The following is a 113,403-nucleotide window of genomic DNA, read 5'->3' as shown; positions in this document are numbered from 1 at the left end:
TCCTTTATTCAGTTTGCGGGGGAAGAGGGAGCGGCGAGGCCAGCTTTCCCAGCGCCAAAAAAGACCGCTGCTCTCTGGCGGCGGCCTTTTTGGCAAGGGGGGTGAGGGGCGCTTGGCCAATTGGGGAGTACGTTGTTTACGAGAACACCGGCGTCTGCCGGGTGGAGAAGGTGGGCCCGCCGGTCGGCATCCCCGTGTCCGACAAGGAGCGGCTCTACTACGAGCTCTCCCCTGTGCGGGGCACGGGCACCATCTTCATCCCGGTGGATGCCGGGGCCTTCATGCGGCCCATCATCACCCGGGAGGAGGGGCTGGCCCTGTTGGCAAAACTGCCCCAACTGCGGGCGGAACCCTGTGCCGACCGGGACCAGCGCACCCTGGCCGAGCACTATCACAGCTTCTTCGAGTCCCACGACTGCGAGGATCTGGCGCGGCTGATCTACTCCATCCGCTCCAAGAGCGAGGAGACCCTCTCCCAGGGCAAAAAGCCGGGCAAGGTGGACTTACAGTACCAAAAGCGGGCGGAAGAACTGCTCTGCGAAGAGCTGGCCACCGCCCTCGGCACCACCTTTGAGGAGATCGAGACCGCCATCCAGGACGAGTTTGAGGGCGTCCCCAGCGGGGATGCCGCCCAGTAAAAAATAGACGGGAAGTCAAAAGAGAGGAGAGCGGACGCCGCCCTATATGGGTGCGTCCGCTCTCCTCTTTTGCTCTCTGCTCCCCCACCGCCGCCGGCAGGGGCGATCCCGCCCGGTTTCGGCCCCAGGGTGGAGCCGGTCCGCCCCGCGCGCAGCCCCACCGGGAAGCGAACACCGGCCACCCCCAGATGTCGGTTGGGGGCCGTGCGGCCACACGGGGAGAGACCTCTGTCCCCGCCCTCTCGCAGGCGATGGCAGGCCGCCCCCGGTCCCCCCTCGCAGAAACCCCTCCGCCAAAACAAAGCCGCCCCCGGCCAGGGCAACAACGCCACAAAAAAGGGTGCGGCAGCGGCCCAATGGCCCCTGCCGCACCCATCCCGGCGCTTAAAAATACTCGATGGTGACCCGCTTGCCGGTCTTGCGGAGTTCCTCCGCCAGCTCGCCGATCAGGCTGAATTTCAGCCCCAGGGAGACGGGCATCCCCGGGTTCTGGTGCGCCTCGTTGAGGGCCTGCCCCACCAGAAAGTGCACCTCGGTGGACTCCTCCATCAGCACCCTCGTCAGCTTGGTGGCGCCGTCTTTTTTCTTGTAGTTGATCAGCTCGTGCTCCCCCCCGGTCTCGTTGAGTTCGCGGATGTTCTCCAGCGCCTTGCGCAGGGTGAGCACCCCCTCGGTCACCAGGTCGACCCCGGGGAGGAGGGCGGTGGGCGGCAGGGCCGGGTTGTCGTAGTCCAGCAGCACCTTCAGCTCCCGCCCGGTGACCCGGCTGACGATCTGCGAGGTGGTGCCGCCGCAGACCACCTTCAGCCCCTTGGAGTACATCAGCCGGTTGACCACCGTGGCGTCCAGCTCCTTCTTGGCGGGGGGGCCCACCATCACGGTGACCGCCCGCCCCTCCCGAAAGCGGATGGCGCAGACGGTGGAGTCGTCCCCCGGCTTGTTCATGTACAGGGTGTTGACGGTGGAGACCATCTTCTTGGCCATCACCCGGGGGGAGATGTCCTTCTCCATGGCCTCCTCGGCGTACTTGACGATGTTGTCGTACTGCCAGCCCAGGTCCAGCAGGGAGCCGACCCCGGCGTGGACCACCCCGTCGGAAAACATCACCAGCATGTCGTCCACCTGGGCCTGGAAGGAGGAGGTGTAGATGATCTTCCCGTCGATCTCCACCACCTCCCGCTCCAGCTCCATCAGCTTGCCGTCGCGAAAGTAGATGATGAGGGGGTTGTCGAACTCGGCGGTGTAGATCCAGCCGTCGGGCTTGACCTTGACGATGGTGAAGGTGGAGTAGGCCAGCCCCCGCTCAGAGCACTTGGGCAGGGTGGAGGCGATGGTCTCGACGCACTCGGTGAGCTTGGCCCCCTCGGCCATCATGGTGGCGATGATCTTGCTGGTGAGGGTGGAGAGGATGTTGGCCTTGACCCCGCTGCCCAACCCGTCGGCCAGCACGGCATAGAAGCCGCCCCCCTGGTCGCGGATGAACTCCACCTTGTCGCCGCACAGCTCCTCGCCGTAGTGGTTGATGCTCTCATAGGCGGCGTCGGCAAAGAATTTCATAGGGCACCGTCCTCCCCCTGTTCCATGCTCTTTTTCAGGCTGGTGAGGGCCACCTTGGTCTCGGCGGTGGTCTCTCCCAGCAGGGAGGCGATCTCCTGGGCCACCCGCATCTGCTTGTCAATGACCTTCTGGGCGGTGTCCACGGTGTGCATCCGCAGGGCCTCCAGCTTTTTCTTGTTCTCGTTCTCGGCGGTCATGTCCTTCATAAAGACGATGAACATCCGGTTCTCGCGGATGTAGATCACCGTCTCCTCCACGCTGACGCCCTCACCCACCACCACCTCGTTCTTCATGGCCGGGCGGCCGCTCTCTCTGGCGCGGTCAAAGGTGTCGTCGCCGAAAAACTCGGGGATGATCTGGCCGACGGCGCTCTCCCGGCGCAGCCCCATCATCTCCTCGGCGGCGGGGTTCAGGTCCAGCACCTCCAGCTCCTCGGTGAGGGCGATGGTGCCGTTGGGGGAGTGCTGAATGACGGTGGAGGAGATGTTCTCCGCCTTCTCCCGCAGGTAGGGCAGGCACATGTTGACGTCGGCCTTCCCCCGGTAGACGGCAATGGCCTTGTCCCGGCAGGTCTCGTAGCCGCAGCCGCCGCAGTTGAGCTCCTGCTCGGGGCTGGTCTTACCGATCTGGGCGAGGATGGCGCGGATCTCCTCCTCGGTGGGGATGGGCTCGGCCTTGGGGGCCCCCCGGAAGAGCCGCAGGTGATCCAGCTCACAGGCGGCCGAGGGGGCGGGCCGGGCATCCCGGGGCTTGGGCTGGTCGTCGATCTCCATCCGCCCGCGGAAGCTGGAGATGCCCTCCCGGCGCATCACCGGGCCGCCCAGGCAGGCCCCGGCGCACATGTTGGCCTCGATGAAGAGGCCGGTGGGGTGCTCGCTCTCCAGCCAGGAGAAGAGCTCCATGCAGTTTTCCACCCCGTCGACGCAGACCTTGCGGTAGTGGCCGTAGCTCTCCGGCTCGATGCTCTTGAGGATGCCGCTGGGCTTGGGGTAGAGGCGGCTGACCGGGTGGGCGGTGCCCACCGCCTCCCCGTCGCTCTCCTCCTGGGGGGCCCCCTCGATGAGGGCGCGCAGGGCGTTGAAGCTCAGGGCGTAGTCCACGTCCCCCCCGGCCAGGGGGTCCATGGCCTCCTCCTTCTTGGCCAGGCAGGGGCCGATGAAGATCACGTGGATGTTCTGGCCGTATTTCTCCTTCATCATCTTGGCGTGGGCCATCATGGGGGAGTAGACCGGGGCCAGCCACTGGGCGATGGACGGGTAGTGGCGCTCGACCATCATCACCACCGAGGGGCAGGCCGTGGCGATGATGTTCTCCATCTCGCCGGCGGCCATCAGCTGGGCGTAGGCGCGGGAGGTCTCGTAGGCGCCCACGGCGGTCTCCTCCACCCCGGCAAAGCCCACGGCCTTGAGGGCGGCCGAGAGCTGCTCAAAGGTGCGGTCGGTGAAGTAGCTCTTGTAAGAGGGGGCCAGGGTCACGTAGACCGGATCGGGCCCCTTCAGCAGCTCCAGCACCTTGGGCCGGTGGTCGGTGGTGAAGCGGGCGTTTTGCGGGCAGACGTCCACGCAGGTGCCGCAGAGGACGCACTCGTCCTCGATGATTTGCACCTTCCCGCCCGAAAAGGAGATGGCCTTGATGGGGCAGTGCCGGATGCACTTGTAGCAGTTTTGGCAGTTTCCCTCGTTGAGTTTGATGATGCTGCTCACCGTTTCATTCCTCCTCTACCTTGGGCAGTACGTACTGGTAAAAAATGTCGCTGGCGTTGGCAAACCCCACATGGGAGATGGGCTCGTCGTCCACCTGCATGGAGATGCCGTCCAAACAGCGCCCCATGCAAAACGAGGCCTTGAGGGCCACCTTGTCCTCCAACCCCCGCTCTTTGATGATTTCCTGAAAGGTCTTGATGACCTGGTAGGAGCCCTTCATGTGGCAGGAACTGCCCACACAGACTGTCACTGTAACCATCGTCTCTCTGCGCCTCCTCGCGTCAAAATGCCGGCCCCGCCGCCCCGCCGGGCAGGGGGGGAGGGCATGGCTTCTCTATTTTATCCATTATACACGATTGCGCAGGGCGGGAAAAGGCCGCGTTCCTGCCAAAATCGGGTGGAAAAACTGTCGATAAATGCTATTGAAATGGCGGTATGGCCAGTGTATAATAGATTAGATTGTTAATTCGGTATCAAACAGCCCAACCGCAAACCAAATAAGAGCAGGAGTGAACAAAGGTGAAAACGATGAAATCCATCCGTGTGGTCGTCTGCGTTTGCACCCAGTGCATCATGAATGGCGCCATGGACATCATTGAGTCGGTGGAGAGCCTGAAAAAGCTCAAGTACGAGATGCGCCACGGGGTAAAGATCGAGGTGGAGACCCAGGTCTGCCACACCGAGCACGACCACAGCCAGGTCTGTCCGGTGGTCTTTGTGGACGGCCAGCAGATCGAAAAGGCCACCAACGAAGAGGTCATGACACGCATTTTATCGATTGTGAGGAAGTGATTGCAACGTGAGAGGAGTTTACACACCCGTCACCAAAATTCGCCGCCAGATCTTTACCGAGATCGCCCGGCTCGCCTTTGAGGGGTGGAGCCATGAAAAGGTGGAGGAGCTGCCCTACAAGATCATCTCGGGCGAGATCCCCCAATACCGCGACAGCGTCTTCAAAGAGCGGGCCATCGTCGGCGAGCGGCTGCGGCTGGCCATGGGCCTGCCCCTGCGCGACATCAACGACAACGCCCCCATCTCCAAGGGCCTCAGCGACGACATGCTCATCAACCAGGCCTACGAGCTGCCGCTGATCAACGTCATCCCCTTCGCCTGCAACGCCTGCCCCGAGACCTCCTACATGGTCACCGACAACTGCCGCCACTGCCTGGCCCACCCCTGCGTGTCGGTCTGCCCGGTGTCGGCCATCCAGTTCACCGCCGAGGGGACGGTCATCGACCAGGACAAGTGCCTCAAGTGCGGCCGTTGCAAAGAGGTCTGCCCCTACAGCGCCATCGTCAAGTACGACCGCCCCTGCGCCGCCGCCTGCGGGGTAAAGGCCATCGGCAGCGACCACCTGGGCCGCGCCAAGATCGACTACGACAAGTGCGTGGCCTGCGGCCAGTGCATCGTCTCCTGCCCCTTCGGCGCCATCACCGACAAGTCCCAGCTCTTCCAGCTGGCCACCGCCCTCAAAGAGGGGGTGCCGGTGGTGGCCGAGGTGGCCCCCTCCTTCGTGGGCCAGTTCGGTCCGGCCGCCACCCCCGACAAGGTGAAGGCCGCCCTCAAACTCATCGGCTTTGCCGACGTGGTGGAGGTGGGCTGGGGCGCCGACCGGGGCACCGTAGAAGAGGTGCACCACTACGCCAAGCACGTGGCCACCGGGGAGGCCCGCTTCCTGGCTACCTCCTGCTGCCCGGCCTGGTCGGTCATGGCCAAAAACGAGTTCCCCGAGATCTCCCAGTACCTGTCCCAGGCCTACACCCCCATGGTGGAGACCGCCCGCCACGTCAAAAAGACCCACCCGGACCACAAGGTGGCCTTCATCGGCCCCTGCTCCGCCAAAAAGCTGGAGGCCATGCGCCGCACCATCCGCAGCGACGTGGACTACGTCATCACCTTTGAAGAGCTGATGGGGATGTTCGCCGCCAAGGACGTGGACTTCGGCGAGATCGAGGGCGAGCCCTTCGCCGACGCCGCCCCCGAGGGGCGGGGCTATGCCGTCTCCGGCGGGGTCGCCGGGGCCATCGCCAACGGGGTGCACAAACTCTACCCCGAGGTGGAGGTCAAGATGGACCGGGCCGAGGGCCTGGCCAACTGCAAAAAGATGCTGGCCATCGCCAAGGCAGGCAAGCGCGAGGGCTACCTGATGGAGGGGATGGCCTGTGTCGGCGGCTGTGTCGCCGGCCCCGGCACCCTGCAGCCCATCAACAAGGCCACCGCCGCCGTCAACAAGTTCAAGGCCGAGTCCCCCATCGACCTCTTTGAAGGGGAAGGGGAAGAGGACCAGTAGACCCCATCCGGGCAAACGCCCGCCAGCAAGATAGGACCCACTAGAGAGCCGGTTTCCGGGCAGCGCCCGGACCGGCTCTCTTTTTTGCGCCCCTTTCCCCTTTCTCTTTTGCTTCTCCCCTCTCCCTCGCCCCTGTCCTTCGCCCCCGTTCCCAAGCGCCCCAAACCCGCCCTTCCCGGCCCCCTCCTCGCCCTGCCAAGCCGGCAACCCCCGCCTGCCGCCGGTATTTTTGGCAGGGCCGGCGCTCCCCTCTCCCGCCCCTTCTGCGCCCGGCACACCCTCCCCTCGCCGTCCCTCTCCAGGGGTGCAGCGCCGCCCTCTCCCCTCAAATCCCTCCTCCTTCTCGCTCCCTGGCCGGGGCGAAGAAGTCTCCCCTCCCCGCCGCCCTCCCGCCAAGGGAAGCGCCGCCGTCCTCTTCCCTCAAGCCGCCGACCTCTCTCACCCGCCGTCCTCCCCCACCCTCCCAAAGCGGCAAACCGCCCGTCTTTTCCGTCAAATCGCGCAAGAATAACTGTAATGTTTGTCTATTTCTTAGGGCAATTGTCCTTCCCCCGGAGGGGGGGAAGCGCCTATACTTGGGGTAAACAGGAGGGGAAACCCCTCCACAACAGTGACAGGAGGAAGGTTCTATGGACAAGCGGAAAGTCATTCTCGACGTGGACACCGGCGCGGACGACGCGGTGGCCATCATGCTGGCCCTGTTGGCACCCGAGCTGGAGGTCATCGGCATCTGCTCGGTCAACGGCAACCGGGAGGTCCGCCTCACCACCGACAACACCCTGCGGGTGCTCGACCTGCTGGGCCGGGGCGAGGTGCCGGTCTACCGGGGCTGCGAGTACCCCATGGTCTCCACCCTCAAACCGGGGCGGAAGCCCAACATCCCCTGGCGGGAGGGGATGATGACCGGCGTCGAGGCCCTGGTGCACGGCGACCACCTGGAGATCCCCGAGACCGACCTCAAGGAGCAGGAGGAGTGCGCGGTCAGCTATCTGGTGCACGCCCTGAAAAACACCGAGGAGAAGATCACCCTCATCCCCGTCGGCCCCCTGACCAACATCGGCATGGCCCTGCGGGTGGCGCCGGAGATCGCCGAGAACATCGAGGAGATCATGATCATGGGCGGGGGCTTCCTCACCAACAACTCCTCCGCCGTGTCCGAGTACAACGTCTGGGTCGACCCCGAGGCGGCCGAGATCGTGATGCAGTCGGGCTGCAAGATCACCTGGGTGCCCCTGGACGCCACCCACGAGTGCTACCTCACCACCGAGGACGCCGCCGAGATCCGCAAGCTGGGCACCAAGACCGCCGACGCGGTGGCCGCCATCATCGAAAAGCGCACCAGGGGCTACTCCAACGACGTGGACATGAAGGAGTACTCCGGCGCGCCGGTGCACGATGCCCTGGCCGTCTGCGCCCTGCTGGACCCCACCGTCCTCACCGAGGTGGAGGAGGTCAATTGCCACGTGGACATCGCCGCCGGGTACGCCGACGGTCAGACCTGCCTGGACCGGCGGATGCGCACCAACAAGGAGGCGCCCAACTGCCGCTTCGCCATGCACGCCGACCGGGAGAAGTTCCGCTCCATGGTCATCGACATCTTAAAGCTGGCCGACCGCTAGACGCCGGGCCGAACGAGATAAAGGAGGAGACAACACCATGCCCAGAAAAGTGATTTTAGATGTGGACACCGGCACCGACGACGCCGTCGCCATCATCACCGCCCTGCTGGCCCCCGAGCTGGAGGTCATCGGCATCTGCTCGGTCAACGGCAACAGAGAGGTCAAACTCACCACCGACAACACCCTGCGGGTCAAGGCCCTCATGGGCTCCGACGTGCCGGTCTACCGGGGCTGCGAGTACCCCATGGTGGCCACCCTCACCCCCGGCCGCAAGCCCGGCATCCCCCACCGGGAAGGGGAGATGACCGGGGTGCGCTCCCTGGTCCACGGCGACCACCTGCCCCTGCCCGAGACCGACTTGAAGGAGGAGCCGGAGCCCGCCGTCACCTGGCTCATCGACACCCTGCTGCACGCCGAGGAGAAGATCACCCTCATCCCCGTCGGCCCCCTGACCAACATCGGCATGGCCATCCGCGCCGACCCCCGCATCGTCGAGCACATCGAGGAGATCATGATCATGGGCGGCGGCTACCTGGTCAACAACACCACCCCCATGGCCGAGTACAACGTCTGGGTCGACCCCGAATCGCTGGAGGTGGTGCTCCAGTCCGGCTGCAAGGTGACCCTGGTCCCCCTGGACGCCACCCACGAGTGCTACCTCACGGTGGAGGACGCCGCCGACCTGCGCGCCCTGGGCAACAAAGCAGCCGACGCGGTGGCCACCCTCATCGAACAGCGGACCAAGGGCTACTCGATGGACGCCGACATGAAGGCCTACCAGGGCGCCCCCATCCACGATGCCCTGGCCGTCTGCGCCCTGCTGGACCCCACTGTCCTCACCGACGTCCGCCCGGTCTGCTGCCACGTGGACATCTCCGGCGGGTACGCCGACGGCCAGACCTGCCTGGACCTGCGGGCCCGCATCGACAAGGAGGAGCCCAACTGCTTCTTCGCCTTCCACGCCGACCGGGACAAATTCGCCGCCATGCTCAAAAACATCCTGGCAAGGGGCTGACCCCCTTCCCATCCCCCTTTCAAAATGCGAGAGATCCGGGAACGCCGAAGGCGTTCCCGGATCTCTTTTCTTCTGCGGCCCCGTCTCCCCACCTGGGGACAGGCGGCTCGGTTCTCTCCCTCCAGCGCCGCGTTTACAGCCCTTCCAAAACGTGGTAGAATTGTAAAAAGCCTACCCCGTCCCCGCACCAGGAAGGAGTTCCAATGAAAGACAAATCGACACGGCTGTGCAGCCTCGCCCTCGCCCTGGTCCTCAGCCTCTCGCCCATGGGGACCGTTTCCACCTGGGCCCAGGGCGAGACCTCCGGGGAGATGACCCTGCTGGACATCAGCCGGGGCCCCGTCTCCATCGACACCGACCACATCAGTGGCTACAGCGAAGACGGTGCCCTCATCACCCAGACAAACCCCAACGGCTACCACGTCGTGAGCCGGTGGCAGTCCCACACCGACAACAAAATCACCGTGGAGGCCGGGGTGCACACCACCCTGGTGGCCGACAACCTCTCCATCCACATCACCGACACCGACAGCGAACACCCCTCCCCCCTGTTTGTCCGCCCCGGGGCGTCGCTCACCCTGATTTTGGAGGGGGAAAATGAATTTTGGGGAGCCGCTTACAACGCCGCCATCGGGGTGCCCCAGGCAGCCGACGGCACCATGGCCGAGCTGGTCATCCAGGGCACCGGCTCCGCCCTCTGCCGGACCGGCAAGCGGGGGGCCGGCATTGGCGGCGGGCAGCGCTGCGGCTACACCGAAGGGGCCGGCGTCATCACCATCAACAGCGGCACCATTCAGGCGACCGGCGGAGACTATGGCGGTGGCATCGGCAACGCGGAGTACACCGGCCCCCGCCCCTGCCAGATCACCATCAACGGCGGCAACGTCACCGCCGTCTCCAGCAGTCAGTCCAGCGGCATTGGCGGCGGACGCCCCAAATGGGGGGCCGCGGCGGCGGACATCACCATCAATGGGGGCATCGTTCACGCCCAAAGCCCGGACACGGCCATCCGCGGCAGCTCCCTGCAAATGGGCGGCGGCAACGTCGTCGCCATCTCCTCGAGCGGCGTGGGGAATTGGCAATCCCTCTCCCCCGCCCCCACCGGTGCCGGGGGCGGGTCGGTCCGCCTCGCCTCGGTGCAGCTCGACCCCCTGGATGCCGGCAAGGAGCTGCGCATCACCTGCGGGGGCCGCAGCTATACGGCCCGCAGCGATCAAAGCGGCCGGGTAAACGCCATCCTCTTCGACGGGGAGGGGGACGAGGTGGAGATCGCCAGCCCGTCGGGCAACACCTATTCCGTTGACCTCACCGCTCTCATCTCCCCCAGCGAAATCGTCCAAACACCCTACCAATACCCCCTCCTCACCGTCACCCCCGACGCGGGGCAGCGCTTTTCATACGGGGATGAAATCGTCCCCTCCTTCACCGTCTACCAGGCGGATGGCACCCCTCTCGACCAAGGCGGATCCCTCTTTTCCGGCAACCTGAGCTGCGAGCGTCCCCTTTCCTACCCGCCGGTCAGCGTCTCCATCACCGCCGGGGACCTGCGCCTCGTCTCCCCTTCCCACTGCTTCACTGTCGCCCAGGGAGAAACGCTGCAGATCGACCGGCGGCGCATCCAGGTCACGGCCTCAGACCTGCAGGTCTACGAGGGCCAGTATAACTGCTACAACTACCCCTTTTCCTTTCAGCTCACAGGGGGCAGTCTGGCCCCCGGGGACAAGCTGGAAACCGCCTTTTCTGCCCGGGCCGCGCTGTATGAGGGGCAGAGCGCCTATCCCCAAGGGACCCATCCAAACATACCCCTCTCCTTTTCCAGCGGCTGGTACGACGTCTCCCTCGCGGGGGCGGGTCCCACCCTCACCGTCTTGAAAAACGAATGCCTCTTTGTGCCGGGGGACACCCTCTCCTTCGGCGCCGACGCCGACGGCAATTCCCTGCGCTGGACGGTGGCCGGCGTCGACGACGGCGCCGCCTATCTCTGCTCAGAGAGGGTCTACGAAGACCTCCCCTTCGCGCAGGCGCAGGACTGCCGCCGACGCGTATATCAGTACATTGCAGACCAATTCCCCAGCCTGTACGATCCGAGCTTTATCTTTCAGTGGGATATTTTGAGCAGCGAGATCGCAACAGTCCTCTTTCCCGCCGGACTGCCGCAGGCCAAAGCCACCGACGCCCAGGGCAATCCCGCCCGCTACTGGATGTTCTGTGAGGGTACACCCCCCTACGCCGACCTCGCCTGTTATGTGGACGAGAGCGGGGTGCTGCAAACGGCCGCCAGCGACCAGCAGACCGCCGGCGTCCGGCTCTTTCTGGCCATCGATCTCACCACCCACACCGTCCCCCTCCTCTCCCCGGCAGCGGGGCTCACCCCCTCCACCACCTACGGCGACATTGCCGCGGGCGCCCCGGTGGCGCAGGTGACCGACGGGGCGGTGATGGGCGACCACCAAACCAAGGCCTACACCCTCTCAGACCGGTCCACCCAGGCCGAGCGCTTCACCCTGCAAAGCGACGGCTCGATCGTCGCCAACGAGCGGCTCCCCGCAGGCAGCTACACCCTGTATGTGGAGGCGGAGGACGAGGGGACCGGCTACCGCTCCGAAGGGCGGCTGACCTTCACCGTCAACCCCAAACCGCTGACCATCACCCCCGCGCCCGACATCGCCATCCCCGCCGGGCAGCCGCTGCCAACCATCCCCTACACCTGTGAGGCGGGCGGGCTGCTGCCCGGCGACGCCCTCACCGGTCAGCTCGCCGTCAGCGGGGAGCTGACCCCGGGAGCCCACCCCATCGCCCTGGGCACCCTCAGCGCCGGGCCCAACTATCGCCTGGTGCTGGCGGGGGAGGCGCAGCTCACCGTCCTCGCCCCCCCAGAGGAGTCGCCGGAGGAGGAGACCCCTCCCGAACTCCCGCCAGGGCCCACCCCCGAACCCCTGCCTCCGGCAACGGGAAGCCCCGCCGAAGCGGGCCTCTGGGCGCCGGTCGCCCTGCTGGCCGCAGCGGTGGGCGTCTCTGTCAAAACCCGCCGCAAAACCCGCTAGCCCGTCAAAAGGGGCGCGCCGTCAGCTGTTTTCAGCCTGACAGCGCGCCCCTTTTTTTCGCCCGTATCGAACGTTGTCCGGGCCCTGCGCCCGTCCCCCTCTAAAAGGACAATTCGCTCTCCCGCCGTCCGATCTCCCCCGTCGAGGAGACCGACCAGTAGACAAACAGCTCCAGCGCCCCGCCGGTGGCGGCCAGCTTGTAGGGCTGCCTGGCAAAGAGGTAGTAGGCGGTGTTCTTGCGCAGGGGGAGGATGCGGTCGGGGAGGAGCAGCAGCCCCTCTCCCCCAACCACCAGGGCCATCTCGTCGGCCCCGTCGTTTTGGCAAAAGCCCCCCGCAAAGGCCGCCTCCGGCCCCACCAGCGCCCGGGCCGAGGTGAGGCCGGGGCTCTCGCAGGTCAGGGTGAGCTGGCAGCCCGGGCCCCAGCCGTCCCAGTCCGGCCCCCGGCCCGCCGGCAGCACCCGGTAGCCCCCCTCCTCGCGGTAGGGGACATCCGGTTTCCACTCCCCCCGGCTCTGGCCCAGCTGGCCGGGGTATCGCTCGCTGTCGGTGCCATTGAGTCCCACGCAGAGTTCCAGCCCCTCCCCGCCGGTGCAGAGCAGTCGGTGGGGCTGTCCCTCCCGGTGGAAAAGACAGTCCCCCGCCGCCACCGGGTGGCTGCTCCCGTCCGGGTAGGAGGCGACCCCCTCCCCCGCGCTCAGGTACTCGATCTCGGCCCGGCGCTCGTGAAAGACATAGCCGGGCAGCTCGGGGGAGCAGACCCCCGGCTCCTGCAGGGCCCGCACCAGGGACATCCGCTCCTCGTCAAAGATCACCTTGCCCAGGTTGCCCGGGTCCACCGGGCAGCCCGAAAAGCTGGGGGCCGCCGCCCACCGGCAGCCGGGCAGGTACTCCCCCCTCACCAGATCCCATCCCCGTTCGCTGTCTACCACCTTGTACAACTGCAACCCTTCCCTTCTCCGCGCGTCTCTGCGGCCGCGCCTCTGGGCCCATTGTACCACCCCCGGCGGCGGGGTTCAACGCCGACCGCGCAGGCGGCAAAAGGAGGGGAAGCGCAGGGCGGTTTCCCGCTGCGCTTCCCCCCCGCTGGGGAGCCGATCCGTCAGCCGTTTTTGAGGATTTCTTTGAGGGTGGCGGCAAACTTCTCCCGGTCGGCGTGGAAGGCGAAGAGGCAGTTGGCCCCCTCCTTTTCCAGCCGGGCCCGCAGGTCCAAACAGGTCTGCCCGTCGGCGTACCCGCCGGCGATGTCCACGTGGCAGCAGACCGGCCGCAGGTCGGTGAGGATGCTGGGGTCGATGGCCGCGCAGACGGCCAGGGCGTCGTGGACGGGGACCCCGGGGTATCCCTTCATGGCCGGGTCGTCCCGGTAGTCCCGCAGCCACTCGTCCACCAGAAAGGCCACCGCCTCCGCCCCCGGTCCGCCAAAGCCGCGGATCTCGTCGGCGTCCGCCTGGGTGAGGTAGCACTCCATGGTGGCGTCCAGGGGCACCACCGTCACCTTGCAGCCCGACTGCAGCACCACCTCCAGCGCCTCGGGGTCGACCCAGACGTTGTACTCGGTCATGGGGGTGGTGTTTTGGACCCGGTGCCCGCCCCCCATGAGGACGACCTCCTCGATGTGCTCAGCAATGCGGGGGGCCGCCCGCAGGGCCACCGCCAGGTTGGTCAGGGGGCCGACGGGGATGAGGGTGATCTTCTCCTCGGCGCGCAGTAGGGTGTCCACCAGCCAGGTGACGGCGGGCTCCGGCTCCTCTGTCAGGTCGGTGGCGGGGAAGGGGAGGTGGTCCCCCTGGATGCGGGAGCCGGTGGGGCGGATCTGCCCCTCCCGGCGGGGGATGCCCGGCCTCCGCCCGGGGGCGAGGGTGGCCACCAGGGGGTACTCGCAGCCCCGGTAGACCGGCACGTCGGCCCCCATCAACGCCTTGACCCGCAGGGTGTTGTCGGTGGTGAGGGCCACCTCCCGGTTGCCGTTGACCGAGCAGATGCCCACGACCTCCAGCTCGGGGGCCAGCAGGGCGGCGATGATGGCGACGGCGTCATCCGGCCCGGTGTCCACATCCAATATCACTTTCTTGGGCAAACGATCGCCTCATTTCACAAAAATCGCCGTTAGGCCTTGACCTTGTTTCTCATCTCATTAAGGGTGTCCTGGTCCATGCCGTAGGCAGTCGACACCTTGATCTCACCGCTGGTGACCTTGCTCTCGCACTCCTTGACGTAGTCCTGCACATCCTGCGGGGTGTTTTGTTTGTAGTAGTCGTTCTCCACCAGGACCACCACCCCTTCGGGGATGCCCCAGGTCTCGTTGGTGCCGTAGAAGTCGGCGCTGCCGTCGCAGGTCTTTTCAATGATGTCGTAAAGGGTGATGTCATTGCGCTTCATCATCGAGGTGAGGATGACGTCGGCCACCTCGGGCTTGGAGTCGATGAAGAAGTTCCGCTGGTCGGCGTCCACGCCGATGGTCCAGGTGCCCAGGTTGTCGGCCGCGGCCTCAAAGACACCCAGCCCGGCGCCGGCGGCCACCTGGTGGATGACGTCGGCCTTGTTCTGCTGGATCTGCAGCAGGGCCAGCTCCTTGGCCTTGGCGGTGTTCACAAAGTCGCCGATGTAGGAGAAGGCCACCTTGCCGCTGGGATCGGCGTGCTGGGCGCCCTCGATGTAGCCCACCAGGAAGTCGTTGATGACCGGGGACTCCCGCCCCGCCACATAGCCGATGGTGCCGGTCTTGGAGATTTTGGCCGCCAGGGCCCCGGCCAGGAAATCGCCCTCGTTCTGGGCATAGGTCAGGCAGAAGACGTTGGGGTGGCCCGCCTCCTTGGTGGGGTCGATGTCAAAGCCCACAAACTTCACGTCCGGGTAGTCCTCGGCGTAGCGCTGCACCACCTCCAGCAGCTCGCCGCTGTAAAAGAACACCAGGTCGAAGTTCTCGGCTGCGTCCAGCATGGAGGGCTCCATCTTCGACTTGTCGGTGCCGTACTCGATGGTCTTGACCTCCAGCCCAAAGTCCTTGCCGGCCTTGACCAGACCCTCGTTGGCAATGTCGGAGAAGGACTTGTCCCCCAACATGTCGGTGACGTAGCAGACGCTGGCGATCTTCTTCTCCCCGCCGCTGCTGCTCTCGCCGCCCTTGGCGTCCCCCTCGCCCTTTCCACAGCCGGTCAAAACGGCGGACAGCGCCAGCAGGGCAGCCAGTCCAGATGCGATATACTTTCTCACAGGAAAGCCTCCTTTTTTCCCGCGCCGCCCCGGTGGGACGGCTGCGGCTCTTGCTGCTTCCTAAGATAGCCGCCGCCTTCCCCCCTGTCAATAACCCTTCATTTATTTCTACCAAATGGCCACAGGCAGATTTGTTTATTTGTACAAAACTCCTCCCTCCACCTCCCCACCTTCCAAACCGGTTGTGCGCTCCCCACAAAGTGCACCGGTCATTTTTTCCCTCTCTCCAGGCGGCTTTCCCCTCACCTCAAATGGTGCACAAAAAAATTGTTTTTCCCTTGTGCACCATTTCACAACACCTATTTTTTTCTTCTTTTCAATAGATGTTTTTACTATACTTTTCTCCGCACAACGGGCAACTTGTCCAATTTTTCATTTTCTCCTGATCGACGCCTTCCTTCCCCTTTTCACAAAACACCCCACGCTCTCTTTATAACCCCCCTCTCCCAACAATTTTGACATCTTCCTCCACCCAAAACGAGAGAGGGCCGGGCGAAATCCGCCCGGCCCTCTCTCGTTGATGGCATGCCCGCCCTCATTCCAATGCCCCCCGCCGGGGGCGTCCCATTGCGCTCGCCCCCCCTGCACAAAAGGGCGCAAAGTCACAAAAAACCGCTCCCCGCGTAACCACCATGGGGAACGGCCTCCCGGATCCGCCGGTTTGCCGGCGACAGTGGGTGTCATGCGTCCGCCAAACGCCGCCGCCCACCGGGAGGCGACGCCTATATGACGCCCGTTCGGGTCCGGCACAGACCGCCCATTTCACCGGCGGTTTTGTTTTTTTTGCCCTCTTCTCCGCCCATCACCCCAGAGCGGGGTCGTAGTGGGCGCGCTCGCCGCCGATGTACCGGGGCCGGGTGCGGGCGCAGACCAGATTGGCCTGGCCGATGGCCCGCAGGCTCAGGCGCACCGGCACCGCCACCGGCTGCAGGTGCATCCCGATGAGGGTGTCGCCGATGTCCATCCCCGCCTGGGCCCGTACCCGCTCCACCGCCACCGGGCGGGAAAACTCCCGGTAGGCCGCGGTGGCAAAGGCGCCCCCCGCCTTGGGCTGGGGGACGGCGTTGACCACCTCCAGCCGGTGGGCACGGGCGGCCTCCTCCTCTACGATGAGGGCGCGGTTGAGGTGCTCGCAGCACTGGGCCGCCAGATAGACCCCCTGTTTGGAGAGCACCGGGAAGATGCCCTCAAAAAGGGCGTCGGCCACCTGGGTGCTGGAAAAGGAGCCGATGGCGTGCCCGGTCACCTCGCTGGAGGAGCAGCCCACCACCAGCAGATCCCCGGGGCGGAGGGCCGCCACCTCGCAGAGTTCCCGCGCCGCCCGGCGCGCCTGTTCGGTCAGCTCTGTCAAATCCCATTCCAAAGCCGCCGCCCCCCTATCCCTCGTAGTCCATCCGCTCGGGGGTCCAGCCCTCGAGCACCTGGCAGATGGTGCGGGCGTAGGCCTTGGCCTGGTTCAGGTCGTGGTCCAGGTAGTTGCCGCACTCGGGCTTGCTGACGCCGGGGATCTGGCCCACGAATTCCGAGATGAAGAGGAAGGTCTCCCGCAGCAGATCCAGCACCTGCTGGCGGCTCATGCTGTCACGGGCGATGAAGTAAAAGCCGGTGCGGCAGCCCATGGGCCCCACATAGACGACCTCGTCGGAGTGGTCGCTGTTGCGCACGTAGGTGGCAAAGAGGTGTTCAAAGGTGTGCAGCCCCGCGTTTTGCAGGTAGATGCCGCCGTTGGGGGTGCACATGCGGATGTCGTAGGTGACGCAGTCCCCGTCGACGCGGGACAGGTACAGCCCCTTTTGCAGCTTGGTGTGGTCGACCTGAAAGCTCTTGATGGTCTTCATCGGTTCTCTCATGTGAACTCCCCCTTTTGTTCTCGTCTGTTTTTACTTACAAAATCAAAGTCATTATACCACAAATCGTCCTCTTTCGCAATTTGCCTTCCGCTGTTCCCCTCTCTCCGCCGCGCCGAAATTGCCCGGCCGGTGCGCGCCGCGCCCTAGGCGGGCAATCGCTTTCCAGGCGGGCGAGGGGGGGAGGGCCGTCGCCTGCCCCCCCTCGCCCAGGCAAACCAGCACACCTCGCAGAGCCGCCATCCACCGCCTGTCCACCCGGTATCCCGCGCCGGTCGGGCGATCCGGCATCCCCCGTAGAAATACCCATTCTCCGTCCGCTCCCCCGGAACCCCGTATCACCCGGGCAATCTGGTGCATCCCGCAGAAGTGGCCATCCCACCACCTGTCCACCCGGAACCCTGCACCGCCCGGACAATCTGGCGCACCGCACAGAAGCAGCCATCCCCCATTCGTCCATCCGATCCTCCGCGCCGCCCGCATAGACCGCCATTGTGCCGCCGGACAGGGTGCAGCGGCACAACAGAAGCGCCCCGTCGCCATCCCCCCACCGCGCGGCAGGGCCTCCGCTGGGCTGGACGGCCTGCCAGGGCAAAACTTCAGCTCTCCCCTGCATCCAGAGGAACCCCTTCCCCCTTTTTCTCCCTCGGCAAGACCCTTGTAAAGAGGGGGCCCCTGCAGCACAGGGGACGAACGCCGCCCCCCGCCGCTGTGACGCGCAGGGGGGGCGGCGTATATACTGTGGTAAACAATCGAGGTGATTGCATGGACGCGATATTGAAAGTGGACCGAGTGTCCCAGACCTATCAGGCGCACAACGGCGAAGTGACTGCCATTGAAAATGTCAGCTTTCAGGTAAAAGAGGGCGAATTTATCAGCATTGTCGGCCCCAGCGGCTGCGGCAAATCGACCCTCCTCTCCATCATAGCGGGGCTGGACCAGCCCACCCACGGCACCGTCTGCATCGAGGGCGAGCCGGTCAGCGGCATCAGCGGGCAGATCGGCTATATGCTGCAAAAGGACAATCTGCTGGACTGGCGCACCATCTGGCGAAACGCCACCCTGGGGCTGGAGATCCGGGGGATGCTCAACGAGAAGAGCCGGGAGCGGACCATGAAGCTCCTAAAGACCTACGAGCTCTACGAATTCCGAAACAAGTACCCCTCGCAGCTCTCGGGAGGGATGCGCCAGCGGGCGGCCCTGATCCGCACCCTGGCGGTCAACCCCCAGATTCTGCTGCTGGACGAGGCCTTCTCGGCCCTGGACTACCAGACCCGGCTCACGGTGACCGACGACATCTACCGCATCCTCAAAAAGGAGGGCAAAACCACCCTGATGGTGACCCACGACATCCCCGAGGCCATCAGCATGTCCGACCGGATCATCGTCCTCTCGGCCCGGCCCTCGGTGGTCAAGGCGGTGCACCAGGTGGAGTTCGACCAGCCCGGCCTGCCCCCCCTGCAGCGGCGCAACAACCCGCAGTTCAGCCACTACTTCAACCTGATTTGGAAGGAGTTGAACCAATGATGACAACCACTGCGGCCATCTCCAAAGAGCGGGCCGTCTATCTCAAAAAAATTCGGCGCCGGAAGGTGAACATCCGGCTCTGCCAGGTGCTCATCCTGGTTTTTCTTTTGGCCCTGTGGGAGGTGTTGGCCCGCGTCGGCGTCATCGACGCCTTCGTCATGAGCCAGCCGTCCCGCATCGTCAAGACGCTGATGAATGCGTCCAACAACAACCTGGCCCTACATATCGGCGTCACCTGTTACGAGACGCTGATCGGCTTTTTGCTGGGCACCGGGCTGGGAGTGGGGCTGGCGGTCCTGCTCTGGTGGTCCCCCTTTCTCTCCAAAGTCTCCGAGCCCTACCTGGTGGTGCTCAACTCCCTGCCCAAAATCGCCCTGGGCCCGGTCATCATCATCTGGGTGGGGGCGGGCACCCAGGCCATCATCGTCATGGCCCTGGCCATCTCCCTCATCGTCACGGTGATGGAGATGCTGAACGGCTTCCTCAACACCGACAAGGAGACCATCAAGATGGTGCGCACCTTCGGCGCCACCCGCTGGCAACTCTTCTCCAAGGTGGTCTTTCCCTCCAACCTGCACACCCTTTTCAACTCCCTCAAGGTCAACATCGGCCTCTCGCTGGTGGGGGTCATCGCCGGCGAGTTCTTGGTCTCCAAAGCCGGGCTGGGCTACCTGATCGTCTACGGCGGCCAGGTCTTTCAGATGGATTTGGTGATGACCGGCGTCTTTATCCTGGCAGTGGTGGCGGCCCTGCTCTACCAGTGCGTCGTCCTGCTGGAAAAGTGGGTCGACCGGCGGCTCCAACACACCGCCTAAAGGGGCGGTGCAAGCCCCTCCATCCACCAAACAAACAGCGGCGGGCAGATTTCCTCCAACAAAGGACCTGCCCGCCGCTGCTCTCTTTTCCTTTCACCGGTCGGGGCATCGCCCACGCCCCGTCAACGCCACGCCCCCCAATGGGGCGCCGCCCCACTTCTCGATAAAGAGCAGAGGAAAGGGCCCGACCGTGCCCAACTGCAAAACGCGCCCCCAGGCCGTCCCCCCAAAGCACAAATCAGACAGAGGCCCCTTCAAGGTGCGATACAAGCCGTCCCCCCTAGCGGGGTCAGAGGCCCCTCCCCACAAACGACGAAAAAGGGGCGGACAGCCCAAAAGGGGACGCCGGTTGGCGTCCCCTTTCCTCTTTGGCCCGCGACGGCGCGGGGCAAACAAGGGCCCTCATCGCAGGCCCAACAACTAAAAGGAGAACTCCGCTCCCCAGTCAAAGTCGCCGCTCTCCTCCACGCTGGCCGGCCAGTGGGCGCACCAGCCGGGCACACTCGGGGCCGCCACCCGGTCGAGGCTGGGCAGATAGGGCTTGATGTCGAGCACCGGGCTGCCGTCCTCGGCGTCCAGGTAGTCCAGGACGAGGACGCCCCTCTCCCGGTCTATCCCCAACACCCCCGCGCAGGAGAGGGCGATGGGGTTGGGCCGCCGGGGGGAGCGGGTGGCGAAGGTGCCCAGCAGGGCCGGTCCGCGCCGGTAGGGGGCCTCCTCGGTGCGGCTGGCGCGGGAACGCGCGTCCTCGCAGCCGGAAAACCACCAGAGGATCTGCAGGTGGGAAAAGCCCTCCAGCCCGGCGAGAGCAGGGCGATAGGGCGGCGCCACCTCCAGGCGAAAGGCGCCGCCCTCGGCGCGGACAACGCCGATGGGCGACAGGGTCAGATGGGTTGCATTTTGCACGGTCATTTCCTCCCGATTCGTTTTTGAGCAGCGCCGCTACTGCCAGTATAGCGAAGTGTGGGAACACTACAACCCCTTTTCAAAAAAACGCCCCTTTCCCTTTGCCCCGCGGCGTGCCAAAAGACGGCGGGCGAGACAGCCGCCCGCCAAGGGCCGATCTCCCCGCCTGCCGACCGCCAAGGGCCGCATCTCCCCCTCACCCAAACGGCGCCCCTTCCACAGCCGGGAAGGGGCGCCGTTTTTTCTCTCTAGCGCAGCCGCCGCCTGCCCAGGTAGCGGCAGACCCGGCTGCGATAGCGGGTGTAGGCCGGGCCAAAGGCGGTGGGGAGAAAGGCCTCCTCCTGCAAGATCTGCAGGTGCAGGAGCACCGCCGCCAGGCAGGAGAGGGCGAGGAGGAGGGGGTTCCAAAAGGCCAGCAGCAGCCCCAGATAGGTCAGGTCAAAACCGAGAAAGGCCGGGTTGCGGCTAAAGCGGTAGATGCCGGCGGTGACCAACTCGGTCTTCCCCTCCCGGGGGATGCCCGCCCGCCAGCTGTCGCGCATGGTGTAGACCGAGGCGGCAAACACCCCGACCCCTGCGGCCGCCAGCCCCAACCCCAGCCAGCGCAGCCAGGAGGGGGCGCTGTTCCAGTCGGCCAGGGCGCAGGCCGTCTCGGCCAGGGCCACGGCGTAGGTGCTCCCCTTCAGCAGCAACTCGGTCCAGAAAAGCCGCCCCCTCTTGTTTCCCCGGGCCATCTGGTCGGTGCGGATCCCCCGCCTGCGCTGGGCCAGCATCTTGCCCAGGTAGATGCCGTAAAAGGCCGCCAAGATCGCCAGGGCGGCAATTTGAATGGCCATCCCTTCTCCCCCTCTCTCCCGCCCCCCGCAAAGGGGCGACCAGCAAAACGCCGGTATTGCCCAACCTTCGCTTCCCCTCCCCCCGCGCCGGGGGCGATTTGCGGCGAAGGGCGCCACGGTATCAACACTCGCACTTCCACCCACATACCCGTGTGGGGTGCGACCATAAGCACGAGTTGCCCTTTTGCGAAGACGAAAAATTTCAATCCACGCACCCGTGTGGGATGCGCCGCCCCAAACCAGTTGCGCCGGGCCAAGCGCGGCAAAATTCGATCCGCACCCCCGCGTGGAGCGAGACTATGGTCTCGGTCAGTTTTTCTTTGTCCACTGTCATTTCAATCCACTCGCTCCGCGCGGGGGCGACGCCTCTCTCCACCATCGCGCCCTTGCTCCCGAAATTTCGATCCGCACCCCCGCGCAGGCAATCGCCGAAGGCCCAAGACCCACACTCCGGCATCATGCTATTTCGATTTGCCCCTCCCACGGGAGGAGACAGCGCCGGGCGATGGGCGCACCGGCAGTTTGGGTATTTTAACCTATCCCCCCGCGGGAGATTGGAACAGCGAAAAGACTTCCACCGCCGGCAAAAAGCCCTCCTCCCCCGGCTGGGCGCGAACCGCCCCCACACACCGCCGGACCCGGCCGCATTCCAGCTGTTTTGCCCGCCCATCCCGCGGGAGGGGTGAGACCATGGATGCGCAAATTGCCTCCACAGCCCACCGCTCTTTCGACCCACCTATCCCGGGAAGGAGAGAGCCTCTCTTCCCGGTCATCGGTTTCGCCGGAGTGCCATTTCGACCCACCCGCCCCGTGCAGGGGGACGACCCGCCACCCGCCCGCCGGGCGGCAACCGCGGACATTTCGCTCCGCGCCCCCCCTGAGGGGCGACCCGCCTACCCCCTCTTCTCCTGGGGCTTGCGGCGCAGCTTGAGGGTCACCCCCTGGCGGGCGGCCGCCCCCTCCAACAATCCCACCGCCAGCGCGGCCCGCTCCTTGAGGGGCTGCCGGGGCGATGTCTCCTCCCGCAGCCGCACCAGCGCCCGGCGGATCTCGCTGCACTCCAGCAGGTTGCAGGCCAGGCAGAAAAAGGTCTTGCGCCGGCCGTCGTTGTAGCCGGCCAACAGCTCGTCGAGGGCGTCCCGCCGCTCCTCCTGCTCGGCGCGAAAGGCGGCGGTGCCGATCTCCCGCACCCGCGCCAGATTTTCCCGCCGGTTGCGGTGGGTGATAAAGGAGTCAAAGGGCTCCGGCTGCGCGTACCGCCGGCAGGGGTACTCGTCGCAGAGGGAGCAGTAGGCCACCCCGCCGTGCTCCCCACTGCAGCGGGCAATGGCGCAGGGTTGGTTGCCCGGCCCCCCGCCACAGCCGGGACAGTGGCCGCCCAGCTGCATCGGGCAGAGGCCGCAGCACAGCCCGCAGAGGGAGAGGAGCAGGTCCTCTCTATCAAAATCCTTCACGGCGATCGCTCCTTTTTGGCGCCCCGACGGGCGGATGTCTGTACCAAAAAGGATACTCCCTTTTCCCCAAAAGGACAACCGATCGGTCGATTTTTCCGCCAAAAGGGGAACCCCGGGGCCCATTTTTACATAGACTGCGTCGTAACCCCGCTTCACAAATCCAACAGGAAAGGGAGATACATAGTATGCAGAAAAAAAGCTGGCAAACCCGCACCGCCCGCCTGGCCGCGGGCACCCTGGCGGCCGCCCTGGCGCTGGGCGCCTTCACCGGCTGCGGCGAGAAGAAGGGCGAGGGCGACAAGGCCCTGACCAAGGTCACCGTCAACGAGGTCACCCACTCGGTCTTCTACGCCCCCCAGTACGCCGCCATCAACCTGGGCTTCTTCGAGGAGGAGGGCATCGACATCGACCTGTCGGTCGGCCAGGGCACCGACAAGGTGATGACCGGCGTCCTCTCCGGCTCCATCGACGTCGGCTTCGGCGGGCCGGAAGCCGCCATCTACATCTACAACGAGGGCAAGGAAAATTACAGCCAGATCTTCGCCCAGCTGACCAAGCGGGACGGCTCCTTCCTGGTGGGCCGGGAGAAGGACGACAACTTCAGCTGGTCCAAACTCAAGGGCACCACGCTGCTGCCCGGCCGCAAGGGCGGCGTCCCCTACATGACCCTGGGCCATGTCCTGCGCCAGAACGGCCTCATCCCCGGCACCGACCTGACGCTGGACGACAGCATCCAGTTCTCGGCCATGGCCGGCGCCTTCACCGGCGGCAACGGCGACTATGTCGCCCTCTTCGAGCCCACCGCCTCCATGTTGGAGAAGGAGGGCCGCGGCTACATCGTGGCCTCCATCGGCGAGGAGAGCGGCGAGATCCCCTACACCGCCTACTTTGCCAGCAAGGACTTCATCGAGAAAAACCCCGACCTGGTGCAGCGGTTCACCAACGCCGTCTACAAAGGCCAGCAGTGGGTGCAGAGCCACAGCGCCAAAGAGGTGGCCGAGGCCATCGCCCCCTCCTTTGCCGACACCGACGTGGAGCTTTTGACCACCGTGGTGCAGCGCTACAAGGACATCGACGCCTGGTCCACCGACCCGGTGATGGAGCGGGAGTCCTTTGAGCGGCTGCAGGACGTGATGACCGAAGCGGGCGAACTCAAGCAGAAGGCCGACTACGACAACCTGGTCAACAACACCTTCGCCGAGGCCGCCAAGGCAAACGGCTGACCCCCTCCCCGCCTCTCCCAAGCGCCTTCGCCCCCTGTGGGCGGGGGCGCTTTTCAGTCCCCCGCCCGTCCGCCGCCCCCCGCGGCCCTGGGGGCAACCCCCGCCCGCCCCAGCACAAAGACCGGCCCCCAGAGAGGACCGGTCTTTGCCGATTGCGGGGAAAACACTCCCCTTATTTTCGCCCCATGAGGGCCAGGTTGGGGGCCAACATCACCCCGCAGGCCAGGGCGCAGAGGAGCAGTCCCCCCGCCGAGACCCGGGCCGAAAGCAGGGCCCAGATGCCCAGCACCAGCCCGGCGGCGCCCGCCAGGGCGGCCAGCAACCGGGTCAGCCGGCGCAGGGCCGACAACTGTATCCGCTTCAGGGGGATCCCCTCCTCTCTCCGCTGTATCCCGATGTCCTACTCCAGATTGAGCTTTCTGGAGAGGATGAAGTTGGAGCCCGCGTAGAAGCAGCCACCGAAAAAGACGTTGAGGCCGATGGAGAGGGCGAAGACCATCCGCAGGAAGCCGGCCATCTGCCCCAGGGGAACGTCGCCGAAGAAGTCCAGCCCGGTGAAGAGGCAGGCGACGAGCAGCGCCACGGTGGAGATGCTCTGGATCACCACGTTGAGGACCAGATAGGCCCCCACCGAGGTGAGGATCCGGTGGCCCCGCCCAAACTGCCCGATGGAGATGGAGAGGTAGCACATGAGGTTTGTCACCACCAGCGAGACCAGGACCGTGAAGAGGGTCCAGAGGAGGAGTTCGCTCATCCCCATCCCCAGTTCGCCCTTCATGGCCACATTGGCCGCCCGCAGCACGTCGGGCAGCTGGCTGATGATGCCGTGCCCGGCCCCCATCAGCAGCAGGGAGCCCACCGCCGCCAGACAGGTGCCCACGCTCCAGACGGTGGAGACCACCGTCTTCGCCAGCAGGTGGGTGCCGGCCTTGACCGGCAGGGTGAACATCAGGTAGCCCTCGTCGCAGATGAGGTTTTTGTAAAAGCGGGAGATCACCACAAAGAAGGAGAGGGCGAAGGCCGCCACCATCAGGGCCACATAGGCGAAGATGAGGACCCCCTGGGCGAATTTGAGCACCGGCAGCTTGCCCTGCAGCGTCAGCCCCAGGTTGACCACCCCGCCCATGAGCAGCAGCGCCCCGTACACCGGCAGCAACAGCCGCCCGGTGGCCTTGAACTCGTATTTGATCAGTTTCCCTAACATCTGAATTCCTCCCTGAACAGCTGGTCCACCGATATGCCCCAGCTCGCGCGGATGTCGTCCACCGAGGACTGCAGGACCATCTGGCCGTTTTTGATGAAGACCACCTCGTCGAGCACCTTTTCAATGTCCGAGATCAGGTGGGTGGAGATGAGGACGGTGGCGTTCTCGCTGTAGTTCGAGATGATGGTGTCGAGGATGTAGTCCCGGGCAGCGGGGTCCACCCCGCCGATGGGCTCATCCAGCAGGTAGAGCTCCGCCTCCCGGCTCATGACCAAAATCAGCTGCACCTTCTCCTTGGTGCCCTTGGACATGGTCTTGAGCTTGTCTTTGAGGTTGATGCCCAGGCGGGCCAGCATATCCCGCGCCTTGGCCTCGTTGAAGTCGGGGTAGAAGTCGGAGAACATCTCCAGAATGCCCTCCACCCGCATCCAGTCGTTGAGGTAGGTGCGCTCGGGCAGGTAGGAGACGATCCGCTTGCTCTCCACCCCCGGGCGGTGTCCCCCCACCAGCAGTTCCCCGGCGGTGGGGGTCAACAGCCCGCTGACCAGTTTGATAAAGGTGGTCTTGCCGCTGCCGTTGGGCCCCAAAAGCCCCACGATCTTCCCCCGGGGGATCTCCAGGGTCAGCCCGTTGAGGGCCAGCTTGTAGCTGTAGCGCTTTTGCAGCCCCTGACAGCTGATAATGGCGTCTCTGTTCATCTCACTCCATCTCCTTTTCCGCCCGCTCCAACAGGGCGATGACGTCCTGCCGGGAAAGGCCCATCTCACTCATCTTCTTCAAAAATATCTGCACCTGCTCGGCGGCCAACTGCTCTTTCATCTGTTCCAGCCTCTCTCTGTCGTCGGTGATGAACCGGCCTGCTGTGCGCTGGGCGTATACCAGACCCAGCCGCTCCAACTCCCCCAGGGCCTTTTGCATGGTGTTGGGGTTGACCGCCGCCTCGGCGGCCAGGTCCCGCACCGAGGGGAGCTTGCCCCCCGGCGGGTAGACGCCGGTCAGGATCTGCTGCTGTAAGGTCTCCACCAGCTGCAGGTAGATCGGCCGGTCACTCTCGATTTTCCACATATCCCCGCTCCTTTCCACCCATTGTACCATTGTACTAAGTCGTTAATACAATAATACACCCTTGTGGATCGTCTGTCAACCTCTGGGCAAAAATCATTTTTTGAAAAGGCGTCCATCCAACCTCCCTCCCATCCCGGCAGGCACTCCCCGCCGAAGCCTCCCCAGTGCCCCTTCGCCAGCACAGAGAGGACTGCAAGGTCGCGCTGATTGCCCCGCCGCGGCCCACCTTAAAGAAGGCGGAGATAGAAAGGACCGCCCGATCTGCGGCAACCTCTCAAGCGCCACAGAGAAAGGGGTGAACAGGTGTCTCCACAGGCGATATGCCGCCTCGGGAGGAAGGGCTGGGGGAAGCGACCGGCGCCGGACACCCCGCCAGCCCTTCCCGGCCTCTCGCGCACCCTGTACCGCAGCCAAGGGGGGGCCATCTTTTTTCTTTTTTACCCCACGCCTCCCTGCCGCCCACAGCCGGACTGCACGCTCCCCAAACGGCCGCGGCAACTTCGCGCATCGCCGCACCGTCCCCCGTCCTTCCCCGCAAACAGGTATAAAAAAGGACCCCGCCCATGGGGGCGGGGTCCTTTTAAAGGGCGGGTCTTACCGCCGCTCACCGCGCCGGCTCCTGGGGCGGGTGGGAGAGGTCCCAGTCGATGCCCTGGCCGTAGTGCTGCTGCAAAAAGGCGTTGGCCTTGGAGAAGTGGCGGCAGCCGAAAAATCCCCGGAAGGCCGAGAGGGGGCTGGGGTGGGGGGCCTGCAGGATCAGGTGCTGGGGCCCCTTGATGAGGGGCACCTTGGAGCGGGCGTCGGCCCCCCAGAGCAGAAAGACCATGGGCGCCTCCCTCTCCCCCAGCTTTTCGATCACCGCGTCGGTGAACTGCTGCCAGCCCAGGGCCCGGTGGGACCCCGCCTGCCCCCTGCGCACGGTGAGGCTGCTGTTCAAGAGGAAGACCCCCTGCTCTGCCCAGGGGCCCAGGTAACCGCTGGTCGAGGGGGGGATGTCCAGGTCGTTCCAGAGCTCCTGATAGATGTTTTGCAAAGACGGGGGCAGCGGCACGCCGGGGGGGACCGAGAAGCTCATCCCCATGGCCTGGCCCGGGCCATGATAGGGGTCCTGCCCCAGCAAGACCACCCGCACCCGCTGGTAGGGGGTCATCAAAAAGGCGCGAAAGACGCTCCCCTGCGGCGGGTAGACGGTGGCGGTGCGGTACTCCTGCCGCACCCGCCGCACAAGTTCTCCAAAATAGGGCTTGGCAAACTCCTCCTTCAACACCTGGCTCCAATCGCCCAACTTTTCGTACATCGGTGTCCCTCCCTCTCTCCCGGCCCCACGACCCGGGCCGGCTGCGCTTTTCTGACCCCTATCTTACCACAGGGGCGGCGGGGCTGTCCATTCCCCACCGCCGGCGATTGTTAAGAGAACCTTCATAAAAACGGCCGGGCCGCCGTTTGCCTTTTTGCAGAAAATGTCGTATACTAGTTGCCATGTGTAAACCCTGTATCGCGCACACAAGGAGGTACAGCAGATGGCAAAACCCATTCGCGGAGACGATCCGTTTAATATCTTGGACCTAGACGACATCCCCAAGCCGGGGCGGGACATCCCGGCCCGGCCCGCCCCTCGCCCCCACTCCCCCAACCTGTTGGAGGAGGACGAGGTCCTCTCCGGCGCCGGCAAGGGCGAGGAGAAAAAGAGCGCCGCCCCCCGCCGCGCAGCCGGCCAGGGGCCGAGGCGAGAGCAAAGGCAGGAAGCGGACAGAGATAGAAGGGAGGCGTCCACCATGGGCAAAAAGGAGCCGAAACGGAAAAAAAACGGCAAGAAAAAGATGAAGCTCTGGGTCAAGATCCTCATCCCCGTGCTGGTGGTACTGGGGATCGCAGGGGGCACCGCCGCCTACATCCTGATGGACATCGCCGGCAGCTACGACCCGGTGGAGCTCAACGAGGCCGAGCTGGGCTTTGACTCGGTGATCGACAAAAACGTCAAGAACATCGCCCTCTTCGGCATCGACAGCCGCAACGGCCTCCTGGACAAGGGCACCCGCTCCGACTCCATCATCATCCTCTCCATCGACAAAAACCACAACAAGGTCAAGCTCTCCTCCATCATGCGGGACGCCTATGTCAACATCCCCGGCCGGGGGATGGACAAGATCACCCACGCCTATGCCTTCGGCGGGGCCGAGCTGGCTGTTCGCACCCTCAATGAAAACTTCAACCTGGACATCACCGACTTCGCCACCGTGGACTTCGCCAACATGGCCGAGATCGTGGACGCCGTCGGCGGGGTGACCATCGACGTAAAGGACAACGAAGTCTCCTACATCAACGGTGGAGTAGATGAACAAGCTGAAATATCAGGAAAAACAGCTACTCATGTTAGCCATGGCGGCACCCAGACCCTCAACGGCATCCAGGCGGTCGCCTACTCCCGCATCCGCTATGTGGGCAACGGCGACTTCGAGCGGACCGAGCGGCAGCGCACCGTCCTGATGCAGCTGTTCAACAAAGCCCTGGCCATGAACCCCACCAAATACCCCCAGCTGGCCAAAGACCTGCTGGGCCTCACCAAGACCTCCCTCGACTTCGGCACCCTGATGGGCTACGCCCCCCTGGCCCTGCAAAAGCCCACCATGGTGACCACCCGCTTCCCCACCGATTCGGACTACAAGGGGGAGATGATCAACGGCACCTACTACATGACCTTTGACGACGCGGTCACTACCCAAAAACTGCACGACTTCATCTACAATGATATCCTGCCCAGCTAAGGGCATTTTGAGCAACGGCGCTCTCCTCACCGCCCGGCGGCGGCAAAGGGGAGCGCCGCTTTGTATCCTGCTTTCAGCGGGCACCCCCTCCCCCCCGGCATAGGGCGCGGCCATTCTGCCCATCTTATCTGCAAAAGGAGTGATTTCTCATGTCGCAACCGACCGTGCTCTTCACCCTCCCCTACGGGGATGAGGCCTTTGCCCGGGTGGAGAAGCTGGGCTACAGGGTCCTCTACATCGACGAAAAGCGGCTCCCCGAGGCGGCGGCCCCCCTGGCCATGGCCGCCCGGGAGGCCGAGGTGCTGGTGGGCTACAACCCCTTCCCCCACCTCTCCCTGGCCGACTGCCCCCAGCTGCGGCTCATCCAGCTGGTGAGCGTGGGCTTTGACCACCTGCCCCGGCGGGAAATCGAGTCCCGCGGCATCGCGGTGGCCCACAACGCGGGGCAGACCAAGATTCCCATCAGTGAGTGGGTCCTCTTTCAGCTGCTGGAAATCTTTAAAAACGCCCGCCTCTTCCTGCGCCAGCAGGCGGAACACCGCTGGCAGGTGCAGACGGACATCCTGGAGCTCTGGGGGAAGACCGTCCTCTTTTTGGGGGCGGGGAACATCGCCAGCGAGACCGCCAAGAGGTGCAAGGCCTTCGGCTGCACCACCCTGGCAGTCAGCCGCAGCGGCCGCCCGGCAGAGGGGATCGACCAGGTCTCCCCCATCGGCCAGCTGGAGGCCCTTCTCCCCCAGGCGGACGCCCTGGTCTGTACCCTGCCCGCCACCCCCGAGACCCACCACCTGTTAAACGGGCCCCTGCTGCAAAAGACCAAGCCGGGCTGCGCCCTGGTCAACGTCTCCCGCGGCTCGGTCATCGACACCCAGGCCCTGACCCTTCTCGCCGCACAGCACCACTTCCGCGGGGTGGCCCTGGACGTGTTCGAGGAGGAGCCGCTGGGGGCGGACAGCCCTCTCTGGGACCTGCCGGGGGTCTACATCACCCCCCACAACGCCATCTTCTCGGACAACTGCGACGGCCGCATCTTCGAGATGGTCTGCCAAAACCTGAAGGCCTACGCAAAGGGGGAGCCCCTGACCGATCTGGTGGACTTCTCGCGGGGCTACTGATCCTAAGAGGGCGGGTCCGATTGGGGGCACACCCTTTTTTGCCGCCCCCCGCTTTACAAAGGGACCCGTAGGCGCTATGATGGGGGCTGACAAGCAGTGGAGAGGGGGCGCAGCGATGGGCGCGCGGGGAAGGATGTTGGCGGCGATGGCCGTCTTTGGCAGCATTGGCGCCTTTGTGCGGGCCATCCCCCTGCCCTCGGCGGAGATCGCCCTCTGGCGGGCGGTGATCGCCACGGTCGCCATCGGGACGGTGCTGCTGGTGCGGCGGCGCCCCCTCCCGCTGGCGCAGATCAAGGGGGAGCTGCCCCGGCTCCTCCTCTCCGGAGCGGCCATGGGATTGAACTGGATCCTGCTCTTTGCCGCCTACCGCTACACCTCGGTCTCGGTGGCGACCTTGAGCTACTACTTCGCCCCCTCCCTGGTGGTGCTGGCCTCCGCCCTCCTCTTTCGGGAGCGGCTGACCGCCCGCAAGGGGGTCTGCTTTCTCCTGGCCACCGGGGGGATGGCACTGGTCATCGGCACACAGGGCCGTGGCGCAGGCGCGAACGACCGGCTGGGCATCGCCTTGGGACTGGGGGCCGCCGTGCTCTACGCGGCGGTGATCCTGCTCAACAAGGGCATCCGCTCGGTGAGCGGGGTGGACCGGACCCTGGTGCAGTTCGCCGCGGCCATCCTGGTGCTGGCGCCCTACCAGCTCCTCAGCGGGGGCTTTCACCTGGGCGCGCTGGACCCCACCGGCTGGGCGGCGCTGCTGGCGGTGGGTCTGGTGCACACCGGGGCGGCCTACTGCCTCTACTTCTCGGCCCTCAAGGAGCTGCCGGGCCAGAGCGCCGCCCTCTTGAGCTATCTAGACCCCCTGGTTGCAGTGGGAGTGTCGGCCCTCTGGCTGGGGGAGACCATCGGCCCCTGGCAGCTGGTCGGGGGCGCGGTGGTGCTGGGCTGCTCTCTTCTCAGCGAACTGGGCGGAGGCGGGGGCAAGGCCGAAGGCGAGGGCAAGGGCAAGGGCAAGGGCGAGGGCAAGGGCAAGGGTGGGGCCGAAGCCCACTGACGCGCCCGAGCGGGATGCAACCGGCTCCCCCTGCCCCCTCTAGACGACTCCATCCCATACACCGCCGCAGAGCGCGACCTGCTCCCCCCCTACTCTCCGAAGCAATCACACCCCACACATCCCCGCAGGGTGCGACTGGTTTCTCTCACCCCCTCTGAGACGACTACACTACACACACCCGCAGGACACGACCATCTCCCCCGCCCTCTCTAGGCGACTATACCCCATACGCCCCCGCAGGGTGTGACCACGCACCTCGGCGGCGATTTTGGCGGCAGAAAACACTTCAAGGCCGCACGCCCCCGCATTTGAACCAGAGCCACCGGTAAAACAGATGGTATCCTCTCCCCCGAAAAGGACGCTGCCCAGGCCCCACCCCCAAAGGGCATCGAGATTGTAGGGTTGCCGTTCACCCGCTGCCACCGGCAAACCGGCAGTCCAAGGCACCACTTCGCGTCCCCCATCCCCAAAGAGGGCCCTTCTCCTTGCCCTTTCGTCGCCTACCCTCTCAGAAAATCTTATGCTAAATCCAATCCGCATTTATTCTAAAATTATAATTTTTTGGCATTTTATCCACAACAAAAAAAGGGGCCCGCCGGAGCGAACCCGGCAGGTCCCTTTTCATTTTTTGTCTCTCACTGGCTGTTGCTGCTCATAAAGGGCGCCAGAGCGCCGGCAAACCCGCTGACCGGCATGGTCTGCAGGGTGACCTTGCCCGGCCCGGTGATGACGGTGTTGAAGAGCCCCTCCCCGCCAAAGAGGACGTTTTTGACCCCCTTGACCGACTGGATGTCCAGCGAGCAGGTCTCGCTCATCATGGCCAGGTTGCCGGTGTCCACGACAATGGACTGGCCGGGCCCCAGCTCGTACTCCACCGCGTAGCCGTCGATCTCCACAAAGGCCATGCCGGAGCCGGAGAGTTTCTGCATGATAAAGCCCTCTCCGCCGAAGAAGCCGGCGCCCAGCTTTTTCTTGAAGTGCACCGACAGCTCCACCCCCGACTCAGAGGCCAGAAAGCCGGACTTCTGCACGATCATGCTGTTGCCCGGGGTGATCGGCACCGCGCGGATGGAACCGGGGAAGCTGGAGGCAAAGGCGATCATCCCCGCGCCGCCCTGGGCGGTGTAGCGGTTTTGAAACATGGCCTCGCCGGCAAACATCCGCCCAAAGGCCTTGCCCAGCCCGCCGCCGGAGGTGGTCTCCATCTTCATGTTGGGGCTCATCCAGCTCATGGAGCCCCGCTCGGTGATCATGGTCTCCCCCGGCTGCAGGTCACAGACCACCACCGGCAGGGGCTCCCCTACGATTTTATACTGCATTCACATCTCCTCCTCTGTATCGGGGGTGACGGCCCGGAGGCGCGTCTCCCCTTTTCTTGAGTATACCTGTTCAGAGAGAGAAGGGCAACTGTTTTCCGCGCCCGCCCAAGGGCCGACACCGCTCCAACAGCAAGCCGTCCCCAGCCTTTGGTTGGCCAGGGACGGCTTGCTTTCGGAGACAGAGTATAGGGGTGTTTACTCCCCCATGATCCGCTTGCGCTCGTTGCGGTAGAAGCGCTCGGTGGCCGGGTCCAGGGGGCGGGGGTTGTCGGGGCGCGCCTGGGGGATGGGGGGCTGCGAAATGGGGCGGTCCTCCTCGGTCTTGGCGCAGCCGCAGTGGGGGCGGAAGCTGTTGTCCTCAAAGGTGTTGTCCTCGCAGGGGAGGTGCTTTCCACAGCGCCCATTTAAGTTGTAGGAGCAGTCCCGCTCGTCACAGTAGATGCGGGGGTAGCAGATGTAGCTGCAATCGCAGCAGGCGCCGCAGACATAGGGCCCGTCTTCGCCCGCTTCGCCGTGACAGAGGCAGCCGCTGGTGATGCTGGTCTCCACCGAGTCCCCGTCGGTGCCGCCGCTGTACCCGCCGGCGCCGACACAGCCGCCGCCCTCGCTGCGGCCGCAGCCGTTGTAGGCATTGCCCGGTTCGCCGCCGGCATCACAGCCGCAGCCGGTCTCATTTCCGCACCCCTCGTCGCAGTGGGGGCAGCAGCTGGTGCAGCCGGTGTCGCCGCCACAGCCACAGCCGCAGCCGGTGCCGCCGGTATTGCCGCCCGTTCCGCCGGTACTGCCGGTGCAGCCGCAGGTACAGGTGCAGACACACCCGCAACCGCAGCCGGTCTCCCCGCCGGTGGCGCCGGTGTCACAGCCGGTGGCGTCGTCGCCACAGCAGAGGGCGTCGCAGTCACAGTACTCGCTGCACAGGCAGTGCTGTTCGCAGTCGCAGTCGGAACACCCGCTGGGCTGACCGCCGCTGCACCCACAGCCACAGCCACAACCGCAGCCGGCATTCTCACCGCCGGCCTGGCCGCTGCAGCGGCAGAAGGAGGCGCAGTCGCAGTACTGGCTGCAATCGCAGCACTCATCGCAGGTACAGCCGCTCTCACAGCCGCTGCCACCGGTTTCTCCCCCAGTGCCGCCGGTCTCATCGCTGCAGTGGCAGACGCCGTTTTCATCCCAGTAGCCGTGGCAGTACCCGTTTTCGTCCAGGCAGTCGCCGCCGGTCTCCCCGCCGGTCCCACCCGTCTCGCCGCCGGTGCCGCCGGTCTCGTCACTGCAGTGGCAGACGCCGTTTGCGTCCCAGTAGCCGTGGCAGTACCCATTTTCATCCAGGCAGTCCCCGCCGGTCTCCCCGCCGGTCCCACCTGTCTCGCAGCCGGTTTCGCCGCCGGTGCCACCGGTCTCGTCGCTGCAGTGGCAGACGCCGTTTGCGTCCCAATAGCCGTTGCAGTACCCGTTTTCATCCAGGCAGTTGCCGCCGGTCTCCCCGCCGGTCCCACCTGTCTCGCCGCCGGTTTCGCCACCGGTGCCGCCGGTCTCGTCGCCGCAGTGGCAGACGCCGTTTGCGTCCCAGTAGCCGTGGCAGTACCCGTTTTCATCCAGGCAGTCGCCGCCGGTCTCTCCGCCGGTGCCGCCCGTCTCTCCGCCGGTGGGGCAGCCGCACCCACAGCCGCAGCCGCAGGAAGAGGCCGCGGGAACGGCCTCCGGGGCCTCGGCTTCCCCTCCCGGAGCGGGTTGGGCAGACTCCGCCTCCTTCGCCTGCGGGGCTTCCGGCTCCAGTTCCCGGGCCGAGTAGTAGCGGTCGAACCCGGCCTCGTCGGCAGGGCGGTCCGCCTCTTTCAAAATGTCGTCGAGCTCCTTGTCGGCAGCCCGCTTGTAGAAGCGGTCCCGGTCGCCAAAGCTCTTGATCTCATCGTACACGCTCAACAAGAGTGAGCGCATCTTCCCGCCCTGCCCCGGGTGGCGGACGGAACTCTCTCCGGCCAGGGCATAGGCCAGCGCAGGTCTCTGGAAAAACGGAATCATAGCAATCACCTTTTTCAAAGATTGGGGTTCACTCCCTGCCCGTAGTCTATTCACATCCGCCCGCCGCGGTTCCCCCTGAAAAGGGGGCAAAAGAGGGGCGCCCCTCCTCCTTTTCGCTTGGCAGCGCCGTTTGTAGTTCTTTTGAAACCTTTGTTTCCATTTTGTAATCTGTTGTAACCAATTCTTCACTTGATTGTAAGCGGCCAGTAGTTTTATTTCCGCGGCGATGTAGTATACTGAAAGTACAGAAGAAAAGACGAGCGGCACAGCCGCCGGTTTCAAAGGAGGTCGCGAAGATGAAAAAGTTGATTGGTCTGCTCACAGCGCTGTTGGTGATCGGCTCGCTGGTCGCCATTGCAGGGGATAAGCCGGCTGACCGCTTTTATTCTGGCGGCAGCCAGATGACATCTGCCTGCGACCTGCGGATCTAGCACCCCATTTTTCCATACCTGACCCAGCGGGAGGGAGTCGGCGCGCGCCGCTCCCTCCCGCTTTTTCCTCCACCTGTCCCGGCCGCGGCGAGCGGACGGCCCTTGCCAAGTGAAAATTTTGTGGTATACTCGTAAGGAGAGCGCGGGCGTCTGCCCCGCCGGTTGAAACAGCGAGGTGTACCTTTTGAAGTCCAAACAATTTATCATATCCATGGCCCTGCTGGGCGCCATTCTCATCGCCTCGGCGGGGGGGCTGCTGTTCAAGCCCAGCCAGTACGAGGGGCTGATGGTGGTGGTGGAGTACGACAACAAAAACGTCCTGGAGATCCCCCTCAACGGGGAGCCGGCCACCTTCACCGTCAAGGGCAACAACATGGAGCAGCTCGACGAGAACGGCGAGCCCATCCTCAATGAAGACGGTTCCACCAAGACCTCCAACGTGGCCACCCTGGTGCGGGATGAAAACGGCGTCAAGTTCGTCGATTCCAAGTGTCCCGACCACCTGTGCGAGCAGTACGGCTACATCAACAAGGTCGGGGAGTCGGCCATCTGCATGCCGGCGCTTTTGTCTGCTACCGTCGTAGAAGAGTAAAATAGGAGAACGGACCCGCGGGAGACCGCGGCGGCCGTTCTCTTTTTTTGCGGGCTTTTGCAGCCCGCACCAACCCCGCCCCGGCAAACCGAGGCGGCAGAACAGGAGGATACAAAAAGATGAAACAAGCGGCAAAACAGATCCGCAGCGTCGGGGTGGTGGTGCTGGGCAACGCCATTTTGACCTTTGCCATCGCGGCCTTTGTGCTGCCAAACCGGCTGATCTCCGGCGGGGTCACCGGCATCGCCCTGGTGTTTGAACATTTTTTCGCAATGGATGTGAGCGCCGGGGTGGCGGTGGCCAACGGGGTGCTCTTCCTCGCCGGCGCGGTGGTGCTGGGGAAGAAATTCGCCCTCACCACCCTGCTCTCCACCCTCCTCTACCCGGTCTTTCTCTCCCTCTTCCGGCAGCTGGATGTTCTGCAACATCTGACCCAGGACACCCTGCTGGCCGCCCTCTACGCCGGCATCCTCATGGGCGCGGGGATGGGGCTGGTCATCCGCGAGGGCTCCTCCACCGGGGGGATGGACATCCCCCCGCTGATCCTCAACAAGTACTTCGGCTGGTCGGTGCCGGCCCTCATCTACGTCTTCGACACCGCCATCCTCCTCACCCAGGTGTTCTTCTCCACCAGCGAACAGGTGCTCTACGGCATCGCGGTGGTGCTGGTGACCTCTTTGGTGATGGACCGGGTGATGGTGATGGGCAAAAACCAGACCCAGGTGACCATCATCACCCCCCGCTACGAAGAGGTGGCCCAGGCGGTGCAGGAGAAGCTGGACCGGGGCTGCACCTTCCTCGAGACGGTGTCGGGCCACCTCCACCGCCCCGGCCGGGCGGTGATGACGGTGATCTCCCAGCGGGAGCTGGCCGCCCTGAACAAACTGGTGCAGGGGATCGACGGGGAGGCCTTTTTGGTCATCAGCAAGGTCAACGAGGTGCGGGGCCGCGGCTTCTCCATGGGCAAGCGGCACACCGCGGCCGTCTCCGACCAGGCGGCGCGGGAGTAGCCCCTCCCTCCCGGGGGACCGCCCTTTTGGGCACAGAAAAAACCGCCTGCAGTGGGGGCTGCAAGCGGCCTTTTCTAAAAGAGGAGTTATATGAAACAAAAGATGAGAGGATATCGAGTGTCGTCAGGTTTTCCCTGTGCTTATAGAATACCCCATCCCCGCCCCCATTTATACCGGTAGCGGGTAAACAAATTGTTGCCGTTTTGTGACAGAGCGGCCCCCGCTTCCCCGTTTGTCCAAACGCCGTTCACATTTGGCCCGGTTGCCTTTACCCGGCGGTTGTGGCATACTGGGAGGGCAAGAAAAAAGGGGGGAGAAGGTTGTTTTCTGCAACACAGGAGCACTTTGTCGGGGAGACCTTTTGGGAGGAGGACCTCTCCGACCTGGCGCTGGAGGGGCTGACCTTTGAAAACTGCACCTTTCAGTCCTCCAAGATGGACTGTCTGCAGGCGGTGCGCTGCCAGTTTGTAAACTGCGCCTTTCAGTTTTGCCAGTTGGACGGGGTCAGCTTTACCCGCTGCGCCTTCACCGGCTGCAAGTTTCGGGAGTGCGGCCTCTTCGGGGCCCTGTTTGCCCAGTGCAAGTGCATGGGCGGCAGCTTTGTGGGCTGCAACCTGTCCGGCCTCGCCCTGCAGGGGGGCAACTTCAGCTACACCGCCCTGCAGGGGGCGGGCTTTCGCAACCAGGACCTGCGGGGGATCAACTTCGAGCGGGCCGACCTGCGGGAGTGCGACCTGCAGGGGGCCGACCTGCGGGAGTGCAACCTGACCCTCTGCTACCTGCAGGGGGCCAAACTGCAGGACTGCGACCTGCGGGGCGCCCGCATCGACGGGGTGGACCTGCGCGCCTGCAAGATGAAAAACACCAAGCTGGACCTGGAACAGGCGGTGGTGATCGCCGAGTCCCTGGGCGGCGTGGTGCGCTAGGGGGAGAAAACGCGATGACAGAGAGAGAAAAGATGCTCTCCGGGCGGCTCTACCGGGCCGACGACCCGGAGCTTACGGCCATGCACCGGCGGGCGCGGGCGCTGGTGGCCCGCTTCAACGCCCTGCCCGCAGAGGACGACGACGGCCGCCGGGCGGTGCTGCGGGAACTGCTGGGGGCCCAGGGGGAACACTGCGCCATCGAGCCGCCTTTTCACTGCGACTACGGCTGTTTTTTGCGGGTGGGGGAGAACTTTTACGCCAACGCCGGGCTCACCGTCCTCGACTGCGCGGCGGTGACCATCGGGCGGGACGTCCTCATCGGCCCCCGCGTGGGGCTCTTTGCCGCCGGGCACCCGGTGGACCCCGGCTTACGCCGGCAGGGGGTGGAGTACGCCTTTCCCATCACCATCGGCGACGGGGTCTGGATCGGCGGCAACACCGTGGTCAACCCCGGGGTGACCATCGGCGAGCACACGGTGGTGGGCTCGGGCAGCGTGGTCACCAAGGACCTGCCCGCCGGGGTGGTGGCCGCCGGCAACCCCTGCCGGGTGCTCCGCCCCATCGGCCCCCAGGACAGGGACTTCTACTTTAGAGGCAGGCCGGTAAAGGAGGAGGGGTAGCCCCCTCCCCCGCCGGCAGACGGAAAAAAGGGCCCCCGGCCAGTTCGGCCGGGGACCCTTTTTTGGTGGGGCGGGAACTACCCTTCCAGCCCCAGCTTTTTGATGGCGTCCTCCCTCATCTTGTACTTGAGGATCTTGCCGGCCACGTTCATGGGGAAGCCGTCCACAAAGTCGATGTAGCGGGGGACCTTGTGGCGGGCCATCTGCGCGGCGATGAAGCCGCGCATCTCCTCCTCGCCCATCTGCTCCCCCTCCTTGAGGACGATGCAGGCCATGATCTCCTCGCCGTAGCGCGGGTCGGGCACCCCGATCACCTGTACGTCCTGCACCTTGGGGTGGGTGAAGATGAACTCCTCGATCTCCCGGGGGTAGATGTTCTCCCCCCCGCGGATGATCATGTCCTTGAGGCGGCCGGTGATCTGGTAGTTGCCGCTCCCGTCCCGGCAGGCCAGGTCGCCGGTGTGGAGCCAGCCCTCGCCGTCGATGGCGGCGGCAGTGGCGCCGGGCATCTTGTAGTAGCCCTTCATGATGTTGTAGCCCCGGGCCACGAACTCGCCGGTGACCCCGTCGGGGCACGCCTCCCCGGTCTCGGGGTCGACGATGCGGCACTCCACGTTGGCAAAGGCGCTGCCCACCGTCTCGGTGCGCACCTCCAGCGAGTCGGTGTAGCTGGACATGGTGCAGCCGGGCGAGGCCTCGGTCTGGCCGTAGACGCTGACGATCTGGCGCATGTTCATCACCTCGGCGGCCTGCTTCATCAGGTCTGCCGGGCAGTTGGAGCCGGCCATGATGCCGGTGCGGATGTGGGAGAAGTCGGTCTTTTCAAAGTCCTCGTGCTGCATCATGGCGATGAACATGGTGGGCACCCCGTTGAAGCAGGTGATCTTCTCCCCGTTCACACAGGAGAGGGCCGGCTTGGGGGAGAAGTAGGGCAGCGGGTACATGGTGGCCCCGTGGGTCATGGAGGCGGTCATGGACAGCACCATCCCAAAGCAGTGGAACATGGGCACCTGGATCATCATCCGGTCGGCGGTGGAGAGGTCCATCCGGTCGCCGATGTACTTGCCGTTGTTGACCACGTTGTGGTGGGTGAGCATGACCCCCTTGGGGAAGCCGGTGGTGCCGGAGGTGTACTGCATGTTGCAGACATCGCCGGTGTCCACCCGCGCGGCCAGGCGGTAGACCTCCTGCAGGGGGACGGCGCTCGCCCGCTGCAGCGCCTCCTCCCAGGTGAGACAGCCGGGCAGCTTGCAGCCCACGGTGATGACGTTGCGCAAAAAGGGCAGGCGCTGGGCGTGCAGGGGCTCGCCGGGGCGGGTCTTTTCCAGCTCGGGGCAGAGCTGCTGGACGATCTCGGTGTAGTGGGAGTCGCGGTACCCGTCCACCATGATGAGGGTGTGGGTGTCCGACTGGCGCAGCAGGTACTCGGCCTCGTGGCTCTTGTAGGCGGTGTTCATCGACACCAGCACCGCCCCGATCTTGGTCACCGCCCAGAAGGAGATGAACCACTGGGGGATGTTGGTGGCCCAGATGGCCACGTGGCTGCCCGGCCCCACCCCCAGGGAGATGAGGGCGCGGCAGAAGCGGTCCACGTCGTCCCGGAACTGGGCGTAGGTGCGGGTGTAGTCGAGGGTGGTGTAGACAAAGGCGTACTGGTCGGGGAACTCCTCCACCATCCGGTCGAGCACCTGGGAGAAGGTCAGGTCCACCAGATTGTCCTTCTTCCAGACGTAGTGGCCGGTGTGGGCGTCGTTTTGGTAGAGGTGGCGGCGGGCCCGGGAGGGGCTGCCGAAGCGCTCCATATAGGTGACAAAGTGGGTGAAGATGACCTCCATCTCGGTGAGCTCCATCATCCAGCGGGGGTCCCACTCCAGGGAGAGGTAGCCGTCGTAGTTGATGGAGGCCAGGGCCCCCATCATCTCCTCCACCGGCAGCGTCCCCTCGCCGATGAGACAGTAGCGGACCCGGCCCCCCTCCTCCACCACCGAGTCCTTGACGTGGACGTGGCGGACGTAGGCACCCAGGTTCTGGATGGTGGTCTCGGGGCTCTCGCCCCGGTCCCGGTAGGGGTGGTGCAGGTCCCAGAGGGCGGCCAGCCGGTCGGAGGCAAAGCGGTTGAGGACGTCCCGCAGCCGGGCGGTGTCCGAAAAGGCGCCCACCGTCTCCAACAGCAGGGTGACCCCCCGCTCCTCGGCCAGGGGGACCAGGGGGGCCAGGCAGTCGGCGGCGGCCTCCGCCGCCCCCTCCCCCTCCCCGGTGGCGTGGATGCGCACATAGGGGACCGAGAGGTTGCGGGCGATCTCCATACAGGCGGCGATCTCGCGGCGGTTTTCCCCGCAGGCGCCCCGGTCGGAGAGATCGCAGACCGCGTCCAGACAGGGGATCTGCAGGTTTTTCTCAAAGAGGCTGCGGGCGGTGGCCGCCGTCTGGTGGGGGTGGAAGGGGCCGCCCCGGGCGTCGAGGGGGGTGCCGTGGACCCCCCGCAGTTCGATGCCCTGCATCCCCACCTCGAGGGCGGTCTGGACAAAGTCCTCCCAGCTGTATCCGTCCCAGCCGTTGATGGAAAAAGACAGTTTCATCTCACATCTCCTCGTAGACGATCTTGTTGAGGGCGTTCAAGTAGGCCTGGATGCTGGCGCCGATGACGTCGGTGGAGATCCCCTGGCCGGAGTAGAGCTTGCCGCCGGAGCGCAGCCGGATGAGGGCGGCGCCCATGGCCTCCCGCCCCTCGGTCACGGCCTGGATCTGGTAGTCGTCCAGCTCGTAGTGGTGGCCGACGGCCTGCTCGATGGCCAGGAAGGCCGCGTCGATGGGGCCGTCCCCGGCGCAGATGCCCTGCAGGGTCTCCCCCTCCCTCTCCAGCTTCAGGTGGGCGATGGGGGTGATGACGTTGCCCGAGTTGATGAGGTAGCTCTGCAATTGGTAGGAGGGGGGCACCTGCAGGGCGTTGCTGGCGACGATGACGTCCAGCTCCTTGGGGCTGACGGTCTTTTTCTCGGCGATCTTGACAAAGGCCTCGTAGACCTTGGCCATGTCCTCCTCGGAGAGATCGTAGCCCAACTGGCGCACCGCGCGGCCGACGCTCTCCCGGTCGTCGTGGGCGCCCAGCTCGCCCCCCGCGGGGGCGGCAGCCGCCCGGTTGCCGTCAAAGGGGGAGCTGGCGCTGCGGCCGGGCTCGGTCATCCAGCGGATCTGGGAGACCGCCCGCTGCAGTTCGGTGACCCGCAGGTCGGAGTAGACCCCGCAGGCGTCCCCCCGGGAGCGGACGATCTGGGACAGGGCGTCCAGCGCCGGGCAGTCGCCGCCGTCCGCGGTGACCTTCACCTCGTCCGCCCCGGCGCGGATGGCGGCCACCGCGCAGGCGAGGGCCATCTTCAGCCCGTCGCTGCACTGCACCCCCCAGGCGCAGCCGGCGGCCTCGGGCACCTCGGCCCGGACAGCGGAGAAGAAGGCGGCAAACTCCTCCGGCAGGCTGGTCCCCGCGGCGTCGCAGAGGGTGATGACCGAGGCCCCGGCGGCCGCGGCCGCGGCGATCGCCTGGCGCAGGAAGGCGGGCTCGGCCCGGGTGGCGTCGTCGGCCACAAACTCCACCTCGGCACAGCGGGCCCGGCAGGCCGTCACCAGGGCGGCGATCATCTCCAACACCATGGGGGGCTTTTTGTGGCAGCCGTACTCCATCTGCACCGGGCTGGTGGGGACGATCACCTGCAGCCGGGGGTGCTTTGCCCCCTTGACGGCCTCCCAGGCGCGGGCGACCCCCTCTTCGCTGAGCCCCACCGGCACGCTGACGGCCGCCGTCTCGGCCAGATTGGCGATGGTTTTGATCACCAGGGCGTCCACCTGGGCGTCGGTGATGGGCGGGGTCTCGATCACCGGCACCGCCAGCCGGTCCAACAGCTTGGCGATCTCGATCTTCTCTTTGAAGCTGGGGGCCCCCTCGGGCCGGGCTCCGGTCATTCGCAGGGTCACGTCGGCAAATTGCAAGTTGCGCATCGCTTTTCTCTCCTTCTCTGGTCTGTCGCTTCTCTCTGCTACTTTGCTCTGCGGGGCGATGGGGGGCGGAGGCAATCAAAAAAGCCCCTGAAGCCGACTGGCTTCAGGGGCGAAAACTCTCTTCCGCGGTACCACCCTGGTTACCGCCCGGCCGCTGGCGCGCAGCGGGGGCAGTCCCTCTTGTTCGGGACTCCAACAAGTCCCTATCCTGTAACGGGGAAACCGGAGCTCCCTACTCAATGGGGTTCAGGAGCTCTGCTCGGGAGGCAGACTGCACAGGGACCTTCGGCACCGGCTCGCACCACCCGCCGGCTCTCTGGAGCACTCTGGTCCAGGCATAATTCCGTCAAAGCATTTCACTGTTTTTGGGGATGTGCTATCAACATACTCCCCCCAGGCCCATTTGTCAAGACCCATTTTTGCGGGCCGGGGCGTCAGCCCTCCATCCACTCCGCCCGGTTCTCCATCTGAAAGCGGACCCGGTCGGCCACCCAGAGGGTGGAGGAGTACTCCAGCGGCGTCTCCCCCTTCAGGTAGGAGACGCCCTTGACAAAGATGAGGGGGCTGTCGCGGGTGATCTGCAGGTCCTGGGCGTCGGTGTGGGTGGGGCGGATGATCTCCAGCGAGTCGGCCACCCGGTAGGGGGAGAGGCCGTACTCCCCCTCCAGCAGCCGGACGATCCGCCCCCGGGGGAGGGGCTTTTCCTCCATCCCCGGGACGAGGGCGGCCGGGATCCAGGAGCGGGCCAGGGCCAGGGGCACCCCGCCGGAGAAGAAGAGGCGCTTGTAGTAGACCACCCGGCCCTGCAGCCCGAACTCCTGCGGCAGGTTGGGGAAGGAACCGGCGTCCCGCAGGCCGCTGTCGAGCACCTCCACCTCCATCCGCTCGCGCTGGTTTTTAAAGCGCAGGGAGGAGGTGAGCATGTACTTCATGGGCTGCAAGTCGGGGGTGGGCCGGTCGGTGAGGAAGGTCCCCTTCCCCCGCTTTTTCAGGAGGATGCCGTCCTTTTCCAGTTCGGCCAGGGCCTGCCGCAGGGAGATGCGGCTGACGCCGTAGTACTCGGTCAGCTGGTGCTCCGAGGGGATCTTTTCGTTGGGCTTCCACTCCCCCTGCTGGATGCGGCTCTTCAGGTCGCAGGCCACCTGGTAGTACAGGGGGATGGGGGCGCTCTTGTCGACGGGCGGTTGAGACGGCATATGTTCCCTCCTCTGCGGGCGGCGGGACCCCTTTTCAGGGGCGAGCGGCCCTCGTTTTTTCTGTTCCCATCTTCTCACAAATCGCGCCAAAAAGCAAATCTCCCGCCCCAGGGGGCGGGAGAGGGGATCGTCAGGTGGCCTTTTTTCGGCACCTGCGCCAGAGGGCGCGGCAGAGGGCAAAGAGCAGGTAGCAGGCCACGCAGCCCGAGAGGTTGAGGATCAAATCGTCGATCTCCACGGTGCGCACCAGGGAGCCGCAGAGCAGGTTGATCAGCAGCTGGCTGCCCTCGATGCCCAGGGAGATCCCCCCCGCCAGCAGCGCCACCCGCCCCAGCTTCCAGCGACGGGGCCAGAGGGCCGGCAGCAGCACCCCAAAGGGGGCGAGGAGGAAAAAGTTGCCCACCACCAGCCGCAGAAAGGGCCAGTAGTTTTGGATGGAGGCGCAGTTTTTGTAGATGAGGAGGGAGGATTCCAGCGGCCGGTACTGGATGTTTGCCAGCACGTACCGGACATTGGCCCCCGGATGCCACTGGCTGGGAAAGGCGATGGGGATGGTGAGGGAGAAGACCACCCCCGCCCAGAGAAAGAGCAGGGCCAGCAGCAGGAGGCGGCCCCCGCCCACCTCCCGCCCGCGGCGGGTGAAGAGGCGGCAGAAGAGAAAGGCCAGCGCCCCCAGCGCGGCGCCCCCCAGCGGGGTGAGGGAGAGAAAGCCGGGCAGGTAGCTGCCCAGCGGCGTGATCACCGGCATGGCAAAGTTCCTCTATCAAATATCGTCGAGCGGGCGCGCCCAGGGCGGGCCCGGTTCATTTTGCTGCAAAGGGGCGGGGGCGGGGCGACCGAGCGCCCCGCCCCCGCGCAAGGGTATTATACTCCTAACCCAGCGCCACGTCCAGTACCATCATCAGGGCAAAGCCGGCCATGGCGCCAAAGGTGCCGGCGTGGCCGTGCTCCCCCTCCTGGCTCTGGGGGATGAGCTCCTCCACCACCACGTAGATCATGGCCCCGGCGGCAAAGGCCAGCATCCAGGGCATGATGCCCGTGACGGTGCTGGCCAGCAGCACCCCGATCAGCCCGGCCACCGGCTCGACAAAGCCGCTGGCCGCGCCGTAGAAGAAGGCCTTCCCCCGGCCCAACCCCTCCCGGTGCAGCGGCAGGGAGATGGCGGCCCCCTCGGGGAAGTTTTGCAGCCCCATCCCCAGGGCCAGGGCAAAGGCGGCCGTCAGGGCCCCGGGCTCGCCGGTGGCGGCCAGGGCAAAGGCCAGGCCCACCGCCATCCCCTCGGGCACGTTGTGGAGGGTGACGGCAAAGACCAGCATGGTGGTGCGCTTGAAGGAGCTCTTGGGCCCCTCGGGCTCCCTCGCCCCCAGGTGGAGGTGGGGCAGAAGCCGGTCGAGCAAAAAAAGGAAGGCGCCCCCCAGCACAAAGCCGCCCAGGGCGGGGATCCAGCCGGTCTTCCCCTGCTCCTCGGCCATCTCGATGGCGGGGATGAGCAGCGACCAGACCGAGGCCGCCATCATCACCCCGGAGGCAAAGCCGAGAAAGCCCAGCCCCAACTTGGGACTCAGCTCCCGCCTGACAAAAAAGACCACTGCCGCCCCCAGGGCGGTGCACAAAAAGGTAAAGCCGGTGCCCAGGGCCGCCAGGGCCACCGGGTCGCTTGCCAAATGGGACATCAAAAGCCCCCTCCTCTCTCCTCGGCGGGCCGGGCGGGGGTCCCGCCCGGCCAAATGGGGCAAAAAACGGGTGCTGCCCACCCGCTCTCGCCGGTGTGCGGCACCCGCCCCGCGGCCCACTTGGGGCCGTTTCGCCGTTTTTAGTAGTTTTCGGCCTTGATCTGGAAGTAGGCCTTGGGGTGCGAGCAGACCGGGCAGACATCGGGGGCCTTCTCGCCGATGACGATGTGGCCGCAGTTGGCGCACTGCCACATGACCTTCTCGCCCTTGATGAAGACGGCGCCGCCCTCCACGTTGGCCAGCAGCTTGCGGTAGCGGGCCTCGTGCTCCTTCTCGATCTCGCCCACGGCCTCGAACAGGTAGGCGATGTGGTCAAAGCCCTCCTCCTTGGCCTCTTTGGCAAAGGTGGCGTACATGTCGGTCCACTCGTAGTTCTCGCCGGCGGCCGCGTCGGCCAGGTTGGCGGCGGTGTCGCCGATGCCGTCGAGGAGCTTGAACCAGATCTTGGCGTGCTCTTTCTCGTTGTTGGCGGTCTCCAGGAAGAGGGCGGCGATCTGCTCGTATCCCTCTTTCTTGGCTTTGGAGGCGTAGTAGGTGTATTTGTTTCTGGCCTGGGACTCACCGGCAAATGCGGTTTGCAGGTTGGCTTCGGTCTTGGTGCCCTTCAGGTTCATGTTTCATTACCTCACTTTTTAAATTTCCCCTCACAGGGATTTTTATTGCTGACAGGCCCGGCAGACGCCCCTGACGATCAGGTCGTGGGAGTGCACCAGAAAGCCTGTTTGGGACTGGATCTGTCCGTCCAACTCGGAGAGGGTGTCCAGCTGCACATCGTATACCCGGCCGCACTTCTGGCAGAGCATGTGATAGTGTTCGTCGGTGCGGCCGTCAAAGCGGTCGCTCCCCCCCGGCATGCCGATTTTGTGGATCTGGCCCATCTGGGCCAGCAGGTTCAGGTTGCGGTAGACCGTGCCCAGACTGAGGCTGGGGTTGTCGGCCTTGAGGGCGGCGTAGACCATGTCCGCCGTGGGGTGCTCCCGGCTGGACTTGACTTCTGCCAGCACCAGCTCCCTCTGTCTGGAGTACTTCAAGCAGCTCACCTCTCTTTCCCTTCAAGTGATAACAGGAATCATTCCTATTTTCTGACACCAGTATACCAGAGGGGAAAAAGAAAGTCAACTATTATTATCCAATTTAATTCACGCCGCCCCATCGGCAGAAAAAAGGCGGGTTTGCCGTGGCTCACTGCTACGCTTTCAGTATATCACAAATCCCCCGCGGACACACAGGTGATTTGTAAATATTTTTCCAAAATCAGATGCATATTTTGGAATCTGGCCGCCGAAAATGGGTAAAAAGAGGGACATCCCCTGCCATCTTCGCCTTTTTTTGTGCAGGCCGTTGCAACTGGGCGGCAATATGGTATAATATGTGAGGATAGGGTCAGAGCGGCCCATCTAATCTGCAGCAGAGCAAAAATGGAGGTATCAACCTATGGCAAAAGTGAGTGTAAAAATCGATGACCTGGCAAAAGCGGTCCGTCTGTACGAGCTGGCTTCCGCCGCCAAAGACGAGGTTGCCGTCGAACAGGGCCAGTGGAGATCGCCGGTGGTATCCCCCCTGGGCTTCTTCGGTCTCTGCTCTTTCAACATGTCCGAGCCGATGACGGTCATCAGCGAGGACGAGGACTTCCTGGCAAAGGTAAAATCGGACGTGACCCTGAAAGCCGAGTAGACGCTGCCCGGCAAAGTTATCAATGAAGATACAAGCCTGACCGGGCGGCTCCATCCACCCGGTCTCCCAAGGGGGGCGGTCGGCCCCCGGAGCGGCGGCAGCCGCCTCCGGGCGGCAGGTACCGCCCCCTTTGGCGACCGGCCCGAACGGCCGGCAAAAAAATTGCGCCCTGGGCGCAGAAAAGTGGTGAGCAGATGAAGGAACAAATTCAGCGCTTTATCGAGGAGAACACCCCCGCCATGCTGGAGGACCTGCGCCGCCTGGTGGCCATCCCCTCCATGGCGCCGGTGGTGCCCGCCAGCGGGCGCTACCCCTACCTGGAGGGCTGCGCCAAGGCCCTGGACTATATGCTGGCCCGAGGGAAAGAGCTGGGCCTCTCCGCCGACAATGTGGACTACCACTGCGGGGTCCTCAGCTACGGCAGCTCGGCCGCGGGGTCCATCGGCATTGCCTGTCACCTGGACGTGGTGCCCCCCGGCTCCGGCTGGAGCCACGACCCCTTTGACATGGTGGAAAAGGACGGCCGGGTCTACGGCCGCGGGGTCAACGACAACAAGGGCGCAGCGGCCATGGCCCTCTACGCCATGAAGTTTTTGCAGGAGAGCGGCCTCGCCCTCAAACACCGGGTGGATCTGATCCTCGGCTGCGACGAGGAGACGGGGATGACCGACATGCCCTACTACCTGAAACACCGCACCGCCCCCAAAATGACCCTGGTGCCCGACGGCACCTTCCCGGTCTGCATCGGCGAGAAGGGGCTGTGCGAGGGGGACATCATCTCCCGGCCCATCGACAACAGCCCCATCGTCGTCTTTGAGGCGGGGGTCGCCTCCAACGTGGTGCCCGACAAGGCCCACGTGGTCATCGACCGGGCGGGGCTGCCCCCGGTGGACGACGGCGAGCTGTTGGTGCGGGAGGAAAACGGCCAGACCATCCTCGACGCCTTCGGCCGCTCGGCCCACGCCTCCACCCCCGAAAAGGGGGACAACGCCATCGCCAAGGCGGTGCGCTACCTGCTGGACAACGACGTGGTGGACGGCTACGAGCGAGAGGTGCTGGAACTGTGCTGGGACCTCTCCTCCACCATCTACGGCGAGGGGTTCGGCGTCGCCTGCGAGGAGGAGGTCTTCAAAAAGCTGACCTGCATCTGCGGCACCCTCAACAAGAAGGAGGAGCGCTACCTGATCGGCTTCAACATCCGCTGGCCGATGGCCATCGACGCCGAGGCGCTGAAGGCGGGCATCGAGCTCTGCTGCGACGACATCGGCGGGGAGCTCTTCCTCCCCCTCTTTGACCCGCCCCACTACATCGACCCCGACCACCCGGGAGTGCGCACCCTCTGCGACTGCTACGACCGGGTCACCGGCGAGCAGTGCGAGCCCTATGTGGTTTACGGGGCCACCTACGCCCGCTATTTCCCCCTGGGGCTGACCTACGGCCCCTCCTTTGTCGGGGACGACGCCTCCCTGCCCGAGGGGTACGGCGCCCCCCACCAGCCCGACGAGGTGATGCCCATCGCCACCCTGCAAAAGGCCCTGGGCCTCTACATCGAGACCCTGTTGGAACTGGACAGCGTTCTCTAAAAGGCCGACCGAGCCGTTTCAAAAGAGCTCCGCGCCCCCTCTGTGGGGGCCGGGGCTCTTTTTTCTTTTCCGGCAGGGCCCATGTGGGGGCAAGGGGGCTGCGGGATAGAGGGGGCAAAGGGCGGGAAAAAGGCAGTCGGTGGGTGACCCGCGTTGGGCGCTTGCAGAGGGCTGGAAAGGGACTTTGGGCAGAGGGCCGCCGCGCCGGAGCTCTGGAGGATGGCAGGGGCGGCCCCCTCCCGCAGCAGGTTCCTCTTCCCTGAAGACTGCGGGGGAAAAGGGGACCTTGAAAGGGCGGGGCAGCCTTGGCCGTCCACCGCTTCCTTTTGCCGGCCAACCGCCTTTGGACGCCGCCTCTCTGCGGAAGCACTCTGTAAAGGCACCTCCCTTTTCACACGATCGGTGGGGTCGGCCCCCACCGCCGCAGGGGAAAGGGGGCTGGGAACCGCCTCGGTCCCCCCACACAGAGAGGGGGTGGGCAGGGCGCGACCCGGCCCTACTGGTGTGGCGGAGTGAGGGTGAGATCCTTGTTCTGCACGCGGGGGAAAAGGGCAGAGCCCTGCCCTCTGATGTGGGGAGAAGCGGTGGACCACACCCCTGCCTTACCGCCATAAAGGGAGAAAAAAGGGGGGGACAACTCTGTCCTATCGATATAGGAAAAGAGGGAGGGCATCCTATCCCGCTGCCGCGAGGAAAGGCAGAACGGCCTCTTTGCTCCACCGCCGCGAGGAGAGGCAGAGCGGCCCCTCTGTCCCACCGCCGCGAGGAGAGGCGGAGCGGCCTCTCTGCCCCACCGCTGCGAGGAGAAGCGGAGCGGCCCCTCTGTCCCACCGCTGCGAGGAGAGGCGGAACGGTCTCTCTGTCCCACCGCTGCGAGGAGAGGCGGAACGGCCGCTCTGCTCCACCGCCGCGAGGAGAGGCGGAACGGCCGCTCTGCTCCACCGCCGCGAGGAGAGGCGGAACGGTCTCTCCGTCCCGCTGCTGCGAGGAGAGGCGGAGCGGCCTCTCTGCTCCACCGCCGCGAGGAGAGGCGGAGTGGCCTCTCTGTCCCACCGCTGCGAGGAGAAGAGGGGAAGTCGGCCCTTCCGCCTATCAGTACAGAGAAAAGGGGACGGGCAGTACCCCCACACCCCATGGATGCAAGGGAAAGAGAGGCGGTCTGCGCAGGGAGAAAAGGGGCGAAGGGCCGCCCCACATCCCCACAGCGAGAGGCATGCCGAGCGGCAACCCGGCCACCGCCGATGCAGAGGAAAAGGACTGGATGGCCGATAGCCACTCGATGATGACGGCACGGCAAAAACAGTCTGGGGCGGCACGTCGGCCACAGGGTACGGGGGCGGAGGGGAAAAAGGAATAAACGCTCTCCGGCCCCTGCCGGGATAAAAAGGGGGGGAACGCCCCCTCCCTTCCCCGCTGTTGCCCCGTCTCGGCCGCCCTCTTTGTATACAAATCGTATTTTTCGACTTAAAAACGACAATTTGTTTTCTATTTTATTCCCTTTGAAAGGCAAATTTCTGCCAATTCTGCCACTTCCCCCCGCAGGCGCGCCGGGGCGCATATCCCCTGCAAAAGCCGCAACACTAATCTTCGCAACCCTATTTTGCAAGCGATGCAGCCCGCTGGCGGGCCGCACCCGGAAAGGACAGACGAGTATGAAAAAATGCGCCGCACTGGCTCTCTGCCTGGCCATCTGTCTCTCGATGGCAGGCTGCACCAACGATACCAGCGGGATCGGGAGCACCTCCTCCATCACCAAAAACCAGGACGGGGACGACACCTCCCGCGGCAGCGCCTTTGCCGCCAACGCCGGGACCACCGCCTCCAAGACCGACTACGACAGCCTGAAAAACAACAAGATCGGCTGGGGACAGGGGCGGGAGATGGACGACAAAAACCGCCCGGTGGCCGCCGTGGAGACCCAGCAGAAGCTGGGGGACGAGTACAACGCCGCCTTCATCGGCCCGGAGGACAAGGTCATCTACCTGACCTTTGACCAGGGGTACGAAAACGGCTACACCGGCAAGATCCTCGACACCCTCAAAGAAAAGCAGGTGCCCGCCACCTTCTTTTTGACCTACGACTACTGCAAGGAGGCCCCCGACCTCTGCCGGCGGATGGTCGCCGAGGGGCACACCCTGGGCAACCACTCCCAAAAGCACAAGTCCTTCCCCACCCTCTCGGTGAGCGAGGCCAACGCCGACATCGACTTCATGCACCAGTATGTCAAGGAGACCTTTGGCTACGACATGAAGGTCTTTCGCTTCCCCATGGGCGAGTACTCCGAGCGGATGCTGGCCGTGGTGCGCGACTACGGCTACAAGTCGATCTTCTGGTCCTACGCCTACAAGGACTGGGTGCCCGAGGCCCAGCCGGACAAGGCCGAGAGCCTGGAGAAGCTGAAAAAGAACCTCCACCCCGGGGCCATCTTCCTGCTGCACTCGGTCTCCAGCACCAACACCGCCATCCTCGGCGATTTCATCGACTATGCCCTCTCCCAGGGCTACACCTTTCAGACCATGTGACGCCGCCCTTCAACTGGCAGGCGGCCGGGGCGACCGGCCGCCTGCCTTTTTGTAAAGTCTCTGTAAATCGCCCCCTTCCCTCTTAAGACAAGATTCCTTTTTTTGGATATTTTCTTGTCGCTTTGGGCGATCCATTCCGGACTTTTTCCGGAGTATTTTAGCCAAAACATCGAAAAATATCGCCTTTGCAAAATAATATTAAAGTGCCCATAAAGAACTGTTATACTGTCCCTGGCAAAAAGCGCCGACAAAACGAGCGGCCTTTTCCCGCGGCGCCCGCCTTTTAGGGACGGGCAGGGGGAGCGAGGCGGCGGACCAATTCTTGTGTTTTGGGGGAACGACATGAATTTCTTCAACTTTCTCTCGCTGGCCGGCGGGCTGGCCATGTTTCTCTACGGAATGAACATCATGGGGTCGGGGCTGGAGAAGCTGGCCGGCTCCAAGCTGGAGATCATCCTCACCAAGATGACCTCCAACATCTTCAAGAGCGTGCTGCTGGGGGCGCTGATCACGGCGGTCATCCAGTCCTCCTCGGCCACCACTGTCATCGTGGTGGGGCTGGTCAACTCGGGCATCCTCAAGCTGGACCGGGCCATCGGCATCATCATGGGGGCCAACATCGGCACCACCATCACCGCCCAGATCCTGGCCCTGGGGGACATCAGCTCCTCCAACTTCTTCCTGCAGCTGGTCAAGCCCACCGCCCTGGCGCCGCTGATGGCGGCCATCGGCATCGTCCTCTTCATGTTCTTGCAGGGCAACAAGCAGAAAAATCTGGGCCAGATCCTGATGGGCTTCGGCATCCTCTTCATCGGGATGCAGTCGATGGAAAGCTCCATGGCCCCCCTGCGGGACCTGCCCCAGTTCGCCGACATCCTCACCGCCCTCTCCAATCCCATCCTCGGGGTGCTGGCGGGGACCATCCTCACGGCGGTCATCCAGTCCTCCTCGGCCTCGGTGGGCATTTTGCAGGCCGTCTCCTCCACCGGGCAGCTCCGCTACTCCACCGCCATCCCCATCATCATGGGGCAGAACATCGGCACCTGCATCACCGCCATCCTGGCCTCCATCGGCGCCAACAAAAACGCCAAGCGGGCGGCGGCGGTCCACCTCTACTTCAACGTCATCGGCACCGCGGTCTTCCTCACCGCCATCTATGCGGTGCAACACCTGGTGGGCTTTGGCTTCTGGAACGAGGCCATCACTCGGGCCGACATCGCCAACTTCCACACCATCTTCAACATCTGCACCACCGTGCTGCTGGTCCCCTTTTACAAGGGGCTGGGCAAGCTGGCTGAGATGTCCATCCGCTCCAAGAAGGGAGAGGAGGACCTCACCCCCGAGGTGCCGCTGCTGGACGAGCGGCTGCTGGCCTCGCCGGGGCTGGCCATCGAGCAGGCCCGCAGCGTGGTACTGAAGATGGGGGAATACGGGCAGAAAAACTGCTCGAAGATGGTCTCACAGCTGTTCAGCTACGACCAGAAGACCGCCGACAGCATTGCCGAGTACGAGGCGGCCATCGACAAGATGGAGGTCACCCTCTCCCGCTACCTGTTAAAGCTGACCAACCAGCCCTTGAGCGACCAGGAGAGCCGCCAGGTGTCCGAGATGTTCTGGCTGGTGACCGAGTTCGAGCGCATCGGCGACTACGCCATCAACGTGTTGGAGCGGGGCGGGGAGATCGCCGACAAGAAGGTCGTCCTCTCGGACATGGCCAAGAGGGAGCTGATCATCCTAGACAAGGCCATCGGCGAGATCTTGGGCAAGGCGGTCGCCGCCTTCCGGGACCGGGACGTGGAGGTCGCCCGGGAAATCGAGCCGCTGGAAGAGACCATCGACCAAATCAAAGACGAGCTGAAGGCCCAGCACATCGAGCGGCTGAAACAGGGCACCTGCTCCATCGACGCGGGGGTCATCTTCCTGGAGATCTTGACCAACCTGGAGCGGATCGCCGACCACTGCTCCAACATCGCCGCCTATGTGGTGGGGTACGAGGGGGAACAGAAGGGCGATTTCGACGCCCACCAGTACCGCCAGACCCTGCACGACGGGCGGGAGGAGGAGTACAACCGCCTCTACCAGGAGTACAGCGAGAAGTACTCGGTCCACTGACCGAACGCGAACCGACAAAAAGAGCCGCCCCGGCCGGGACGGCTCTTTTTTTGATTCAATAAGCGCTCTGCCAGTCGTCGCCCTCGTCCTCGTCCCCCGGGGGGAGAAAGGTCCAGAAGGAGGCGGGGTCCCGGGGAGCGCGGCTCTCCACCTCCACCGAAAAGACCCGATTTTCGCAGGTGTCTTGCAGGGAGACCGGGGTCCACCCCGCCCCGGTGGGGGCGCCGAAGCAGACCTCCAGGCGGCCGGCGGTGACGTCGAAGAGCATGGAGCGAAGGGTGCCCAGCCCGTCTTGATAGTAGGGGCAGGCGACCCCGTCGGGCATGGGTCGCTCCAGCAGGGCCTTGAGGGCGGGCCCGTCCAGCCGGCCCACCCCCTCCTCCAGGGCGCGGCGGGCGATCTTCCAGCGCCGGACCGAGTGTCGGCCCCGGTGGTTGTCAAAGGGGCGCATCTCCTCATTTTGATAGTGGTTGGTGGCCACCAGCCACCGCTCGCTGTCGCGAAAGGAGAGGCGGTGCGCGCCGCCGACACTGGCCATCTCCGCCACCCGGGCGCGGCCGCTGCGGTCGGCCAGCAAGAAGACGTCGTTGGTGCGCAGGGGGAGCTGGGCCAGCAGGTCGCTGGCCTCGGCCACCGTGGCGCAGCGCTCCAACAGGGCCCGCAGGACCACGGGGAACCAGAGCCCCTCCCCCTCGGCCGGCTGCAGGAAGGAACAGGTGGACATGGTGACGCAGAGCCCCCGGTCGTTCATCCCGTCCATCCGCCCAAAGAGGAGGAGGGAGAAGCCCGCCTGGGCCGGACTGCCCGCCGCCCGGGTGACGCAGAGGCAGAGCTCGTCCGCAAACCCGTACTCGTAGCTGCGGGCCAGGTAGAGGTGTCCGTCCCCGGTGATGGCGGGGAGGGCGGCGATCTGGCTGCAGCGGCCGGGCTGACAGCAGCGATCGGAAAAGATGGCCAGCCGGCCGGGGCGGATACCCAGGGCCTCGCTGGTGCCGGCGATCTCCTCCCCCAGCCCGGGGATCGCCGCCTCCAGCAGCCGCATCTTCGCCCGCAGGGCGGGGCCGGTGACCTCCTCCCCCTCCGGCAGGAGGTTGATTTGCCGCAGGAGGGGGTTTTGCCGCAACTGGGCGGCATAGGCCTGCCCCACCTGGTAGCGGCTCCCCTCGGCCACAAGGCTGCCAAACAAGACGCTTCTCTTCACCGGCATTTCCCCCAATCGTTTTTTCCACTTTAGCAGAATAAAAAATGTTTGGCAAGGGGGGATCGGGGCCACCCCATTTAGAGGCGGGTGCCCAGCCAGGAGATTGCCAGCCCCGCCCCGATGGAAAGAAGGGTGAGGCGGTAGCGGCCAAAGCCCCAGGAGGCGGGGATCAGCTCCTCCACGGCGATGAAGAGCATCACCCCGCAGACCAGGGAAAAGACCGCCCCCAGCAGGGCCGGCGAGAGAAAGGGGCCCAGCACCAGCCAGGCCAGAAGGGCCCCCACCGGTTCGGAGAGGCCGGAGAGAAGGGCGCAGCCAAAGGCGCGGGCGCGGCTGCCGGTGGACTGGTAGATGGGCATCGCCACCGTGACCCCTTCGGGGATGTTGTGCAGGGCGATGGCCAGGGCCACCGAGAGACCCAGCCCTGCGTCCTGGTAGCCGGCCATGAAGGTGGCCATCCCCTCAGGGAGGTTGTGCAGCAAGATGGCCAGCATCGAGACCAGTCCCAGGTGAAAGAGGCTCCTCTTCCCCGGGGCGCTGCCGGGTGCTCCTTTCCCCGTGACCGGCCGGTCGGGGACCAGCCGGTCAATGGCAAAGGTGAGGGCGATGCCCGCCAAAAAGGCGGCGAAGAGGAGCCAGAAGCCCCGCCTGCGGCCCAGCGCCCCGGCCAACAGGGAGATGGCTTCGGGAAAGAGGTCCCAGAGGCTGACGCCGGCCATCACCCCGGCGGCAAAGCCCAGGGCCGCCGCCATGGGGGCGTCGCTCCCCCGCCTGCCCAAAAAGACCGCCAGCGCCCCCAGCGCGGTGGAGAGACCCGCCGCGCTGGAGAGGGCCAGGGCCTGCAAAACGCCGCTGTCCACCGGGCAACCCCTCCCCTCTTTTTCCACATATGGATATGCGCCGCGCACCGGGACCATGCGGGAAGAGGGGTGGATGGGGGAAAACAAAACCGCCGGTGAAACAGAGGGCCCGCACCGGCCTTAAACGGGCGGTATACAGACCCATCCCCCCCAAAAAGGGGATGAGAGTGCGCCGCCCCCACCGCCACCGGCAAACCGGCAGCACAGGAACCCGTTTCGCGCTGTCCACCACTCCAACGCCTGTTTTCTGCGCCTGCAACGCCTTCCCTTTCAAGAGATCCTGTGAGAAAAGCACGCTGTCTCCCTGGCAGAAGCTCGAGCATCGGGGCGGGAACGCCGCAAAAAAAGGACCGCACCCTGCGGTGCGGCCCCCCAAAAAGCGGTCTGTGCTGTGTCGGTCTGCGCCTAGAACTGCCAGACGCTGTACACGAAGGCGTCCGGGTCGTGGGGCAGGTCGTCGCCCTGCTCCAGCTCTTCGTGGATCATTTTGATGAGTCTCTGGCGGTAGGTGTCGTCATACCCCTCCATCACCGGCTCGACCTTGCTGGAGGACTCGAGGAAGTGGATGATGTCGCGGCCCATGGCGCGGCCCTTGTCGGTGTGCATGTCGTAGGCGTAGTCGGGGATCTCGAGCTTGTAGCCGCGGTCAAACTTTTTGATGGTGATGTTTTTCAGGCAGTCGGTGGAGCGCTCTTTGCTGCGGGAGCAGAGGAAGCGGATGGCGTGCATGAAGAAGAGGGGGCGATCCCCGTCGTTGTAGGGGAACTCCTGCCGGATCTTGTTGAGGGTGTAGACCACCACCGGGGCGTTGGTGTCGCCAAAGCCCACGTCCTCGACGGCCATGGCCATCAGGCGGCGCCACATCTTGTCCTCGAACTGCTCGCTGGTGATGTACATCTCGTAAGCCACGTCCACAGCGATCTCCTCTTTGCCGCGGCGGATGGACTTCTGCAGGGCGGAGACCAGTTCGTCACCGGGGATCCCGTTTCTGCTGGTGATGTTCTTCCAGGGGTCGTACGACATGAATTCTGCCATTTGAGTACCTCCAAAAATGCACAGCTCGATTTACAGTAGCTTTGCAGTAATGCGGCGCGCCGGGCGGTGCGCCACCTCTATAATAATCCATCTTTCCCCATAAAACAAGGGGCTTTTGTTGCAATGAAGCGCCGCCCGTGTTAAGATATATCTGTTATTTCGCTACATTTCGCGGATTTTTGCGGCAGCGGCGCAGACCCCCGGCAGAACGTCCGGCGCGCCGCGGAAACGGAGGGGACACAAATGATGAAAAAGCGATTTGCCCTGTGCGCCACTGCGCTGCTGAGCCTCTGCCTGCTGGCGGGCTGCGGCGGACCCAAGGCGCCCCAGGACAAGGCGGCCATCGCCTATATGGAGGCGGTGGCAAAGGGGGACGCGGCGACCATGGCCGCGGCCGACGGCTACGACCAGGGGGAGATCGACTTGAGCTACTGCGCCGACGTGGTGGCCAAGCGCCGGGCCGAGGCCAAGTTCGACATTTTGGAGTCCACCGGCGACGACGCTTCGGGCTATACCGTCACCGTGGGGGCCACCTTTGTCGACCTGGCCGAGGAGTTTCAGAAGGCCTCGGAAGAGCAGCTGGCCGCCAGCTTGGAAGGCGGCGATCTGAGCGAGGACGACATCGCCCAGAACATCGTCAAACAGCTGGAAAAGGGCGGCAAGGAGACCAAGTGGAAAATCGTCCTCAAGCTGACCAAGGAGGGCGAGGGCTACCGGGTGGACGTGAGCCAGTGCGCCGGGGACGTCGCCTCCATCTACAGCTGTGGGCTGAAAAACGCCCTCTAAGACCGAATCAAAACGAGCCCCTGCGCCAAGTATGGCGCAGGGGCTCGTTTTTGTTTGTTTACTAGGGGTGGAGCAGCCGTCGCAGCGGCTGCAAAAGGTCCTGCTGTCCCTTGATCTTGCGCCGCAGCCCTGCCGCCAGCCAGGCGATGGGGGCGGAGAGCAGGTACCAGAGAAAGGAGTAGAGGGGGCAGATCTGCCCCAGGAGATTGCCCGCCAATTGGGAGTAGTCCCAGACGCCCCAGTGCAGCCAGCGGTTGACCACACAGCCCACGCAAAATTCAATGCCGGTGATGACCGCATCCCCCACCAGGCACTTTTTCCAGAGGGGCATGGCAGGGTGCCTGCCGTTGACGGCGTAGAGGATGGAAAAACAGGTGCCCCCGGTGAGCACCATGGTCCAGTGGGTATATCCCCGCCAGAGCACCTCGATGGCGCCGTACCCCACACAGCCGATGGCGAAGACCGCCGCCGATTCCCCCGCTCGTTTCACCCAAAACCACTTCCCGTCTGTCACAAATTTCAACGGGATTAGTATTGGCGAAAGGGCGGGGATTATGGCTGGATAGTGTTGGGGCTAAAAAGTGCAAAATTCTCTCAAATTCGACATCTTTCGCCTTCCTAAATGAAAAACAGTGCTATAATGAGACAAATCACATTTTGTTTTAATTTTTTTATGGAGTTGATTTGTTTTTATGTATATAGCACACAAAAAGGGGGAGGCCACCTTTCAGACCGTGTCGGAACACCTGCACAATGTGGCCCGCCTCGCCGCAAGGTTTGCCGCCCCCTTAAGTGCAGGGGAATGCGCTTTCTGTTGCGGAATGCTCCACGACTTGGGAAAATATTCGGAAGAGTTTCGCCATCGCATCCTCGATAACGGCCCCCGGGTGGATCACTCCACCGCAGGCGCCCAGGCCCTCTGCGGTGTGATGAAAAATGGACTCGCCCGGCTCATGGCCTACTGCATTGCAGGACATCACAGCGGGTTGCCCGATGGCGGAAGCAGTTCGGACACTGCAGCCGCCCCCACCTTGATGGGCCGGCTGAAAAAAGTCGTACCCGACTATGCAAGCGGTTTACAGGAGGTCTCTATCCCCTCTGTGCTGCCCAAAAATCCCCCTCCCCTTTCTCCTGTCAACGGCGGATTCACCATGGCTTTTTTCACCAGGATGCTCTACTCCTGCCTGGTGGATGCCGATTTTTTGGACACCGAGGCCTTTATGGCCGACCAGCCGCCGCAGCGGGGGATGGGGGAGCCGCTGCCCGATCTCTGGCAAAAACTCTCACAGCACCTGCAGACATTTTACCCGCCCAAGACCCCCCTCAATCAAAAGCGATGCGACATCTTGGATGACTGCCAGAGGGCTGCGGAAGAAGCGCCGGGCCTCTTCTCCCTCACCGTTCCCACCGGGGGTGGGAAGACCCTCTCCTCCCTGGCATTTGCCCTCAAACACGCCATCCAACACGGGTTGCAGAGGATCATCTACGTCATCCCATACACCAGCATCATCGAGCAGACCGCTCAGGTCTTTCGGGATATTTTGGGGGATGAAAACGTGTTGGAGCACCACTCCAATGTCTGTTTTCGCCAGCGGGAGGAGGACGAGGTGACTCCTGCGGAACTGGCCTCCGAAAACTGGGACGCCCCTGTAGTCGTCACCACCAACGTGCAGTTTTTCGAGTCCCTCTTTTCCAACCGCTCATCCCGGTGCAGAAAACTGCACAACATCGCCCGGAGCGTCGTCATCTTCGACGAGGCGCAGATGTTGCCCCGCGACTACCTGCTGCCCTGTGTTGGCGCCATCACAGAACTGTGCGTCAACTGCGGCTGTACCGCCGTTCTCTGCACGGCGACCCAGCCCGCGTTGGACCCCTTTTTCCCCGACTCCTGCCGCCCCCGGGAAATCTGCCAAAACACCGACGCGCTCTACCGATTTTTCCGCCGGACCCAGTTGCTCTCCGTCGGCGAGAGGACCGACGCGCAGCTGGCGGCAGAGCTGGCCGAGGCGCCGCAAGTCCTCTGCATTGTCAACTCCCGCGCACAGGCGCAAAACCTCTATCAACTCCTCCCCCCAGAGGGTCGTTTTCACCTCTCCACTCTCCTCTATCCCAACCACCGCAAGCGAATTTTAAAGGCCGTCCGCAAACGGCTAAAAGAAGGGCTTCCCTGCCGGGTGGTCTCCACCTCCCTCATCGAGGCGGGGGTGGATGTGGACTTTCCCCTCGTCTACCGCTCTGAGGCCGGACTGGATTCAGATATTCAGGCGGCGGGACGCTGCAATCGGGAGGGCAAGCGCCCCCTCGAAGAGAGTCTGGTCAAACTGTTTGTCCCAGAGGAGCGGTATCGGAAACACCTCCCCGCCGCCCTTCGCACCCCACTGGAGGTCGCCCGCCTGGTGGCGGCGCGACAGGAGGACCTAGCTTCGCCCCAGGCAATTCACGACTACTTCTCCCAGCTCTTCTACCTGCAGCGGCCGATGCTCGACCGCAAAGGGATCCTCCCCTCTTTTGAGCGGGGCGCTCGGAACCTCCTCTTCCCCTTCGCCCAGGTCGCAGCGGAGTTTCACCTTATTGAAAGCCCCACCCAAACCATCCTTATCCCCTTGGAAGAGGAAGCCGCCCAACTCGCCGAAGACCTGCAACTCGGCTTTTTTAGCCGGGAGCGATTGCGCAAGGCCGGCCTTTACAGCGTCAACGTCTACCAAAATCAATTTCGCGCCCTCTGGGACAGCGGCAAATTGGAACTGTTAGCAGACGGTCTCTACCTGCTACACGATCTGGATTGCTATTCAGAAGAGATGGGCCTCACCGCCAATGTAGAAACGGGGGATGCGTTATTTGCATAAAGGAAAAGAGATGCAACAGCCGTAAACTGCCACATCTCCTTACAGGACCTCCACCTAAGTACCTACGTAATACACTATAAACTATTTCAATCCATATACATGCAACTGCATATATAACACATTTATTATAGGGCACTTTTATTTGACTGTCCACCTGGGCGCAAAATTATTATTTTCCATTTAGCCCTTGACAATATAATAAAATAAGCATATTTTGGTAATAGAGGTTTTTCTCCATTAAGTTTTTGGTAATTACTAAAAACTGAAAAAATAAAAAGAAAGGAGTGAATTACATGGGTACTTACGGTATCATGGTGGAGGTTTCTGGTGACCTGGCTCTATTCACCAGGCCCGAACTCAAGGCAGAGCGCACTTCCTATGAGATGATCACCCCCTCGGCGGCCCGAGGTTTACTGGAATCCATTTATTGGAAACCAGCGATCCAGTGGGTCATCGACAGAATCTACGTCTGTAACCCCATCCGCTTTACCAATATCCGCCGCAACGAAGTATCCGCCGTCGCCCTCTCCAGCACCGCCCGCTCCGCCATGAGAGGAGCCCGCATCCCCCTCTACATCGACGCATCGGCCAATATTCAGCAGCGCGCCTCCCAGGTGTTGCGGGACGTGCGGTATGTCATCGAGGCCCACTTCGAGATGACCGACCGCGCCGGCGAACGGGACAACCCGGACAAGCACTACGCCATCGCCATGCGCCGGCTGCAAAAGGGGCAGTGCTTTCAACAGCCCTATCTCGGCTGTCGGGAATTTCCTGCGCGGATCTCCCTTTTTGAGGGGGAGACGGTGGTCACCGCCTACCCGGACAGCGAGGAGGACTTGGGGTACATGCTCTGGGATTTGGACTACACAAAACCCACTGACATACGCCCCCTGTTTTTCCACGCGGTGCTCAAAAATGGGGTCTTGGACCTGACGGGGGGTGTGCGGGGATGATCCTTCAATCTCTGGTGGAATACTACGAAATCCTGCGCCAAAAGGACAAGGACGGCACCGTTCCCCCACCGGGGTACAGTCCCGCCAAGGTGTCCTATGCTCTGGAACTCTCGCCAGAGGGGGAGCTCCTCGGTGTGCTCTCCCTGCGCGTCAAGCAGCAGCGGGGCAAGAAAGAGGTGGAGGCCCCCCAGGTGCTGGTGGTGCCGGAGCAAGACACCCGCGCCGTAAACATCCACCCATATTTTCTCTGCGATAACTCCGGCTATCTGTTGGGCCTGGACAAAAAAGGAAAGCCCGCGCGCACAGCAGCCTGCTTCGCCGCAGCCCGAGACCTCCACCGCTCTGTGCTGGAGGGGACCTCTTCCCCTGCTGGAAAAGCGGTGTATCAGTTCTTCACCCGCTGGGACCCAGCGCTTGCCAAAGGGCACCCCGTTCTGGCAGAATACCTGGACGAGCTGACCGGCGGAGGAAGCCTCGTCTTCACCTTTGGCGGCCGCTTTGTGCAGGAGGACCCCGCCGTCAAAGCGCAGTGGGAACAGTGGCGGGCATCACACAGCGAGTCGCCCCAGATGCAGTGTCTGGTCACCGGACAAGAAGCGCCTGTCGCCGTTCTCCACCCCAAAATCAAGGGGGTACGGGGAGCGCAGTCGGTCGGCGCCTCGCTGGTGTCCTTCAACGCCCCGGCCTATGAGTCCTACGGGCGATCCGGTGGGCAGGGGCTCAACGCCCCGGTGAGTGAATACGCCGCCTTCGCCTATGGGACCGCCCTCAACTGGCTGCTCTCCGACTGGCATCACCACTGCCAGGTCGGCGATACCACCGTGGTCTACTGGGCGGCAGACCCCAACCCGCAGTTTGTCGATCTGTTCAACACGATGATGGGCAACATCGAAGGTGAGGAGGACCCCGATCACCTGTTGGCAGAGCTCTTCGCCCATGTAGAAAGAGGCGACCCTGTCGCTAGGGACCTCTCCCTCTCCACCCCCTTTTATGTTCTGGGTTTGGCACCGAACGCGGCGCGGCTCTCGGTGCGCTTTTTCCTCCAAAGCGATTTTGGGACGATGGTGAAAAACATCCACCGCCACTACCGCGATCTGGCCATCGAACGCGCCCCTTACGAGCGGGAGTACCTGACTCTCTACTGGCTCCTGCGGGAAACGGTCAACCCGAATGCCCGCGACAAAGCTCCCTCCTCTTCAATGGCGGCGGCGACCCTCCGCGCCATCCTCATGGGGGGACCCTATCCTGAGGCCCTTTACGAGTCCGTTCTGCTGCGGGTCCGCGCTGAACAGGACAACACCGAGCGCAGGACCCACAAAATCACCCGCGGCCGCGCCGCTATCATCAAGGCCTGCCTGCTGCGAAAGCCGCAGGGGGCTCTCTATCGGGAGGTATTGACCATGTCTCTGAACAAAGAATACAGCGGGAAGGAGCCCGGTGGGCAGGCGTATGTGCTCGGTCGGCTCTTCGCCGTACTGGAAAAGGCGCAGCTGGACGCCAATCCCGGCATCAACACCACCATCAAAGACCGCTACTTCACCTCTGCCTGCACCACCCCGGCGGCAGTCTTCCCCACCCTGTTGATGCTGGCGCAGCACCACATCTCCAAGGCGAGATATGGCTACTACTCCGACCAGCAGATTGGCGACCTACTCGACAAGTTGGAGGTGGACAACCGCCCCTACCCCAAACACCTCACCCTAGAAGAACAGGGTCTCTTTATTTTGGGCTACTACCACCAGGTCAAGGCGCGCTATGGAAAGGCCAATTCGGCCGACAAAAACACCGATGACGGCAGGGAGGATTAGACGATGGCTGCAATTGAAAACCGGTATGATTTTGTTGTTCTGTTCGACGTGGAAAACGGCAACCCCAACGGCGACCCCGACGCCGGCAATATGCCCCGGATCGACCCCGAGACAGGGTATGGTATTGTCACCGACGTCTGCTTAAAGAGAAAGATCCGCAACTACATAGAGACCGTCAAAGAAGGGGAAAAGGGGTATCGCATCTACATCAAAGAATCCGTTCCCCTTAACAGAAGTGATCGCGAGGCCTATGACTACCTGGGCGTAGAGGAAAAAGGGGTGGCGGCCAAAAAGAAGGAGGACCCTGAACTCGACTTGAAGATCCGCAACTTCATGTGCGAGAACTTCTACGATATCCGCACCTTTGGCGCGGTGATGGTCACCTTTGTCAAGGCGGCCCTCAACTGCGGGCAGGTGCGCGGGCCAGTGCAGATGAGTTTTGCCAGAAGTGTCGATCCCATCGTTCCCCAGGAAGTCACCATCACCCGGGTGGCCATCACGACCGAGGCCGATGCCGAGAAAAAAGGGACGGAGATGGGCCGCAAACACGTGATCCCCTACGCCCTCTACCGGGCAGAGGGGTACATCTCCGCCAACCTCGCCCAAAAGGTGACCGGCTTTTCGGAAGAGGACCTCGCTCTCCTCTGGCAGGCCATCATCAACATGTTTGAAGACGACCACTCCGCCGCGCGCGGCAAGATGGCGGTGCGGGAACTCATCGTCTTTCAGCACGAGTGCAAGCTGGGCAACGCCCCCTCCCACAAACTGTTTGAGACGGTATCGGTGGCCAGAAAAGACCCCACCACACCGGCCAGACAGTACAGCGACTACCAGGTGGAACTTCACACCGACGCGCTGCCGGCAGGGGTCACCTGTACCCGGATGATCTGACCGTGTACCGGGAAGAGGAATTTCTCCTCCTCTCCGGGTTGCAGCACTTTTCCTTCTGCCGCCGCCAGTGGGCCCTGATCCACATCGAACAGCAGTGGGCGGAAAACCTGCGCACCGTCGAAGGGGAGATCATGCACCAGCGCGCCCACAATGCCGATTTGTCGGAGATGCGGGACGGCGTCCTCTACACCCGGGGCATGCAGGTTTTTTCCCGCACCCTCGGGATGAGCGGCGCCTGCGATGTGGTGGAATTTCACCCCGCCCCCGACGGCATCCCCCTGCAGGGGCGGGAGGGGCTCTACCTCCCGGTGCCGGTCGAATACAAAAAGGGGCGGCCCAAAGAGGGGGACGCAGACCGACTGCAGCTCTGTGGACAGGCGATCTGCCTGGAGGAAATGCTGGCCTGCTCCATCCCCCAGGGGTACCTCTATTACGGGGAGACGAGAAGGCGGGAAACCGTGCCCTTTACCGGGGAATTGCGCACTGCCGTCACAACTATGGCAGAGGAGATACACCGACTTTACAGCCGCCAATATACCCCCAAAGTGCGGCCCAGCAAGTCCTGTAACGCCTGCTCTCTCAAAGACCTCTGCCTGCCAAAATTGGCGCGGAAGGGCAGTGCTGCCGCGTATATCCGCGCCCGATTGGAGGAGGTGACACCGTGCGAAAACTGCTGAACACCCTCTATGTGACCACCCCCGACACCTATCTGGCCTTGGACGGCGAAAATGTAGTGGTATTGGGGGATGAGGACAGTCCCTCCCGCCAATTTCCACTTCACATCCTGGAGGGGATCGTCTCCTTCGGCTACAAAGGGGCCAGCCCGGCCCTGATGGGGGCCTGCGTCGAGCGCGGGATCGCCCTCACCTTTTTCTCCCCCAACGGCCGCTATCTGGCCGGGGTAAACGGCAAAAGCCGCGGAAACATCCTCCTGCGCAAAGCCCAGTACCGGGTATCCGACGACCCCTCGGGCAGTGCGCTCATCGCCCGGTCATTTTTGGTCGGAAAGGTCTACAACTCGCGTTGGGTGCTGGAACGAGCTCTCCGCGACCACAGGATGCGGGTGGACGAAGCGGCCTTAGGAGCGGCTTCTCAGGCCCTCACCGCCTCCCTCACCCCCATTGCAAACTGCGGTGATTTGGAGCAGTTGAGGGGGTTGGAAGGAGAAGCGGCCACCCGCTACTTCTCGGTCTTCGACGAGCTGATTTTGCAGAACAAAGACGCCTTCTCTTTTCAGGGAAGAAATCGCCGCCCACCGCTGGACAACATCAACGCCCTGCTCTCGTTTACCTATACCCTGCTGTCCAGCGATTGCGCCGCGGCTCTAGAGGGGGTGGGGCTAGACGCCTATGTGGGCTTTCTGCATCGAGACCGTCCGGGGCGCGCCTCCCTTGCACTGGATTTGATGGAGGAACTTCGCAGTGTCTGCGCAGACCGGTTTGTCCTCTCCCTTATCAACAACCGGGTGGTCTCCCCCAAGGGCTTTACCAAGCGGGAGAGCGGCGCTGTCGTCATGGACGACGATACCCGAAAAGCTGTGCTGACGGCCTGGCAAAACCGCAAAAAAGAGGAACTGACCCACCCCTTTCTGGAGGAAAAAATCCCCTGGGGACTGGTTCCCTTCGTCCAGGCCATGCTGTTGGCCCGTCATCTCCGCGGCGATTTAGACGCTTACCCGCCCTTTTTGTGGAAGTGAGGAAACAATGCTGGTTCTCATCACCTATGATGTCAACACCACCGATGCCGGTGGAAAAAAGCGGCTGCGAAAGGTCGCAAAAAAGTGCGTCAACTTTGGACAAAGGGTGCAAAACTCCGTATTTGAGTGCATTTTGGACGCCGCCCAGGCCCGCCTCTTGCGCCACCAGCTAGAAGAACTCATTGACCCGGAAAAGGACAGTCTTCGGTTTTACTATCTGGGAAACAACTATCGCGGCAAGGTCGAACACATCGGCGCCAAACCCTCCTATGAGGCCGAAGGCGTACTTCTCCTCTGACGGTGCGAACGACATATAGACGTGGTTTTCCCGGTGCCTTCGCACCGGGAAAATCGCTCTTTTGCCGAAAAAATGTATGCCATCGCGAAAAAAAAGCACTGTTTGTTGAGAAGGAGCACACAAGTTACAGAAAAGCGAGGCGTATTTTTGCCTTCTTTGTGAATATCTGCTGTCACCTTCCGCGAGGAAGGTGGGGATTGAAATTCGTTGCTCAAGTTTCGCAAAGGGAACCCAGAGGGTCACCTTCCGCGAGGAAGGTGGGGATTGAAATCCGATGGCCGTTTTGGTTGTCCCTACCAACGGCTGTCACCTTCCGCGAGGAAGGTGTGGATTGAAATCAAAGGAGACGCATGTATAGCTGTGTCCTCTGCGTCACCTTCCGCGAGGAAGGGGGCCAAAATATCGATTTAGTGCGCTTTAGCGATAGCGAAGGGGGAAAAAGCAGTTGCCCCCAATCCCTGCCACTTATAGCCTCTCTTTTGCAAACAGCACGACAAAAAGGTCTCACACAACTGTGTGAGACCTTTTCTGGTGAACCACCGGGGATTCGAACCCCGGACCCTTTGATTAAAAGTCAAATGCTCTGCCAACTGAGCTAGTGGTTCATATTCTGAAAAATGCGCCCGTAAAGCGCTTATTTATAATAGCACTTGCCCCCTGCAAAGTCAACACTTTTTTGCCAAATTTCCGGAAATCTGCGGGGCGGCTGGTCGGCCCCGCGCGCCTTCTGCGCCGCTTTGAGGGAGTCATCTCTCCCCCCGCCGGCCGCGCTCCCCACTATCCTGCCCCGCTGCGCAAAAAATATACCGATTTTTTGCCGGGCCGTCGGGGCGCAAAAAGCGAGCGGCGGCCACAAGTGGCCGCCGCTCGCTCATCGCCGTGCAGGCGTTTTCTCATATTTTATACAGGGCAGGTTCGGTCAGTCGCGCTCTTTGGTGGCGATCTTCGCCCTCACCATGTCGGTGAAGGCCTCCACCGACATGGCGCCCAGATCGCCCTCGCTGCGGGAGCGGACCGAGACGTTGCCCTCGGACTGCTCCTTCTCGCCCACCACCAGCATGTAGGGGATCTTCTGCAACTGGGCCTCGCGGATCTTGTAGCCCATCTTCTCGGCGCGGTAGTCCCCCTCGACCCGGATGCCCTGGCTGTCCAGCTGCTGCTGCAACTGCTGGGCGTAGTCGTGGAACTTCTCGCTGATGGGGACGATCTTCACCTGCACCGGGGCCAGCCAGGTGGGGAAGGCGCCGGCAAAGTGCTCGATGAGGATGCCGATGAACCGCTCGATGCTGCCAAAGACCACCCGGTGGATCATCACGGGGCGGTGCTTCTGGCCGTCCTCGCCGGTGTACTCCAGCTCAAAGCGCTCGGGCATCTGCATGTCCAGCTGAATGGTGCCGCACTGCCAGGTGCGGCCGATGGCGTCCACCAGGTGGAAGTCCAGCTTGGGCCCGTAGAAGGCGCCGTCGCCCTCGTTGATGGTGTACTCCCGGCCCAGCTCCTCCATGGCCTCCTTCAGGCCGTTGGTGGCGCGCTCCCAGTCCTCGTCGCTGCCCATGTGGTCCTCGGGCATGGTGGAGAGCTCGATCTTATAGGGGAAGCCGAAGAGGCTGTACACCTCGTCGATGAGGCGGATGACCCCTTTGATCTCGTCCTTGATCTGCTCGGAGGTCATGAAGATGTGGGCGTCGTCCTGGGTGAAGCAGCGCACCCGCATCAGCCCGTGAAGGGCGCCGGAGAGCTCGTGCCGGTGCACCAGACCCAGCTCGCCCACCCGCATGGGCAGGTCGCGGTAGGAGTGGGGCTGGGTCTTGTAGACCAGCATCCCGCCGGGGCAGTTCATCGGCTTGATGGCGAAGTCCTGCTCGTCGATGACGGTGGTGTACATGTTGTCCTTGTAGTGGCCCCAGTGGCCGCTGCGCTCCCACAGGGTGCGGCTGAGGATGATGGGGGTGCTGATCTCCTGGTAGCCGGCCTTGTGGTGGATCTCCCGCCAGTAGTCGATGAGGGTGTTTTTGAGCACCATCCCCTTGGGCAGGAAGAAGGGGAAGCCGGGGCCCTCGTCCAGCAGGGTGAAGAGCTCCAACTCCTTGCCCAGCTTGCGGTGGTCCCGCTTTTTGGCCTCTTCCAGCAGGGCCAGGTGCTCTTCCAGCAAGCTGGCCTTGGGGAAGGCGGTGCCGTAGACGCGGCAGAGCATGGCCTTGTCCGAATCGCCCCGCCAGTAGGCGCCGGTGGCGCTGGTGAGCTTGACGGCTTTGACCTTGGAGGTGTCCAGCAGGTGGGGCCCGGCGCAGAGGTCGGTGAAGTCCCCCTGTTTAAAGAAGGAGATCTTCTCCCCCTTGCCGGCGTGCTCCTCGATCAGCTCCAGCTTGTAGGGCTGGTCGGCCATCAGCTCCTTGGCCTCGGCGGGGTCCAGCTCGAAGCGCTCCAGGGGCAGGGCCTCCTTGGCGATCTTCTTCATCTCGGCCTCGATCTTCTCCAGGTCCTCGGTGGTGAAGGGCTTCTCCACGTCGAAATCGTAGTAGAAGCCGCCGTCGATGGCCGGGCCGATGGCGAATTTCACCCCGGGGAAGAGGTGCTGCACCGCCTGGGCCAGGACGTGGGAGGCGGTGTGCCAGAAAACCCGCTTGCCCGCCGCGTCCTCAAAGGTCAGTATCTCCAGGGAACAGTCCCTCTCCAGCGGCTGGCGCAGGTCGGCCACCTCGCCGTCCACCAGGCCGCCCACCGCGTTGCGGTAAAGGCCCATGGAGATCTGCTTGGCCACCTCCGCCACGGTAGAGCCCTGCTCCACCTGCAGCGACGAGCCGTCTTTCAGTTTGACATCGATCATTGTTGTCTCCTCCTCACTGTGCGCCCGAAGGGGCGCTGTGTGCACAAGTTGCCGCGTCTGTGCGGCGGGGCCCAGAGGGGCTGGCGGCGGGAAGGCCGCGCCCTGCGCCCGGCCCGTCGGCCGCGGCGCAATAAAAAAACTTCACCCCTCGCATCTTCCAAGGGGTGAAGTCACACTCTCGCAAACTCCACGGTTCCACCCAAATTGCGCCCGGTAAGGGGCGCCACTCGTGCCAGGGGATAACGGCCCTGAGCCGGCAGGGATTGGCTGCACTCCGAGGTGGTACGCGGCCCCGCCCCCACCCCGCGCCGCTTTCAGCCGGCGGCGGCGCTCTCTTTTGGGGAAGGCGGGCGCGCATGTCCTCATCTACGCTTTTTCTGTTTTCATACTAGCACAGCTTTCCCCCCCTGTCAATCGCCATCTGAGCGCCTGGCAGGCCGTTTTTCGGCGAAAAAAAGCACGCCTATTGGAGGGGACTTCCGCCCCCTGCGCCCGTCTTTGCGCCTTGACAGCAACTTGTTCCTAATATAAAATAAGAACAGTGTCCTTTTTGTTCTAACTGCTAAAAAATACATGCTGAAAAGCAAAAAATTCAAAGAAAAGGAGGGATTTTCTCTATGCCATTTACGCCTGTAACCATTGCAATCATCGCCGTTTCAGCGGTGATTTTGGCAGTCGTCGCCTTTGCCGGCGGCTTTGCCTACCGCAAGAAAGTGGCCGAATCCAAAATCGGCGCAGCCGAGACCGAAGCGACCAGAATTGTAAATGACGCCGTGAAAGAGGCGCAGGCCCGCAAGAAAGAGAGCCTGCTGGAAGCCAAAGACGAGATCCTCAAACTGAAGACCGAAACCGACCGGGAACTGAAAGACCGCCGGGCGGACATCTCCCGCCAGGAGAAGCGGGTCATTCAAAAAGAGGAGTCCCTGGACAAAAAAATCGCCGGGGTGGAGCAGAAGAGCGACCGGCTGGAGAAGAAGCTCAAGGACGCCGAGGACCGCCTGGCCGAGGCCGAGGCCATCAAGGCCAGCCAGTTTGAGACCCTGGAGAAGATCTCCGGCCTGACCGCCGAGCAGGCCAAGGCCCAGCTGCTGGAAAAGCTGGACGAGGAACTGACCCACGAGAAGGCCCTGAAGATCAACGCCTACGAGGCCCACCTGAAAGAGGAGCAGGACGAGATGACCCGCAACCTGCTGGGCCTCTCCATCGCCCGCTGCGCCGCCGACCACGCCTCGGAGGCCACCGTCTCGGTGGTGCCCCTGCCCAACGACGAGATGAAGGGGCGGATCATCGGCCGTGAGGGCCGCAACATCCGCGCGCTGGAGACCCTGACCGGGGTCGACCTGATCATCGACGACACCCCCGAGGCCATCACCCTCTCGAGCTTTGACCCGGTGCGCCGGGAGGTGGCGCGGGTGGCCCTGGAGCGACTGATCCAGGACGGCCGGATCCACCCCTCCCGCATCGAGGAGATGGTGAACAAGGCCAAAAACGAGGTGGAGAACACCATCAAACAGGAGGGGCACCGCGCCGTGATGGAACTGGGTATCCACGGCATCAACCCCGAACTGGTCAAGCTGCTGGGCCGGCTGCGCTACCGCACCAGCTACGGCCAAAACGTCCTCAACCACTCGATGGAGGTCGCCCAGCTCTCGGGCCTTCTGGCCGGTGAACTGGGGGTGGACGTGGACATGGCCAAGCGGGCCGGGCTGCTGCACGACATCGGCAAGGCCCTGGACCACGAGGTCGAGGGCTCCCACATCAAGATCGGGGTGGACGTGGCCAAGCGCTACCGGGAGAACCCCCAGATCATCCACGCCATCGAGGCCCACCACGGCGACGTGGAGGCCCAGACCGTTCTCGCCTGCATCGTCAAGGCGGCCGACGCCATCAGCGCCGCCCGCCCGGGCGCCCGCCGGGAGAACGTGGAGAACTACATCAAGCGGCTGCAGCGGCTGGAAGAGCTGACCAACTCCTTCGACGGGGTCGAGAAGTCCTTTGCCATCCAGGCCGGCCGCGAGGTGCGGATCATGGTCAAGCCGGAGGTCATCAAGGACGACGAGATGACCGTGCTGGCCCACGACATCGTCAAGAAGATCGAGTCCGACCTGGACTACCCCGGCCAAATCAAGGTGCACATCATCCGCGAGAGCCGGGCCATCGACTTCGCCAAATAAGGCCGTACCCTTTTTTCTGTACACAGAGCGCCCCGCGCCGGAGAAATCCCGGTGCGGGGCGTTTTTTTCGCCGCTTTTGTGCTATAATAGCAGACAGGATCGGCCGCCCGGCCCCGGAGATGGGGCGGGCGGGCTTTTGAGAAGGGAGCGGAGAGATGTGAACATCCTCTTTATCGGGGACGTGGTGGGGCCGGCGGGCTGCCGCCACCTGCAGCGGGTGCTGCCCGACCTGCGGCGGCAGTACGGGGCGCACCTGTGCATCTGCAACGGGGAGAACTCGGCCGAGGGGAACGGCCTCAGCTACGACAGCGCCCAGATGCTCCTGCAGGCCGGAGCCGACGTGATCACCACCGGCAACCACCTCTTTAAAAAGAGGGAGGCCCTCTCCCTCCTCGAAGAGATGCCCCACGTGGTGCGCCCCCTGAACTACACCCGGGCGCCGGGCTGCGGCTGGTACCTCTTTGACAGCATCCGCGGGCAGGTCTGCGTGGTCTCCCTGATGGGGACGGTCTTTATGGACGGCCTCCCCAGCCCCTTTGAGACGATGGACGAATTTCTCAAAGACCCGCCCTGCGAGACGGTGGTGGTGGACTTTCACGCCGAGGCCACCAGCGAGAAGCGGGCCATGGGGTTTTACCTGGACGGGCGGGTGTCCGCCGTGCTGGGCACCCACACCCACGTGCAGACCGCCGACGCCCAGATCCTGCCCGGCGGCACCGCCTACATCACCGACGCGGGGATGACCGGGCCTGTCGACTCGGTGCTGGGGGTGAAAAAGGAAATCATCCTGGAGCGGTTCCTCACCCACCTGCCAAACCGGTTCGAGATCGCCACCGGCCCCTGCACCCTCTGCGGGGTCGCCCTGGAGTTGGAGGGCAAAAGAGCGAAAAATATCACCTCTTTTTGTATATAACAACCGTATATTTCCTTTGCTATTGTAAAAATATAGTCAATGTGTTACACTCTCTTTATCAGGAGTTCACCTTGTAAGGAGGGTGTTACATGGAAGTGTTAAAGGTGTCGTCCAAGTCCGCGCCCAACTCTGTGGCGGGCGCAATCGCAGCAGTGGTCAAAGAAAGCGGTGCGGCTGAACTCCAGGCGGTGGGCGCTGGCGCGATCAACCAGGCCCTCAAGGCGGTGGCCGTTGCCCGGGGCTATATGGCGCCGTCGGGGGTCAACCTGATCTGTATCCCCGCCTTTACCACCATCGCCATTGACGGGGAAGAAAAGACCGGTATCAAGCTCATTGTAGAGCCCCGCTGAATCGGGGCTCCAGGTCGGGTGGGGCGGTCCGACGCCCCGCCGTCAGCCAGCGCCGCTCGCGGGCGCTGGCTGTCTTTTTGTGCCGCCCCGGGCGATAAGGGGCCCTATTTTGGCATAAACTGATAGGGGGGCGGACACCCCGGCCGCCCCCCAGTTTACAAAACGGCGTTTATTCTCTATAATAGAGGTACCATTTTTCCGCATTTCTCCCCGCCCCCGCTGGGCGCCGGGCGAGAGGTGCCTGTTTTGATTGCTTTCAGGCGGGCGCGGGGGCAGCGCTCCCCCGCCCCGCCAGACGAATGGAAAAGGGAGTGACTTGGTTTGTTGAAATTAGAAAACCACCTGGGCACGACAACGATCACCACCGAATACTTTGCCGGTCTCATCGGCAACGTGGTCTCCAGCTGCTACGGCGTGGTGGGGATCTCCGCCTCGACCCCGATGCAGGGGATGTTGCGCCGGGTGTCCGGCCGCTCCACTCCCGCGCAGGGGGTCAAGATCAAGGCGATCGGCGACAAGCTGGTCGTGGACATTCACATCAAGGTCCTCTACGGAATCAACGTTTCCGCCATTGTGAAAAGCATCATGAACAAAGTCCGGTACGCCGTCTCCCAGGCCGTGGGTCTGCAGGTGGCAAAGATCAACGTCTTTGTTGACGACATGGCGGCCGAATAAAGGGGAGTATTTGGATGATAACAGGACAACTGCTGCGCGACAGCATCATCTCCGGCGCCAACAACATTCAAAACCAGCGGTTGGCGGTGGATGAGTTAAACGTCTTCCCGGTGCCCGACGGGGACACCGGCACCAACATGTCCATGACCATCGGCAACGGGGCCAAAGAGCTGGCCATGCTGCCGGACAGCTGCACCGTGGCCGAGGCCGCCAAGACCGCCGCCTCGGCCCTGCTGCGGGGGGCGCGGGGCAATTCGGGGGTCATCCTGTCCCTGATCTTCCGCGGTTTTTCCAAGGGCCTCAAGGGGCTGGAGACCGCCTCCCCCGCCGACCTGGCCCGCGCCCTGCAAGAGGGGGTGGCCGGGGCCTACAAGGCGGTGATGAAGCCCACCGAGGGCACCATCCTCACGGTGGCCCGGGTGTCGGCCGAGCGGGCGGTGGAGTACGCCCCCCACGCCGAGAGCGCCGCCGATCTGTGGGCGCTGGTCTGCCAGGTGGCCGAGGAGACCCTGGCCGAGACCCCCGAACTGCTGCCGGTGCTGAAAAAGGCCGGGGTGGTGGACGCCGGCGGCCGCGGGCTGCTGGTCATCTTCCAAGGGATGCTGCAGGTGTTGCAGGGCGGCCCGGTGGTGGAGGGCGAAAACCGCACCGCCGAAAAGGCCAAGAAGGCCGCCGGCACCAAAGAGGTGGCCGGCGAGTTCGACATGTCCATGACCGAGCTCTACTGCACCGAGTTCATCATCAACCGGGGCGAGGACCGGCAGAATCCCCTGAAGCTGCGGGCCTTTTTGGAGGCCATGGGCAACAGCGTGGTCTTTGTGGACGACGAGGACATCATCAAGGTGCACGTGCACACCGGGGACCCGGGCGCCGCCTTGAGCGAGGCGGTCAAGTGGGGCTACCTGACCAACCTGAAAATCGAGAACATGCTCGAGCAGTACAAGGCCCGGCTGGCCGAGGGGGCCAACCCCGAGGAGGAAGTCCCCCCCACCTTTGCCGCCGACGAGGACGAGGACCGCTTTGACTACCAGCCGGTGGACCCGGACTGCGAGTACGGCTTTGTGGCGGTGGCCGCTGGCAGCGGCATCAAGACCCTCTTTTTGGATTTGGGGGTCAACGCGGTGGTCAGCGGGGGGCAGACCATGAACCCCTCCACCGAGGACATCCTCAAGGCCATCCACTCGGTGCCGGCCAAAACGGTGTTCGTGCTGCCCAACAACAAAAACATTATCATGTCCGCCGAGCAGACCCTGGCCCTGGCCGACCGCCGGGTGGTGGTGCTGCAGACCCGCACCATCCCCCAGGGGCTCTCGGCCATGCTGAGTTTTGACCCCTCCGCCTCGGTGCGGGAGAACTCGGTGAACATGACCAAGGCCATCGACCACGTGGGCACCGGGCAGATCACCTATGCCGCCCGCAACTCCGACTACGACGGCCACAAAATCAAAGAGGGGCAGATGCTGGCCCTGTTGGGGGGCAAGCTCTCCTTCACCGAGAGCGACCTGCAGAAGGCGGTGGTCAAGCTGGTGCGCCAGCTCATCAAAAAGGACACCTCCTTCATCACCCTCATCACCGGGCAGGACGTCCCCACCGCCGAGAGCGAGCAGATCGAAAACGCCGTGCGCGCCCGCCTCCCCGAAGGGGTGGAGATGGCGGTGGTCTACGGCGGCCAGCCGGTCTATTACTACATCATTTCCGCCGAATAGAGAGCTGTTCGGCCCTTGGCGCGGCAGTGGCGGCGCAGCCGGTTGCAGCCGGCCGCCGCCCCTGCCGCCCTTTTATTTTCCCGCGAGAGGAGGAAGCGCCGTGGACGGACAGCGGGACCTGTTTTCCATCGACATACAGTACGTCAAAGGGGTGGGGCCGAAGCGGGCCGAGCTGTTTTCCAAGCTGGGCATCGACTCGGTGGGCGCCCTGCTGCAATTTTACCCCCGGGCCTACATCGACCTGCAGCAGACGCTCCCCCTCTCCCAGGCGCCCTTTGACGCCCCCTGCGCGGTGCTGGGGCGGGTGGTGCGCAAACTCCCCCCCGCCCGGCTGGGCGGGGGCAAGACCCTCTACAAGCTGCTGGCCACCGACTTCACCCAGGACTTTGCCGTCGTCTTCTGGCAAAACCGCTTCCCCTACGAGTCCCTCAAGGAGGGACAGGACTACCTCTTCTACGGAAAATTCAGCGGCACCCTGACCCAGCGGGAGGTCAACTCCCCCCTCTTTTTGCCCGAGGGGGAGCGGCGGGACCTGCTGCCGGTCTACCCCCTGACCAAGGGGCTGACCTCCAAGGCGGTGGCCACGGCGGTGGAAAACGCCCTCGCGGCCTACGGGGAGGAGATCCCCGACCCCCTGCCTGCCCCGGTGCAGGCCGAATACCAGCTCTGCCGGGCGGGGTACGCGGTGAAGAACATCCACCGCCCCGAGACCGCCCAGGCCGCCCAGACCGCCCGCCGCCGGCTGATTTTCGAGGAGCTGCTGGTGTTGCAGTTGGGGCTGGGCAGCCTCAAAAAAAAGGGGCGGGAGCACACCGACTTGCAGATCCCCGCCGCCGACCTGAGGCCTTTTTTGCAGGCCCTCCCCTACTCCCTCACCGGGGCGCAGCTGCGCTGCATCGGCGAGATCGGGGGGGACATGGCGGGGACGGTGCCCATGAACCGGCTGCTGCAGGGGGACGTGGGCTCGGGCAAGACGGTGGTGGCCGCCGCCGCCGTCTACCGGGCCGCCCAGGCTGGGGTGCAGAGCGCCCTGATGGCCCCCACCGAGATCCTCGCCGCCCAGCACCACCGCACCCTGGAGGGGCTGCTTCGCCCCCTGGGGCTGGCCGTCGCCCTCCTCACCGGGTCGATGAAGGCCGCCGAGAAGCGGGCGGTGCTGGCCGGGCTGCAAGACGGCAGCACCGACTTGGTGGTGGGCACCCACGCCCTGCTGGGGGACGCGGTCTCCTTTGCTGAGCTGGGGCTGGTCATCACCGACGAGCAGCACCGCTTTGGGGTCAACCAGCGGGGCGCCCTGGGGGACAAGGGCCGCGCCCCCCACGTGCTGGTGATGAGCGCCACCCCCATCCCCCGCACCCTGGCGCTGATCATCTACGGCGACCTGGACATCTCGGTGCTGGACGAAAAGCCCGCCGGGCGGCGGGAGATCGAGACCTTTGCCGTGGGCTACGGCCGCTACCAGCGGGCCCTGAACTTCGCCGAGAAGCAGATTGCCGCCGGCCACCAGGTCTACGTGGTCTGCCCCCTCATCGAGGAGGGGGAGAGCGAACTGGAGAGCGTGAGCGCGGTGCGCGACCAGATGGCCGCCTACCTCCCCCACCGCCGCATCGGCCTGCTGCACGGGAAGATGAAGGCCCGGGAGAAGGAGGCGGTGATGGCCGCCTTCTCGGCCGGAGAGCTGGACGCCCTCTGCTCCACCACGGTGGTGGAGGTGGGGGTGGACGTGCCCAACGCCAACCTGATGATGATCCACAACGCCGACCGGTTCGGCCTCTCGGCCCTGCACCAGCTGCGGGGCCGGGTGGGGCGCTCGGACTGCCAGAGCTACTGCATCCTCCTCTCCAAGAGCGGGGGGGAGGGGGCCCGCAAGCGGCTGCAGGCCATGTGCGAGAGCTCCGACGGCTTCGCCCTGGCCAACCTGGATCTGGAGATGCGGGGCCCCGGCGACTTTTTTGGGGCGGCCCAGCACGGCCTGCCCCAGCTCAAGATCGCCGACCTGCTCACCGACCGCACCACCCTGGCCGAGACCTCGGCCGTGGCCCGCCAACTGCTGGACGAGGACGCCACCCTCCGCCGCTGGCCCCTGCTGCGCCAGGCGGTGGGGCGGCTCTTCTCCTCCATCTCCGAAAACGGATTCAACTGACCGCCGCCGCGGCCCCACCAGAAAGGAAGGACCCGCCATGTCCACCCTCTTTCAAAACGCCACCCTCATCGACGAACAAGGGCGCCTCTCCCCCCACACCGACTTGCTGGTGGAGGGGGGACTCATCGCCCGCATCGGCCCCCACCTGCCGGCCGAAGGGGCCCGGGGGATCGACTGCACCGGGCAGTTTTTGACCCCCGGGCTCTGCAACCTCCACGCCCACACCCCCATGAACATCTTCAAGGGGATCGCCGAGGACGTGAACATCGACGACTGGTTCAACCGGGAACTCTGGCCCTACGAGTCCAAGATCACCGACGAGGACATCTACTGGGGCTCCAAGCTGGCTATCGCCGAGATGGCCCAGAACGGGGTCACCGCCTTTGCCGACCACTACTTCGGCGGGGCGATGATCGCCCAGGCCGCCCGGGAGTGCGGGCTGCGGGCGGACATCGCCTACACCGCCTTCGGCTTTGGGGGGGACGCCGCCGCCGAGATACAGGCCACCGAGGACCTGATGGACGCCTGTGCCGGCGACCCCCTGGTGCAGGTGCGCTTTGGCCCCCACTCCCCTTACATGTGCACCCCGGAGGTGCTCACCGCCCTCGTCGAGCGGGCCCGGGCCCGGGGGGTGGGCATCCACCTGCACGTCTCCGAGACCGCCGCCCAGGTGGCCGAGAGCCGGGAGAAGTACGGCCGCACCCCCTTTGCGGTGGTGGCCGACTGCGGGGGCTTCACCCTGCCCTGTATCGTCGCCCACGCCCTCTACATCGAGGAGGGCGACCTCCCCCTGCTGGGGGAGGACACCTTTGTCGCCGTCTGCCCCAAGACCTATCTCAAGTTGGGGATGGGCGAGGGCGGGCTCTGGCGGCACTGGAAAAACCTCCGCCTGGCCACCGGCACCGACGGGGCGGCCAGTTCGGCCACCGTTAACCCGCTGGAACAGGCCCGGCTCTTCGCCCTGCTGGGCAAGTGGCGGGACCAGGCCGAGGACTTCGCCCTGAAAGACATCTGGCGGCTCCTCTTTGCCGGGCACCAGGCCCTGGGCTTTCACAGCGGCCGGTTAAAGGAGGGCTGGGCCGCCGACCTGAACGTCTGGTCGCTGGACGACCCCGCCACCGACCCCCTCTATGATCCCCTGGCCGCCATCCTATACAGCGCCGACCCGGCGCGGGCCATCCGCCACACCCTGGTCGGCGGCCGCTTTGTCAAGGAGGACGGCCGCCTCACCTTCGATGTGGAGGAGATCTTGCGGGAGTCCGCCCGCTGCGCCGCCGCCATCGGAAGGCGGGGCAAAGGGGAGAGCAAACTCTTCTTTTGACACCCATCCCGCCCTATTTTAAGGAGGAAACCGAGATGCCCGTCACCCCTGTGGACGACCGACAGACCGACTACCTGGCCCTGGTGCGCCAGGGCTATGACAACTGCGCCGCCGACTACTGCGCCGCCCGCAGCGGGGACCGGGAGCCAGCGCTGGACTGGCTGCTGCCCCTTCTGGCCCCCGAGGACCGGGCCTTGGACATCGGCTGCGGGGGCGGGGTGCCGGTGACCCGCGCCCTCTGCCAACGCTGTCGGGAGGTGGTGGGGGTCGATCTCTCCCCCGCCCAACTGGCCATCGCCCGCAGGCAGGTACCGGAGGCCCGGCTCCTCTGCGGCGACTTTCTGGAGCTGGCCATCGAGGGGCCCTTTGCGGCGATCACCTGTTTTTACACCCTCTTTCACACCCGGCGGGACCTCCACCCCGCCTTTCTGCACAAGGTGAAGGAGCTGCTGGCCCCGGGCGGCTACTTCCTCTTCTCCGCCGCCCGGGAGGACGAGCCCTCCTACACCGAGCCCGACTTCTTCGGCACCACCATGTACTGGAGCAACTTCGCCGCCGCCATCTACCGGGAACTGCTGGAGGAGATGGGCTTCTCGGTGCTTCGGAGCGAAGAGGTGCTCTGGGGCGCGGGGGAGCGCCACCCCTTTTTGCTGGCGAGAAAGGACAGCGACCGCTGAATCTCGCCCCTTCCCTCTCTTTTTCTCAAATATCGAGGAAAAAGAGGGGGATTTTCTTTGCCTTTTGTCGAATCATCAGCCCTTGCTCGGCTAACCATTCTTTTTTCCAATGGAGCGGGCCGGGGCGAATGGTGGCCGGCCTGTCCCGAATATGCTATACTAAAACCCATAGAAAACCTCGAGCAGCGCCCGGCGCACCGGCCCCTTCCGGTGCGCCGGGCGGTTCACAGGAAAGGCGGTACAGCAATGGGATACAGCTTAAATCACCGAGAGACCGACGCCCTCTTCGACCGGCTGGCGGCAGAGTACAAAATCTATGCCCCCAAGCGGTTTGCCAAGCAGGGGCGCTACTCGGACACCGACATCGTGCGCTATGACGAGATTCACACGGCAGAGGAGATCGTCTGGGACAAGAAGTCCGACTTCTCCGCCAAAGAGGTGCTCACCCCGGTGACCGAGCCCATCTTCTACTTCACCGAGGACGAGTACCGGGAGAGCGGGGCCCCAAAAAAGAAGATCCTCATCTTCCTGCGGCCCTGCGACATCAACGCCTTTGAGCACCAGGACCGCATCTACCTGGACAATGGCGGCTTCTGCGACAGCTACTACCAGCGGATGCGGGAGAAGACCCGCTTCGTGCTGATGGAGTGCACCGAGGGCTGGGACACCTGTTTTTGCTGCTCCATGGGCGCCAACAGGGCAGAGGAGTACAGCGCCGCCGTCCGCCACACCGAGGAGGGGATCTTCTGGTCGGTGAAGGACGAGGAGCTGGCCCCCTATTTCGCCGGCTGTGAAGAGGTCGACTGGCAGTTGCAGTTCATCGAGAAAAACCAGTTTGACGTCAAGATCCCCGAAATCGCCGACAAGGAGACCCTGGCCAAGCTGAAAAAGCACCCCATGTGGCAGGAGTACAACGACCGCTGTGTCAGCTGCGGCAGCTGCACCCTGGCCTGCAGCACCTGCACCTGCTTTACCACCCGGGACAAGATCTACAGCGAGAACGCCAAGGCCGGCGAGCGCCGCCGGGTGCACGACTCCTGCCAGATCGCCGGATTCGACGCCATGGCCGGCGGGCACGGGTTCCGCACCACCCCGGCCGATCGCATCCGCTATCGGGCCCTCCACAAGGTGCACGATTACAAGGCCCGCTTTGGGGACTACCACATGTGCGTCGGCTGCGGCCGATGCAGCGCCCGGTGCCCCAAGTTCATCTCCTTCCCGGCCATCATCAACAAGATGAGCGCCGCCCTGGAGGAGATCGCGGCCGAAGCGTCGAAATAGAGTGAGGAGGACGACCCTATGACAAATCCCGTGATGCCCAAAGCACACCGCATTTTACATATCAACCACGAGACGGAGATGGAGTACACCTTCCGCATCGAGGCCGACTTTGTCCCCGAGCACGGGCAGTTCTTTCAGCTCTCGGTCCCTCGGGTGGGCGAGTGCCCCATCTCGGTGAGCTCCTTTGGCGAGGGCTGGCTGGAATTCACCATCCGCGCCGTGGGCAAGGTGACCGACGAGCTGTTCTCCATGCGCCCCGGCGACGAGATGTTCCTGCGCGGGCCCTACGGCAAGGGCTGGCCGGTGGAGGAGCTGCGGGGCAAACACCTGGTGTTTGTGACCGGCGGCACCGGTCTGGCGCCGGTGAAGAGCTGGCTGAACAAGCTCTACGACGAGCCGGAGATGGCCGAGAGCGTCCACCTGATCGCCGGGTTCAAAAACGAGGCCGGCATCCTCTTCAAGCCCGACCTCGCCCGCTGGAAGGAGCGCTTTTCCACCCACTACACCCTGGACAATGACCAGATCGAGGGCTGGAACACCGGGCTGGTGACCAAGTTCATCCCCGAGATCCCCTTTGACACCTTTGGGGGCAACTACGCCGTGATCATCGTCGGGCCCCCGGTGATGATGCACTTCGCCGCCCTGGAAGCGGTGAAATGCGGGGTGCCGGAGGAGAAGATCTGGGTCTCGTTCGAGCGCAAGATGTCCTGCGCGGTGGGCAAGTGCGGCCACTGCCGCATCGACGAGACCTACGTCTGCCTGGAAGGGCCGGTATTCCCGTACACCGTGGCCAAAAACCTGCTGGACTAAGGGGAGGCATTGAGGATGAACTGCGATATCAACATCAAACAACTGCAAAAAAACTGCTGGCGGCAGTCCAAGGTGCCCGGTGAATTCATGCTGCAGCTGCGGGTGCCCGGCTCCCTGATCGAAGCCAAGCACCTGGAGCGGGTGATCTACATCGCCAACACCTGGGGCAACGGCCTCTTTCACGTGGGGATGCGCCACACCCTGAACGTCCCCGGCGTCAAGTACGAAAACATCCCGGCGGTCAACGCCTACATCAAAGACTACATCTCCCAGGTGGAAAATGAGATGTGCGGGGTGGAGATGGAGGAGTCGGAAAACGGCTACCCCACCATCGGCGCCCGCAACATCATGGCCTGCATCGGCAACCGCCACTGCATTCTCGCCAACTACAACACCCAGGAGCTGGCCAAGAAGATCGAGCCCCTCATCTTCCCCAGCCACTACCACATCAAAATCGGGATGTCCGGCTGCCCCAACGACTGCGGCAAGGGCCAGTGCAACGACTTCGGCATCATCGGCCAGGCCAAGATGGACTACGTCTACGACCGCTGCATCGGCTGCGGCCAGTGTGTGGACGCCTGCAAGAAGCACGCCACCGGTGTGTTGAGCATGACCGAGGACAAAAAGGTCGCCAAGGACGCCTGCTGCTGCCTGGGCTGCGGCGAGTGCGCTGTGGTCTGCCCGGCCGGGGCCTGGGTGCGCCAGCCCAAGAAGTTCTTCCGCATCACCATCGGCGGCCGGACCGGCAAGCACACCCCCCGCCTGGGCAAGACCTTCATCAACTTCGCCACTGAAGAGGTGGTGCTGGGGGTGCTGGGCAACTGGCAGAAATTCTCCGCCTGGGTGCTGGACTACAAGCCCGTCTACATGCACGGCGGCCACCTGATCGACATGGCCGGGTACGAGAAGTTCAAGGAGATGATCCTCGACGGGGTGGAGCTCAACCCCGAGGCCAAGGTCGCCCAGCGGATCATGTGGGCCGAGAGCGAGATGCGGGGTCAAATCAACGTCATCCCCATCGGCGAGCACCCGGTGGCCGGCCCCCAGCAATAAAGGCGCACCGCGCCTTTATTGCTGTTTGGCAGCAAAGCTCTGCGCACAATGTGCGCAGTTTTGCATAAGCAAAACCGCTTTGCAGCCCCGCTGCTGGGTGGGGCGTCGGATGCAGGAGCGCCCGGCCGAGGGGAGCAAGCCGCTCCCCCCCTGCGCCGGCTGGAAGGGATGCTTTTCCCGGCACGCTGGGTATGCGCTGTTTGGCGGCTCTCCTCCATTCGCCCCGCTCACGGTTTTGCTCAGGCAAAACCGGAGAGCAGACCCACTGCTGGGTGAGGCGTCGGATGCAGAAGCGCCCGGCCGAGGGGGGCAAGCCGCTTCCCCCCTGCGCCGGCTGGAAGGGATACTTTTCCCGGCACGCTAGGCCTGCGCTGTCTGGCGGCTCTCCTCCGTTCGCTCCGCTCGCGGTCTTGCTCAGGCAAAATCGGAGAGCAGCCCCGTTACTGGGTAAGGCGTCGGATGCAGGAGCGCCCGGTCGAGGGGAGCAATTCCCTTCCCCCCTGCGCCGGCTGGAAGGGATGCTTTCCCCGGCACGCTGGGCCTGCACTGTCTGGCGGCTCTCCTCCGTTCGCTCCGCTCGCGGTTTTTCTCAGGTAAAATCGGAAAGCAGCCCCGCTGCTGGGTGGGGCGTCGGATGCAGGAGCGCCCGGCCGAGGGGAGCAAGCCGCTTCCCCCCTGCGCCGGCTGAAAGGGATGCTTTCCCCGGCACATCCAGTACAGTGCCGAACAGACCTGCCGCATCGGCAAGTGTTTGGGTCAGGCAGGACGAGGTGTTTGTCCTTCCACACCCCGTCAAAAAAAAGGGGGGGAGAGAGCCTCTCCGGCAGGCCCAGACCGCGGGGCCACCTGCCAGAAAAGGGGCTTCCCGCCGCAAAAGGGCGCGTTCTTTGCACCCTGTAAAGGGCGCTTTTAGACAGATATTTGCGCGATCCACAAGGGCCAGGCGGCGACAGGCCGTTTGGCCCTTGTCTTTGCCCCATCGCCGGGCTTACAATAGAGAAAAGCGCTGCGCTTTGGCGCAGTATCCCGGCGCAACCCGCACAAACCCCACAAGAAGGAGGCTTCCCCTGTGAAACTCGTGATTGGCACCCGGGCCAGCCGGCTGGCCCTCATCCAAACCCAGTGGGTGGCGGACGCCCTTCGCCGCCAGAATCCGGCGGTGGAGGTGGAGATCAAGACCATCACCACCAAGGGCGACCGCATTCAGGACCTGCCCCTGGACCAAATCGGCGGCCAGGGCATCTTCACCCGGGCCATTGTCGCCGCCCTGCGCAGCGGTGAAATCGACTTGGCGGTGCACAGCCTCAAAGACATGCCCTCCGCCATGGAGGAGGGGTTGGACCTGGCCTGCGTCCCCGCCCGGGAGGACCCGAGGGACGCCCTGGTGACTCGCCCCGGCATCGCCTCGCTGGAGGAGCTGCCTATGGGGGCCAAAATCGGCTGCGGCAGCAAGCGGCGCATCTGCCAGCTGCTGGCCATCCGCCCCGACTTGGAAATCCGCCCCATCCGCGGCAATGTGGACACCCGCCTCAGCCGCATCGAAAGAGACGGGCTGGACGGCACCATCCTGGCGGTCTCCGGCCTGAAGCGGCTGGGGTGGGAGGGACGCATCTGCTACCCCTTCTCCCCCGACGAGATGATCCCCGCCTGCGGCCAGGGGGCCCTGGGGCTGCAGATTCGCGCCGATGACCGGGCGGTGAAGGCCGCCCTGGCCCCCCTGGAAGATCCCCTGGCCACCCGCCAGGCAGCGGCAGAACGGGCCTTTCTCGCCGCCGCGGGAGGGAGCTGTCACCTGCCGGTGGGGGCCTACTGCCGGGTGGAGGAGGGCCGCTCCACCCTGCTGGGGATGCTGGGGACCGAGGACGGCCCCCTCTGGGTCGAGGGGCGGGAGAGCGCCCCCGCCGGGGAGGAGGCCGCCTTGGGCCGCCGCCTAGGCGAGCAGCTAAAAGCCCAACTGGCCCAGCGCCTGCGGGAGACGGACCGATGAGCGGGCTTGTCTCCATCGTCGGGGCGGGGCCGGGGGACCCCGGTCTTTTGACCCTGCGGGCCGCCGACCGGCTGCGCCGGTGCGACTGCGTGGTCTACGACCACCTGGCGAGCCCCCGGCTGCTGGCCCTGACCCCCGCCGGCTGCGAGCAGATCTACGCCGGGAAGGAGGCGGGCAACCACGCCCTCCCCCAGGAGGCACTCAACGCCCTTCTGGCGCAGAAGGCAAAGGAGGGCAAGCGGGTGGTCCGCCTCAAGGGGGGCGACCCCTACGTCTTTGGACGCGGGGGGGAGGAGGCCCTCTACCTGAAGGGGGCGGGGGTCCCCTTTGAGGTGGTGCCGGGGGTGACCTCGGCGGTGGCGGGGCTCTGCTGCGCGGGCATCCCCATCACCCACCGGGGGCTCGCCACCTCCTTTCATGTCTACACCGCCGCCAGCCGCACCGGGGAGGACCCGGTGGACTGGGCCGAGGCGGCCCGGCAGGAGGGGACCCTGGTCTTTTTGATGGGGCTCTCCCGGCTGGAAAATACCTGCCGGAAGCTGCTGGAAAACGGCCTGTCCCCCGACACCCCGGCGGCGGTGGTGAGCCGGGCCACCACCCCCTTGCAGCGGACCGTCCGCGCCCCTCTGGGAAAGCTGGCGGCGGCGGTGCGGGCGGCCGAGCTGCCCCCGCCGGCCATCACCGTGGTGGGGCAGGTGGCCTCGCTGGGCGGGGTGTTGGACTGCTTTGAGGAGCGCCCCCTCTTTGGGCGCACGGTGGTGACCACCCGGCAAAAATCCCACGGCTTTGACCTCTCCGCCGCCCTGGAGGCGGCGGGCGCACGGGTGGAGCGGCTGGACGCCATCCGCATCCGCCCCTGTCCGGGGGAGGACCTGCAGCAGGCCTTTGCCCGGCTGGGGGAGTACAGCTACCTGATCTTCACCAGCCAGAACGCGGTGCGCATCTTCCTGGAGGAGCTCCGCCGCTCGGGCAGAGACCTGCGCGCCCTGGCAGGGCCCTGCCTCTGCGCCGTGGGCCCCGCCACCGCCGCCGCCCTGGCCCGGGAGGGGTTGACGGCCGACCTGACCCCGCCCCGCCACACCTCAGCCGGGCTGTGGGAGGTACTTGGGGACCGGCTGGGGCCGGGCGACCGGGTCCTCTACCCCCGGGCCAAAGCGGTGCGGGGAAAACTGGGGGAACTGCTGCCCACTCGCTGCCCCACCGACCAGGTGGTCCTCTACGAGACGGTGGAGGAGGCCCGCGACCTGGGGGGCGCCCTGGCGGCCCTGCGGGACGGAGAGGCCGATTACCTGACCTTCACCAGCCCCTCGGCGGTGGAGAGCACCCTGCGCGCCCTCGGCCCCGACCCGGCTTCCTGCCTGGCGGGCACCAAAATCGTCAGCGTCGGCCCGGTGACCAGCGGCTGCCTGCGCGCCCACGGGCTGGAGCCGGCGCTGGAGAGCGGGCGCTGCACCGCCGAGGAGATGGCCCGGCTCATCGTCGAAGACGGCCGGGCCTGAGCCTGTGAGGAGGAGATTTCCATGTCCTATTACCCGCTGATGATTCAGCTCGCCGACCGACCGGTGCTGCTGGTGGGGGGCGGCCGGGTGGCCCGGCGAAAGGCCGATGCCCTCCTCTCCGCCGGGGCGGCCCTGCAGGTGGTGGCCCCGGTCCTCTGCGACCGGCTGGCCGAACTGGCCGCGGGGGGCGCGATCACCTGGCGGCAGGGGGTGTTCGCCCCCGCCGACTTGGAGGGGATCTTTCTGGCGGTGGCCTGTACCGACCGGCGGGAGGTCAACGCCCGCATCGGCGCCCTCTGCCGGGAGCGGGGGGTCCTCTGCTGCCTCTGCGACGATGCGGAGCAGTCGGACGCCATCTTCCCCGCGGTGGTGAAGCGGGGGGCGTTTCAGCTGGCGGTCTCCACCGGGGGGCAAAACCCCGGCCTCGCCAGGGAGGTGAAAAAGCGCCTCTCCCACCAGTTTGGGCCGGAGTACGCCGCCCTCTGCCAGGAGAGCGGCCAGGCGCGCCAGGCCATCCTCCGCGCCGCCCAGGGCGCCGAGCGGGAGGCCCTGCTGCGCCAGCTGGACGCCGCCGCCCTGGAGGGCACCGGTCTCCCCGCCGAGGAGGACTAGGCCTGGACGGGCCGCTCCCAAAAGGGCGGCCGCCAAAATCCCCTTCTGTCCATCAGGCAGGGGATCTTTGCCATTTGTTTGGCGCCGTGGTATAATCTGAACAAAGAAAAAGGGGCTGCTCTGCCAGTCCTTTTTTAACGAGACAAGGGATGTGACGACCGATGAAGAAAAACACCAAGATCCTCTTGGCGGTGCTGGCGGTGCTGGCGCTGCTGGTGGCCGTAGGGGCCCTGGCCGGGGTCTACCTGGCCCTGCGCCCAGGCACCCAGGCTGGGGCCAAAGCGGTGGTGGTGACGGTGGCCGCCGGGGAGAAAAGCGACGAGCACACCCTGCACACCGACGCCGAGTACCTGGGCCAGGCCCTGTTGGACGCCGGGCTGGTGAAGGGGGAGGACGGCCCCTACGGCCTCTACATCACCGAGGCGGGCGGCGTCTGTGCCGACAGCGCCAAGCAGCAGTGGTGGTGCCTGACCAAGGGCGGCGAGCCGGTGAGCACCGGGGTGGACACCACCCCCATCGCCGACGGCGACCGGTTTGAGCTGACCCTCACCACCGGCTACTGATGCGCCCGGCCCCCCGCCTCTCCCCCCGGCCCCTGGTGGTGACCGCCCTGCTGGCGGCCATCCTGCTGCTGGCGCAGATCAGCCTCTCCTTTCTCCCCAACATCGAGCTGGTGACCCTGCTGCTCCTCTGCTACACGGCGGTCTTTCCCCTGCGGCAGGTGCTGGGGGCGGTGCTGGTCTTTGACCTGTTGGAGGGGATCCTCTACGGCTTTGGCCTCTGGTGGGTGATGTACCTCTACGTCTGGCCCATCTGGGTGCTCCTCTCCCTAGCGCTGCGGCGCACCTCCTCCGGGGTGGTGCGGGCGGTGGCGGCAGGGGGGTACGGCCTCTGCTTTGGGGCCCTCTGCGCCCTGCCCTACCTGGCCTTTGGCCCGGGGGCGGCCCTGGCCAACTGGGTCTCGGGCATCCCCTTCGACATCGCCCACTGCGCCGGCAACTTCCTCACCACCCTGCTGCTCTACACCCCCTTGGTCAAGGGGCTCTCCCTGCTGCAGCGGCAGGGAGGAGGGGCCGCCACAGACGGGGATAGGCAGCCGTAGCTGCCTCCCCACGCTACCCAAAAAGTGAAATTAAAAATGCGTGGCAAAAAGAGGCCCCCCGATGTAGGAGAAACGCTACATCGAGGGGCCTCTCTGCAAAAAAGCAGAAGTGAGGGCAAAGGCGAGGGCAAGGATGGGAAAAACCGGCGCAAACGGGCAAACTGTCAGGGGGCGGGATCAGCGCCCTTCGCGCCGGAGCATTTCTAGCCGGGCACCGTTTTCAATCGCCCCACCCGCGCGGAGTGTGGCGTTTAACCGCTTGCCGGCGTTGGGGGCGACATAGGGGTTTTACTCCGACTGCCTGCGCGGGGTATGACCGACTCCCCTTGAGGTGCAGGTGGGGCTTCGGTTTCAATCCCCCCAGCCCCTGGGACAGTTTGAGATAGGGAAAATTGGCCGGGGCAGATCGAGGCTATCTCTCCCCCAGCGCCTCCAAAATGGAAATCAGATCTTGCGCCGCCGGGGAGCAGGCCCGCCCTTCGGGAAGGATGTAGGAGAAGCTGCGGCTATAGGACTTGTGGGCGGGCAGTTCCACCAGCTCGCCGGAGGCCAACTCCCCCTCCACCACCAGCTGGGAGAGGACGGTCACCCCCAGCCCCTGCTTGACCATCTCCTTGATGGCGTAGTTGGAGTTGCAGACGGCGGTGTGCTCGACGAGGATGTTGTTGGACTCGGTGAAGGCGCGCAGGTATTGTTCTGTCCCCGAGCCCTTCTCCCGGGTGACCCAGGGCAGCTTTCCCAGCAGACTGGCCGAGAAGCCGGGGACCCGCCGGGCCACCTGGGGGGCGGCCACCAGGATCATTCGGTCGGTGAAGAAGTCGATCCGGCGGAAGTTGTGGTGGATGTTGCGCCCCTCGATGAGGCCGATGTCCACCCGCCCCTCCGCCAGGGCATCGCAGGTCTGGCGGGTGTTGGCGATCTGCACCTCCACCACCACCTGGGGCCAGCGCTGGGCGTACTGCTCCAGCAACCGGGGCAGCAGGAAGTTGCCGATGGTCTCGCTGGCGCCGATGCGCAGCCGCTCCTCCCCCTGGTGGCGGCAGGCCTCCACCTCCTCAAAGGTCTGGCCCAGCAGGGCCAAGATCTCCTTGGCCCTGCGATAGACCACCTCGCCCTCAGCCGTCAGCTCCACCTGTTTGGAGTTGGCCGAGCGGGTCAGCAGCGTCACATTGCCGAAGAACATCTCCACCTTTTTTACCTGCTGGCTGATGGTGGGTTGGGAGAAGTTCAGCTTCTTCCCGGTCTTGGTAAAATTCTTGCTCTCCGCCACGTCGACGAAGGTCCTCAGCTCTTCAAACATGTGATCCCCCCTGGCCGGGCCGACGGCCCGCCCCTCTCGTTTTGCCTCTCTGCCCCGCTGTTCTCTCTGCCTGTGGGGCGCGGCCGAAAACCCGGCCTTTTTTCTATCATAGCACGCTTTTTCCCTTTTCTCAAACCCCTTTCGTCCCGCCCAAAGGGGAACATCTTCTCCCCCCGCGCCGCATATCCCTTGTAAGAGGATCAGGCGAAAAGGGGGCGGTCGGATGGCGGCAGCAGAGAGGAAAAACTGGGCCCGGCCGCTGTACAGCGCCGCCGCCCTCACCGCCCTGGGGCTGGTGCTCAAGACCATGAGCATCGGCTTTAAGATCTACCTGTCGGGGATCATCGGCTCCCAGGGGATGGGGCTCTACCAGTTGGTCTTCTCCCTCTTCGGGTTTGCGGCCACCCTGGCCATGTCCGGTGCCCAGCTTGGGGTGACCCAGCTCTGCGCGGCCGCCATCGCCCGCCGGCAGTTCTCCACCCTGCCCCGGGTGCTGCGGCGGGCCGGTCTCTACGCCCTCTCCTTAGGGCTTCTCACCGGGCTAGGCGGGTGGGCCCTCGCCCCCCGGCTGGGGGCACTTTTGGGAAACGCCCAGACGGTGTACCCCTTTCGCCTGCTGGCCCTGGGTCTGCCCTTTTTGGCCCTCTCCGCCTGTCTGCAGGGATATTTTTACGCCGGCTCTAAAATCGTGCAGGGCACCCTGGCCAACGTGGTCAAACGGCTGTGCAAGATGGGGCTCACCGCCCTCCTCTTTTCACTGCAGCCCCCCGCCGGGGCGGCCGAGGCGGTGGCGACGGCCTGTTTTGCCTCCACCTGCGGGGAGGTGGGGGGCTGTCTCTACCTGGGCGCCCTCTACTGGCGGGGACGCCGCGACCTGCCCCCTGACCGGGGACCCGCCTGGGACGGCGACTCCCTGGGACTGGCCTTCCTGCGCATCTGCATCCCGGTGGCCCTCTGCTCCTACCTGCAAAGCGGCTTCAACACCCTGGAAAACACCCTGGTGCCCCAGGGGCTGCAACAGAGCGGGACCAGCGCCGAGCTGGCCCTCTCCCAGTACGGGGTGCTGGGGGGGATGGTGCTCCCCCTCCTCTCCTACCCGGGGGCGCTGCTGGCCTCCTTCTCCATGCTGCTGATCCCGGTGGTGGTCAAGCTGCACACCCTGCAAAACACCCGCAAGCTGGAGGAGCTGATCGTGGCGGTGGTGCGGCTGACCCTCCTCTTCTCCTGCTTTGTCACCGGGGTCTTTCTGGTCTTTTCCGACTCGCTGGCGGCCATCTTCCCCACCGGGGAGGGGGTCTCCGCCTTCTTGCAGGCCCTGGCCCCGCTGGTGCCCGTCCTCTTTCTCGACCACGCGGTGGACTGCGTCCTCAAGGGGATGGGGGAGCAAAACCGGCTGCTCTGGCACAACATCGCCGACATGGCCCTCACCGCCGCGCTGTTGGTGCTCCTCCTCCCCCGCTTCGGCATCCGGGGGTACATCGTCACCCTCTACCTGCCCTCGGCCCTCAACACCGGGCTGGGGCTCTGGTTGCTCTGCCGGCGCACCGAAGTGGTGCCCCGCTGGGGGCTGTGGGTGATCCGCCCCCTGGCGGCGGCCCTGCTGGGGTGTGCCGGGGCCCGGTTGCTGCTGGGCCCCCTGCTGGCGGGGGGCGCTTCCCCCGGCCAGCTGCCCGCGGCCATCGGATCGTCGCTGGCCCTCTTTCTCCCCCTCTGCCGCCTCTTGGGCTGTGCCAAAAAAGCCGATTGGCAGACCCTGCGGCGGCTGCTGGGCAAGCCGGAGCGGCCGCCAAAGAGGAGGAACAAATAGGGGGCTCTCCAACACTCCCCTTCGGTTTTACAGCGAGTAAAAGGCCGCAAAGTCGCGCGACAACACGAGTTTGCGGTCTTTTTTGTTTTCCTCTTAAACGTGTTCCAATCCGTTCGGATAGAAGATGAGAAAACAGTGGAGCCTTAGAAGCCGGTGCAGTGGGCGTCCAGCTTCTAAAGAGCCCTACACTGTTGCAACGCAGATCTATCTCTAGCAGAAGTCGCTCCTCTCGCCATCAGGGGACAGGCCCTGCAAGAAGGGCAAAGAAGTGGTTCGGCTCACCGGCGCCAAAGTATTGCGCCCAGGGGGCCAGAGTGTCCGATTTTCTCAAACACGCTCAGTCCACCCATAGAGGATGAGAGAATAGTGGAGCCCTTAGAGTCGGTATAGCGAACATCCGACCTGCAAGCGGCACTATTCTGTCGCGGTGCGAGCCTATTTCGAGGGGAAGCCGCCCTTCTCGCCGTCAGGGGGCAAGCTCTACAAGAAGGACAAAGAGATAGCTCGGCTCGCCGGCGCCAAAGTATTGCGTCCAGGAGTCCAGAGTGTCCGATTTTCACAAACACGCCCAGTCCGCCCATATAGAGGATAAGAGAGCGGCGGGGTCCTAGACGCTGGCGCGGTGGACTTCCAGATTGCGAAGGCCTTTATTTTTTTCTGCGGTGCGAACCAGTCGATTTTGGGGAGAGCGTCCTTCCTCTTGCTGTCGAAGAGCGGGCTTGGCAAGAGGGCAAAGAGGTAGTTCGCCTCCCCGGTATCAAAATATGCTGGAGAGGATGCAGACGAGGAGCGAGGTCCGCATCCACTGGTCGGCATTGGAGAGGGCGCTCGCCTTTTGCAGCTGGGAAAACACAAAGCCCGACGGCGACGAGCACTCCATCGCCTCTTTCCCGTTTGTGGAGAACGACTACCACTACCGCATCCTGCTCGGCTTTGGGGACGCGTGCGAGTGCTTGGGCCCGCCCCACATCCGCGCTGAAATGGGGCGGAGGGCGCGCGGCATGGCCGCCCTTTATGAGGGCCAATAGATCGTTTCCTCCGCTCTCGTGGGGGCGCATCCTGGTCGCTGCGCCGACTGGGGCCAGTCTGCCCGCGCGGCGACAAAAAAATTTTCCTCCCCTGGCAGCCGTCCGGCCGGGATAGTTGTGCGACAGCAGCACATACTAGAGGGGAAGCGTCTTCACTTCAATAAAAAAACAAGACGGAGGGAATCACTATGAACTGCCATGCCAACCACTGCATCAAATGCACCGTTCAGCAGTGCAAAAACCACTGCGCCAACGAGGACTACTGCGCCCTGGACTGCATCACCGTCGGGACCCATGAGCTCAACCCCACCATGGACCAGTGCACCGACTGCAAGTCCTTTGAGCTGAAGTAGCTCTCTCCCCTCGCTTGCAGGGCGGCTTTTGCCGCCAAAAAACGCCCTCTGCCGGCCATGATTCCCGGCAGAGGGCGTTTTTCACTTGGATATTGGGGTGCGCGCTAGCGCAGGGGGACCGCCTTCTCGTAGACGGCCATGAACCGCGGGGTCACCCGCTTGTCCAGGTGGTACTTTCCGAAAAACCACTGTCCCAGTTGGAGCCGCTTCTGCACCTGGTCCAGGTAGAGGCCGTAGTAGCCGTCGGGCTTGGCCTCCAAATCGAGAAAGGCGGCGATGGAGTAGGGCGGCTCGTAGGAGACCACGCAGTCCACCCGCTGCCCCTCCAACCTGGCCAGAACGGCGTCCAGCTCCTCCTTCTTGGGGAGCTGGTCCTCGTAGAGGGTGCGGTCGACAATGTCGCAGTCCAGCGCCTCCCCCCCGCCGAAGGCCAGCAGGGTCTTCTCCCCCAGGCGGTAGGTCTCGCCGGTGAGCAGCTGGTAGAGGTTGCCCGATATCTGCCGCGCCCGGCCGCCGGCGTACTCCACCTCGGGGTACTGGCGCAGCAGGTCGTAATTTTCGTTGGCACCGGGGACAAAGAGGGTGTGGTATTTGCGCTTGCCGATTTTTTGCAGGAGCTTCTCCTCTTTTTTTCCGCCCTCCCAGACAAAGCCGAAGTCGCCGCAGACCACCAGCACGTCGCCCTGTTTGAGATGGCGGATCTCCTTGCGCTCAAAGCGCCGGTAGTCGCCGTGGGTGTCCCCCGTCAGATAGAGCATCCCTAACCCTTCTCTCCCCGCCGTGAGCAGCGGCCGGTTTTTCCGCGCCGCGGCAGAATTAAGATTGATTTCATTGTTTTTTGCCGGTCTGTTTGGTATACTACATTAGATAAGACGCCGGCAGACCGGCCCCGCCACAAATAGCGGCAGAGCCGGCGCTGGTTTTATAATACAATACTTAGAGGGCAGATGTCTAGATGAAACAAAAATTTGCGCGGGTTCTCACCGCTTTCGCAGTCGCCTTTACCCTATTTCTCCCCACCTTCCCGGCGCAGGCCGCCGTCTACGAGCCGGACTTCGAGATGGACAGCGCCCAGGAGGGGATCCTCCTCCTGTCCCTGGACACCGGGCAGGTCCTCTTTGAGCAAAACGCCGACACCAAGATGGCGCCGGCCTCCCTCACCAAGATCATGACCACCATCCTCGCCCTGGAAAACACCGAGAACTGGGAGGAGGAGACGGCCACCGCCCCCGACTACATCTACGACGAGTTTGTGGGGCTCAACGTCTCCACCGCCAACATCTTGCGGGGGGAGCAGTTGACCATCCAGCAGCTGGTCTACGCCATGATGCTGCAGTCGGCCAACGAGGGGGCCAGCGTGGTGGCCGACCACTTCGGGGGCGGCAGCATCGACAAGTTCTGCCAGATGATGAATCAAAAGGCCACCGAGCTGGGCTGCACCAACACCCACTTTGTCAACCCCCACGGGCTGGACGCGGACAACCACTACTCCACCCCCCGCGACATGGCCAAAATCGCCCAGTACGCCCTCTCCCTGCCCAACTTTTCCGAGGTGTGCGAGTCCAGCCGCTACACCATCCCCCAGACCAACAAGCAGGGCCCCCGCACCCTGGTGACCACCGTGCTGATGCAGGACCGCATCCGCGGGGGGGAGGGGATCTACTCCCCCTACATCAAGGGGATCAAGACCGGCACCACCGACAACGCCGGCCGCTGCGTGGTGACCCGCTATCAAAACAACGGCAAGGACTTCTTGCTGGTGATCATGGGCGCCCCCATGGAGGGCACCCAGAACAGGGCGTTTTTGCTGGCCAACAAGCTCTTCTCCTGGGCCGACAAGAACTTCACCCTCAAGACCCCCCTCAAGGAGGGGGAGGCCGTCCACCAGGTCAAGGTGGCCCACTCCTTCCAGACCGACAACCTGCTGCTCCAGGCCGGGTCGGACGTGAGCCTGCTGATGCCCACCAGCGCCGACGAGTCTTCGGTGCAGCTGGTGGTGACCCTGGACAGCGAAAAGGTGGCCGCCCCGGTGGAGAAGGGGCAGAAGCTGGGCACCGTCACCCTCAAGCTGGGGGGCGAGCCCATCGGCGAGACCACCCTGGTGGCCGCCGAGTCGGTCAAGCGCTCCACCCTGCTGTGGATGGTGGACTCCATCAACGGCCTGCTGGCCACCACCACCGCCAAGGTGATCCTCGTCCTGCTGGGGCTCGCGGTGGCCGCCTATGTGGCCTACGTGGTGCTGGCCATCCGCCGGGAGAAGAAGAAGCGGCGGATCAAGCGCAACCGAAAGTACAAGATGTAACCCAAAAAAGAGGGGGCCCGAAAGGGCTCCCTCTTTTCGTGTGCATGGGCTATTTGCCAAAGGAGGAGAACAGCTCCACCAGCAGCTCGCCGAACTTCTCCCGGTCCATGGACATGGCCACGGTGGTGTTGGGGGCGGGGGCGTCGTCGTGGTGGAAGGCGCGGGTGTCGGTGACGGTGCAGCCGGCGGAGAGGCCGCCGGTGATGTCCACCTCCACATAGTAGCGCTCGGTCTTTACGATTTCCGGGTGGAGGATGTAGGCCACCGGCACCGCATCGAAGATGATGCTCTCGCCCACGGTGAAGCCCCGCAGCAGCTCGTTGCCGTAGGCCACGGCGGTGGGGTTCCCCAACTCGATGAGCCGGTGGGCGTGGTCGGGGTTCACCCGGGCGTCCTCGCAGACTTCCAGCCCGCACATGACGATGGGCACCCCCGACTTGAAGACCATGTGGGCGGCCTCCGGGTCGACATAGATGTTGAACTCCGCCGAGGGGGTGGTGTTGCCGCTGTACACCGAGCCGCCCATGATGACCATCTCTTTGATTTTTTCCTTGAGCTCGGGGTGGGCCGCCAGCAGCACGGCGATATTGGTCAGGGGGCCCAGGGGGATCAGGGTGATGGGCTCGTCGCTCTCCCGCAGGATGTCGGCCATGAACTCCACCGCGCCGCGGGGGTCGGGGGCGATGTCGGGATCGCCCAGCTCCTCCATCATGTGGGTGGGGTGGCCGTGGGTGTAGAGGGGCCGCAGCAGGGGCTGGGCCGCCCCCACGGCGTAGGGGACCGAGGGGTCGGTGATGGACAGGGTACGCTTGGTGTTGAGCAGCACGTCGGGCAGGGTGTAGTTGCCCGCCACGGTGGTGACGCCCTTGACCTCCAGGCGGTCGCTGGCGATGGCCATGGCGATGGCAAAGGCGTCGTCAAAGCCGGTGTCGCAGTCCAGCAGCACGGGGATCTTCTTCATATCGTTTCTTCCTCCTCTTTTTTCTGGCAAAATGGAATCCAAAATTAAGTATAGCGGTTCTCTCGGCGGAAAACAACGGCCCGCCAAAACTTCGGCAGATGGTGCACTTTTCCGCCCCCTCTTTTGTGCCAGTTGCCGACACCCGCCTCCCCTCGCAGGGGGAAAGCGAGGCCTTTCCAGCCCTTCTCTCTCGGCCAATTCCACAAAAAAAGGGGTGCTTTCCTGTGCAAATGCGTCAACACAGCGGGGCCAATCGGTGGTATACTGGAACCTGTATGAAATGACTTGTCGAGAAGGGAGGCGCGCCTATGGCGCTGCAAAACGATCTGACCCGGGGCGGGGTGCGGGGGCACATCCTCCGCTTTGCCCTGCCCCTCATTGTGTCCAACCTCTTTCAGGCCCTCTACAACGCGGTGGACATGTTCTTTGTGGGCCGCTACACCGGCACCGCCGGGCTGGCCGCCGTGTCGGTCAGCGGGCCGATCATGAACATCATGATCATGACCATCACCGGCCTCTCCATCGGGGTGTCGGTGATGATCGCCAGCTACGCCGGCCGGGGGGAGGACGGCGAGGTGGTGCAGGCCGCCGGCACCTCCATCGCCCTCTATCTGCTGCTGGCGGCGGCGGTCACCGCCCTGGGCATCCTCTTCACCCCGCAGATCCTGCGGCTGGTGCAGACCCCGGCCGAGGCCTTCGACCAGGCGGTCGCCTACCTGCGCACCATCTTCGCCGGCATCGTCTTCATGTTCGGCTACAACCTGATCTGCGCCTTTCAGCGGGGATTCGGCGACTCCCGCTCCAGCATGATCTTTGTGCTGGTGGCCACCGTGACCAACATCGTGCTGGACTTTGTCTTTCTGCGCTTCTTTCAGCTGGGGGCCTTTGGCGCCTCGCTGGCGACGGTGATCTCCCAGTCGGTCTCCTTTTTCATGGGGGTGGCCTACTTCCGCCTCAACCGGCACGTCATCACCTTTCACCCCAAGACCATCCGCATCTCCCGGCCCCACCTGAAGCGGCTGCTCCACCTGGGGCTGCCCACCGCCGCCCAGCAGCTGCTGCTCAACGTGGCCATGACCACCTTCAGCGGGCTGGCCAACAGCTTTGGGTTGCAGGCCAGCGCGGCATACGGCATCGGCATCAAGATCGACAGCTTTGCCATGCTGCCCAGCGACGCCATCAACGCCTCCATGTCCTCCTTTTCCTCGCAAAACCTGGGGGCCGGCAAACCCGAGCGGATCACCGAGGGCCTCAAGGAGTCGATGAAGCTGGCCCTCCTCATCGCCGCCGCGGTGGCCGCCATTGTCGCCCTCTTCGGCAGCCGGATCGCCGGGGTCTTCAACAGCGACCCGGCGGTGCAGGAACTGGCGGGCAGCTATCTGCGGCTCTCCTGCCTCTCCTACTTCGGGTTCGCCACCGTCCACCCCCTCATCGGCTTCCTGCGGGGGACCGGCAACTCGATGGTCAACTTCTACAATGTCTTCCTCTCCCAGTACGCCGTGCGCATCCCGGTGGCCTTTCTCTGCACCCGGCTGATGGGCTTTTCGGGGATCGCCGTCGCCGTGATCATCGGGCCCATCGTCTCCACCCTGCTCTATGCCTGGTACATTGCCAGCGGTCGCTGGAAGCGCTCGGCCGAGGCCAAAGAGGGGTTGGCCCTGGCCGAAAAGCGGAGGGCGCAGCCGGGCGATTGACCCTTCGCCCCGCGCCAGGTCCCGCACATTGGCGATTGACGCGCCGCGCCATTTTCAGTATGATAAGAGAGAATAGGATATATTTTCCCAGCGAGGGGAGGGAGAGCGGATGGAGCGAGTCATCGCCCAATTACAGCAGGAAAACGAGCGGTTGGCCCAGCTTGCCCAACAGGACTGGCTGACCCACCTCTACAACCGCATGGCCACCCAGGAGAAGGTCGACGAGGCCATTGCCCAGCGGCAGACCGGCCTGCTGCTGGTCATCGACGTGGACCAGTTCAAGCAGATCAATGACCGATTCGGCCACATTGCGGGCGACCAGGTGCTGCAGCAGATCGCGCAGGTGCTGCGCTATCTGGCCTTTAAAAGCGACATTGTCGGCCGGGTGGGGGGCGACGAGTTCGTCCTCTACATGCCCCTGGAACAGGACGAGCGGTTTGTCCGGGAGCGGGCTCGCCAAATCAAGGCCCGGCTGCGGGAGATCCCCGTCGGGGGCGCCAGCTTCCCCCTCACGGCCAGCGTCGGCAGCAGCCTCTACCAGCCCGGCGACGACTACCAGAGCCTGTTTGACCGGGCCGACCAGCACCTGTTGGAGGAAAAGCGCCGCCGCAGGGACCGCGCCGCCAAACCCGCCCGGGGAGGGCGGGATGGCATCGCCACCGACATGCAGCTGATCCGGGAGGAGCTGTCCGAACAGCAGCCGGCCCCCGGCGCCTACTGCCAGGACTACGATACCTTTCAGCGCATCTACCGGTTCGTCGAGCGCCGCCTGCAGCGGGTGGCGGGGAGTGTTTACATCATCCTCATCACCCTCACCGACGGGCGGGGCGACTATCCCGCCCTCGCCGACCGGGGGGCGCAGATGGACACCCTCAAGGAGGTCATCCTCCACTCCCTGCGGATGGGGGACGTCTTTACCCAGTACAGCAGCTGCCAATTCCTCATCATGGCGTCCGATCTCGAGGCGCGGGACATCGACGTGATCACCGGCCGCATCTGTGATCACTTCTACCGGGCCATCGGCGGCCAGGACCTGCTGCTGCACCACTGCTATCCCCTGCAGCCCGCCCAAAAGCAGGCCAGAGAGGGCTAAATTCGCAACCTGAACACGGCAAAGAAGGGCCGCCGTCCATCGAGGACGGCGGCCCTTTTGACGTTGACAGAGATCACCGGCGCTGCCGGTGGGGCATATAAAAAGTGTTTGCCGCAAGTGCCGGGCGAAGCGGGCTGTCGCGCCGGAAGGGGACCGCAAGAAGGAACATTCGCCCATTTGCAGCCGCAGGGCAGGCGGCGCGGGGGATACAACGTTTTGCCGAGCCTTCAAACGCCCGCCAATACCAGGCCCTTATGAGGCCGGATCTAGCCCCCGGTTTTACCGGCGGGTGTGACCTGCAACGGAAACATCCAGCCCTCTGGCCCTGCCGGGAGAGACGAATCGCCTTGGCGTAAAATCTCTTGAGGGGAAGGGCACTGGGGGACGACCGAAAAGCGGCCTTTGGAGAGCGGGTGGTAGGAGATGCTGCTCTAAATCGCCAGCGACAGCGGGCGCGATGCAACCCACAGGGGATGCCCCCTGGGGAGCGAGGCCTGTATGGCGCCCCTTCAGACCGGCGCACGCCACCTGTCCCACCGGCCCTTTTGATTCACCCCTGCGGCGCGGTGGTCAGTCGGTAGAGGGTGTAGCGGCAGGTGCTCTCCCCTTCCCCCTCCCCCGGTAAACGGGTGACGACCCAGAGGGCCAACCCTTCCCCGTCCTTTAAGGGGACGGCCTGCCAGTCGTCCGACAGGGGGATCGGCAGGGTGAGGAACCGCTCCCCCTCGCGGTCGTAGAGCCAGAGGGGGAGCCGCCCCTTCTCGTCTCGCTGGTCCCAGCAGAGCAGCCCGTCCGCCGACAGCACCGGGGCAGAACTGGAGACGCCGCTCCAGCCCATATAGCTGGCGAAGAGGGGGGTGAACGCCCCGTCCTGAAGGAGGCACCAGCCGTCGGAGATCCGCTCTGTTAGGTCGACGCCCGCGGCCCGCAACACGACCAGATCGCTGCCGCCGCCCTGAAGCCCCGCCCCCTGTCTGAGGAGGCTGTGCTCCCGCCTGTCAAAATCGGTGGACACTGCCAACGCGCCGTCCTCCCCCGCCCCGATGTTGTACCAGCGGGAGAAGGCGTCATCGGGCAGGGTCTCCAACACCGTCCCGTCCAGCCGCACCAGCCGCACCAGTCCCTCCCCTTTTTGATAACAGCAGACCTGGCCGTCGCGGAGAATGGGGGCATAGCCGCCCTCCAGCAGGGTGGTCACCGCCCCGCTTTTCAGGTCGCAGCGCAGGAGGACGGTGTCGGGGAAGGGGCTGCGCTCCGGGTCGAACGCCCCCTCTGCGCCCGGGACGGCGCAGAAGTAGAGGGCGTCTTCCGCCAGCAGGTACCGCTCCCCCCAGGTGCCCCAGAGGGTGTTCTCCGCCCCCTCCTCGGGGAAATCGTAGAGAAGGCGCACCTCGCCCCCCTGCAGGTTGCAGCTGTACAGCCGCCTCTGTCCCACCGGGCCCAAAACGACCCCCAGGGAGACGGTGAAGAAGAGCCGCTCCTCCGACAGGGCGTTCAGGGTGATGACCACCGTATTGCTCTCGGAGTAGGGAGAGGTTTCCGGCGGGATGAGATAGGTGAACTGGTCGGAGGAGAGCAGACGCTGCCCCCGGCCGGTGGCCCGGTTCAAGCGCCAGATCGCCGTCTTGGTAAAGTAGGAGTGGTCGCTGCGGGTGCCATAGACCCAGTCCCCCTGGACGGCAAAGGGGGAAAAACCGTCCCAGCCGTCGCTGTCGTCCAATTGAAACTCGGTCGCCGTGACCGTCCCGTCGGGAAAGGCGCTCTCCCACCCCTCCCAGGGGGCGTAGCAGATAAGGCCTGTCCTCTCCTCCAGCGCCGCCTCCCCGGCCCCGGCCAGAAAGGCCGCCACCGCAGGGGGCGGGCGGAGGAGGGCGGGTACCTCTTCCATGGGGGCCGGTCCATCCGGCAGGGCGGCTGACCCGGCCGACCCACTGTAGCCGGTGAGGGCGAGAGTGAGGGCAAGGGCAAGAGTGAGGGTGAGACAGCCGGTCAGGGTCAGCAGACCGGCCCGCTTGACGGCGGGGGTGCTCGCTCGCTTCACTGGGGTGCGCTCCTCTCTTTTGCAGACGGCGGGATGGGGGTTCTTCCCCTTTAGTATACCGGGTCACAGGCGGTTCGGCCATTGGCAGAAGGGCCAGAACGAGGCGACATTTTTCGACAAAAGGGCAAAAGGACAAAAAAAGAGAGAGCGGAAATCCGCTCTCTCTCTTCGGTGTCAGGTGAAACTACTTCAGCTCGATCTTGGCGCCGACTTCTTCCAGCTTCTTCTTCATCTCTTCGGCCTCGTCTTTGGCGACGGCCTCTTTGATAGCTTTGGGAGCGCTCTCGACCAGCTCTTTGGACTCTTTCAGGCCCAAGCCGGTGATTTCTTTGACGGCCTTGATGACCTGCATCTTGTTGCCGCCGATGTCGGCCAGCACCACGTCAAACTCGGTCTTCTCCTCGGCAGCGGCAGCACCGGCAGCGGCGCCACCGGCGACGACGACGGGAGCAGCGGCGGAAACACCGAACTCCTCCTCGATCGCTTTGACCAGCTCGTTCAGCTCGAGAACGGTCAGCTCTTTGATGTCTTCAACAAATTTCAGGATTTTCTCAGAAGCCATGATAGCTACCTCCTATTTTTTGATGTTGTAGGGGCCGCCCAGGGCGGCCAGTCGTTGGGTTGGGGGAAACGCTAGGCGGAAACGGCCTCGTCGCCCTGCTTCTCGGCAATGGCGTTGATGGCCACAGCCAGACCTCTGATGTTGCCGCTGAGGGCGCTGCACAGCATGGACAGCAGTTCCTGCTTGCCGGGCAGCTTCGCGATCTCGGCAATGCCGGCGGCGTCCAGCACCTTCCCGTCCAGATAGCCGGCCTTCAGCTCGAAAGATTCGATCTTGTCGGCGTACTTGGCCAGGATCTTGGCGGCGGCAATGGGGTCCTCGTTGGAGACGGCCAGAGCGGTCGAACCCTCCAGCACGTTGCTCAGGTCCGCAAAGGCGGTCCCCTCCACGGCGAAGCGGAGCATGGTGTTCTTCACGACCTTGTAGTCGATCCCGGCCTCGCGCAGCTCTTTGCGCAGGGAGGTATCGTCGGCCACGCTGATGCCCTGGTAGCTCACCACCACACCGGCAACCGAGTTCTCGACCTTCTCTCTGAGCTGGGAGACATACTCCTTCTTCTTGTTCAAAGTCAGTTCACTTGGCAAATTCATTCACCTCCACACCTGGTTTCGGTCATTCGCGCAAGAAAAAACCCTTCCTCGCGCAGAGGAAGGGCAGAAAAATCAAAATTTCTCGCCTCATCCTCGGCAGGCGGGCCGGAGCCCTTACGCAGTTGCACCTGCTGTCTACGAATGACAACGTATATAGTTTAGCAAAGGAAGACCGGTTTGTCAACCAAAACTTTGGGCGGCCACTCCCGTTTTTCCCCTTGCCCCTCAGCGGGCAGGCCGGTATACCGGGGACAGAGTCCTGCCCCGCCCGGGGCGGAGGGAAAGGGAGAATATAGGGCTGGGTCCCTCCATCCTCCTGACGGACATCCTGCTGGAACGCTCGCCGGAGCGGCATCTGGCCTGGTCGGCCTGGGCCCTGCGATGTTCGGCTTTGTCGAGGGGAAGAGATGGCCCTCTGTCCCCTCCCCCCGGCCGGCGATCACGGGGGGAAAGCGGTACCGGCAGCACAGGGACGCCCTCACAGCGGAGGGATGCGGGGCCGGGTTCACAGCCCCTTTTCCACAAAGTGCTCGGAGTACTGCTCCCAGTATCCCCGGTAGACCCGATCCTCCGGACAGGTAAAATTGAGCTGGTAGAGGCGGAAGACCACCATCAGGTCCTTGGGCTGCCACTGTTCCCGGTAGGAGTAGCGGTAGACCATCCCCAGCCGCTGCATCACCCGGCCGCTGGCGGGATTTTGCCGGTCGTGGGTGGCGGTGACAAAGGGAACGCCGTCCGCCCGCGCCCGCTCCAGCACCGCCCGGCCCGCCTCGGTGGCATAGCCCCGGCCCCAAAAGGGGCGCAGCAAGGCGTAGCCGAAGTCGTGCGCCCCCTCCCCCTCCAGGTGGAGATAGCCGATGGGGCGGTCGTCCGCCCGCCGGCAGAGGGCGTAGCGGTACCCGCCGGGCTGCCGGTAGGCGGCTTCGTATCGCGCCGCAAAGAGGGCGTCGGCCTCCTCCAGAGTGGAGATGGGAAACCAGGGCAGAAAGGTGTTGACCTCCCTGTCGCCGTAGATGTCCAGCAGCGCCTCCCGGTCCGCCGGTGTGAACCGGCGCAGAGTCAGCCGCCGGGTATACAGGGTGGGGCTGCTTTCCCCCTTCACCGGCCTCTCCTCCCTCTCGCAAAATCCACCTGCCGCTTGCCCCCCACCCGGCCAAACGGCCGCCGGGCAGAGGGCCACTTTTTCGCGCGCTCGGTCCCCGCTCCCCTGGGGCCCGAGCCGGGCACGCCCCGCTTTTTACCGCTTTGCACAGGCAACAAAAAAAGCCGGGACAGACCCGGCTTTTTGGCAGATTTACTGCTGCTGCATGAATTTGTTGGGGTTGACTTTGACCCCGGGGCCCATGGTGGAGGCGATCACGCAGGAGCGGATGTAGACGCCCTTGGCGGCGGCCGGTTTGGCCTTGACGATGGCGTCCATCAGGGTCTGCACGTTGTCCTGCAGCTTCTCGGAGCCGAAGGAGACCTTGCCGGTGGGGCAGTGGATGATGTTCGACTTGTCCAGGCGGTATTCGATCTTACCGGCCTTGGCCTCGGTGACAGCCTTGGCCACGTCGGGGGTGACGGTGCCGGCCTTGGGGTTGGGCATCAGGCCACGGGGGCCCAGCACCTTGCCCAGACGGCCGACCACGCCCATCATGTCGGGGGTGGCGATGACCACGTCGAAGTCCATCCAGCCGCCCTGGATCTTGGGGATCAGCTCCTCGGCACCCACGAAATCGGCCCCAGCTTCCTGGGCGGCCTTCTCGTTGTCACCCTTGGCGAACACCAGGGTGCGGACGTTCTTGCCGGTGCCGTGGGGCAACACGACGGCGCCGCGGACCTGCTGGTCGGCGTGGCGGGAATCGACGCCCAGGCGGACGTGCAGCTCGACGGTCTCGTCAAATTTGGCCTTGGCGGTCTTGCAGACCACCTCGCAGGCCTCTGCCAGGTCGTAGAGCTTGTCGCTCTCGACGATCTTCTTGCTGTCTGTATAGTTTTTACCGTGTTTCACTTTCGTTCCTCCCTGTAATAGTGGTAATTAGCGGAAATTTCCTCCCACGGGTAGGGGTTTTGGCAGCGAAAAGGGACGCCGCCAAACAGGCCTTGTGCCTGAAAAGCCGCTGGCGGCTAGTCCTCTACAGTGATACCCATGCTTCTGGCAGTGCCGGCGATCATGCTCATGGCGCTCTCGACGCTGGAGGCGTTGAGGTCGGGCATCTTCTGCTCGGCGATCTTCTGGATCTGCTCTTTGGTGATGGAGCCAACCTTGTTCTTGTTGGGCTCGCCGGAAGCCTTGTCCAGACCGATGGCTTTTTTGATCAGCACAGCGGCCGGAGGGGTTTTGGTAACGAAGCTGAAAGAGCGGTCGGCGTACACGGTGATGACGACGGGGATCAGCAGACCGGCGTCGTTTTTGGTGCGCTCGTTGAACTCTTTGGTGAATGCCATGATGTTCACGCCGTGCTGGCCCAGGGCCGGACCGACCGGGGGAGCCGGGGTCGCCTTGCCGGCGGGAATCTGCAGTTTGATGTAGCCTACTACCTTTTGTGCCATTGTTTGCACCTCCATAAATATTGTGGTAAGCGGAAAATGAGGGGGACCGGGGTCCCATTTCCTCCCACAGCCGAGTGGATACGGCTGGCGCGAAGAGGTCGCGTCACTAGACCGGCTGTACCTTCGAGAGCTCCAGCTCGGCGGGGGTATCCCGCCCGAACAGGGAGACTTTCACCTGTACCGTGCCGTTTTCCGGGTCGATCGCCTCGACGACGCCGGTAAAGCCCTCCAGGGGGCCCTCTTTGATGCTGACGCTGTCGCCCACGGCGTAGTCGACCTTGTACGAGCGCTTCTCAACGCCCAGCGCCTCTACCTCTTTGGGGGAGAGGGGGACCGGCTTGGAGCCGGGGCCGACAAAGCCGGTGACCCCCCGGATGTTGCGGACAACATACCAGGAGTCGTCGGTCATCTCCATTTTTACCAAGACATAACCGGGGAACATCTTGCGCTCGACTTCCTTCTGGGTGTCGTCCTTCTGTTCGACCACCAGTTCCGTCGGGACCCTCACTTCATGGATGAGGGACTGCAGATTTCTGTTTTCCACCAGTTTCTCCAGGTTCTGTGCCACCTTGTTCTCGTAACCCGAGTAGGTGTGCACCACATACCATTTTGCAGAATCTGACATGAATCATCCCTCCACACGCCAAGTCATTCGCCCGGTCGGGCGGCATTCGGTCAAGCGTTTTTGAGAAGCAGGTTGACGAGGAAGCCCAAGATGGTGTCAAAGCCCCAGATGACCACACCCGCGATGAACACCATCAGCAAGACGACGGCGGTGCTCTTCACGATCTGTTTTCTGGACGGCCAGACGATCTTTTTCAGCTCGCTCCTGAAATCTCGAAAGTATTTGGCGATTCGCGAGGCGATGCGCTTGGGACTGAAGCGCCCCTTCTTCTTGGCGGGCTTGTCCGCAGTGGTTTTTGCCATTGGCTGACCCTACCTTTCGCCTCTACTTCGTCTCCTTATGGAGCGTGTGTTTCCGACAGAAACGGCAGTACTTGTTCATCTCCAGTCGGTCGGGGTTGTTCTTCTTGTTTTTCATCTTGTTGTAGTTGCGCTGCTTGCATTCCGTGCAAGCCAAAGTGACTTTCACTCTCATTTCGGCACCTCCTGATTGTATCGGATTTTTTGGCCTCCCTCAGCAGGGTCCTTTTTGCCCCGCAAAAAATGCGCACAAAAAAAGAGCCCTTTTTTAGAGGTACAACTACTATAGCACAAGCGCTCCCCCGCGTCAAGGCTTTGGCCCGCCTTTTTCGCCCCGTTTGCGTTGAATCGCCGCCGCTTTTGTGCTATGATGGGCGGGTAAATGAACCGAGGGCGCTTTTTTGCCGCGCCCCGCGCATATAGATGAAGGGGGACGCGCGCCCGGCGCGCCCCGGTGAGGAGGAAAACCGCTTATGTCGAGAATCAAACTGGCCGTCCTGTTCGGCGGCGTCTCCAGCGAGTACGAGGTGTCGCTGCAGTCGGCCTACAACGTGCTGCAAAACATCCCCCAGGAGCGCTACGAGGTGTTCCCGGTGGGCATCACCAAGTCGGGGCGCTGGCTCTACTTCCCCGGCAGCTATGAGATGGTGCGCGACGGCAGTTGGAAGACCCACCCCGACTGTGTGGGCTGCTCCATCAGCCCCGACCGCAGCCGCCGGGGGATCGTCAAGTTCCTGCCCGACGGCACCACCTCCTGCGTCAAGATCGACGCGGCCTTCCCGGTGCTGCACGGCAAAAACGGCGAGGACGGCACCGTGCAGGGGCTTTTGGACCTGGCGGGCATCCCCTATGTGGGCTGCGGCGTCCTCTCCTCGGCCTGCTGCATGGACAAGGTGGTCACCAAGGTGCTGCTGGAACAGGCGGGGATCCAGACGGCCCCCTTCCTCTGGTTTTCCAAAGGCGACATCGACCGGCTGGACGCCTACAAAAAAGAGATCGCCCGGGACCTGGGCTACCCCTGCTTTGTCAAGCCCGCCAACGCCGGCAGCTCGGTGGGCATCACCAAGGTCAAGCGCGAGGAGGAGCTGCGGGACGCGGTGCTGCTGGCCTTCACCCACGACGACAAGGTGCTGGTGGAAAAGGCCATGGTCGGCCAGGAGGTGGAGTGCGCCGTGCTGGGCAACCGCCAGCTGATCACCGGCATCCCCGGGGAGATCCTCTCCGAGAGCGAATTTTACGACTACGACGCCAAGTACGTCTCCCAAAGCCCCACCGTCGTCCCCGCCCGGCTCTCCCCCGCCCTGCTGGACCAGGTGCAGGAGACCGCCAAGCGGGCCTTTGCGGTGCTGGGCTGCACCGGCCTCTCCCGCATCGACTTCTTTGTGGGCGAGTTCGGCATCTGCCTCAACGAGATCAACACCCTGCCGGGCTTCACCTCCATCAGCATGTACTCCAAGATGATGGAGGCCGCCGGCATCCCCTATGGGGAGCTGCTGGACCGGCTGGTGGACCTGGCCCTGGAGCGGGCGGCGGAGTGAGGCTGCCGGCCCATTGAAAAGGAGATGACTGACATGGACCCTCGCCCCATCGGCGTATTCGACTCCGGCCTGGGCGGGCTCTCGATCGTCAAGCAGGTCAAGCGGCTGCTCCCCCGGGAGCAGATCGTCTACTTCGGCGACACCGCCCGGGTCCCCTACGGCAACCGCAGCCGCCAGACCCTGCTGCACTACGCGAGGCAGGACAGCCGCTTCCTGCTCTCCCACGGGGTGAAGATGCTGGTGGCCGCCTGCGGCACCATCAGCACCACGGTGGACGAGACCTTCACCCGCTCCCTGCCGGTGCCCTACATGGGGGTGGTGGAGGTGACCGCCCGCACGGCGGCCGAGACCACCCGCAGCGGCCAGGTGGGGGTCATCGGCACCGCCGCCACCGTGCGCAGCGGCGCCTTTGAACGGGCGGTGACGGGACACCGGCCCGAGGTGCGTGTCCACTCCTGCCCCTGCCCCCTCTTTGTCCCCCTGGTGGAAAACGGCTATGTGGAGCCGGGCGACCCGGTCACCACCCTGGTGGCGAAGGACTACCTCTCCTTTGTGCCGGAGGAGGGGATCGACACCCTGATCCTCGGCTGCACCCACTTTCCCCTGCTCAAGTCGATCATCGGCCCGGTGGTGGGGGACGGGGTCAAGCTCGTCGACCCCGGGGTCTGTGTGGCCCGCCGCCTGCGGGACTTCCTCGAGGAAAAGGGGATGGAGAGCGGCCTCTCCGCCCCGGCCGAGGACCGCTACTACGTCAGCGACCGCACCGACGACTTCGAGGCGGTGGCCTCCCTCTTCATGGGGGACAGCTGGAGCGGCCAGGTCGAACAGGTGGACATCGACGCCTTTTAGAGAAGGCGCAGGTCTGGACAGAACTCCTGTAAGGGGGGCGGGCGACACCCGCTCCCCTTTTTTGTCTGTGGACCGCCCTCCTCCGATGTCCGTCCGCAGGGCGGCTTTTTAATGTATGTCACACCAGCTCGCAGTGCCGGTACCGGCCGGCCCCGATCCCCGCTGGATCTGCCGATCTCCCGCAGCCCCTCTCCACCATTTGGAAGGGGACGGGACTTTGAAAAATCGGCCCGTCAAAGACAAAGGAGTGGTACTCCCCCCTCTCGCCGCAGAGGTCCACCCCCGGCGGCAGGTCCCGGAGAAAGCCCTCGTCGATCTCCCTGCCCAAAAACTCCGCCCCCAGCAGAGAGCTGTCAACACAGGTCACAACCGCCTTGAAGCCGGCGGCGACAAACGCCTCCATCACCCGCTCCGCCCCCATCCCCCAGAGGGGGAAAGCCGCCTCGATGCCGGAGGCGGCACAGTGTCTCTCCCGGTCGGCGCGCAACTCCTCCAGGTAGAGATCGCCAAAGAGGGCCGTCTCGATCCCCATCTCTTTGAACCGGGCGACCTGACGCCCCATGGCCGCCCGGTACGCCTCTACAGACGACGATGTGTCCCACTCCCACACAACCAGGGGGAGGCCGATGGAGGCGGCCTGCCTTTTCAGCAGGTCGACGCCCGTCTCGTGCATGGCGAGGCGCGCATCCCCCTTTCTGACAGTGGAAAAGAGAAGCGAAACATCGTACTCCCCGGACTGGAGCGCGCGGTCGAGCGCCAGGGCGGAGTCCTTTCCGCCGCTCCAGTTGAAATAGGCCTTTTTCACCTGTGCATCCCCCATTCAAAACCGCCCGGGCCCTGTTCGCCCCGCGCAGAGCATCCCTTTTCTCTACCATATCACATCGGCCCCCGCCTTTCCATGCGGCGGGGCAAAAGGGCGGGCCAATCGTGGCCGGATAGGCCGGGCCACCCTTGTTTTTTGACAGACAATGGGGTAGAATAAATAAGTTACTGCAATCGACTGCCCGCGGGGCGGAAGGAGGAAACCGGACTGTGAAGAGACCCGCTGTCATCACCATTCGGGCCACCCAGTCGGCCGGGGACGAGGCGGAGACCACCGAACTGGTCACCGAGGGGAATTTCGGCTGGCAGGGCGGGCGCGCCTTCCTCACCTACCAGGAGACCGTCGCCACCGGCTTTGAGGGGGACACCACCACCCTGCGCATCGAGGGGGAGCAAAAGGCGACCCTCCTGCGCTTCGGCGACAGCCGCACCCGGCTGATCGTGGAGCCGGGCCGCCGCCACCAGTGCCAGTACGACACCGGCACCGGGATCCTGGAGCTGGAGATCGTCGGCCGGGAGATCCAAAACCACCTCACCGCCGAGGGGGGCGAGGTGGAGCTGGTCTACCACATCGACTGCGCCCACACCCTGCTGGCGGTCAACCGGGTGCACATCTCGGTGCGGCTGCGCGACCGGTCTTTTTTGCCCGAATGATCCCCCGGGGCGACGCCGGTGTGGTATAATGGCCACAGACGGCCCGGCAGATGTACAAATATCGTTTGCCCCATGGCCAAATCCCCCTGCGCACCCGGCGCTTTTCGCACAATGGCCGCAGGGCCGCCCCCAAAAATGTCAGTCTACCCGGCAAAGGGCTGCCGCCCGCCGGTCAAATTTCCCGACTAAAAGAGAGGACAAGCCTATGATCAACCCAATTTTACAAGCCAAAGGCCAGATCGCCCAGATCGTCGATCGGGCGGCGGCCGCCGCCATCGCCGCCGGGGACCTGCCCGACTGCCCCGCCGGGGAGTACGGCATCGAGATCCCCGCCGACCACAGCCACGGCGACTTTGCCTGCAACTTCGCCATGGCCGGGGCCCGCACCTACAAGATGGCCCCCCGCAAGATCGCCGACGCCATCGTCGCCCACGCCGCGCTGGAGGGGACCGGCTTCTCCCGCATCGAGGTGGCCGGCCCCGGCTTCCTCAACTTCTTCTTGGACCAGAGCTGGTTCACCGGCGCGGTGGAAGCGGTGCTGGAAGAGGGGGCGCGCTACGGCACCACCGACCTGGGCCAGGGCAAAAAGGTGATGGTGGAGTTTGTCTCGGCCAACCCCACCGGCCCCATGCATCTGGGCAACGCCCGGGGCGGCGCCCTGGGCGACTGCCTGGCCAGCGTGCTGCGCTGGGCCGGGTACGACGTGACCCGGGAGTTTTACATCAACGACGCCGGCAACCAAATCGAAAAGTTCGGCAAGTCCCTCTCCGCCCGCTATATGCAGATCGTGCTGGGCGACGACGCGGTGGTCTTCCCCGAGGACGGCTACCAGGGCGCGGACATCCGGGTGCTGGCCCAGCAGTACATCGACGAGCACGGCACCGGCCTTGAAAAGGAGAGCGAGGAGCTGCGCAGCCAGACCCTCATCGACTACGCCCTGCCCAAAAACATCCAAAAACTCAAGGACGACCTGGCCAAGTACCGCATCCACTACGACGTTTGGTTCCACGAGAGCCAGCTCCACGAGGACGGCAGCGTCGGGCGGATCATCGAGCTGCTGCGCAGCCGCGGCCTCACCTACGAAAAGGACGGGGCCGTCTGGTACAAGGCCACCGCCTTTGGCGACGAGAAGGACGAGGTGCTGGTGCGCGCCAACGGCAACCCCACCTACTTTGCCGCCGACATCGCCTACCACTACAACAAGTTCGCCGTGCGGGGCTTTGACTGGGTCATCAACGTCTGGGGGGCCGACCACCACGGCCACGTGGCCCGCCTCAAGGGCGCGATGGACGCCGTGGGGCTGGACGGCAGCAAGCTGGACGTGGTGCTGATGCAGCTGGTGCGGCTGATGCGGGGCGGCGAGGTCGCCCGGATGAGCAAGCGCACCGGCAAGGCCATCACCCTGGCCGACCTGCTGGACGAGATCCCGGTGGACGCGGCCCGCTTCTTCTTCAACCAGCGGGAGCCCAACACCCACTGCGAGTTCGACCTGGAACTGGCGGTGAGCGAGTCCTCGCAGAACCCGGTCTACTACGTCCAGTACGCCCACGCCCGCATCTGCTCCATCCTCAAGTCCCTGGCGGCGGAGGGGATCTCCCCCCGCGCCTGCACCCGGGAGGAGCTGGGCCTGCTGCAGACCGAGCAGGAGCGGGAACTGGTCCGCTTTATGGCCACCCTGCCCGACGTGGTCAACGCCAGCGTCAAGGCGCTGGATTCCTCCAAGATCACCAAGTACTGCGTCGAGCTGGCCACCCTCTTCCACAAGTTCTACAACGCCTGCCACGTCAAGGGCGAGGCGGAGGGGCTGCTGCAGGCCCGCCTGAACCTCTGCCTGGCCGTTCGCCAGGTGCTGCGCAACGTGCTGGAGATGCTGGGCATCTCGGCACCGGAGTCGATGTAGCGCCCATTTTTTATCTGCCCGCTTAGAGGGGCACAGCCAGATGGCTGTGCCCCTCTTTTTTTGCCCCCCTTCCGCTCCTCCCCGCGGGCGGGTCCGCGCGTCGGGCGGCCGCGTCTGCCCGATGGCCGATTGGGCGCCCCCTTCGACAGGCCCGGCACTGTTTACAGGGGGGATGGGACAGCGCGGCGACGGCGGCCCCCCTCCCCAGTTTGTCGGTCGGCAATCGCAAGGCGGCATCCCTCTCTATCTCCCCGACGCCCTCCCGATTTTTAAGTACCTCTCTTTCCACCGGGTAAAACCAGTTGCACACCCCTTCGCCGCCGAGGCCGGGCCCCCAGCGCAATGATCCGCCCCACCTTTCACGGTTGGGCTGTCAAACCCACCTGCACCCGCGTCAGACACCCCCTTCCCCATTGACAGGCGGCCCCAAGGGGGATATACTGAAGGTGGAAAAATACCTAGCAATACTAAATAGCGGTGCAAAGGAGGGGTGCGGTTGGACGCCAAGTATATCCAACAGTTCAAAAAGGGGTCTTTGGAGATGGTGCTCCTCTGCCTGCTGGCCGAGGGGGAGAGTTACGGCTACGAAATCATCACCCATCTGGGGCAGCGGGGCGGCGACATCTTCGGCCCCGCCCGGGAGGGGACGGTCTACCCCATCCTCTACCGGTTGGAGGGCGGCGGCCTGATCCAGAGCCGCACCGCCCCCGCCGCAGCCAACGGGGGGACCAAGAAGTACTACTCCATCACCCCGGCGGGCAGGGCCCTGCTAGAGGAGCTCACCGCCTATTGGAGCCGCTATGTGTCCTGTGTGGGCGGCTTCATCGAAAGCGCGAAAAAAGGAGGCGCAGTCAAGTGAAAGAGCGTTACATCAAACAGGTGAAAAACCGGCTTCTGCTGTCCCGGGAGGCCGAGGCCAGCGTCCTCGCCAACCTGCGCGAGAGCTTTGCCTCCGCCGCCGAGCACGGCGAGGGGGAGGCGGAGACCATCGCCCGCCTGGGTCCCCCCTGCCAGTTTGCCGACGAGGTGATGGCTGACTTGGGGGGCGAGAGCTTTGCCGCCGGGCGGCGGCAGCGGGCGGTGCGGGCCGCGGTGTTGACGGCCCTCTTCGCCGCGGCGCTGCTGGTGCGCACCCTGGTGGGGCCCGGCCTGCACGAGCAGGGGATGCACACCTACAACCTCCGCCCCTACCTGCTTTTCGTGGCGGCCCTCTCCCCCCTCTACTACGGGCTGGCGGGGGCGGTCATCCTCGCCCTCCCCTCGGTCTGGAAGGACCTGCGCATCCGCCGGGGCGAGGTGCGCAGAGGGATGGGCCTGCTCTGCGCAGCGCTCTTTCTGCTCCTCTGGGGGTTTTTGTGGGTCTATCTCCTGGGCGGGTTTCCCACCTACGCCTTTTCGCGGGCAGCCACCTTCCTCCTTCAGTACCCGGTCTGCTTTCTCCCCCTGGGGGCGGGGGTGTTCGCCGGCCTCAACCGGCGCTGACAGGTTTTTCCCTTCAAAAAAGGGCTGTCCCGGCCGGGACAGCCCTCAAATTTTGCGCCGCCCCTTGCCCGCCCCGTCAAATTGCGCTAAAATGAACACGTATTGTCGAAAACCGGGCAGCCGCTCGGTTTTCGGGGACGTTGAGGAGGATTGACACCGTGCAAAAGACTCGCAAACCGTTTTTCTACGGCTGGGTGATCGTGGGGGCGGCCTTTGTGGTGATGGCGGTCTCCATGGGCATCGCCACCAACTGCTTCAGCCTGTTCATCAAGCCCATCTGCGCCCATTTCGGCTTTTCCCGCCAGTCGGTGGGGGCCATGCAGACCATCTCCAATGCGGCGATGATGGTCACCGCCCTGCTCAGCGGCAGGATCTTCTCCCGCTTCGCCGTCAAACAGGTGATGAAGGTCAGCTCCATCGCCCTGACCGTCAGCTTTTTCTGCTACTCCCTGGCCTCGTCCATCTGGGTCTTCTACCTGATTTCGGCGGTGCTGGGGCTGGCGCTGGGCACTGTGCACATGGTGCCCCTCTCCATCCTGCTGAGCAACTGGTTTCACGAGAAGCGGGGCTTTGCCCTGGGGCTGGCCTTTATGGGCAGCGGCGTGGGCGGCATGCTCTTCAACTCCCTGGCCGGGGTCCTTATCGAGGGGATGGGCTGGCGGGTCAGCTTTCAGATCCTGGCGGCCATCATGGGGGTCACCCTCATCCCCATCGTCTTCCTCGTCATCCGCAACAGGCCGGAGGACATGGGCCTTCTCCCCCTGGGGGAGAAGGGGGAACAGGCCCCCACCGCCCAGATGAGCGAGGGCTTCACCTTCGGTCAGGTGGTCAAGACCCCCCGCTTCTGGGCCTTCTGCCTCTGCATCATCGTCAGTGAGCTGTGCATGTACGGGCTGATGATCAACATCGCCCCCCACGTCAGCGACGTGGGCTACTCCCTGCAGACCTCGGCCCTGATCTCGGCGGCCTGTATGGGCTCGCTGGCGGTGGGCAAACTGCTGCTGGGCACCCTCTACGACAAGCTGGGCATCCGCATCGCAACCCTCTCGGCCTACGCCGCCACGGTGGTGGGGCTCATCGGCTGCCTCTTCGCCCACGCCTCCCCCCTCTTCCTGGTGCTGGTGGTCCTCGGCTCCGGCCTGGGCTGCGCCTACGGCTCGGTGGCCTACCCCATCCTGACCCAAAACCTTTACGGACTGCGGGATTACAGCGCCATCTACGGCTTCCTCACCGCCTTCACCCGCTTTGGCGACATGTTGACCCCCCTGGTGATGGGCGCGGTCTTTGACAGCATGGGCAGCTACCGGCCCGCCTACGCCACCTTCGCCGTGACCGCCGTGGCCATGGCCGCCGTCTGCCAGTTGATCTTCCCCCGCCAAAAGAGATCCGCCCCCCGGGAAGAGGCCCTCGCGGCCGAGTGAGCGAGTAAAAGAGAAAACAAAAGCCCCCTCTCCCGCTGTTGGGGAGAGGGGGCTTCTTCTTTGGGCGGCTGCCCCTATTTGCTGTTGACCAGGTTGATCCCCTCTTGGTAGGCGGTCTGATACTCCTTAAAGAGATCGTCGCCCTGGGAGATCTTTTCGGTGTAGGCCTTGCGCTCCTCGGCGGTCATCTCGTCGCTGATCGGGGTGGCGAGGGCCTCTTTGTAGAGGGCGATGCCCGCGTCCAGCTTGTCGGCCGCCTCCTGGAACTTCTCGGTGCAGTCCTCATAGCCCTTGGGGGCCTTGACCTCGAGGATCTTTTTGTACTCGGTCTGCAGCCGGTCCAGAATGTCCCCGATCTGGCCCGCGCCCTCTTCGGACTCGAAGTTTTTCAGGGCGGTGTTGAACTCGTCGACAATGGGATTGCAGGCCTCGGTGACCTCGTTGAGCTTGGACACGTAGCTGTTCTTCCCACAGCCGGTGAGGGCGCCCAGGGCAACCAGCGCCGCCAGGGAGAGACAGGCGATCTTGCGGAAGATGGATTTCATACGATTGCACTCCTCTTAAACCGGCCGCGCCAACAGCACATCTGCCTGCGCGGCCTTACTTGGTTTTAAGGATAGCACAAAAGGAGGGCAAAAAGCAACCAAAACCGCTATTTTCCACCGCTGTGCGCCCACCGATCGACAGGTTTTGCAGCCGGGCAGACGCTACCTCTTCTCGCCGAAGTGGTCGGGGTGGCGGCCCACCCCCAGCTCGCCGTCCAGGGTGAGGAGTTTTGCCATGTCCTCGGGGGCCAGGGCGAAGTCAAAGATGTCGGCATTCTCCCGGATCCGCCCCTCGTGGGACGATTTGGGCAGGGGGACGATGCCCTGCTGCATGCTCCAGCGCAGGCAGATCTGGGGCACCGTCTTCTGGTACTTCTCGGCCAGCGAGCGCAGCACCGGGTCATCAAAGGCGCGCCCCCGCACCAGGGGGGCCCAGGCCTCCACCTGAATGCCGTTTCGCTGGCAGAAGTTCACCGCCTCCCGCTGGTGGCGCATGGGGTGGATCTCCAGCTGGTCCACCATCACCGGCACCTGCGCCGTGTCCATCAGCGACTGCAGGTGGTGGGGGAGGAAGTTGCTCACCCCCAGGGCCCGGATCTTGCCGGCCCGGTAGAGCTCCTCCATGGCCCGCCAGCTCTCCTGGTTGAGGGTCTGCCACTCCCCCTCCCGCCCCTCGGGGATGGGCCAGTGGATCAAGTAGAGGTCGACATAGTCCATCCCCAACTGCTCCAGGGTGCGCGCAAAGGCCGCCAGGGTGGACTCGTAGCCCTGGTCGTCGTTCCACAGCTTGCTGGTGACAAACAGCTCCTCCCGGGGGAGGCCGCAGTCCCGAACGGCCCGGCCCACCGCCGCCTCGTTGCCGTAGAGGGAGGCGGTGTCGAT

103 protein-coding genes, 1 tRNA gene and 2 other annotated features (1 of these 106 cut by a window edge) are annotated in these 113,403 nt (G+C 64.2%); of the genes, 58 read left to right on the top strand and 46 right to left on the bottom strand.

Going from position 1 to position 113,403, the window contains the following annotated elements; genetic code table 11:
* On the top strand, positions 1-638 hold a 638-nt coding region (locus BN3266_RS03520; RefSeq protein ID WP_242861708.1), incomplete at its 5' end, for a CarD family transcriptional regulator.
* Between the two features lie 384 nt (positions 639-1,022).
* Here the strand turns inward: BN3266_RS03520 and BN3266_RS03515 are convergent.
* Genes BN3266_RS03515 through BN3266_RS03505 form a run of 3 tightly spaced genes read right to left on the bottom strand, consistent with a single transcriptional unit; the run spans position 1,023 to position 4,157 of the window.
* Positions 1,023-2,195, bottom strand: coding sequence for a SpoIIE family protein phosphatase (locus BN3266_RS03515; RefSeq protein ID WP_021658153.1), 1,173 nt, complete (start codon positions 2,193-2,195; stop codon positions 1,023-1,025).
* Positions 2,192-3,898, bottom strand: coding sequence for a [Fe-Fe] hydrogenase large subunit C-terminal domain-containing protein (locus BN3266_RS03510; RefSeq protein ID WP_059003798.1), 1,707 nt, complete (start codon positions 3,896-3,898; stop codon positions 2,192-2,194). Before BN3266_RS03510 ends, BN3266_RS03515 begins: the two co-directional genes overlap by 4 nt.
* A gap of 4 nt (positions 3,899-3,902) precedes the next feature.
* The gene (locus BN3266_RS03505; RefSeq protein ID WP_044991830.1) at positions 3,903-4,157 is read right to left on the bottom strand and encodes a (2Fe-2S) ferredoxin domain-containing protein; all 255 of its coding nucleotides are present in this window, start codon (positions 4,155-4,157) and stop codon (positions 3,903-3,905) included.
* A 260-nt stretch (positions 4,158-4,417) separates the two neighbouring features.
* On the opposite strand from BN3266_RS03505, the gene BN3266_RS03500 reads away from it, so the two are divergent.
* From BN3266_RS03500 to BN3266_RS03480, 5 genes are all read left to right on the top strand, one after another.
* The gene (locus BN3266_RS03500; RefSeq protein ID WP_143161616.1) at positions 4,418-4,690 is read left to right on the top strand and encodes a hypothetical protein; all 273 of its coding nucleotides are present in this window, start codon (positions 4,418-4,420) and stop codon (positions 4,688-4,690) included.
* 7 nt (positions 4,691-4,697) lie between these two features.
* Positions 4,698-6,188 (top strand): 4Fe-4S dicluster domain-containing protein, encoded by a 1,491-nt coding sequence (locus BN3266_RS03495; RefSeq protein WP_021658148.1) that lies wholly within the window; start codon positions 4,698-4,700, stop codon positions 6,186-6,188.
* A 629-nt stretch (positions 6,189-6,817) separates the two neighbouring features.
* Entirely contained in the window at positions 6,818-7,807 is a 990-nt protein-coding gene (locus tag BN3266_RS03490) for a nucleoside hydrolase (RefSeq protein WP_059003796.1), read from the top strand.
* Positions 7,808-7,844: 37 nt separating this feature from the next.
* Positions 7,845-8,822, top strand: coding sequence for a nucleoside hydrolase (locus BN3266_RS03485; protein WP_059003794.1), 978 nt, complete (start codon positions 7,845-7,847; stop codon positions 8,820-8,822).
* Positions 8,823-9,025: 203 nt separating this feature from the next.
* Positions 9,026-11,866, top strand: coding sequence for a hypothetical protein (locus BN3266_RS03480; protein ID WP_059003792.1), 2,841 nt, complete (start codon positions 9,026-9,028; stop codon positions 11,864-11,866).
* Between the two features lie 100 nt (positions 11,867-11,966).
* Here BN3266_RS03480 and BN3266_RS03475 read toward each other — a convergent pair whose 3' ends face one another.
* The 5 genes from BN3266_RS03475 to BN3266_RS03455 all read right to left on the bottom strand — a co-directional run bounded on the left by BN3266_RS03475 (position 11,967) and on the right by BN3266_RS03455 (position 16,919).
* Positions 11,967-12,806 carry a cupin domain-containing protein gene (locus tag BN3266_RS03475; protein ID WP_059003790.1) on the bottom strand — a complete coding sequence of 280 codons (840 nt, stop codon included), beginning with the start codon at positions 12,804-12,806 and terminating at the stop codon, positions 11,967-11,969.
* Positions 12,807-12,967: 161 nt separating this feature from the next.
* Complete coding sequence (locus BN3266_RS03470) at positions 12,968-13,945, bottom strand: nucleoside hydrolase (RefSeq protein WP_059003789.1); 978 nt, start codon at positions 13,943-13,945, stop codon at positions 12,968-12,970.
* A gap of 29 nt (positions 13,946-13,974) precedes the next feature.
* The gene (locus BN3266_RS03465; RefSeq protein WP_059003787.1) at positions 13,975-15,081 is read right to left on the bottom strand and encodes a BMP family ABC transporter substrate-binding protein; all 1,107 of its coding nucleotides are present in this window, start codon (positions 15,079-15,081) and stop codon (positions 13,975-13,977) included.
* Positions 15,082-15,883: 802 nt separating this feature from the next.
* Positions 15,884-16,444: a TIGR01440 family protein gene (locus BN3266_RS03460; RefSeq protein ID WP_059003785.1), complete on the bottom strand. Its 561-nt coding sequence runs from the start codon at positions 16,442-16,444 to the stop codon at positions 15,884-15,886.
* Between the two features lie 13 nt (positions 16,445-16,457).
* Entirely contained in the window at positions 16,458-16,919 is a 462-nt protein-coding gene (locus BN3266_RS03455; RefSeq protein WP_059003782.1) for an S-ribosylhomocysteine lyase, read from the bottom strand.
* A 774-nt stretch (positions 16,920-17,693) separates the two neighbouring features.
* Between BN3266_RS03455 and BN3266_RS03450 the strand changes: the two genes are divergently transcribed.
* Both BN3266_RS03450 and BN3266_RS03445 read left to right on the top strand, forming a co-directional pair.
* Complete coding sequence (locus BN3266_RS03450) at positions 17,694-18,455, top strand: ABC transporter ATP-binding protein (protein ID WP_059003780.1); 762 nt, start codon at positions 17,694-17,696, stop codon at positions 18,453-18,455.
* On the top strand, positions 18,452-19,270 hold the full coding sequence (locus tag BN3266_RS03445; RefSeq protein WP_021660676.1) for an ABC transporter permease: 819 nt from the start codon (positions 18,452-18,454) through the stop codon (positions 19,268-19,270). Before BN3266_RS03450 ends, BN3266_RS03445 begins: the two co-directional genes overlap by 4 nt.
* 420 nt (positions 19,271-19,690) lie before the next feature.
* On the opposite strand, the gene BN3266_RS03440 is transcribed toward BN3266_RS03445, so the two are convergent.
* The 3 genes from BN3266_RS03440 to BN3266_RS03425 all read right to left on the bottom strand — a co-directional run bounded on the left by BN3266_RS03440 (position 19,691) and on the right by BN3266_RS03425 (position 22,466).
* Complete coding sequence (locus BN3266_RS03440; protein WP_438819058.1) at positions 19,691-20,176, bottom strand: SAM-dependent methyltransferase; 486 nt, start codon at positions 20,174-20,176, stop codon at positions 19,691-19,693.
* A 248-nt stretch (positions 20,177-20,424) separates the two neighbouring features.
* A complete protein-coding gene (locus BN3266_RS03435; RefSeq protein WP_059003776.1) occupies positions 20,425-21,012 on the bottom strand; it encodes a methyltransferase family protein in 588 nt (195 codons plus the stop codon).
* Between the two features lie 893 nt (positions 21,013-21,905).
* Complete coding sequence (locus BN3266_RS03425) at positions 21,906-22,466, bottom strand: DUF3795 domain-containing protein (protein ID WP_059003773.1); 561 nt, start codon at positions 22,464-22,466, stop codon at positions 21,906-21,908.
* A gap of 185 nt (positions 22,467-22,651) precedes the next feature.
* Between BN3266_RS03425 and BN3266_RS03420 the strand changes: the two genes are divergently transcribed.
* Complete coding sequence (locus tag BN3266_RS03420) at positions 22,652-23,689, top strand: ABC transporter substrate-binding protein (RefSeq protein WP_059003770.1); 1,038 nt, start codon at positions 22,652-22,654, stop codon at positions 23,687-23,689.
* 172 nt (positions 23,690-23,861) lie between these two features.
* Here BN3266_RS03420 and BN3266_RS13725 read toward each other — a convergent pair whose 3' ends face one another.
* From BN3266_RS13725 to ung, 5 genes are all read right to left on the bottom strand, one after another.
* Positions 23,862-24,038 (bottom strand): hypothetical protein, encoded by a 177-nt coding sequence (locus BN3266_RS13725; protein ID WP_021660682.1) that lies wholly within the window; start codon positions 24,036-24,038, stop codon positions 23,862-23,864.
* Between the two features lie 51 nt (positions 24,039-24,089).
* The gene (locus BN3266_RS03415; protein WP_021660683.1) at positions 24,090-24,893 is read right to left on the bottom strand and encodes a hypothetical protein; all 804 of its coding nucleotides are present in this window, start codon (positions 24,891-24,893) and stop codon (positions 24,090-24,092) included.
* Positions 24,887-25,591 carry an ABC transporter ATP-binding protein gene (locus BN3266_RS03410; protein ID WP_059003768.1) on the bottom strand — a complete coding sequence of 235 codons (705 nt, stop codon included), beginning with the start codon at positions 25,589-25,591 and terminating at the stop codon, positions 24,887-24,889. Before BN3266_RS03410 ends, BN3266_RS03415 begins: the two co-directional genes overlap by 7 nt.
* A 1-nt stretch (position 25,592) precedes the next feature.
* The gene (locus BN3266_RS03405; RefSeq protein WP_044993078.1) at positions 25,593-25,958 is read right to left on the bottom strand and encodes a GntR family transcriptional regulator; all 366 of its coding nucleotides are present in this window, start codon (positions 25,956-25,958) and stop codon (positions 25,593-25,595) included.
* Positions 25,959-26,562: 604 nt separating this feature from the next.
* Positions 26,563-27,255 (bottom strand): uracil-DNA glycosylase, encoded by a 693-nt coding sequence (gene ung, locus BN3266_RS03400; RefSeq protein ID WP_021660688.1) that lies wholly within the window; start codon positions 27,253-27,255, stop codon positions 26,563-26,565.
* Between the two features lie 223 nt (positions 27,256-27,478).
* Here ung and BN3266_RS03395 point away from each other — a divergent pair, with 223 nt between their 5' ends.
* The 3 genes from BN3266_RS03395 to BN3266_RS03385 all read left to right on the top strand — a co-directional run bounded on the left by BN3266_RS03395 (position 27,479) and on the right by BN3266_RS03385 (position 30,886).
* Complete coding sequence (locus BN3266_RS03395; protein WP_059003766.1) at positions 27,479-28,723, top strand: LCP family protein; 1,245 nt, start codon at positions 27,479-27,481, stop codon at positions 28,721-28,723.
* A 149-nt stretch (positions 28,724-28,872) separates the two neighbouring features.
* Positions 28,873-29,838: an NAD(P)-dependent oxidoreductase gene (locus BN3266_RS03390; RefSeq protein ID WP_059003764.1), complete on the top strand. Its 966-nt coding sequence runs from the start codon at positions 28,873-28,875 to the stop codon at positions 29,836-29,838.
* Positions 29,839-29,953: 115 nt separating this feature from the next.
* On the top strand, positions 29,954-30,886 hold the full coding sequence (locus BN3266_RS03385; RefSeq protein ID WP_082671618.1) for a DMT family transporter: 933 nt from the start codon (positions 29,954-29,956) through the stop codon (positions 30,884-30,886).
* A gap of 635 nt (positions 30,887-31,521) precedes the next feature.
* On the opposite strand, the gene BN3266_RS03380 is transcribed toward BN3266_RS03385, so the two are convergent.
* Both BN3266_RS03380 and BN3266_RS03375 read right to left on the bottom strand, forming a co-directional pair.
* The gene (locus BN3266_RS03380) at positions 31,522-32,205 is read right to left on the bottom strand and encodes a TIGR00266 family protein (RefSeq protein WP_059003763.1); all 684 of its coding nucleotides are present in this window, start codon (positions 32,203-32,205) and stop codon (positions 31,522-31,524) included.
* Between the two features lie 195 nt (positions 32,206-32,400).
* On the bottom strand, positions 32,401-34,140 hold the full coding sequence (locus BN3266_RS03375) for a hypothetical protein (protein ID WP_154668959.1): 1,740 nt from the start codon (positions 34,138-34,140) through the stop codon (positions 32,401-32,403).
* A 380-nt stretch (positions 34,141-34,520) separates the two neighbouring features.
* Here BN3266_RS03375 and BN3266_RS14410 point away from each other — a divergent pair, with 380 nt between their 5' ends.
* The 5 genes from BN3266_RS14410 to BN3266_RS03355 all read left to right on the top strand — a co-directional run bounded on the left by BN3266_RS14410 (position 34,521) and on the right by BN3266_RS03355 (position 37,803).
* Positions 34,521-34,655, top strand: coding sequence for a hypothetical protein (locus BN3266_RS14410; RefSeq protein WP_021660698.1), 135 nt, complete (start codon positions 34,521-34,523; stop codon positions 34,653-34,655).
* A 184-nt stretch (positions 34,656-34,839) separates the two neighbouring features.
* Entirely contained in the window at positions 34,840-35,247 is a 408-nt protein-coding gene (locus tag BN3266_RS03370) for a NusG domain II-containing protein (RefSeq protein ID WP_044993080.1), read from the top strand.
* Positions 35,248-35,366: 119 nt separating this feature from the next.
* Complete coding sequence (locus BN3266_RS03365; protein ID WP_059003758.1) at positions 35,367-36,257, top strand: YitT family protein; 891 nt, start codon at positions 35,367-35,369, stop codon at positions 36,255-36,257.
* A gap of 320 nt (positions 36,258-36,577) precedes the next feature.
* The gene (locus BN3266_RS03360) at positions 36,578-37,183 is read left to right on the top strand and encodes a pentapeptide repeat-containing protein (RefSeq protein WP_059003756.1); all 606 of its coding nucleotides are present in this window, start codon (positions 36,578-36,580) and stop codon (positions 37,181-37,183) included.
* A gap of 14 nt (positions 37,184-37,197) precedes the next feature.
* Complete coding sequence (locus BN3266_RS03355) at positions 37,198-37,803, top strand: sugar O-acetyltransferase (RefSeq protein WP_021660704.1); 606 nt, start codon at positions 37,198-37,200, stop codon at positions 37,801-37,803.
* Between the two features lie 77 nt (positions 37,804-37,880).
* Here the strand turns inward: BN3266_RS03355 and BN3266_RS03350 are convergent, their stop codons facing one another.
* The 7 genes from BN3266_RS03350 to BN3266_RS03320 all read right to left on the bottom strand — a co-directional run bounded on the left by BN3266_RS03350 (position 37,881) and on the right by BN3266_RS03320 (position 45,756).
* Positions 37,881-40,382: an AMP-binding protein gene (locus tag BN3266_RS03350; RefSeq protein ID WP_059003754.1), complete on the bottom strand. Its 2,502-nt coding sequence runs from the start codon at positions 40,380-40,382 to the stop codon at positions 37,881-37,883.
* Between the two features lies 1 nt (position 40,383).
* Positions 40,384-41,796 (bottom strand): alpha-isopropylmalate synthase regulatory domain-containing protein, encoded by a 1,413-nt coding sequence (locus BN3266_RS03345; RefSeq protein ID WP_059003752.1) that lies wholly within the window; start codon positions 41,794-41,796, stop codon positions 40,384-40,386.
* Positions 41,797-41,898: 102 nt separating this feature from the next.
* Positions 41,899-42,155 (bottom strand) — a binding site (T-box leader).
* 75 nt (positions 42,156-42,230) lie between these two features.
* Positions 42,231-42,992, bottom strand: coding sequence for a GntR family transcriptional regulator (locus BN3266_RS03340; RefSeq protein WP_021659809.1), 762 nt, complete (start codon positions 42,990-42,992; stop codon positions 42,231-42,233).
* A gap of 130 nt (positions 42,993-43,122) precedes the next feature.
* Positions 43,123-43,740 carry a VanZ family protein gene (locus BN3266_RS03335; protein WP_059003750.1) on the bottom strand — a complete coding sequence of 206 codons (618 nt, stop codon included), beginning with the start codon at positions 43,738-43,740 and terminating at the stop codon, positions 43,123-43,125.
* A 124-nt stretch (positions 43,741-43,864) separates the two neighbouring features.
* On the bottom strand, positions 43,865-44,665 hold the full coding sequence (locus BN3266_RS03330) for a ZIP family metal transporter (protein WP_059003748.1): 801 nt from the start codon (positions 44,663-44,665) through the stop codon (positions 43,865-43,867).
* A 140-nt stretch (positions 44,666-44,805) separates the two neighbouring features.
* On the bottom strand, positions 44,806-45,339 hold the full coding sequence (gene rbr / locus BN3266_RS03325) for a rubrerythrin (protein ID WP_021659805.1): 534 nt from the start codon (positions 45,337-45,339) through the stop codon (positions 44,806-44,808).
* 42 nt (positions 45,340-45,381) lie between these two features.
* Entirely contained in the window at positions 45,382-45,756 is a 375-nt protein-coding gene (locus BN3266_RS03320) for a Fur family transcriptional regulator (RefSeq protein WP_059003746.1), read from the bottom strand.
* Between the two features lie 403 nt (positions 45,757-46,159).
* On the opposite strand from BN3266_RS03320, the gene BN3266_RS03315 reads away from it, so the two are divergent.
* The 4 genes from BN3266_RS03315 (at position 46,160) to BN3266_RS03300 (ending at position 52,616) form a co-directional block, all read left to right on the top strand.
* Positions 46,160-46,399: an SH3 domain-containing protein gene (locus BN3266_RS03315; protein WP_021659802.1), complete on the top strand. Its 240-nt coding sequence runs from the start codon at positions 46,160-46,162 to the stop codon at positions 46,397-46,399.
* A gap of 194 nt (positions 46,400-46,593) precedes the next feature.
* Positions 46,594-47,982: a Sapep family Mn(2+)-dependent dipeptidase gene (locus BN3266_RS03310; RefSeq protein WP_059003743.1), complete on the top strand. Its 1,389-nt coding sequence runs from the start codon at positions 46,594-46,596 to the stop codon at positions 47,980-47,982.
* Between the two features lie 1,652 nt (positions 47,983-49,634).
* Positions 49,635-50,504, top strand: coding sequence for a delta-lactam-biosynthetic de-N-acetylase (locus tag BN3266_RS03305; protein ID WP_059003741.1), 870 nt, complete (start codon positions 49,635-49,637; stop codon positions 50,502-50,504).
* Positions 50,505-50,846: 342 nt separating this feature from the next.
* Positions 50,847-52,616, top strand: coding sequence for a Na/Pi cotransporter family protein (locus tag BN3266_RS03300; protein WP_059003858.1), 1,770 nt, complete (start codon positions 50,847-50,849; stop codon positions 52,614-52,616).
* A gap of 55 nt (positions 52,617-52,671) precedes the next feature.
* Here BN3266_RS03300 and BN3266_RS03295 read toward each other — a convergent pair whose 3' ends face one another.
* From BN3266_RS03295 to BN3266_RS03285, 3 genes are all read right to left on the bottom strand, one after another.
* The gene (locus tag BN3266_RS03295) at positions 52,672-53,817 is read right to left on the bottom strand and encodes a C45 family autoproteolytic acyltransferase/hydrolase (protein WP_154668958.1); all 1,146 of its coding nucleotides are present in this window, start codon (positions 53,815-53,817) and stop codon (positions 52,672-52,674) included.
* A 77-nt stretch (positions 53,818-53,894) separates the two neighbouring features.
* Complete coding sequence (gene zupT, locus BN3266_RS03290; RefSeq protein ID WP_059003737.1) at positions 53,895-54,677, bottom strand: zinc transporter ZupT; 783 nt, start codon at positions 54,675-54,677, stop codon at positions 53,895-53,897.
* Positions 54,678-55,082: 405 nt separating this feature from the next.
* A complete protein-coding gene (locus BN3266_RS03285; RefSeq protein WP_021659793.1) occupies positions 55,083-55,712 on the bottom strand; it encodes a hypothetical protein in 630 nt (209 codons plus the stop codon).
* Between the two features lie 246 nt (positions 55,713-55,958).
* On the opposite strand from BN3266_RS03285, the gene BN3266_RS03280 reads away from it, so the two are divergent.
* Complete coding sequence (locus tag BN3266_RS03280) at positions 55,959-56,498, top strand: hypothetical protein (RefSeq protein ID WP_154668957.1); 540 nt, start codon at positions 55,959-55,961, stop codon at positions 56,496-56,498.
* Positions 56,499-56,559: 61 nt separating this feature from the next.
* On the opposite strand, the gene BN3266_RS03275 is transcribed toward BN3266_RS03280, so the two are convergent.
* Positions 56,560-56,988, bottom strand: coding sequence for a putative ABC transporter permease (locus BN3266_RS03275; protein ID WP_059003733.1), 429 nt, complete (start codon positions 56,986-56,988; stop codon positions 56,560-56,562).
* A gap of 202 nt (positions 56,989-57,190) precedes the next feature.
* Here BN3266_RS03275 and BN3266_RS03270 point away from each other — a divergent pair, with 202 nt between their 5' ends.
* The 7 genes from BN3266_RS03270 (at position 57,191) to cas2 (ending at position 64,990) form a co-directional block, all read left to right on the top strand.
* Positions 57,191-59,344, top strand: a complete 2,154-nt coding sequence (locus BN3266_RS03270; RefSeq protein ID WP_059003731.1) for a CRISPR-associated helicase/endonuclease Cas3 — start codon at positions 57,191-57,193, stop codon at positions 59,342-59,344.
* A gap of 293 nt (positions 59,345-59,637) precedes the next feature.
* Positions 59,638-60,297 (top strand): type I-C CRISPR-associated protein Cas5c, encoded by a 660-nt coding sequence (gene cas5c, locus BN3266_RS03265; protein ID WP_059003728.1) that lies wholly within the window; start codon positions 59,638-59,640, stop codon positions 60,295-60,297.
* On the top strand, positions 60,294-62,105 hold the full coding sequence (gene cas8c, locus BN3266_RS03260) for a type I-C CRISPR-associated protein Cas8c/Csd1 (RefSeq protein WP_059003726.1): 1,812 nt from the start codon (positions 60,294-60,296) through the stop codon (positions 62,103-62,105). Before cas5c ends, cas8c begins: the two co-directional genes overlap by 4 nt.
* Positions 62,106-62,108: 3 nt before the next feature.
* Entirely contained in the window at positions 62,109-62,996 is an 888-nt protein-coding gene (cas7c, locus tag BN3266_RS03255) for a type I-C CRISPR-associated protein Cas7/Csd2 (RefSeq protein ID WP_059003725.1), read from the top strand.
* A complete protein-coding gene (cas4, locus tag BN3266_RS03250; protein WP_059003723.1) occupies positions 62,993-63,673 on the top strand; it encodes a CRISPR-associated protein Cas4 in 681 nt (226 codons plus the stop codon). The genes cas7c and cas4 overlap by 4 nt, the downstream gene beginning before the upstream one ends.
* Positions 63,658-64,692, top strand: coding sequence for a type I-C CRISPR-associated endonuclease Cas1c (cas1c, locus tag BN3266_RS03245; protein ID WP_059003721.1), 1,035 nt, complete (start codon positions 63,658-63,660; stop codon positions 64,690-64,692). The genes cas4 and cas1c overlap by 16 nt, the downstream gene beginning before the upstream one ends.
* A 7-nt stretch (positions 64,693-64,699) precedes the next feature.
* Positions 64,700-64,990: a CRISPR-associated endonuclease Cas2 gene (cas2, locus tag BN3266_RS03240; protein ID WP_059003718.1), complete on the top strand. Its 291-nt coding sequence runs from the start codon at positions 64,700-64,702 to the stop codon at positions 64,988-64,990.
* 529 nt (positions 64,991-65,519) lie between these two features.
* Here the strand turns inward: cas2 and BN3266_RS03235 are convergent.
* Together BN3266_RS03235 and thrS are read right to left on the bottom strand one after the other, a co-directional pair.
* Positions 65,520-65,595: transfer RNA gene (locus tag BN3266_RS03235), tRNA-Lys, on the bottom strand.
* Between the two features lie 314 nt (positions 65,596-65,909).
* On the bottom strand, positions 65,910-67,817 hold the full coding sequence (thrS, locus tag BN3266_RS03230) for a threonine--tRNA ligase (protein WP_059003716.1): 1,908 nt from the start codon (positions 67,815-67,817) through the stop codon (positions 65,910-65,912).
* Positions 67,818-68,434: 617 nt separating this feature from the next.
* On the opposite strand from thrS, the gene rny reads away from it, so the two are divergent.
* The 16 genes from rny (at position 68,435) to BN3266_RS03150 (ending at position 86,120) form a co-directional block, all read left to right on the top strand.
* Positions 68,435-69,991 carry a ribonuclease Y gene (gene rny, locus BN3266_RS03225; RefSeq protein ID WP_021661332.1) on the top strand — a complete coding sequence of 519 codons (1,557 nt, stop codon included), beginning with the start codon at positions 68,435-68,437 and terminating at the stop codon, positions 69,989-69,991.
* A 157-nt stretch (positions 69,992-70,148) separates the two neighbouring features.
* Entirely contained in the window at positions 70,149-70,904 is a 756-nt protein-coding gene (locus tag BN3266_RS03220; RefSeq protein ID WP_059003713.1) for a TIGR00282 family metallophosphoesterase, read from the top strand.
* Positions 70,905-70,993: 89 nt separating this feature from the next.
* Positions 70,994-71,254, top strand: a complete 261-nt coding sequence (locus BN3266_RS03215) for a stage V sporulation protein S (RefSeq protein WP_021661334.1) — start codon at positions 70,994-70,996, stop codon at positions 71,252-71,254.
* Between the two features lie 321 nt (positions 71,255-71,575).
* Positions 71,576-71,929: an Asp23/Gls24 family envelope stress response protein gene (locus BN3266_RS03210; protein WP_021661337.1), complete on the top strand. Its 354-nt coding sequence runs from the start codon at positions 71,576-71,578 to the stop codon at positions 71,927-71,929.
* Between the two features lie 14 nt (positions 71,930-71,943).
* Positions 71,944-73,635 carry a DAK2 domain-containing protein gene (locus BN3266_RS03205; protein ID WP_059003710.1) on the top strand — a complete coding sequence of 564 codons (1,692 nt, stop codon included), beginning with the start codon at positions 71,944-71,946 and terminating at the stop codon, positions 73,633-73,635.
* Positions 73,636-73,735: 100 nt separating this feature from the next.
* Entirely contained in the window at positions 73,736-75,778 is a 2,043-nt protein-coding gene (gene recG, locus BN3266_RS03200; RefSeq protein ID WP_242861706.1) for an ATP-dependent DNA helicase RecG, read from the top strand.
* A 37-nt stretch (positions 75,779-75,815) separates the two neighbouring features.
* Positions 75,816-77,099, top strand: a complete 1,284-nt coding sequence (locus tag BN3266_RS03195; protein ID WP_059003708.1) for an amidohydrolase family protein — start codon at positions 75,816-75,818, stop codon at positions 77,097-77,099.
* Between the two features lie 35 nt (positions 77,100-77,134).
* Entirely contained in the window at positions 77,135-77,776 is a 642-nt protein-coding gene (locus BN3266_RS03190) for a class I SAM-dependent methyltransferase (RefSeq protein WP_059003706.1), read from the top strand.
* 246 nt (positions 77,777-78,022) lie between these two features.
* Positions 78,023-79,057 carry an anaerobic sulfite reductase subunit AsrA gene (asrA, locus tag BN3266_RS03185; RefSeq protein WP_059003705.1) on the top strand — a complete coding sequence of 345 codons (1,035 nt, stop codon included), beginning with the start codon at positions 78,023-78,025 and terminating at the stop codon, positions 79,055-79,057.
* Positions 79,058-79,075: 18 nt separating this feature from the next.
* Positions 79,076-79,867 (top strand): anaerobic sulfite reductase subunit AsrB, encoded by a 792-nt coding sequence (asrB, locus tag BN3266_RS03180; RefSeq protein WP_059003703.1) that lies wholly within the window; start codon positions 79,076-79,078, stop codon positions 79,865-79,867.
* Positions 79,868-79,882: 15 nt separating this feature from the next.
* Positions 79,883-80,920, top strand: a complete 1,038-nt coding sequence (gene asrC, locus BN3266_RS03175; protein WP_021660422.1) for a sulfite reductase subunit C — start codon at positions 79,883-79,885, stop codon at positions 80,918-80,920.
* Positions 80,921-81,989: 1,069 nt separating this feature from the next.
* Complete coding sequence (gene hemC, locus BN3266_RS03170; RefSeq protein WP_059003701.1) at positions 81,990-82,907, top strand: hydroxymethylbilane synthase; 918 nt, start codon at positions 81,990-81,992, stop codon at positions 82,905-82,907.
* Complete coding sequence (cobA, locus tag BN3266_RS03165) at positions 82,904-84,406, top strand: uroporphyrinogen-III C-methyltransferase (protein WP_059003699.1); 1,503 nt, start codon at positions 82,904-82,906, stop codon at positions 84,404-84,406. The genes hemC and cobA overlap by 4 nt, the downstream gene beginning before the upstream one ends.
* Positions 84,407-84,427: 21 nt before the next feature.
* On the top strand, positions 84,428-85,018 hold the full coding sequence (locus BN3266_RS03160) for a precorrin-2 dehydrogenase/sirohydrochlorin ferrochelatase family protein (protein WP_059003697.1): 591 nt from the start codon (positions 84,428-84,430) through the stop codon (positions 85,016-85,018).
* Positions 85,019-85,179: 161 nt separating this feature from the next.
* On the top strand, positions 85,180-85,581 hold the full coding sequence (locus BN3266_RS03155) for a DUF4430 domain-containing protein (protein WP_059003694.1): 402 nt from the start codon (positions 85,180-85,182) through the stop codon (positions 85,579-85,581).
* Positions 85,581-86,120: a hypothetical protein gene (locus BN3266_RS03150; protein ID WP_059003691.1), complete on the top strand. Its 540-nt coding sequence runs from the start codon at positions 85,581-85,583 to the stop codon at positions 86,118-86,120. The genes BN3266_RS03155 and BN3266_RS03150 overlap by 1 nt, the downstream gene beginning before the upstream one ends.
* A 412-nt stretch (positions 86,121-86,532) precedes the next feature.
* Here the strand turns inward: BN3266_RS03150 and BN3266_RS03145 are convergent, their stop codons facing one another.
* The gene (locus BN3266_RS03145; RefSeq protein WP_059003689.1) at positions 86,533-87,420 is read right to left on the bottom strand and encodes a LysR family transcriptional regulator; all 888 of its coding nucleotides are present in this window, start codon (positions 87,418-87,420) and stop codon (positions 86,533-86,535) included.
* 223 nt (positions 87,421-87,643) lie between these two features.
* Here BN3266_RS03145 and BN3266_RS03140 point away from each other — a divergent pair, with 223 nt between their 5' ends.
* From BN3266_RS03140 to BN3266_RS13135, 3 genes are all read left to right on the top strand, one after another.
* The gene (locus BN3266_RS03140; protein WP_059003687.1) at positions 87,644-89,227 is read left to right on the top strand and encodes an MATE family efflux transporter; all 1,584 of its coding nucleotides are present in this window, start codon (positions 87,644-87,646) and stop codon (positions 89,225-89,227) included.
* Positions 89,228-89,889: 662 nt separating this feature from the next.
* Positions 89,890-90,255: a WCX domain-containing protein gene (locus BN3266_RS03135; RefSeq protein WP_368013940.1), complete on the top strand. Its 366-nt coding sequence runs from the start codon at positions 89,890-89,892 to the stop codon at positions 90,253-90,255.
* A 188-nt stretch (positions 90,256-90,443) separates the two neighbouring features.
* The gene (locus BN3266_RS13135; RefSeq protein WP_021660408.1) at positions 90,444-90,608 is read left to right on the top strand and encodes a DUF1540 domain-containing protein; all 165 of its coding nucleotides are present in this window, start codon (positions 90,444-90,446) and stop codon (positions 90,606-90,608) included.
* A 104-nt stretch (positions 90,609-90,712) separates the two neighbouring features.
* Here the strand turns inward: BN3266_RS13135 and BN3266_RS03130 are convergent, their stop codons facing one another.
* The gene (locus BN3266_RS03130; protein WP_021660407.1) at positions 90,713-91,366 is read right to left on the bottom strand and encodes a metallophosphoesterase family protein; all 654 of its coding nucleotides are present in this window, start codon (positions 91,364-91,366) and stop codon (positions 90,713-90,715) included.
* A gap of 197 nt (positions 91,367-91,563) precedes the next feature.
* On the opposite strand from BN3266_RS03130, the gene BN3266_RS03125 reads away from it, so the two are divergent.
* On the top strand, positions 91,564-92,910 hold the full coding sequence (locus BN3266_RS03125; protein WP_059003682.1) for a D-alanyl-D-alanine carboxypeptidase family protein: 1,347 nt from the start codon (positions 91,564-91,566) through the stop codon (positions 92,908-92,910).
* 49 nt (positions 92,911-92,959) lie between these two features.
* On the opposite strand, the gene BN3266_RS03120 is transcribed toward BN3266_RS03125, so the two are convergent.
* Complete coding sequence (locus tag BN3266_RS03120) at positions 92,960-93,871, bottom strand: nucleoside hydrolase (RefSeq protein WP_059003680.1); 912 nt, start codon at positions 93,869-93,871, stop codon at positions 92,960-92,962.
* A 308-nt stretch (positions 93,872-94,179) separates the two neighbouring features.
* Here BN3266_RS03120 and BN3266_RS03115 point away from each other — a divergent pair, with 308 nt between their 5' ends.
* On the top strand, positions 94,180-95,565 hold the full coding sequence (locus BN3266_RS03115) for an MATE family efflux transporter (protein WP_075109653.1): 1,386 nt from the start codon (positions 94,180-94,182) through the stop codon (positions 95,563-95,565).
* Positions 95,566-95,674: 109 nt separating this feature from the next.
* Positions 95,675-96,658 (top strand): GGDEF domain-containing protein, encoded by a 984-nt coding sequence (locus BN3266_RS03110; protein ID WP_059003678.1) that lies wholly within the window; start codon positions 95,675-95,677, stop codon positions 96,656-96,658.
* 550 nt (positions 96,659-97,208) lie between these two features.
* Here the strand turns inward: BN3266_RS03110 and BN3266_RS03105 are convergent.
* The 9 genes from BN3266_RS03105 to rpmG form a co-directional block, all read right to left on the bottom strand.
* Positions 97,209-98,699 carry a hypothetical protein gene (locus BN3266_RS03105; RefSeq protein WP_059003676.1) on the bottom strand — a complete coding sequence of 497 codons (1,491 nt, stop codon included), beginning with the start codon at positions 98,697-98,699 and terminating at the stop codon, positions 97,209-97,211.
* Between the two features lie 184 nt (positions 98,700-98,883).
* A complete protein-coding gene (gene rplL, locus BN3266_RS03100) occupies positions 98,884-99,261 on the bottom strand; it encodes a 50S ribosomal protein L7/L12 (protein WP_021660400.1) in 378 nt (125 codons plus the stop codon).
* 71 nt (positions 99,262-99,332) lie between these two features.
* Entirely contained in the window at positions 99,333-99,851 is a 519-nt protein-coding gene (rplJ, locus tag BN3266_RS03095; RefSeq protein ID WP_021660399.1) for a 50S ribosomal protein L10, read from the bottom strand.
* A gap of 25 nt (positions 99,852-99,876) precedes the next feature.
* Positions 99,877-100,010, bottom strand: a sequence feature (ribosomal protein L10 leader region).
* A 346-nt stretch (positions 100,011-100,356) separates the two neighbouring features.
* Complete coding sequence (locus BN3266_RS03090; protein WP_059003675.1) at positions 100,357-100,953, bottom strand: GNAT family N-acetyltransferase; 597 nt, start codon at positions 100,951-100,953, stop codon at positions 100,357-100,359.
* 192 nt (positions 100,954-101,145) lie between these two features.
* Positions 101,146-101,844, bottom strand: a complete 699-nt coding sequence (gene rplA / locus BN3266_RS03085; protein ID WP_021660395.1) for a 50S ribosomal protein L1 — start codon at positions 101,842-101,844, stop codon at positions 101,146-101,148.
* A gap of 116 nt (positions 101,845-101,960) precedes the next feature.
* Entirely contained in the window at positions 101,961-102,386 is a 426-nt protein-coding gene (gene rplK, locus BN3266_RS03080) for a 50S ribosomal protein L11 (RefSeq protein ID WP_044993003.1), read from the bottom strand.
* A 106-nt stretch (positions 102,387-102,492) separates the two neighbouring features.
* A complete protein-coding gene (gene nusG, locus BN3266_RS03075; protein ID WP_021660393.1) occupies positions 102,493-103,011 on the bottom strand; it encodes a transcription termination/antitermination protein NusG in 519 nt (172 codons plus the stop codon).
* Positions 103,012-103,061: 50 nt separating this feature from the next.
* Positions 103,062-103,313: a preprotein translocase subunit SecE gene (gene secE, locus BN3266_RS03070; RefSeq protein WP_021660392.1), complete on the bottom strand. Its 252-nt coding sequence runs from the start codon at positions 103,311-103,313 to the stop codon at positions 103,062-103,064.
* Between the two features lie 22 nt (positions 103,314-103,335).
* Positions 103,336-103,485: a 50S ribosomal protein L33 gene (gene rpmG, locus BN3266_RS03065; protein ID WP_021660391.1), complete on the bottom strand. Its 150-nt coding sequence runs from the start codon at positions 103,483-103,485 to the stop codon at positions 103,336-103,338.
* 298 nt (positions 103,486-103,783) lie between these two features.
* On the opposite strand from rpmG, the gene BN3266_RS03060 reads away from it, so the two are divergent.
* Both BN3266_RS03060 and murI read left to right on the top strand, forming a co-directional pair.
* Complete coding sequence (locus tag BN3266_RS03060; protein ID WP_021660389.1) at positions 103,784-104,848, top strand: D-alanine--D-alanine ligase family protein; 1,065 nt, start codon at positions 103,784-103,786, stop codon at positions 104,846-104,848.
* A gap of 33 nt (positions 104,849-104,881) precedes the next feature.
* Positions 104,882-105,697, top strand: coding sequence for a glutamate racemase (gene murI, locus BN3266_RS03055; protein ID WP_059003673.1), 816 nt, complete (start codon positions 104,882-104,884; stop codon positions 105,695-105,697).
* A gap of 118 nt (positions 105,698-105,815) precedes the next feature.
* Here murI and BN3266_RS03050 read toward each other — a convergent pair whose 3' ends face one another.
* Positions 105,816-106,502 (bottom strand): Dph6-related ATP pyrophosphatase, encoded by a 687-nt coding sequence (locus BN3266_RS03050; RefSeq protein ID WP_059003671.1) that lies wholly within the window; start codon positions 106,500-106,502, stop codon positions 105,816-105,818.
* Between the two features lie 227 nt (positions 106,503-106,729).
* On the opposite strand from BN3266_RS03050, the gene BN3266_RS03045 reads away from it, so the two are divergent.
* From BN3266_RS03045 to BN3266_RS03025, 5 genes are all read left to right on the top strand, one after another.
* Complete coding sequence (locus tag BN3266_RS03045; protein WP_059003669.1) at positions 106,730-107,173, top strand: YwiB family protein; 444 nt, start codon at positions 106,730-106,732, stop codon at positions 107,171-107,173.
* A 205-nt stretch (positions 107,174-107,378) separates the two neighbouring features.
* Positions 107,379-109,073: an arginine--tRNA ligase gene (argS, locus tag BN3266_RS03040; RefSeq protein ID WP_059003668.1), complete on the top strand. Its 1,695-nt coding sequence runs from the start codon at positions 107,379-107,381 to the stop codon at positions 109,071-109,073.
* A 496-nt stretch (positions 109,074-109,569) separates the two neighbouring features.
* Positions 109,570-109,932: a PadR family transcriptional regulator gene (locus BN3266_RS03035; RefSeq protein WP_059003666.1), complete on the top strand. Its 363-nt coding sequence runs from the start codon at positions 109,570-109,572 to the stop codon at positions 109,930-109,932.
* A complete protein-coding gene (locus BN3266_RS03030; protein ID WP_059003664.1) occupies positions 109,929-110,555 on the top strand; it encodes an HAAS signaling domain-containing protein in 627 nt (208 codons plus the stop codon). The genes BN3266_RS03035 and BN3266_RS03030 overlap by 4 nt, the downstream gene beginning before the upstream one ends.
* Positions 110,556-110,713: 158 nt before the next feature.
* Entirely contained in the window at positions 110,714-111,976 is a 1,263-nt protein-coding gene (locus tag BN3266_RS03025) for an MFS transporter (RefSeq protein WP_059003663.1), read from the top strand.
* A 74-nt stretch (positions 111,977-112,050) separates the two neighbouring features.
* Here the strand turns inward: BN3266_RS03025 and BN3266_RS03020 are convergent, their stop codons facing one another.
* Together BN3266_RS03020 and BN3266_RS03015 are read right to left on the bottom strand one after the other, a co-directional pair.
* Positions 112,051-112,521, bottom strand: a complete 471-nt coding sequence (locus tag BN3266_RS03020) for a hypothetical protein (RefSeq protein ID WP_059003661.1) — start codon at positions 112,519-112,521, stop codon at positions 112,051-112,053.
* A 162-nt stretch (positions 112,522-112,683) separates the two neighbouring features.
* Positions 112,684-113,403 carry the 3' portion of an aldo/keto reductase gene (locus tag BN3266_RS03015; protein ID WP_059003659.1) on the bottom strand. 135 nt of this gene lie beyond the right edge of the window, so 720 of the gene's 855 nt are visible here — the last part of the coding sequence; the start codon falls outside the window, past its right edge; it ends in the stop codon at positions 112,684-112,686.

This window comes from Bittarella massiliensis (ex Durand et al. 2017) (assembly GCF_001486165.1).
Lineage (GTDB): Bacteria > Bacillota > Clostridia > Oscillospirales > Ruminococcaceae > Bittarella > Bittarella massiliensis.
The sequence above is the reverse complement of the archived record's forward strand: the minus strand, read 5'-3'. Positions and strand labels throughout refer to the sequence as shown.

Excerpts from the sequence above, each read along its gene's own strand:
- BN3266_RS03515 (WP_021658153.1), bottom strand. The coding sequence starts at position 2,195 with ATGAAATTCTTTGCCGACGCCGCCTATGAGAGCATCAACCACTACGGC.
- BN3266_RS03505 (WP_044991830.1), bottom strand. The coding sequence starts at position 4,157 with ATGGTTACAGTGACAGTCTGTGTGGGCAGTTCCTGCCACATGAAGGGC.
- BN3266_RS03490 (WP_059003796.1), top strand. The coding sequence starts at position 6,818 with ATGGACAAGCGGAAAGTCATTCTCGACGTGGACACCGGCGCGGACGAC.
- BN3266_RS03485 (WP_059003794.1), top strand. The coding sequence starts at position 7,845 with ATGCCCAGAAAAGTGATTTTAGATGTGGACACCGGCACCGACGACGCC.
- BN3266_RS03480 (WP_059003792.1), top strand. The coding sequence starts at position 9,026 with ATGAAAGACAAATCGACACGGCTGTGCAGCCTCGCCCTCGCCCTGGTC.
- BN3266_RS03455 (WP_059003782.1), bottom strand. The coding sequence starts at position 16,919 with ATGAAGACCATCAAGAGCTTTCAGGTCGACCACACCAAGCTGCAAAAG.
- BN3266_RS03450 (WP_059003780.1), top strand. The coding sequence starts at position 17,694 with ATGGACGCGATATTGAAAGTGGACCGAGTGTCCCAGACCTATCAGGCG.
- BN3266_RS03445 (WP_021660676.1), top strand. The coding sequence starts at position 18,452 with ATGATGACAACCACTGCGGCCATCTCCAAAGAGCGGGCCGTCTATCTC.
- BN3266_RS03435 (WP_059003776.1), bottom strand. The coding sequence starts at position 21,012 with ATGGCCATTCAAATTGCCGCCCTGGCGATCTTGGCGGCCTTTTACGGC.
- BN3266_RS03420 (WP_059003770.1), top strand. The coding sequence starts at position 22,652 with ATGCAGAAAAAAAGCTGGCAAACCCGCACCGCCCGCCTGGCCGCGGGC.
- BN3266_RS03415 (WP_021660683.1), bottom strand. The coding sequence starts at position 24,893 with ATGTTAGGGAAACTGATCAAATACGAGTTCAAGGCCACCGGGCGGCTG.
- BN3266_RS03410 (WP_059003768.1), bottom strand. The coding sequence starts at position 25,591 with ATGAACAGAGACGCCATTATCAGCTGTCAGGGGCTGCAAAAGCGCTAC.
- BN3266_RS03405 (WP_044993078.1), bottom strand. The coding sequence starts at position 25,958 with ATGTGGAAAATCGAGAGTGACCGGCCGATCTACCTGCAGCTGGTGGAG.
- ung (WP_021660688.1), bottom strand. The coding sequence starts at position 27,255 with ATGTACGAAAAGTTGGGCGATTGGAGCCAGGTGTTGAAGGAGGAGTTT.
- BN3266_RS03395 (WP_059003766.1), top strand. The coding sequence starts at position 27,479 with ATGGCAAAACCCATTCGCGGAGACGATCCGTTTAATATCTTGGACCTA.
- BN3266_RS03390 (WP_059003764.1), top strand. The coding sequence starts at position 28,873 with ATGTCGCAACCGACCGTGCTCTTCACCCTCCCCTACGGGGATGAGGCC.
- BN3266_RS03385 (WP_082671618.1), top strand. The coding sequence starts at position 29,954 with ATGGGCGCGCGGGGAAGGATGTTGGCGGCGATGGCCGTCTTTGGCAGC.
- BN3266_RS03380 (WP_059003763.1), bottom strand. The coding sequence starts at position 32,205 with ATGCAGTATAAAATCGTAGGGGAGCCCCTGCCGGTGGTGGTCTGTGAC.
- BN3266_RS03375 (WP_154668959.1), bottom strand. The coding sequence starts at position 34,140 with ATGCGCTCACTCTTGTTGAGCGTGTACGATGAGATCAAGAGCTTTGGC.
- BN3266_RS14410 (WP_021660698.1), top strand. The coding sequence starts at position 34,521 with ATGAAAAAGTTGATTGGTCTGCTCACAGCGCTGTTGGTGATCGGCTCG.
- BN3266_RS03365 (WP_059003758.1), top strand. The coding sequence starts at position 35,367 with ATGAAACAAGCGGCAAAACAGATCCGCAGCGTCGGGGTGGTGGTGCTG.
- BN3266_RS03355 (WP_021660704.1), top strand. The coding sequence starts at position 37,198 with ATGACAGAGAGAGAAAAGATGCTCTCCGGGCGGCTCTACCGGGCCGAC.
- BN3266_RS03350 (WP_059003754.1), bottom strand. The coding sequence starts at position 40,382 with ATGAAACTGTCTTTTTCCATCAACGGCTGGGACGGATACAGCTGGGAG.
- BN3266_RS03345 (WP_059003752.1), bottom strand. The coding sequence starts at position 41,796 with ATGCGCAACTTGCAATTTGCCGACGTGACCCTGCGAATGACCGGAGCC.
- BN3266_RS03340 (WP_021659809.1), bottom strand. The coding sequence starts at position 42,992 with ATGCCGTCTCAACCGCCCGTCGACAAGAGCGCCCCCATCCCCCTGTAC.
- BN3266_RS03335 (WP_059003750.1), bottom strand. The coding sequence starts at position 43,740 with ATGCCGGTGATCACGCCGCTGGGCAGCTACCTGCCCGGCTTTCTCTCC.
- BN3266_RS03330 (WP_059003748.1), bottom strand. The coding sequence starts at position 44,665 with ATGTCCCATTTGGCAAGCGACCCGGTGGCCCTGGCGGCCCTGGGCACC.
- rbr (WP_021659805.1), bottom strand. The coding sequence starts at position 45,339 with ATGAACCTGAAGGGCACCAAGACCGAAGCCAACCTGCAAACCGCATTT.
- BN3266_RS03315 (WP_021659802.1), top strand. The coding sequence starts at position 46,160 with ATGGCAAAAGTGAGTGTAAAAATCGATGACCTGGCAAAAGCGGTCCGT.
- BN3266_RS03310 (WP_059003743.1), top strand. The coding sequence starts at position 46,594 with ATGAAGGAACAAATTCAGCGCTTTATCGAGGAGAACACCCCCGCCATG.
- BN3266_RS03305 (WP_059003741.1), top strand. The coding sequence starts at position 49,635 with ATGAAAAAATGCGCCGCACTGGCTCTCTGCCTGGCCATCTGTCTCTCG.
- BN3266_RS03300 (WP_059003858.1), top strand. The coding sequence starts at position 50,847 with ATGAATTTCTTCAACTTTCTCTCGCTGGCCGGCGGGCTGGCCATGTTT.
- BN3266_RS03285 (WP_021659793.1), bottom strand. The coding sequence starts at position 55,712 with ATGGCAGAATTCATGTCGTACGACCCCTGGAAGAACATCACCAGCAGA.
- BN3266_RS03280 (WP_154668957.1), top strand. The coding sequence starts at position 55,959 with ATGAAAAAGCGATTTGCCCTGTGCGCCACTGCGCTGCTGAGCCTCTGC.
- BN3266_RS03270 (WP_059003731.1), top strand. The coding sequence starts at position 57,191 with ATGTATATAGCACACAAAAAGGGGGAGGCCACCTTTCAGACCGTGTCG.
- cas5c (WP_059003728.1), top strand. The coding sequence starts at position 59,638 with ATGGGTACTTACGGTATCATGGTGGAGGTTTCTGGTGACCTGGCTCTA.
- cas8c (WP_059003726.1), top strand. The coding sequence starts at position 60,294 with ATGATCCTTCAATCTCTGGTGGAATACTACGAAATCCTGCGCCAAAAG.
- cas7c (WP_059003725.1), top strand. The coding sequence starts at position 62,109 with ATGGCTGCAATTGAAAACCGGTATGATTTTGTTGTTCTGTTCGACGTG.
- cas2 (WP_059003718.1), top strand. The coding sequence starts at position 64,700 with ATGCTGGTTCTCATCACCTATGATGTCAACACCACCGATGCCGGTGGA.
- thrS (WP_059003716.1), bottom strand. The coding sequence starts at position 67,817 with ATGATCGATGTCAAACTGAAAGACGGCTCGTCGCTGCAGGTGGAGCAG.
- rny (WP_021661332.1), top strand. The coding sequence starts at position 68,435 with ATGCCATTTACGCCTGTAACCATTGCAATCATCGCCGTTTCAGCGGTG.
- BN3266_RS03215 (WP_021661334.1), top strand. The coding sequence starts at position 70,994 with ATGGAAGTGTTAAAGGTGTCGTCCAAGTCCGCGCCCAACTCTGTGGCG.
- BN3266_RS03205 (WP_059003710.1), top strand. The coding sequence starts at position 71,944 with ATGATAACAGGACAACTGCTGCGCGACAGCATCATCTCCGGCGCCAAC.
- BN3266_RS03195 (WP_059003708.1), top strand. The coding sequence starts at position 75,816 with ATGTCCACCCTCTTTCAAAACGCCACCCTCATCGACGAACAAGGGCGC.
- BN3266_RS03190 (WP_059003706.1), top strand. The coding sequence starts at position 77,135 with ATGCCCGTCACCCCTGTGGACGACCGACAGACCGACTACCTGGCCCTG.
- asrA (WP_059003705.1), top strand. The coding sequence starts at position 78,023 with ATGGGATACAGCTTAAATCACCGAGAGACCGACGCCCTCTTCGACCGG.
- asrB (WP_059003703.1), top strand. The coding sequence starts at position 79,076 with ATGACAAATCCCGTGATGCCCAAAGCACACCGCATTTTACATATCAAC.
- asrC (WP_021660422.1), top strand. The coding sequence starts at position 79,883 with ATGAACTGCGATATCAACATCAAACAACTGCAAAAAAACTGCTGGCGG.
- cobA (WP_059003699.1), top strand. The coding sequence starts at position 82,904 with ATGAGCGGGCTTGTCTCCATCGTCGGGGCGGGGCCGGGGGACCCCGGT.
- BN3266_RS03160 (WP_059003697.1), top strand. The coding sequence starts at position 84,428 with ATGTCCTATTACCCGCTGATGATTCAGCTCGCCGACCGACCGGTGCTG.
- BN3266_RS03155 (WP_059003694.1), top strand. The coding sequence starts at position 85,180 with ATGAAGAAAAACACCAAGATCCTCTTGGCGGTGCTGGCGGTGCTGGCG.
- BN3266_RS03150 (WP_059003691.1), top strand. The coding sequence starts at position 85,581 with ATGCGCCCGGCCCCCCGCCTCTCCCCCCGGCCCCTGGTGGTGACCGCC.
- BN3266_RS03145 (WP_059003689.1), bottom strand. The coding sequence starts at position 87,420 with ATGTTTGAAGAGCTGAGGACCTTCGTCGACGTGGCGGAGAGCAAGAAT.
- BN3266_RS03140 (WP_059003687.1), top strand. The coding sequence starts at position 87,644 with ATGGCGGCAGCAGAGAGGAAAAACTGGGCCCGGCCGCTGTACAGCGCC.
- BN3266_RS13135 (WP_021660408.1), top strand. The coding sequence starts at position 90,444 with ATGAACTGCCATGCCAACCACTGCATCAAATGCACCGTTCAGCAGTGC.
- BN3266_RS03130 (WP_021660407.1), bottom strand. The coding sequence starts at position 91,366 with ATGCTCTATCTGACGGGGGACACCCACGGCGACTACCGGCGCTTTGAG.
- BN3266_RS03125 (WP_059003682.1), top strand. The coding sequence starts at position 91,564 with ATGAAACAAAAATTTGCGCGGGTTCTCACCGCTTTCGCAGTCGCCTTT.
- BN3266_RS03120 (WP_059003680.1), bottom strand. The coding sequence starts at position 93,871 with ATGAAGAAGATCCCCGTGCTGCTGGACTGCGACACCGGCTTTGACGAC.
- BN3266_RS03115 (WP_075109653.1), top strand. The coding sequence starts at position 94,180 with ATGGCGCTGCAAAACGATCTGACCCGGGGCGGGGTGCGGGGGCACATC.
- BN3266_RS03110 (WP_059003678.1), top strand. The coding sequence starts at position 95,675 with ATGGAGCGAGTCATCGCCCAATTACAGCAGGAAAACGAGCGGTTGGCC.
- rplL (WP_021660400.1), bottom strand. The coding sequence starts at position 99,261 with ATGGCTTCTGAGAAAATCCTGAAATTTGTTGAAGACATCAAAGAGCTG.
- rplJ (WP_021660399.1), bottom strand. The coding sequence starts at position 99,851 with ATGAATTTGCCAAGTGAACTGACTTTGAACAAGAAGAAGGAGTATGTC.
- rplK (WP_044993003.1), bottom strand. The coding sequence starts at position 102,386 with ATGGCACAAAAGGTAGTAGGCTACATCAAACTGCAGATTCCCGCCGGC.
- nusG (WP_021660393.1), bottom strand. The coding sequence starts at position 103,011 with ATGTCAGATTCTGCAAAATGGTATGTGGTGCACACCTACTCGGGTTAC.
- secE (WP_021660392.1), bottom strand. The coding sequence starts at position 103,313 with ATGGCAAAAACCACTGCGGACAAGCCCGCCAAGAAGAAGGGGCGCTTC.
- rpmG (WP_021660391.1), bottom strand. The coding sequence starts at position 103,485 with ATGAGAGTGAAAGTCACTTTGGCTTGCACGGAATGCAAGCAGCGCAAC.
- BN3266_RS03060 (WP_021660389.1), top strand. The coding sequence starts at position 103,784 with ATGTCGAGAATCAAACTGGCCGTCCTGTTCGGCGGCGTCTCCAGCGAG.
- murI (WP_059003673.1), top strand. The coding sequence starts at position 104,882 with ATGGACCCTCGCCCCATCGGCGTATTCGACTCCGGCCTGGGCGGGCTC.
- argS (WP_059003668.1), top strand. The coding sequence starts at position 107,379 with ATGATCAACCCAATTTTACAAGCCAAAGGCCAGATCGCCCAGATCGTC.
- BN3266_RS03020 (WP_059003661.1), bottom strand. The coding sequence starts at position 112,521 with ATGAAATCCATCTTCCGCAAGATCGCCTGTCTCTCCCTGGCGGCGCTG.